85 protein-coding genes and 1 tRNA gene (2 of these 86 cut by a window edge) are annotated in these 115,343 nt (G+C 52.8%); 15 read left to right on the top strand and 71 right to left on the bottom strand.

Translation table 11 applies throughout. From position 1 onward, the window contains the following. The 9 genes from MKY12_RS09410 to MKY12_RS09370 form a co-directional block, all read right to left on the bottom strand. Nucleotides 1–73, bottom strand: the 5' portion of a protein-coding gene (locus MKY12_RS09410; protein ID WP_209874339.1) for a carbohydrate ABC transporter permease. 764 nt of this gene lie to the left of the window's left edge; only the first 73 of its 837 coding nucleotides appear in the window; it begins with the start codon at nucleotides 71–73; its stop codon lies beyond the left edge, outside the window. Between the two features lie 25 nt (nucleotides 74–98). Continuing rightward, complete coding sequence (locus MKY12_RS09405; RefSeq protein WP_339313569.1) at nucleotides 99–1,037, bottom strand: sugar ABC transporter permease; 939 nt, start codon at nucleotides 1,035–1,037, stop codon at nucleotides 99–101. Further along, on the bottom strand, nucleotides 1,034–2,410 hold the full coding sequence (locus MKY12_RS09400; RefSeq protein ID WP_209874345.1) for an FAD-dependent oxidoreductase: 1,377 nt from the start codon (nucleotides 2,408–2,410) through the stop codon (nucleotides 1,034–1,036). Before MKY12_RS09400 ends, MKY12_RS09405 begins: the two co-directional genes overlap by 4 nt. A 474-nt stretch (nucleotides 2,411–2,884) precedes the next feature. Beyond that, nucleotides 2,885–4,093, bottom strand: a complete 1,209-nt coding sequence (locus MKY12_RS09395; protein ID WP_339255321.1) for a M14 family metallopeptidase — start codon at nucleotides 4,091–4,093, stop codon at nucleotides 2,885–2,887. 168 nt (nucleotides 4,094–4,261) lie between these two features. Next, nucleotides 4,262–5,068, bottom strand: a complete 807-nt coding sequence (gene racE / locus MKY12_RS09390) for a glutamate racemase (protein ID WP_036725271.1) — start codon at nucleotides 5,066–5,068, stop codon at nucleotides 4,262–4,264. 225 nt (nucleotides 5,069–5,293) lie between these two features. Next, complete coding sequence (locus tag MKY12_RS09385; protein ID WP_081751142.1) at nucleotides 5,294–5,773, bottom strand: YtxH domain-containing protein; 480 nt, start codon at nucleotides 5,771–5,773, stop codon at nucleotides 5,294–5,296. A gap of 98 nt (nucleotides 5,774–5,871) precedes the next feature. Further along, a complete protein-coding gene (locus MKY12_RS09380) occupies nucleotides 5,872–6,537 on the bottom strand; it encodes a metalloregulator ArsR/SmtB family transcription factor (protein ID WP_339313568.1) in 666 nt (221 codons plus the stop codon). Between the two features lie 43 nt (nucleotides 6,538–6,580). After that, the gene (locus tag MKY12_RS09375) at nucleotides 6,581–7,021 is read right to left on the bottom strand and encodes a HepT-like ribonuclease domain-containing protein (RefSeq protein WP_036725274.1); all 441 of its coding nucleotides are present in this window, start codon (nucleotides 7,019–7,021) and stop codon (nucleotides 6,581–6,583) included. Nucleotides 7,022–7,239: 218 nt separating this feature from the next. After that, on the bottom strand, nucleotides 7,240–7,527 hold the full coding sequence (locus MKY12_RS09370; protein WP_036702274.1) for a Dabb family protein: 288 nt from the start codon (nucleotides 7,525–7,527) through the stop codon (nucleotides 7,240–7,242). A 199-nt stretch (nucleotides 7,528–7,726) separates the two neighbouring features. Between MKY12_RS09370 and MKY12_RS09365 the strand changes: the two genes are divergently transcribed. Further along, a complete protein-coding gene (locus tag MKY12_RS09365) occupies nucleotides 7,727–8,311 on the top strand; it encodes a helix-turn-helix transcriptional regulator (RefSeq protein WP_036702276.1) in 585 nt (194 codons plus the stop codon). 116 nt (nucleotides 8,312–8,427) lie between these two features. Here MKY12_RS09365 and MKY12_RS09360 read toward each other — a convergent pair whose 3' ends face one another. The 7 genes from MKY12_RS09360 to rpmG all read right to left on the bottom strand — a co-directional run bounded on the left by MKY12_RS09360 (nucleotide 8,428) and on the right by rpmG (nucleotide 14,535). Beyond that, nucleotides 8,428–9,051: a class I SAM-dependent methyltransferase gene (locus tag MKY12_RS09360; protein WP_339313567.1), complete on the bottom strand. Its 624-nt coding sequence runs from the start codon at nucleotides 9,049–9,051 to the stop codon at nucleotides 8,428–8,430. A 170-nt stretch (nucleotides 9,052–9,221) separates the two neighbouring features. Next, complete coding sequence (rpsN, locus tag MKY12_RS09355; protein ID WP_076078385.1) at nucleotides 9,222–9,491, bottom strand: 30S ribosomal protein S14; 270 nt, start codon at nucleotides 9,489–9,491, stop codon at nucleotides 9,222–9,224. A 21-nt stretch (nucleotides 9,492–9,512) separates the two neighbouring features. After that, a complete protein-coding gene (locus MKY12_RS09350) occupies nucleotides 9,513–10,712 on the bottom strand; it encodes a metal ABC transporter substrate-binding protein (RefSeq protein WP_339313566.1) in 1,200 nt (399 codons plus the stop codon). Further along, nucleotides 10,706–11,569, bottom strand: coding sequence for a metal ABC transporter permease (locus tag MKY12_RS09345; protein ID WP_209874721.1), 864 nt, complete (start codon nucleotides 11,567–11,569; stop codon nucleotides 10,706–10,708). Before MKY12_RS09345 ends, MKY12_RS09350 begins: the two co-directional genes overlap by 7 nt. Then, nucleotides 11,515–12,222 carry a metal ABC transporter ATP-binding protein gene (locus MKY12_RS09340; RefSeq protein ID WP_339313565.1) on the bottom strand — a complete coding sequence of 236 codons (708 nt, stop codon included), beginning with the start codon at nucleotides 12,220–12,222 and terminating at the stop codon, nucleotides 11,515–11,517. Before MKY12_RS09340 ends, MKY12_RS09345 begins: the two co-directional genes overlap by 55 nt. Before the next feature lie 634 nt (nucleotides 12,223–12,856). Beyond that, nucleotides 12,857–14,065 (bottom strand): GTP-binding protein, encoded by a 1,209-nt coding sequence (locus MKY12_RS09335; protein WP_339313564.1) that lies wholly within the window; start codon nucleotides 14,063–14,065, stop codon nucleotides 12,857–12,859. 320 nt (nucleotides 14,066–14,385) lie between these two features. Next, the gene (gene rpmG, locus MKY12_RS09330) at nucleotides 14,386–14,535 is read right to left on the bottom strand and encodes a 50S ribosomal protein L33 (RefSeq protein ID WP_036725285.1); all 150 of its coding nucleotides are present in this window, start codon (nucleotides 14,533–14,535) and stop codon (nucleotides 14,386–14,388) included. Between the two features lie 215 nt (nucleotides 14,536–14,750). Here rpmG and MKY12_RS09325 point away from each other — a divergent pair, with 215 nt between their 5' ends. Genes MKY12_RS09325 through MKY12_RS09315 form a run of 3 tightly spaced genes read left to right on the top strand, consistent with a single transcriptional unit; the run spans nucleotide 14,751 to nucleotide 17,704 of the window. After that, the gene (locus MKY12_RS09325; protein ID WP_339313563.1) at nucleotides 14,751–15,788 is read left to right on the top strand and encodes a GTP-binding protein; all 1,038 of its coding nucleotides are present in this window, start codon (nucleotides 14,751–14,753) and stop codon (nucleotides 15,786–15,788) included. Between the two features lie 31 nt (nucleotides 15,789–15,819). Continuing rightward, entirely contained in the window at nucleotides 15,820–16,809 is a 990-nt protein-coding gene (locus MKY12_RS09320) for a permease (RefSeq protein ID WP_339313562.1), read from the top strand. Nucleotides 16,810–16,846: 37 nt separating this feature from the next. Next, complete coding sequence (locus MKY12_RS09315) at nucleotides 16,847–17,704, top strand: TIGR03943 family protein (RefSeq protein WP_339313561.1); 858 nt, start codon at nucleotides 16,847–16,849, stop codon at nucleotides 17,702–17,704. On the opposite strand, the gene MKY12_RS09310 is transcribed toward MKY12_RS09315, so the two are convergent. The 7 genes from MKY12_RS09310 to MKY12_RS09280 all read right to left on the bottom strand — a co-directional run bounded on the left by MKY12_RS09310 (nucleotide 17,705) and on the right by MKY12_RS09280 (nucleotide 28,565). After that, nucleotides 17,705–18,100, bottom strand: a complete 396-nt coding sequence (locus MKY12_RS09310; protein WP_339314833.1) for a NusG domain II-containing protein — start codon at nucleotides 18,098–18,100, stop codon at nucleotides 17,705–17,707. Nucleotides 18,101–18,246: 146 nt separating this feature from the next. Then, a complete protein-coding gene (locus MKY12_RS09305) occupies nucleotides 18,247–21,300 on the bottom strand; it encodes a PAS domain S-box protein (protein ID WP_339313559.1) in 3,054 nt (1,017 codons plus the stop codon). Nucleotides 21,301–21,545: 245 nt separating this feature from the next. After that, nucleotides 21,546–23,270, bottom strand: coding sequence for a sensor histidine kinase (locus tag MKY12_RS09300; RefSeq protein ID WP_339313557.1), 1,725 nt, complete (start codon nucleotides 23,268–23,270; stop codon nucleotides 21,546–21,548). 124 nt (nucleotides 23,271–23,394) lie between these two features. After that, nucleotides 23,395–24,276 carry a carbohydrate ABC transporter permease gene (locus MKY12_RS09295; protein WP_209874386.1) on the bottom strand — a complete coding sequence of 294 codons (882 nt, stop codon included), beginning with the start codon at nucleotides 24,274–24,276 and terminating at the stop codon, nucleotides 23,395–23,397. Between the two features lie 15 nt (nucleotides 24,277–24,291). Continuing rightward, a complete protein-coding gene (locus MKY12_RS09290; protein ID WP_036725300.1) occupies nucleotides 24,292–25,182 on the bottom strand; it encodes an ABC transporter permease subunit in 891 nt (296 codons plus the stop codon). Then, on the bottom strand, nucleotides 25,179–26,876 hold the full coding sequence (locus MKY12_RS09285) for an extracellular solute-binding protein (protein ID WP_339313554.1): 1,698 nt from the start codon (nucleotides 26,874–26,876) through the stop codon (nucleotides 25,179–25,181). Before MKY12_RS09285 ends, MKY12_RS09290 begins: the two co-directional genes overlap by 4 nt. Before the next feature lie 156 nt (nucleotides 26,877–27,032). Then, nucleotides 27,033–28,565, bottom strand: coding sequence for a helix-turn-helix domain-containing protein (locus tag MKY12_RS09280; RefSeq protein ID WP_339313552.1), 1,533 nt, complete (start codon nucleotides 28,563–28,565; stop codon nucleotides 27,033–27,035). An 81-nt stretch (nucleotides 28,566–28,646) separates the two neighbouring features. Between MKY12_RS09280 and MKY12_RS09275 the strand changes: the two genes are divergently transcribed. The 3 genes from MKY12_RS09275 (at nucleotide 28,647) to MKY12_RS09265 (ending at nucleotide 32,424) form a co-directional block, all read left to right on the top strand. Beyond that, nucleotides 28,647–29,546 (top strand): AraC family transcriptional regulator, encoded by a 900-nt coding sequence (locus tag MKY12_RS09275; RefSeq protein ID WP_339313550.1) that lies wholly within the window; start codon nucleotides 28,647–28,649, stop codon nucleotides 29,544–29,546. 108 nt (nucleotides 29,547–29,654) lie between these two features. Further along, nucleotides 29,655–31,481: a class I mannose-6-phosphate isomerase gene (locus tag MKY12_RS09270; RefSeq protein WP_339313548.1), complete on the top strand. Its 1,827-nt coding sequence runs from the start codon at nucleotides 29,655–29,657 to the stop codon at nucleotides 31,479–31,481. Beyond that, nucleotides 31,471–32,424 carry an ROK family protein gene (locus MKY12_RS09265; protein ID WP_339255288.1) on the top strand — a complete coding sequence of 318 codons (954 nt, stop codon included), beginning with the start codon at nucleotides 31,471–31,473 and terminating at the stop codon, nucleotides 32,422–32,424. Before MKY12_RS09270 ends, MKY12_RS09265 begins: the two co-directional genes overlap by 11 nt. Before the next feature lie 373 nt (nucleotides 32,425–32,797). On the opposite strand, the gene MKY12_RS09260 is transcribed toward MKY12_RS09265, so the two are convergent. The 19 genes from MKY12_RS09260 to MKY12_RS09170 form a co-directional block, all read right to left on the bottom strand. Beyond that, nucleotides 32,798–34,351, bottom strand: a complete 1,554-nt coding sequence (locus MKY12_RS09260) for a response regulator (protein WP_339255287.1) — start codon at nucleotides 34,349–34,351, stop codon at nucleotides 32,798–32,800. A 359-nt stretch (nucleotides 34,352–34,710) separates the two neighbouring features. After that, nucleotides 34,711–37,155: a glycoside hydrolase gene (locus tag MKY12_RS09255; protein ID WP_339313546.1), complete on the bottom strand. Its 2,445-nt coding sequence runs from the start codon at nucleotides 37,153–37,155 to the stop codon at nucleotides 34,711–34,713. Nucleotides 37,156–37,251: 96 nt separating this feature from the next. Then, nucleotides 37,252–38,763 (bottom strand): discoidin domain-containing protein, encoded by a 1,512-nt coding sequence (locus MKY12_RS09250; protein ID WP_339313545.1) that lies wholly within the window; start codon nucleotides 38,761–38,763, stop codon nucleotides 37,252–37,254. Then, nucleotides 38,757–39,008 (bottom strand): acyl carrier protein, encoded by a 252-nt coding sequence (locus MKY12_RS09245; RefSeq protein ID WP_036725312.1) that lies wholly within the window; start codon nucleotides 39,006–39,008, stop codon nucleotides 38,757–38,759. The genes MKY12_RS09250 and MKY12_RS09245 overlap by 7 nt, the downstream gene beginning before the upstream one ends. Then, nucleotides 39,001–40,059: a Gfo/Idh/MocA family oxidoreductase gene (locus MKY12_RS09240; protein ID WP_339255280.1), complete on the bottom strand. Its 1,059-nt coding sequence runs from the start codon at nucleotides 40,057–40,059 to the stop codon at nucleotides 39,001–39,003. The genes MKY12_RS09245 and MKY12_RS09240 overlap by 8 nt, the downstream gene beginning before the upstream one ends. Nucleotides 40,060–40,086: 27 nt before the next feature. Next, on the bottom strand, nucleotides 40,087–40,821 hold the full coding sequence (locus tag MKY12_RS09235) for an ABC-2 family transporter protein (RefSeq protein ID WP_339255278.1): 735 nt from the start codon (nucleotides 40,819–40,821) through the stop codon (nucleotides 40,087–40,089). A 78-nt stretch (nucleotides 40,822–40,899) separates the two neighbouring features. Then, nucleotides 40,900–41,703 (bottom strand): ABC-2 family transporter protein, encoded by an 804-nt coding sequence (locus MKY12_RS09230; RefSeq protein WP_339255277.1) that lies wholly within the window; start codon nucleotides 41,701–41,703, stop codon nucleotides 40,900–40,902. Then, nucleotides 41,700–42,683: an ATP-binding cassette domain-containing protein gene (locus tag MKY12_RS09225; RefSeq protein WP_339257414.1), complete on the bottom strand. Its 984-nt coding sequence runs from the start codon at nucleotides 42,681–42,683 to the stop codon at nucleotides 41,700–41,702. The genes MKY12_RS09230 and MKY12_RS09225 overlap by 4 nt, the downstream gene beginning before the upstream one ends. Nucleotides 42,684–42,693: 10 nt before the next feature. Further along, nucleotides 42,694–43,605 carry an FkbM family methyltransferase gene (locus MKY12_RS09220; protein ID WP_339313543.1) on the bottom strand — a complete coding sequence of 304 codons (912 nt, stop codon included), beginning with the start codon at nucleotides 43,603–43,605 and terminating at the stop codon, nucleotides 42,694–42,696. Continuing rightward, nucleotides 43,605–44,465, bottom strand: a complete 861-nt coding sequence (locus tag MKY12_RS09215) for a hypothetical protein (RefSeq protein WP_339255273.1) — start codon at nucleotides 44,463–44,465, stop codon at nucleotides 43,605–43,607. The genes MKY12_RS09220 and MKY12_RS09215 overlap by 1 nt, the downstream gene beginning before the upstream one ends. Before the next feature lie 29 nt (nucleotides 44,466–44,494). Continuing rightward, nucleotides 44,495–45,673, bottom strand: a complete 1,179-nt coding sequence (locus tag MKY12_RS09210) for a radical SAM protein (RefSeq protein ID WP_339255271.1) — start codon at nucleotides 45,671–45,673, stop codon at nucleotides 44,495–44,497. Beyond that, complete coding sequence (locus MKY12_RS09205; protein WP_339313542.1) at nucleotides 45,627–46,736, bottom strand: hypothetical protein; 1,110 nt, start codon at nucleotides 46,734–46,736, stop codon at nucleotides 45,627–45,629. The genes MKY12_RS09210 and MKY12_RS09205 overlap by 47 nt, the downstream gene beginning before the upstream one ends. Before the next feature lie 33 nt (nucleotides 46,737–46,769). After that, entirely contained in the window at nucleotides 46,770–48,098 is a 1,329-nt protein-coding gene (locus MKY12_RS09200; protein WP_339313541.1) for a hypothetical protein, read from the bottom strand. Between the two features lie 13 nt (nucleotides 48,099–48,111). Beyond that, nucleotides 48,112–48,357, bottom strand: coding sequence for a phosphopantetheine-binding protein (locus tag MKY12_RS09195; RefSeq protein ID WP_042238312.1), 246 nt, complete (start codon nucleotides 48,355–48,357; stop codon nucleotides 48,112–48,114). 437 nt (nucleotides 48,358–48,794) lie between these two features. Continuing rightward, nucleotides 48,795–48,878, bottom strand: a tRNA-Leu gene (locus MKY12_RS09190). 103 nt (nucleotides 48,879–48,981) lie between these two features. Continuing rightward, nucleotides 48,982–50,592: a helix-turn-helix domain-containing protein gene (locus tag MKY12_RS09185; RefSeq protein ID WP_339313540.1), complete on the bottom strand. Its 1,611-nt coding sequence runs from the start codon at nucleotides 50,590–50,592 to the stop codon at nucleotides 48,982–48,984. 124 nt (nucleotides 50,593–50,716) lie between these two features. Next, entirely contained in the window at nucleotides 50,717–51,727 is a 1,011-nt protein-coding gene (locus MKY12_RS09180) for an ABC transporter substrate-binding protein (protein ID WP_339255262.1), read from the bottom strand. Nucleotides 51,728–51,884: 157 nt separating this feature from the next. After that, entirely contained in the window at nucleotides 51,885–53,117 is a 1,233-nt protein-coding gene (locus MKY12_RS09175) for an MFS transporter (RefSeq protein ID WP_339255260.1), read from the bottom strand. Nucleotides 53,118–53,309: 192 nt separating this feature from the next. Then, nucleotides 53,310–53,414 (bottom strand): YjcZ family sporulation protein, encoded by a 105-nt coding sequence (locus MKY12_RS09170; protein WP_209874443.1) that lies wholly within the window; start codon nucleotides 53,412–53,414, stop codon nucleotides 53,310–53,312. A gap of 219 nt (nucleotides 53,415–53,633) precedes the next feature. Here MKY12_RS09170 and MKY12_RS09165 point away from each other — a divergent pair, with 219 nt between their 5' ends. Both MKY12_RS09165 and MKY12_RS09160 read left to right on the top strand, forming a co-directional pair. Beyond that, entirely contained in the window at nucleotides 53,634–55,349 is a 1,716-nt protein-coding gene (locus MKY12_RS09165; RefSeq protein WP_339313538.1) for an ABC transporter ATP-binding protein, read from the top strand. Between the two features lie 205 nt (nucleotides 55,350–55,554). Further along, nucleotides 55,555–56,259, top strand: a complete 705-nt coding sequence (locus tag MKY12_RS09160; RefSeq protein ID WP_339313537.1) for a hypothetical protein — start codon at nucleotides 55,555–55,557, stop codon at nucleotides 56,257–56,259. Between the two features lie 66 nt (nucleotides 56,260–56,325). Here the strand turns inward: MKY12_RS09160 and MKY12_RS09155 are convergent, their stop codons facing one another. The 3 genes from MKY12_RS09155 to MKY12_RS09145 form a co-directional block, all read right to left on the bottom strand. Continuing rightward, nucleotides 56,326–57,777 carry a DEAD/DEAH box helicase gene (locus MKY12_RS09155; protein ID WP_339255255.1) on the bottom strand — a complete coding sequence of 484 codons (1,452 nt, stop codon included), beginning with the start codon at nucleotides 57,775–57,777 and terminating at the stop codon, nucleotides 56,326–56,328. A gap of 91 nt (nucleotides 57,778–57,868) precedes the next feature. Next, the gene (locus MKY12_RS09150; RefSeq protein WP_339255253.1) at nucleotides 57,869–58,522 is read right to left on the bottom strand and encodes an HD domain-containing protein; all 654 of its coding nucleotides are present in this window, start codon (nucleotides 58,520–58,522) and stop codon (nucleotides 57,869–57,871) included. A 13-nt stretch (nucleotides 58,523–58,535) separates the two neighbouring features. Beyond that, on the bottom strand, nucleotides 58,536–58,676 hold the full coding sequence (locus tag MKY12_RS09145; protein WP_339313536.1) for a hypothetical protein: 141 nt from the start codon (nucleotides 58,674–58,676) through the stop codon (nucleotides 58,536–58,538). Nucleotides 58,677–58,808: 132 nt separating this feature from the next. On the opposite strand from MKY12_RS09145, the gene MKY12_RS09140 reads away from it, so the two are divergent. Next, nucleotides 58,809–60,089 carry a histidine--tRNA ligase gene (locus MKY12_RS09140; RefSeq protein WP_339255250.1) on the top strand — a complete coding sequence of 427 codons (1,281 nt, stop codon included), beginning with the start codon at nucleotides 58,809–58,811 and terminating at the stop codon, nucleotides 60,087–60,089. A 337-nt stretch (nucleotides 60,090–60,426) separates the two neighbouring features. On the opposite strand, the gene MKY12_RS09135 is transcribed toward MKY12_RS09140, so the two are convergent. The 9 genes from MKY12_RS09135 to MKY12_RS09095 all read right to left on the bottom strand — a co-directional run bounded on the left by MKY12_RS09135 (nucleotide 60,427) and on the right by MKY12_RS09095 (nucleotide 72,281). Next, nucleotides 60,427–62,067 (bottom strand): response regulator, encoded by a 1,641-nt coding sequence (locus MKY12_RS09135; protein WP_339255249.1) that lies wholly within the window; start codon nucleotides 62,065–62,067, stop codon nucleotides 60,427–60,429. Then, nucleotides 62,060–63,871, bottom strand: a complete 1,812-nt coding sequence (locus MKY12_RS09130; RefSeq protein ID WP_339255247.1) for a sensor histidine kinase — start codon at nucleotides 63,869–63,871, stop codon at nucleotides 62,060–62,062. Before MKY12_RS09130 ends, MKY12_RS09135 begins: the two co-directional genes overlap by 8 nt. A gap of 27 nt (nucleotides 63,872–63,898) precedes the next feature. Next, on the bottom strand, nucleotides 63,899–65,212 hold the full coding sequence (locus tag MKY12_RS09125) for an ABC transporter substrate-binding protein (protein ID WP_339255245.1): 1,314 nt from the start codon (nucleotides 65,210–65,212) through the stop codon (nucleotides 63,899–63,901). A gap of 44 nt (nucleotides 65,213–65,256) precedes the next feature. After that, entirely contained in the window at nucleotides 65,257–67,038 is a 1,782-nt protein-coding gene (locus MKY12_RS09120) for a family 43 glycosylhydrolase (protein WP_339313534.1), read from the bottom strand. A 22-nt stretch (nucleotides 67,039–67,060) separates the two neighbouring features. Beyond that, entirely contained in the window at nucleotides 67,061–67,894 is an 834-nt protein-coding gene (locus tag MKY12_RS09115) for a carbohydrate ABC transporter permease (RefSeq protein WP_339313533.1), read from the bottom strand. Next, nucleotides 67,895–68,788: a sugar ABC transporter permease gene (locus MKY12_RS09110; RefSeq protein ID WP_339313532.1), complete on the bottom strand. Its 894-nt coding sequence runs from the start codon at nucleotides 68,786–68,788 to the stop codon at nucleotides 67,895–67,897. It lies immediately after the preceding gene. Nucleotides 68,789–68,871: 83 nt separating this feature from the next. Next, complete coding sequence (locus MKY12_RS09105; RefSeq protein ID WP_339313531.1) at nucleotides 68,872–70,173, bottom strand: ABC transporter substrate-binding protein; 1,302 nt, start codon at nucleotides 70,171–70,173, stop codon at nucleotides 68,872–68,874. A 129-nt stretch (nucleotides 70,174–70,302) separates the two neighbouring features. Further along, entirely contained in the window at nucleotides 70,303–71,304 is a 1,002-nt protein-coding gene (locus MKY12_RS09100; RefSeq protein ID WP_339313530.1) for a phosphotransferase, read from the bottom strand. A 701-nt stretch (nucleotides 71,305–72,005) separates the two neighbouring features. Next, nucleotides 72,006–72,281 (bottom strand): CD3324 family protein, encoded by a 276-nt coding sequence (locus MKY12_RS09095; protein ID WP_339255235.1) that lies wholly within the window; start codon nucleotides 72,279–72,281, stop codon nucleotides 72,006–72,008. A gap of 325 nt (nucleotides 72,282–72,606) precedes the next feature. Between MKY12_RS09095 and MKY12_RS09090 the strand changes: the two genes are divergently transcribed. Next, complete coding sequence (locus tag MKY12_RS09090; protein ID WP_339313529.1) at nucleotides 72,607–73,329, top strand: ankyrin repeat domain-containing protein; 723 nt, start codon at nucleotides 72,607–72,609, stop codon at nucleotides 73,327–73,329. A 134-nt stretch (nucleotides 73,330–73,463) separates the two neighbouring features. On the opposite strand, the gene MKY12_RS09085 is transcribed toward MKY12_RS09090, so the two are convergent. The 13 genes from MKY12_RS09085 to MKY12_RS09025 form a co-directional block, all read right to left on the bottom strand. Next, nucleotides 73,464–75,494: a methyl-accepting chemotaxis protein gene (locus MKY12_RS09085; protein WP_339313527.1), complete on the bottom strand. Its 2,031-nt coding sequence runs from the start codon at nucleotides 75,492–75,494 to the stop codon at nucleotides 73,464–73,466. Between the two features lie 589 nt (nucleotides 75,495–76,083). Beyond that, on the bottom strand, nucleotides 76,084–77,115 hold the full coding sequence (locus MKY12_RS09080) for a bile acid:sodium symporter family protein (RefSeq protein WP_339313526.1): 1,032 nt from the start codon (nucleotides 77,113–77,115) through the stop codon (nucleotides 76,084–76,086). A 78-nt stretch (nucleotides 77,116–77,193) separates the two neighbouring features. Further along, nucleotides 77,194–78,147: a radical SAM protein gene (locus tag MKY12_RS09075; protein WP_339313525.1), complete on the bottom strand. Its 954-nt coding sequence runs from the start codon at nucleotides 78,145–78,147 to the stop codon at nucleotides 77,194–77,196. A gap of 171 nt (nucleotides 78,148–78,318) precedes the next feature. Then, nucleotides 78,319–79,569: a stalk domain-containing protein gene (locus tag MKY12_RS09070; protein WP_339314831.1), complete on the bottom strand. Its 1,251-nt coding sequence runs from the start codon at nucleotides 79,567–79,569 to the stop codon at nucleotides 78,319–78,321. A 141-nt stretch (nucleotides 79,570–79,710) separates the two neighbouring features. Continuing rightward, a complete protein-coding gene (locus tag MKY12_RS09065) occupies nucleotides 79,711–80,670 on the bottom strand; it encodes a nucleoside hydrolase (RefSeq protein ID WP_339313524.1) in 960 nt (319 codons plus the stop codon). Nucleotides 80,671–81,083: 413 nt separating this feature from the next. Beyond that, entirely contained in the window at nucleotides 81,084–82,214 is a 1,131-nt protein-coding gene (locus MKY12_RS09060; RefSeq protein ID WP_339250465.1) for an IS4 family transposase, read from the bottom strand. A gap of 412 nt (nucleotides 82,215–82,626) precedes the next feature. After that, a complete protein-coding gene (locus tag MKY12_RS09055) occupies nucleotides 82,627–83,805 on the bottom strand; it encodes a MalY/PatB family protein (RefSeq protein WP_339313523.1) in 1,179 nt (392 codons plus the stop codon). 88 nt (nucleotides 83,806–83,893) lie between these two features. Next, a complete protein-coding gene (locus MKY12_RS09050) occupies nucleotides 83,894–84,256 on the bottom strand; it encodes a response regulator (protein WP_339313522.1) in 363 nt (120 codons plus the stop codon). A gap of 159 nt (nucleotides 84,257–84,415) precedes the next feature. Further along, nucleotides 84,416–85,105 carry a serine protease gene (locus tag MKY12_RS09045; protein ID WP_339313520.1) on the bottom strand — a complete coding sequence of 230 codons (690 nt, stop codon included), beginning with the start codon at nucleotides 85,103–85,105 and terminating at the stop codon, nucleotides 84,416–84,418. A 30-nt stretch (nucleotides 85,106–85,135) separates the two neighbouring features. Beyond that, nucleotides 85,136–93,862: a chitobiase/beta-hexosaminidase C-terminal domain-containing protein gene (locus MKY12_RS09040; protein WP_339313519.1), complete on the bottom strand. Its 8,727-nt coding sequence runs from the start codon at nucleotides 93,860–93,862 to the stop codon at nucleotides 85,136–85,138. Nucleotides 93,863–93,948: 86 nt separating this feature from the next. Next, nucleotides 93,949–101,724, bottom strand: a complete 7,776-nt coding sequence (locus MKY12_RS09035) for an S-layer homology domain-containing protein (protein ID WP_339313518.1) — start codon at nucleotides 101,722–101,724, stop codon at nucleotides 93,949–93,951. A 27-nt stretch (nucleotides 101,725–101,751) separates the two neighbouring features. Then, nucleotides 101,752–107,355 carry a hypothetical protein gene (locus MKY12_RS09030; protein WP_339313517.1) on the bottom strand — a complete coding sequence of 1,868 codons (5,604 nt, stop codon included), beginning with the start codon at nucleotides 107,353–107,355 and terminating at the stop codon, nucleotides 101,752–101,754. A 356-nt stretch (nucleotides 107,356–107,711) separates the two neighbouring features. Then, nucleotides 107,712–108,296: a TetR/AcrR family transcriptional regulator gene (locus MKY12_RS09025; RefSeq protein WP_339313516.1), complete on the bottom strand. Its 585-nt coding sequence runs from the start codon at nucleotides 108,294–108,296 to the stop codon at nucleotides 107,712–107,714. Between the two features lie 154 nt (nucleotides 108,297–108,450). Here MKY12_RS09025 and MKY12_RS09020 point away from each other — a divergent pair, with 154 nt between their 5' ends. Next, complete coding sequence (locus MKY12_RS09020) at nucleotides 108,451–109,140, top strand: SDR family NAD(P)-dependent oxidoreductase (protein WP_339255209.1); 690 nt, start codon at nucleotides 108,451–108,453, stop codon at nucleotides 109,138–109,140. Nucleotides 109,141–109,233: 93 nt separating this feature from the next. On the opposite strand, the gene MKY12_RS09015 is transcribed toward MKY12_RS09020, so the two are convergent. Both MKY12_RS09015 and MKY12_RS09010 read right to left on the bottom strand, forming a co-directional pair. Further along, nucleotides 109,234–109,887 (bottom strand): deoxynucleoside kinase, encoded by a 654-nt coding sequence (locus MKY12_RS09015; RefSeq protein WP_339255207.1) that lies wholly within the window; start codon nucleotides 109,885–109,887, stop codon nucleotides 109,234–109,236. Next, nucleotides 109,884–110,507, bottom strand: coding sequence for a deoxynucleoside kinase (locus tag MKY12_RS09010; protein ID WP_339313515.1), 624 nt, complete (start codon nucleotides 110,505–110,507; stop codon nucleotides 109,884–109,886). The genes MKY12_RS09015 and MKY12_RS09010 overlap by 4 nt, the downstream gene beginning before the upstream one ends. Before the next feature lie 191 nt (nucleotides 110,508–110,698). Between MKY12_RS09010 and MKY12_RS09005 the strand changes: the two genes are divergently transcribed. The 3 genes from MKY12_RS09005 to MKY12_RS08995 all read left to right on the top strand — a co-directional run bounded on the left by MKY12_RS09005 (nucleotide 110,699) and on the right by MKY12_RS08995 (nucleotide 113,895). Continuing rightward, complete coding sequence (locus tag MKY12_RS09005; protein ID WP_339313514.1) at nucleotides 110,699–112,231, top strand: stalk domain-containing protein; 1,533 nt, start codon at nucleotides 110,699–110,701, stop codon at nucleotides 112,229–112,231. A gap of 130 nt (nucleotides 112,232–112,361) precedes the next feature. Next, nucleotides 112,362–112,868: an RNA polymerase sigma factor gene (locus tag MKY12_RS09000; RefSeq protein WP_339313513.1), complete on the top strand. Its 507-nt coding sequence runs from the start codon at nucleotides 112,362–112,364 to the stop codon at nucleotides 112,866–112,868. After that, entirely contained in the window at nucleotides 112,858–113,895 is a 1,038-nt protein-coding gene (locus MKY12_RS08995) for a hypothetical protein (protein WP_339313512.1), read from the top strand. Before MKY12_RS09000 ends, MKY12_RS08995 begins: the two co-directional genes overlap by 11 nt. Nucleotides 113,896–113,977: 82 nt before the next feature. Here the strand turns inward: MKY12_RS08995 and nspC are convergent, their stop codons facing one another. After that, nucleotides 113,978–115,114, bottom strand: a complete 1,137-nt coding sequence (gene nspC, locus MKY12_RS08990) for a carboxynorspermidine decarboxylase (RefSeq protein WP_209874726.1) — start codon at nucleotides 115,112–115,114, stop codon at nucleotides 113,978–113,980. Between the two features lie 26 nt (nucleotides 115,115–115,140). Then, nucleotides 115,141–115,343: the final stretch of a saccharopine dehydrogenase family protein gene (locus tag MKY12_RS08985; protein ID WP_036702452.1), read on the bottom strand. The gene runs 997 nt beyond the window's last position; only the last 203 of its 1,200 coding nucleotides appear in the window; its start codon lies off the right edge, out of view — the gene reads right to left on this strand; its stop codon occupies nucleotides 115,141–115,143.

Genomic DNA, 115,343 nt, shown 5'->3' with positions numbered 1-115,343 from the left:
GGAAGAATACCGAGCACAGGGCGAACAGGACCGTGAAGATCAGATTGCCGGGCTTAAGTTTTTTCATTGTCATTGCCTTTCGTTCCTTTCGCCTTGGACTAGTAATGGACCTTACGGTTCTGGGTTATCCAGGTAATGGAGGTCACCAGCATAATGATCAGGAACAGCACCCAGGACATCGCTGAGGCGTAGCCCATTTTGAAGCGCTCGAATCCTTCTTCATAGATCTGGTAGACGATAACGGTACTGGAATAGTTGGGACCACCGCTGGTCAGGAACTTGATCATGTCGAAGATTTTGAAGGAAGAGATCGTGCTCGTTATCGCCAGGAAAAAGGTAGTCGGCCCCAGCAGCGGCAGCGTAATCCGCCGGAACTGTCCGATCCCGCTGGCCCCGTCAATCGTCGCCGCCTCATACAGCTCCTCTGGAATATTCGTCATCCCCGCCAGGAAAATAATCATCTGATAGCCCAGCAGCTGCCAGACATAGATAATCATAATGGCAATCAGCGAGAAGCTGGTATCGACCAGCCAGCGCGGCGGTTCGGATACTCCAAGCTGCATCAGAATCTGATTGACCGGCCCCTTGGACGGATGGTAGAGCGCTTGCCAGACTGCGGCGATGGCTACCGTGGAACAGATATAAGGTACAAAGAAGGCTACCTTGAAAAAGGTCTTGGCATACAGCTTCTTATGGATCAGCGCTGAGAGCACGACCCCCAGCAGCATCGTGACCGGCACTGTGCCGACCGTGAACAGCACATTATTCTTCAGGGCCAGCAGGAAGCGGTTGTCCCTGAACAGCTCGATAAAGTTATCAAGACCGACAAAGTTAATCGCCGACAAGCCGCCGACCAGGTTCCACTCCGTCAGACTGAGGAACAGGCTGAACAGCAGCGGGAACACCGCGATGACGAGCATCCCGATGACCTCCGGCGCAATGAACAGCCATCCGGCGAGCTGCTCCCGTCTCTTGCGCGTCCAATAGGTACCGGCTGCGGGCTTGGCCGTTTTCCGGGTAACTGCAGATTCACTCATTGCAATCTCTCCCTTGCAGTTTCAGCTTGGTTGTCCGGCAGATAGCCGCCTTCTTCCCGGAGACGGGCGCGAAGGAGGGGGACATCTACGGCATGGACATCGCCTCCGGTCTGAGCGGCAGCCAGTGCCGCAGCAAGTCCGGCAGCTTCGCCCATCGCCAGGCAGACCGGCATCACACGCACGCTGCCGAGCACCCTGCGGTCACAGGAGATAGACCGTCCGGCGACCAGAACGTTGCGTAGTCCGCGCGGCGTAAGGCAGCGGTACGGAATGCCGTGCGATTCGCCCGGCCCGTAGAGCGTGATGGACTGGCTGGATCCGGCGCCGCTCTGCTGCTCCTTCTGTGTGCCATGCACATCAATGAAGTAGCTGTTGCGGCAGATCTCATCATCGAAGCTTCTGCGGGAGATGTAATCCTCCGCAGTCAGGACATAATCGCCGGTAATCCGCCGGGATTCCCGCGTGCCGATCAGTGTGCCTGTGCTCATCACTACCGCATTGCCGAAGGCCGCAGGGTGTACAGCGGCAAGCATGTCCCGGTAGGCGGCCGCCATCTTGCGTCCCTCTACCAGCGCCCCGGATACGGAGAAGGCATTCGTGTTGTCAATTCCCCAGAGATGTCCGGCATTGAAGCCTACGGCACGCGGAGCTACCATATTGTTGCACAGATGCGTATCCGGAATGCCCGGATATTCTCCTGAGCGGACCACCTCATGGATCGGGCTGTGCGGGTTCTCCGCATGGAGCTTCGGCCCATTCACATAAGCATAATCATCCACGTTGCCCAGTATGAAGCAATGGGTCGCGGGCTGAAGCTCGCCGGTCGCTTCGTCCCCCATTTGGTACTCGGCACCTGCCCATGCAGCAACATCGCCATCTCCTGTGCAATCGATATACACGGCTGCCCGGAAGGCCTGCAGGCCGCTTTTATTGAGAAGGAGGAGTGTGGTGATGTTGCCGTGGTCGTCTCTATCCACATCCGCAAGCGAGGTCAGGAACAGGATGTGGGCACCCGACTCCGTTACGAGATCGTCATAGACCCGCCTCAGCTTCTCCGGTTCGATCGGCACCCAGTCCATCGCATCCTCCGGCACATGCGGCATTTGAGCCTTTAAGGTATTGAACACCTTGGCCGCGAGACCACGGTAGACCATCTTCTCTTTGTCCGAGAATGGGCACCAGGCCGGTACCAGGCCGGAGGTTCCCATTCCTCCAAGGCTCCCGGTCGCTTCGACCAGCAGTGTCCGCGCCCCTTCCCTGGCCGCCGCCGCTGCGGCGGTGCAGCCCGCCGGCCCGCCTCCGACTACAATTACGTCGTAGGAGGCGTTCAGTGGGATTGGTTTACTTTTCAGCGTATACGTATCATTCTCCATTTGGCTCTCACTTTCCCGGCGGGTAGTCCTCTTTCCGTGAAGCCCTCCGCCGCTCTTCTATACGCTAATTTTAGCAAGAGACTTTGGCGGATACGGTATAGCTTTCATACGCGTTAATGTGTATTATTTTGACTCTCATTTTCAGACCTAAGCGCCTGCGCTAACAAGCGCAGATAGGCGTTAGCATACTAAAGAAACCATTCTTACAGAAGTAGGAGGTCTCCCTCCAACTCTATGAAAGAACAGTTTCTTAGGTCAGGTATGTGGTGACTGGTGGCAGTGGCAGCATCCCGCGAATCAGGGGCACTTACACACCTCATTGGCTCACCCAGCCAACTTTTACTGAAATCAGGGGCACTTATGCTCTTCATCCCCACGCAAAAAAAGGATACAGCCGCAAAGCATCATTTGGTCAGGATTGCGGCCGTGCCCTTTGCTGTTATCTTACGCAAATTTGCAGAGATTGTTTCATTTTTATTTCAAATTCGACAGAATCGCACTTAGAATCAGGCCGGTGTCCAGCGCCATATCCTCAAAATCAGCCACGGGAAGCGGATTCTTGCCCACTCCCAGCTCTACGGTGAAGCCCGGCTTGCGGAAGCGCTCGATGAACCAGTCCTTGTAGCCGGCATCGCTGCCGGTCAGCTCCACTGCCCTGTAGCCGCTCACCGCCGCAAGCGCCGCTGCCCACTGCTTACTCTCCGGCGGCTCATAGCCCCGGTAGTTCCAGTAGATCTCTGCCCCCTGGCTGTGCAGGGATACGGCGGCATCGCCCGGAACCCGCTCGGCCAGCGCCGCCAGTGCCGCCGCCTCCGGCTCACTGAGCGGCGCCGGGCCGCTGTAATCGCGCGGTGCCGGGCCGGGCACCTGCCGCCGGTCGCGTTCCTCCTCCCAGTGTGCGGGGAACTGGTCTCCAAGATCGACACCGCGGATGTTCGCCTTCCAGTGCCGGAAGCTGCGCCTGCCGCAGTTCCACCTCATCAGCTCTGCATAATGAGGATGGTCCGGCATCGCCCCTTCCTGCACCAGCTCGACACCGTCGGGATTCGCCATCGGCACGGCCCAGAGTGTCCAGTCCCGGTGCCAGTCCACAGGCTGACGCCCGTGCCAGTCCGCACCTGATTCATAAGCAGCCGCATATTCTTCAAGAAAGCTCATCAGACACGGGGACGTCAACCATTCGTTGGCATGCAGCGCGGCATTCACATGCAGGTGGCGCGGGCCGCTGCCGATCCGCAGCAGACGGAGCGGCTTGCCGAGCACACTGTAGCCTATAACCTCGCTGCTGACAAAAGGATAGCGGTCCGCAAGTCTTGCAGCATCAGCCTCTATCTCAGCCGGTCCGTATTCCCCGTGCAGATAAACCTCTGTCCCCCGGGTGGCCGCCGGAATCACCAGCACCTTGCCCGGCAGGCAGATACGTCCCGAGCTTACCCCGGGATTCAGCATCTCCAGCTCATCTATGCCAACCCCGAACAAGGACGCGATGCTCTGCGCATCGTCCCCCGCCTGCACCGCATACCGCTTGCGCGGGGCAGACGGCAGGAACAGCACCTGCCCCGGATATAAATACGGCTGGCTGCCAGCCCATGGATTCCCCTGTATGACATGCTCCGGTGTCAATCCGTGTCTTGCGGCGATACGGCTTACGGTATCTCCCCTGCGGGCAATGTATTGCTGCATAGGTCTCATCCTCCCGGCCCTCTTGTGCCGGCATCCCTAACATCCTCCGTGATGACATACGGGACCCGGCCCTCATGCCTAGTATATGAGCAGCAGCAGCGGGTCATGTGGAAATGTAGCAACTCGGGGGTTTGTCCCTATTCAGTTCGCCGCTGCAATGCTCTCATCCTACAGAGTAGATACTTGCCATACTACCGGCGTCCGGCTGATCTGCTCGCCCAGCCAGTCCCGGGCAATCCGCTGGAAGATTTCCGCATCTCCGCTGCAGAAGAACTGGTGAATCGGACTCTCATCCCCGCGCGCCAGCTGGCCTTTATCGTAGAGGATGGTGCTGATCTCCCGCGCCGTCTCATCCGCCGAGCTGATCAGCTTGACGCCGGGTCCCATCACCCTGCCGATCGGCTCCACCAGGAACGGATAATGGGTGCAGCCGAGAATCAGCGTATCGATCGGCTCGTACTTGATGCCGTTCAGTGATTCGGCCACCGCCAGATGGCTCTCCTCCGAGCGGAATAACCCCTGCTCTACGTAGGGCACAAGCGCCGGGCAGGCTTGGCTGACCACCTGAACAAAGGGAGACAACTGCTTCAGCGCCGCCGTATAAGCACCGCTTGTAATCGTGCCGATGGTCCCGATCACGCCGACCTGTCCGCTCTTGGATGCGCTGATGGCGGCGCGGGCACCGGGGTGAATGACTCCGATCACAGGAATGGCTACCTTGGCGGAGATATAATCAAGCGCTGCTGCCGTTGCTGTATTGCAAGCAATGACGATCATTTTAGGATTAAATTGAATTAAATAGTCCACGATTTGTTCAGTGAACAATTTCACTTCCTCAGTGGAACGGGGTCCGTACGGGGCTCTTGCCGTGTCGCCGAAATAGATGATTTTCTCCCGGGGGAGCTGTCGCATCACTTCCTTGACTACGGTCAATCCTCCTACGCCTGAGTCTAATATTGCTATTGCCTGCTGCACGAACACACCGCATCCTTTAACTCGTTTTGTGTAGCTTATGTAAGGCTGGAATAATGTGTACCAGGATTTCAGCCCCAATTGCAGATATTACCCCATTTGCCGGTTCAGTTCAAGTAGAGAAGATAGCGGAGCCATAATGCAGACCCACCCGAAGCATACCGCCACACGCAAAAGCCGCCTCCCGCCTGTGCAGCGGAAAACGGCTCCATACCTTTTATATCAAGCTTAGGACAGCTTCCCTGCGGTTTTGCCATCCTCGATAGCTTCCGCTACAGCAGCATCTGTACCGGTCACAGCTTCGATCTCAGCCTCCACCACTGCCGCTTCTTCAGCAGCCTCATATGCAGCCACCTCGTCACGCACGGCTTCCACTGCATCGGTAACTTCCACAGCCTGCTCAGCAATGCCGCTTACAGTAGCTACATCTGCTTCTTCCACCGCATCCTTGACGGATTTGCTCCATTCCTTGACTTCGCTTACCACCGAGACTACAGCTTCTTTGGCCTTACCGTAGATCTCTGTGGTCTTCTCACCGGCCTGGCCGGCAATAACCTGAACCTTATCCACAGCTTCCGTTGTGCCTTCGGCAATATCCTTGCGCAGCTCCTTACCCGGCTTAGGAGCGAACAGCAGCGCTGTCACCGATCCCACAATACTGCCGGCGAGTACGCCCCAGAGCAAGCTTTTGTTATCTTTTTTCATCATCAATCTCTCCTTTGGTTTCTAAGTGCCTCTGCCCGGCCACCCGGGCGATCGCCTATTTCTGCTATATCATAAGCATAGAGAGGATGTCCTGTGACTGTTCAGCCCTTGATTTCGGAAGTTTTCTGCTCGGGGTTCGGCGTGATTGCATACCGGCAGCATTGGCCGCCTTCCGCCATACACTCACTGCGTGTCACCTTCGCTTCCAGCAGCTCCTCGAACAAATGCTGCTCGCACTGGCAGGCCTTGCGGTACTGGGTAGCCACCTGACGAATGGGACAATTATACTCCCTCAGTGTGTATGAGCCGTCCTCTTCCTTGCTCCACTCCGCCATATAGCCCCCGGCATTCTGAATGGTTGACAGCTCCGCCACCCGCTCCTCCAGATCACGGCTCTGCATCACCCTACTGTACTGGGCAAGCATCCGCCGCTTGCGGCCTTCAAACAGTATATTGACCGCATCCGCCCCGCTCCCGTGGTCCAGCTCCCGCAGCAGCTCCAGCGCCAGATTGTGATAGCTTTTGGGAAAATGATCCTCCGCCCGCTCGGTAAGCGAATATACATGCATCGGACGTCCCATGGCCTGGCGCACAACCTTGGTCTTGGCAAGCGACTCCTGCTCCAGCTGAAGCACATGGCGGCGGACACCCATCTCGGTAATTCCCAATTCCTCGGCAAGAGCGCTGATCGTCAGTGGACCTCTCATCTTCAGCAGCGTCATAATCATCCGCCGGGTTGAACCGCTCTCCTGACCCTTCTTCACCATAAAGGACCTCCTTTCTGTCTGTATGCACACAGCCCCGGCTCAGCTAACCCGTGACCCCGCTGCCCAGCTCCTGATCCAGATACCTGCGCACCTCGCAAGCGAACTTCTCCAGAATATCCGGCAGCGTCCGGGTCATGGGGTGCAGCTCTCTGCGTTCCCATACGAAATAATCCTGAACCAGCGGCTTACGCAAGGCTACAAGCGAAGTCAGATCCTCGTAGATCCCGCTGTCTCCCAGCACCTTTTCCTCATGGATAATAGATATAATATCCTCGTAGCTTCCGGCATCACGCATAATGAACCCGTCAATCAGACAGCTGCCCACATCCGTCACGACTTCAACGGCCAGATGTAAGCACCGTTCCTGCACCAGACCCAGCAGCGTACTGCCGTCCCAGGAAGAAGCTGCATGTGCTAGACCTTCATTAAGATCAGGGATCTGTTCAAGAATAACTTCTATTTGCTTCCGGTTGACATAATACACAGCTGACCCTCCACCCTGCGGTATTTAGTGACCTTCCTTAACATGAACTGCCGTTATTTCCCCCGCCTGCCCCGGCGCTTCAGCCAGAACACCATCACGACACACGCCGCCATAAAAACAATCAGATACGTCAATGCTTCCATCGGATACTCAAGCTCACGCATTCCGCTCACCGCTTTCCGTGCTTAATGGGTTCCAGCCTTGCAAGTCGTGCAGTCTCAGATCTCGTAATCGACCGCTACCGACAGCTCCTTGACCTCGTTGATATGGGCAATGACTTCCTTGTGAGCCGGGTGCACCTGATACGCCTGCAGATCCTCCATCGAGGCAACAACCGTGACCAGGGCGATATCGAACGAACGCTCCGAGTGAATCAGATCGGCCCCGACTTCAATGGACAGCAGCTGCGGAATTCTTCCTTCCATATTACGGAGGACTGCAACAGTCTCTGCGACCTTGTCCGGGGACCGGTCCTTTAATTTGAAGAAAACAATATGCTTGATCATCTATCCCGCTCCCAGCCTGATTAATGTGAAATTGATTACTCAAAATATATCATAAACTGCAGCATTACTGAAACAATCTTGGTTCATGACCAAAACAGGAGCTTTGCACTCTGGACGAATGCCGTGATGAAATGGTAAAGTCATAACAGCTAAACTAGATGATCCGTCACTTCATTAAATCAGTACACCCGGAGGTATTATGGCTAAAAATCAGCAAGAAACACATAAAATTCAGGCCTGGTCTCTGATCAACCGCAAATATCTTGGACAAGGCGTACGGGTCAAAAGATTTCGCCGCCCCAAACGCAGCCAGATCCGCAACCGCGTTCTGCTGGCCATCCTGATGGCCAAGGACATGAAGCTCTCCCGTCTCGCAGAAGAGCTCTCCGTCTCCTCACGCAGCGTAAGCGCATGGGTATATGAAGGACGCATTCCCTCCAGAACCAATCTGGACAAGGTCTGCCGCCATTTAGGCTATCCGCCCCATATCCTGTTCAATGAAGCTCTTCTGCGGCAAAGTCCGATTGTTTGCCAGCCGACCCCATCCCGTTTCATGAAAAGAACGCTCGCCCATTCACCGCAGCATAACGCGATTCTGACCGGACTCTGCATGGTGTATGATTTCTCGGTAACCGATGTCAGCATCTGGATCGGCGTCCATCCCGGCACCTTCCGCAAGTGGCTGCACCACTGCCATCTGCCTACCCTGGCCCTGCAGGAGAAGGCCGAGAATTTCTTCCGCATTCCGCGGCATATCCTGTTCGCCGACTGCGAGCTGCATTAACCTTCATTAATAGGAAGCCGCAGGAAGAAGCGGGAGCTCGCACAGCATCAGGTTCACAGTAGGGTCCTTCTCGCCGCAGGGAGGGGCCATGTTGACGTTACTTTCGCAGATGGCAGTTACCGTTTGAGCGCAAGGATCGTTCTTAGTATGTATTCATGAGTCCCGCCCTGCGGGTTCTGCAACGACTCGGTAAATGAACCTGTCTCCAGAATCTCCGTCCCGGCAAAATGCTCCCGCAAATCGGCATCGCTGAAGAAGTGGGCATATTTATCCTCTTTATATTCAAAGGTGCCCGGCTCCAGCTCTCTCCCGCAGCCGTTATTGGGATCTCCGTCGGAGAAGCTGGTGAAGTAGAGCAGTCCTCCAGTCCTGACCTGACGGAGACTCGCTTCAATCAGCCTGCGGCGGTCCCCGGCGAGGAATAAATGCAGAACATCATAGCAGTATACGGCATCTACAGACTGCCTAAGCTGCGGCTCCAGCGCCGAGCCTGCAATAAAGCTAGTTCCCGGGTCCCATGCTGCGGCCAGCTCAAGCGCCGGTTCACTTAATTCTATGCCGTATACTTTAAAATCAGCAGAGAATACTTTGGTATTCCGCCCATACCCGGCACCCGGAACAAGCACGGAGGAGACACCTGCCTCCTGGAATTTCCGCTTCGCCCATTCTGCCGACGGGCTTGGCTCACTCCCCCAGATCATCCCCTCCTGCACAAATCTTTTACTCCAATACTCAGTCATGCAGCTCCTTCTTTCCTGTTGATATTATGTATCTATATAGCTGTCCCTCTTCTCTATCATAGTCCACTCTGCCAGATCCGGCAAAGTCTATGGACACAGCAAAACGGCTGGCTCCTGTAACACAGAGAAATCAGCCGTCTTGCCGTTATAGCAACTATGAAGTTAACAGCCTACCAGCTGGACTTGGTAACGCCTGGAATTTGTCCCTTGTGTGCCAGCTCCCGGAAGACGATACGGGATATCTTGAATGTACTCAGATAGCCGCGCGGTCTGCCGGACACGCTGCATCTGTTTTTTTGACGGGTGGCTGAGGAATCCCTGGGCAGCTTCTGCAGTGCCATTACATCGCCTGCCGCCTTCAGCTCTCTGCGCTTGTCAGCGTACTTCGCCACCAGCTCCTGCCGCTTCTGTTCCTTCACAACCTTTGATTTCTTGGCCACTATTGATCAGCTCCTTCGTTCTTATTCGTTCAGCGCCTGGATCAGCGCTTCAAGATTCTGCTGCATCAGACTTAGGTAATCGAGATTATGCGCAGCGTCTTCCTCTGTTAATCCTTCGATTGGATTCAGCACAGCAGTCTTGGCTCCTATTTCCTGGGCAATAGTATCGGCGACACTGGAGGAGACCAAGGTCTCGAAAAAGATCGTAGTCACCTTATTCGCCTTGGCGAACTCCACAATCTTGGCCATCTGTGCAGCAGACGGCTCCTGCTCCGGCGACAGCCCCGCAATCGGCACCTGCGTCAAGCCATATTGCTGTGCCAGATAACCAAAAGCGGCATGCTGCGTAATAAAGTCCTTGCGCTTCGCATTCTGAAGCCCGGCTCTGAAATCCTGATCCAGCTTCTCCAGCTTGACGATATAAGCATCGCTGTTCGCGTGGAAGGCGGCTGCATTCCCTGGAAATGCTGCGGAGAGTGCTGCTTCAATGGTCTTAACCTCCCGGATAGCCATCACCGGGTCCAGCCATACATGAGGATCAAGCCCGCCGTGGTCATGGTCGTGGTCGTGGTCATGGTCTGCTTCACTGACAGCTGTATCATTATGGGAATGGTCGTGACCGCTTCCTTCAGTTGCGGACTCATCATGTTGATGGTCATGGCCGTGATCGTGGTCTGCTTCAGCCGCAGCTTCCTCTTCATGGCTGTGTTCATGTTCATGTTCATGTTCGTGTTCGTGCTCTGTTCCTTCAATAATCTGGAGTCCTTTACTCGCCTCTATCGTAATCAGATCACTTCCGGCAGCACCGTCCACAATCTGCTGCGCCCAGCCCTCCATGCCTGCGCCATTATAGACAAGCACATCTGCATCCGAAATATCAGCCATATCCTTCGCAGTCGGTTCCCAATCATGCGGCTCGACTCCGGGCGGGACCAGCACCTCCACATTGGCAAGGTCTCCGGTAATGCTTTTCGTGAATTCGTACATCGGGTAAAAGCTAACCTTAATGTTCAATTTATCCCCTGCGGGTACAGATGAAGCTTCGGCCGCAGCCGATGGTGAAGCCGCCGGACTGCTGGTTGAAGCGGCTTTCGTCGCAGTGTTGTTGCCGCAGCCGGAGATCAATAGCATGGCGGTCAGGGACAAGGCGGCAAGCTGACGGATTCTGAATGTGGACTGTGCGCTCGAATTGGATATTGCTATGGATTTGAATTTCAACATATGTTGTGAGACCCCTTTTCTTCATTGGCTTGAGATGAATACTGGCTGCGGCTGCGCAGCCTGATCAGCTTCTGTACTGCAATGGCTATCAGCAGAAATACCAGCAGAATGAGTGCAATCGTGCCTCCTGGAGGCGTGTTGATATAGTAGGAGGCTGTAAGCCCGCTGAACACACCGGTCAGCCCCACACTGACGGAGATCATTATGGCTGCCGTGAAGCCCGATGCAATCCGCAGCGCTATAGAAGCGGGCAGCACAATCAGAGCGGATACGAGCAGCACACCCACCACCGGCATAGCTGCGGCAACGGTCATACCGGTTAGGACGGCGAACGAGAAGGACAACCACCCGGTACGGACACCGCTGATAGCGGCCGTCTCTTCGTCGAAGGTTAGGCTGTACAATGGGCGGCGCAGAATGATGAAATAGAGAAGACCGGCTGCAGCCACCACGGCGATCAGTTTAAGCTGAGTATCACTTACGGCAACGATGGAGCCGAACAGATAAGAGCTGAAGCTTTTGGTCAAATTCTGCTTCAGGCTCATCAGCACGACGGCCAGCGCCAGGCCGGAGGTCATAATAATAGCAACCGGAAGCTCGCTGTAGGTTCGGTAAGAGCGGCGCAGCTGTTCAATAATCAGCCCTCCTGCTATAGCTACAGCGAAGCCGCTCAAAGCAGGATTCCATCCCAGTACGGAACCCAGTGCTACTCCGGCAAGGGAGACATGAGACAGCGTATCGGCCATCAGCACCTGCCTGCGCAGCATCAGGTAGACTCCCAGCAAGGGTCCGATCAGCCCGATCAGGCCTCCTGCCCAAAATGCGCGTTGCATGAATTCGTAACCAAGCATGTCCAGCCCTCCTGCTCCTTGCGTTCCAGCGTAATCACGGTATCCAGATAGGAACTCGTCTCTTCCAGGCCGTGTGTAACCATGATGACGGTCCGGCCATGCCGGCTGACATAATGCCGCATCAGCTCATAGAACCCGGTGCGGCTGGCAGCATCCATCCCCGTTACCGGCTCATCCAGCACCAGCACCTGCGGCTGCTGCGCCAGCGCGCGGGCGATGCAGATCCGCTGCTTCTGCCCGCCGGACAGCTCGCCGATTCTCCGGTTACGGTAATCCCACATCTCCACCTGCCGCAGGCTGCTCTCGACGAGCTCCTCCTGTTCCTTAGTGAAGCGGCGGAACAATCCCAGCCCTGAATAACAGCCGGAACGGACCAGCTCAATCACCTTGCTCGGAAATCCGGCATTGAAGGAGGCTACCTGCTGCGGCACATACCCGACCGTAAGCTTGCCTCCTCCGGTAATTTCCCGGTTCAGAGTAACCGTTCCGCTCCAGGGCTTCAGCAGGCCCAACATCAGCTTGAGCAGCGTGGTCTTCGCTGCCCCGTTCGGTCCGGTAATTCCAATGAACTGTCCAGCCTCCAGATCCAGCGACAAGCGGTCAATGACCGGCTCATCCCCGTAACCGAACACCACATCCCTGATGGATGACAAAATCATCGTTCCTCCCCCTTTCTATTCGGCCCGCTGTGGCGTGCCGTAATGATTCCGTGCCTGATTCCGTGCGTGATCCTATGGCTGCTGCCGTAGTTACTGCTCCGTCTGCTGTTGGGCACTTATTAATTTGGACCAAGCATGTTCCACGGATTAAACAAACTAAGTATTGATTATTATTCGTAATATTTACTATTATGTTTCAACTTCATTGATATTATCGTAATCATTACGATTTGTAAACCCAAAACAACAAATTAATCGTAATCACACTGATTAACTTTGTTCGGGCCAAGCCAGCGTGCGACAAAACATCGAAATTCAAGCCATTGGGATCGCACCGACTCGGTCTATGTCCACCCGTGCCAGCATGAATGCCCCACTTACCCTCGCACTACACAATGTGTTCGGTTTTTTGCATACATCCGCCCCACTAGCCCCTCGCACTACACAATGTGTTCGCTTTATCGCATACATTTGGCCCACCAGCCCTCGCACTAGCACAATGTGTTCGGTTTTCCGCATACATTCGTATTTGCTTTTGCCCCATCTACCTGCGTGGCACCTATTCCCTACACAGCACAAAGCCGGAATCCGCAGAAAGGATTCCGGCTTTCCAGACTATCATTTACAGAAGAAGTTATTCCTGCCCCGCCGCAAGCAGCTCCTCTACATGCCAAGGAAGCGGGTTGTTGAATGCCGTCCAGTCCTGCTTCATCTCCTCTGCGGTCAGCAGGCAGCGGTCCAGGCGGGCTTCGATATCCTCACGGTTCATCTGAACTCCGATGAAGACGATCTCATTCAGCCGGTCTCCCCACTGCTCGTCCCACTTCGCCAGCACATCAGCTTCCGCAGCCAGCACCTCCTGCTGCTGCTCCTCCGGCAGGGTAGCCAGCCAATAACCGGCGGGACCGAACTGGATCGACGGCCCTGCCTGGCTGATGGTCGCTGCCAGATCACCACTGGCGGCCAGCCAGACTAATCCCTTCGCCCGGACGACCTCGGATGGCCAGTTACTGAAGAAGAAGCTCAGCCGCTGCGGATGGAACGGCGTTCTCCGGCGGTAGACGAAGGAGGTGATGCCGTATTCCTCAGTCTCCGGTGTGTGTTCCTCTTTGGCAAGCTCAGCGATCCAGCCGGACGACTGGCTGGTCTGTTCGAAATCGAATAATCCCGTATTGAGAATCTCGGATAGCTCCACTTGTGCATTTACCGTACGGATAATCTTCGCCCGCGGCTGAAGTCTGCGCAGAACGGCCTCCAGCTTGTTCAGCTCTGCCTCCTTCACCAGATCGCACTTGTTGAGCAGCAGCACATCACAGGTCTCAATCTGATCGATCAGCAGATCGACGATATCCCGGAAGTCGCCTTCGCCCGCCGTCATATTGCGGTCCAGCAGACTGTCGCCCGAGGCGAAATCCTGCCAGAAGCGGTTGGCATCGACCACCGTAACCATCGTGTCCAGCCGGGCCAGCTCCGTCAGATCGATATCCAGCTCCGGGTTCGGGTAAGTGAAGGTCTGGGCCACCGGCACCGGCTCGCTGATCCCGGAGGATTCGATCAGAATGTAATCGAAGCGCCCCTCCGAGGCGAGATGATTCACTTCACGCAGCAGGTCATCGCGGAGGGTGCAGCAGATGCAGCCATTAGACATCTCCACCAGCTTCTCCTCGGTGCGGGAGAGGCTGCTGCCGGATTTGACCAGATTCGCATCCACATTCACTTCGCTCATATCATTGACGATCACGGCCACCTTCAGGCCCTCACGATTATGCAAAATATGATTGAGCAGTGTAGTCTTGCCGGAGCCAAGATATCCGCTTAGCACTGTTACAGGAATTTTATCCATTGTATTCTCCTTGTAGATTATATTTTCAAAAAGGCATTCTGTTCGTAGCGAACCACCAGAGATAAGTGTATTCTGTGCAACTAAAAACAGTGAAACGGAAGGCTTTCCTCTTCTAACTGTATTCTGTACAACTAGATTAGCCCAAATGGGCGAAAATCCAGGTATAGAGGCATTTTAATTGCACGAACTACAGTTAAACAGAGATTCGGCGGCACATCCGGCGATTTAGTTGTACAGACTGCAATCAAGCCTCCCCCTTGCACTCTAATCGGGGCAATGCAAACCCTCAGCCAGCGATGAGTTAAAGTGATTTCCGCAGCTTAGCGGGTCTCCCGGTGCAGTGTGACACGCTTCAGGCGCGGGCAATATTTTCTCATCTCCAGGCGTTCCGGTGTCGTTCTTTTATTCTTCGTGGTGGTATAGTTGCGGTCGCCCGTCTCCGTACAGGCCAAAGTAACGATTACTCTCATTTCAATCAAGCTCCCTTCTATTTAATCGTAATTATTACGATTTACACATTCTACACGCTCCCGCCCTCCGCTGTCAACAGCTGTCCAGGAACATTTGGGCTCTCTTAGATTAGTGTTCTTTCCTGAATAAGCTTGACGTATAGATGGAATTACAAGCGGAAGCGGCTTGGCCGCCTTCTTATGGGGACGGTACTATTGGAGCGGGAGAGTGAGCCATGAAGATACCTGTGATTATATTAAGCGGATTTCTGGGGAGCGGAAAGACAACCCTGCTGCTGAGTCTGCTGAAGGAGAGCAAGCGGAGAGGGCTGAACCCGGGCGTAATCATGAATGAGCTGGGCGCAAAAGATGTGGACGGCTATATCCTTCAGGAGAGTACCGGCACAAGTGTGGAAAAGCTGCTGGACGGCTGCATCTGCTGCAGCCGCAAGGAGGAGCTGCCGCGCAGCCTGACCGCCCTGCTGGTACGCCGCCCGGATATCATCTACATCGAGCTTACAGGGGTAGCTGACCCGGACGAGATCGCGAAGTCGCTGCTGGCGCCGGCGCTGGCAGACCGGCTGCAGCTGCACCACGCCATTACGCTGCTGGATGCCGAGAATGCGCTGGAATACAGCAGCCGCTTCTCGTCCGACAAGCAGCTCGTCCGCACCCTGCGTAAGCAGATCACCACCGCTGATCTCATCATCGTCAACAAAAGCGATCTGGTAGAACCGGAGACCCTCTGGAAGATCGAGAAGATGGTCTACAAGCAAAATTCGGAATCCGAGATTGTCTTCACCCACTACAGCCAGATTAATCTCGCCCCGCTGCTGACAGGCATCGCCGCCCTCGGATTTAAGGGCTCTGCTCCCCGGCGCGGCCCCGGCAATATCAGCGGCACCGCCCTCCAGCGCATGAACACGGGCAGCAGCAGCACCGGCAGCGCAACGGCAGTACATGAGCCTGAATCCGGGGCGGACGGCTCTTTCTCCCAAGTGGCAGCAGTGACGTTAACCGTTCCCCCGGCATGGACCGGGAGCCTCCGCCAGGAGGAGCTGGAGCATTTTTTGCGGCAATGGGGCTACAGTCTGCTCCGGGCCAAGGGCCATGTGCGGCTTGCAGGCCGGGATTCCGTGCAGCTGGTGCAGCTTGCAGGTAACCGTATCTCCTGGGAGGCTTCAAGTTACCCGGGCCAGCCTTATATCGTCTGCATTGGCCTGAATCTGGATGAGAAGGCGATCAGCCGCAGCTGGGCGGCGTTATTCAGCTAAGAACCCTGTGTGGGAAGGAGCCGATGAACCCTTGACAACCCTTACGCCGTTTAAAATATTGCCGCTGCTCTTTTCCGCCGCTTTTCTGCTCACAGCGGGCAGTCTGTGGCTGCCCGGACATCTAAGCCTGCTGGACAACGGCTATGTCGACACGTTCAAAACCGCATTCCTCGGCATTCTGCTGGAGGCCTTGCCGTTTGTCCTGTTGGGCGCGCTGCTCGCCTCCCTGCTTCGCGTCTTCGTGCCGGACGAGCTGATCTCACGCTGGATTCCACGCCGCGCGGTTCCGGCGATTCTCTTCGGCTGCCTGCTCGGGATCCTCTTCCCCGTCTGTGAATGCGGAATGATTCCGCTGGTCCGCCGCCTCATGCATAAGGGGATGCCGCTCTACGTGGCCATCGTGTTCATTCTGTCCGGCCCGATCCTCAACCCGGTCGTCTACGGGGCCACCCTGACAGCCTTCCGCTCCCATCCGGAGCTGGCCTACACCCGGATGGGACTGGCTTTTGCCGTAGCGGCATGCATTGGTCTGATCATCTACGGGACCGTCCGCAGATCGCCGCTGCGCTTATCCATCCGCCGGGAGGGAAGCGAAGAGCCGCATGGCACACTACGCGGGGGCCGGGCGGCGGCGGTCCTGGTGCATACGTCGGATGAATTTTTTGAGATGGGCAAATTCCTGATCATCGGCTGTCTGCTAACTGCGGGAATCCAGACCTTCATGAATCAGAGCAGCCTGTCCGCCATTGGAGACCGTCCGCTCGGCTCCTACGTGTTCATGATGGGACTGGCCTTCGCACTCTCGCTCTGCTCCACCTCTGACGCCTTCGTTGCGTCCACCTTCCTGCATACCTTCCCGTCCGGGGCGCTGCTCGCCTTCATGGTGCTGGGACCGATGCTCGATTTCAAGAACGCCCTGATGCTGCTCTCGCTGTTCAAAACCAGATTTGCCCTGTACCTGTTCTTCCTAATTGCCGCGGCCGTCTTCACCGGCTCCGTGCTGGCTTCATTCTGGCTGTAGCTGCCCTGAAATTCCGAATATCTGAAGGAGGATCTGCATGAATAGCTCCGGAAGCATCCGGTTTCACTATGTACTCAGGGCGGTTATTCTGCTCGCCTTCGCCCTCTATATCGGACATCTGGTCCAGCAGGACGCCCTCCATTATTATGTTGCTCCTAAGCTGGCCCGCTGGATCCGGTTATGCCCGGTTCCGCTCTCCCTGATGGCGCTCAGCCTCGGGCTCCAGGCTGTGCTTGGCCGAAGCTCCGCCCTCTGTGACTGCGAGCACCGCCTGCCCCGCTCACTCCTGGGCAGCTCCGCGCTGTACAGCCTGTTCCTGCTTCCGCTGCTGCTCGGCTTCCTGCTGCCCGACCGGGCACTCGGCAGTGCCGCAGCGGCCAAGAAGGGCCTTGCCCTGTCTTACACTGCCGTTGAGTCCGGCACCGGTGCTAGCTTCACAGCGGCCACCCCCTATGAGGCCGAATTTGCAGAGCTGGCAGGACAGCTCTACAGGCAGCCCGTCATCCCTGTATTCCCTGAGATTTTCTCAGAAACGCTGGGTGCCCTTAATCTGTACAAATCACAGTTCGAGGGTAAGGAAATCTCTGTATCAGGCTTCCTGTACCGTGAGCCGCAGGGGTCCGGTCGATCCGGCTACGCAGTCAGCCGCTTCCTGGTCCAATGCTGTACAGCAGATGCCACCCCCTTCGGCATTCTTCTTGCACCGGGTACACAAATAAGCCTGCCCGCCGATACCTGGATTGAGGTTCGGGGCAAGCTTCATGTGACGCTCCATGAGGGAGTGGAGACTCTGCAGATCGCTCCGCAGAGTATAATAGCAGTGGCAGCACCGTCCACACCTTATGTGTACACGAACGCCGATGCCGTAGCGGCATGGAAAGAGCTGCAGCCATGACTAGATGACCGCGTCCAGCGCATCGTCATCCTCCAGTGAAGACTCCGGATTCCTGATCTCCACCAGGAGACGGGCCGGAATGCAGATAATCTGCTGCTTCGGCCGGGAGATGAATCCCATGTCCAGCGCAATGGTCAGCGGAGCATCCGAATAGGTCATCTGAATACCATAATCGTATACCTTCAGCGTGTTATGACCATATCGGGTGCGGATATCAATAATCTGCTCTTCCTTGGTCAGCTGTACAGTCTTGTAAGCTTTGCCGTTCACAGTGATTACGGCCTCCAGCTCCCCTTGCTTATACGGATGATTGTGGTTAGAGAACCACTTGTAGCCGTAGATGGAACCGGCGGCCAGCAATACAATAAGAATCAGCAGGAAATCTCCGCGCTTCATCGTTTTCACTCTATTGAACCTTTCGCTTGTCATTATTTATTCGTAATATTTACGATTTATATAATAATAATGCAGACAAGGGAAAGCTGTCAACGTGAATAGCGCTTGCTTTGCTTGCCGGTTATCCGACTTTTCACATTACACAACTATCTGCGGATGCTGCCGGACCATTCCCTCAGCACTCTGTCCAGCTCATCTCCACGGATCGGCTTGGGAATAAAGTCCTGCATTCCTGCCCGGAGGCACATCTCTTTATCTTCCTTACGTGCAAAGGCAGTGGCGGCAATAATCACCGGGGACAGCCCCATCGCCTCGCGGATCTGCCGGGTGGCTTCAATCCCGTCCATGCCCGGCATCTGAATATCCATGAACACCAGATCATAATGCCGGGACCGTACAGCTTCTACCGCCTGCTCCCCGTTCACTGCCAGGTCAGAGGTGTAGCCGCGCTTTTTGAGAAAAGTCTGCAGGATCTGCTGATTCACCGGATGATCCTCCGCGATAAGAATGGACAACGGCCCGTATTGACCCTCGGGATAATCCAGATTGAAGATTCCGCCCTTATACTCCTGAGTGGCAGCAACTCCTGCCAGCTGCGCTTGGCCCGGCTCCTCCACCGAATACATCACGCCGATGGTGAAGTAGAACTCCGAGCCTTCCCCTTCGACGCTGTTCACACCGATCGCGCCATCCAGCAGCTCCACCAGCTTCTTGCTGATCGCCAGACCCAGTCCCGTCCCGCCGTACTTGCGGTTGATCGAAGGGTCCAGCTGGGAAAAGGACTGGAATAACAGGTTCTGGCTGCCCTGCGGAATGCCTATACCGGTATCGGTTACCGAGAACCTCAGAATCAGCGAGCCTGGCTCCCCGGCAGCCTCCAGCTTCACGCAGACGCTGACCTCGCCTTCTTCAGTGAACTTGACCGCATTGCCGACGAGGTTCACCAGCACCTGCCTCAGCCTGGTTTCGTCGGTGATGACAACAGCCGGAAGATCGGGCTCAATATGGCTGCGCAGAACCAGCCCTTTCTCCTGGATACGCGGATAGAATAGCTCACAGACGTTCTGAACGACCTGCCGGATATCGACCGGCTGCAGATCCAGCGTCATCATGCCGGATTCAATTTTGCTGAAATCCAGCACCTCGTTGAGAATATGTACCAGCGCGGCACCGCTTTTATTGATAATTTGGGTGTAATATTGCTGTTCCTCCGTAAGCTCTGTTCCCGACAGGAGATCGGCCATCCCGATAATTCCATTCATCGGCGTACGCAGCTCGTGGCTCATAATCGCCAGGAACTCCGACTTGGCCCGGTCAGCCTTCTCCGCAGATTCCTTGGCACGCTCCACAGCCTTCTCCTCGGTGATATCCCGGAAGACCACCACCGCCCCCTTATGCTCTCCGTTATCATATAATGCCGTCATCCGGTATTTGACCAGGAAGCTGGAGCCATCCTGACGCCAGAAGATCCCTTCCTGCTCCTGCTCATACGAGAGGTTGGTCTTCAGCAGCTCCGCCAGCGTCCGGTGTCCTCCGGGATACAGCTCGCCGTCCATCCAGGTCTGCGCTATCGTATGCAGCTTGATATTGCCGGCCAGCTCACCCGGGTTATATCCGAGCATGACCGACGCAGCGGGGTTGATAAATACAGTCTCCCCCTCCAGATTCATGCCAAAAATCCCCTCAGACACAGAGTTCAGGATCAGCGCATGCTCGTAACTAAGCTTCTCAATCTGCTCCAGATACCGCTTAGGCTCTGTAATATCACTGGTAATGGCGAATACGCCGACCACTTCAGAATCAATCAGCATAGGGACATAAATCACCCCTACCTCCACCCTCTCGCCGTCGTGACGGATCACCCGGGTATCGAAGGTCTGGGCCATGCCTCCGGCTGCCGCCAGAAACCGCATATTCACATGCTCCAGCTCATCCTCTTCAATAATCTCGCAGTAACTGGAATGCATCAGGGTCTCCCTGCTGTATCCTGTCAGCTGCTCCAGACTGGCATTCATCGACTGTATGTACCCCTGCAGATCCATGGCACTGATGGCAGACGGGTTATATTCGAAAAGCGACTTATACCGGTTCTCGCTCTCTCGCAGCTGCTCCTCCATCCGCTGGCGCTCGGTCACATCCTGCACCATACCGCGGATCTGCTGAACCTTACCAGAGGCATCCAGGATCACCTCCCAGTGCGCATAGAGAGACTTACGTTCCTCGCTGCCCTTCACTCTGAAAATCGCCTCGCCCTTAGCCCCGGACTTCAGCGTATAATGCAGCTCTTCACGCAATCTGTCCAGGTCCTCCGGCACTACACAGTCAAACAGCTGAGTATAATGAACCACGGTATGATTTCCGCAATTGCCGCCTAATTCAAAGATAGCCATCAGCTGGCTGGAGACGATCAGCTGCTCATATACAGAATTCCACTCCCAGGAGCCCATTTGTCCTAACTCCTGCGCAGCAGCCAGCATATCTTCAACCTTCTTCCGCTCGGTGATGTCATGGGCAATCGTCAGGATCTGCCGCACTTCGCCTTCACGATTCCGTACCACCTGAAAGGAGCTCTGGGTCCAAAGGTAATGGCCGTCCTTATGCCTGACCCTGCGTGTAAAGGTGTCACTGTCAGAGTAGAGCTTGCCCGGCTCGGTCATTTCCAGCGCATCCGCTTCATGGTAATAATCCGTTTTGTTGCGGCCAATCATGTCTCTTGCCGGGTAGCCGAGCAGCGTTTCTACTGACGGGGAGACGTAGCGCAGCGTTCCATCGGGATCGGCGAATGAAATCATATCCGGGGTGTGCTCCGTAATCAGCTCGAAGAGCTGGTGATCCTCCTCTATCTTCTTCTCCGCCAGCTTGCGTGCGGTAATATCAGTCATCTCCGCAACCAGATGGGAGGGACGATCGGTCTGTTCATCAATGATCAGAAAAAGATGCAGGGCAACCCAGAGCATCTCGCCATTCTTATGTACGAACCGCTTGTCGGTATCTACAGCCATATCGGGGCTGCTTAGTAAATCCTTCATAATCTGCCCGTGATCCAGGGTAGACCCTTCATCCGGAAAAACGATATCCTGGTAACGCAGCTCCTTGAGTTCGGTCTCGGTGTATCCAAACATCCCGCAAAGCGCAGGGTTGGCCATGAGCATAGTACCATCCGTTATGGATACTGCCGCATATCCTATTGAGGACCGCAAGTACAAGTGCTTAAATAGAGTGTCGGACAAAGCTAGAGCCTCCTCTGAGAAAATGGGGGACATAATTTAGTAACATTATACCTTTTTTTCGGAATTTATGCTCCAGACCTAAAGTCCCGCTAATGAGGATACACAGGGTAAGCTTGCCGCTGGAAACGGTGCATATCCACATACAAAAAAACCGCCCTGGTCACTTTCATGACATCAAGGCGGTGGTTATAGGTTAGTCCAGTCTCCTGAATTCGTTACTTGGCCCTTCTGGGAATTCTCACCGTCACGGTCGTACCCTGGCCGATTTCGCTGTGGATCATGATCCCGTACGCCTCGCCAAAATAAATCCGGATTCTCTCCTGGGCGTTGAACAGTCCATACGATTTGGATTGCCTGCTTAATACCGTATCCATTGTCTCCTGAGTCATTCCCGGACCGTTGTCTTCAATGCCGAACACAATTGTATCTTCTTCGAAGCAAGCCCGCAGGCTGATTCTGCCTCGCCCCTCCCGCTTGTTGTCCACGCCGTGCTCAATCGCATTCTCTACAATAGGCTGCATAATCAGCTTGATCATATGGTAGCCCAGCACCTCCGGGTCCACCTCGTAGACTACATCGAAGCTGTGGTCATGCATAATCAGCTGCAGATCAATATAAGATTTCGTATTCTCCAGTTCATCATGAACGCTGATGACATCCTGCCCCCTGTTCAGGGTCGTCCGGTAAAATTTGGAGAGGGTTGTGGTGATTTTACTGATGTCATACGCTTTAATGCTTATAGCCTTCCAGTTGATCAGCGACAGGGAGTTATAGAGGAAATGCGGATTGATCTGGGCCTGAAGCGCTTTCAGCTCCGCGTCCTTCTGCACAACCTTGCTGCGGTAGACTTCATTGAACAGCTCATTCAGACTTTGCAGCATATCCTTGAACCGCGAGGTCAGCTCGCCGATCTCGTCATTGGAATCGACCACAATATCCACATGCAGGTCCCCGCGAGTCACCCTTTTCATCGTGCGGTTCAGACGGTAGATCCTTCTCACGAATGCATTCGACAACAGCCAGACCGCAGGCACCAGAATCAGCAGGCAAATCCCGACCGTGAGCATGGTGGCGCGGAGAATCGTCTTGGCATCGACACCGATCGAGTTCTTGGGCATATAAAAGACAAGCTTCCAGCCCGTCACGCCCAGCGTCTGGGAGATCACGATGAAATCGCTTGCACGATCTTCCGCCGCCTTAGCCGATTCAAAGGACGGCAGCCCGTTGTGATAGTCATACACAGGCTCCCCCGCTCCATTCTCGACCAGGACGCCATACTCACCGGAGACCACATTGGTCAGACCCGCAAACATATCCTTGCTGTCAAAGCCTAAGTAGATCAGGTTATCATATTGCGTTCCCGAGCCGCCCACCATTCTCCGCACCGCGGACAAGGCCGTGCCCTCCTTGATCCAATGCGTCTGGCCGCTGGCCATCGCCGCTTCATACCATGGCTTCCCGGATACGGTGCTAATCGGCAGAATCGTATTTTTCCGTTCCGTGATGTTGTTCCCTGTATACACCGTCAGCTGGCGGATCTCTTCGTTCAGGAACAGAAGCGTATTGAACAGCGGCTCCACGATAGTGTTCAGATCATTGTACATATAATAATAATTGTCCGAGTAATCATTGTTGAAGACGGACACTACACTGGAGTTGAAGGTGAACGAGTCCAGCGCGGCATTGAGCTTGCCGAACTTATAATCCAGATTGGCGGCGATCTCCGACACATTGTCAGTTAAGGTCAGCCGGGCCTGCTGAACGAGCAGATTCCTGGATTGATCATACGAATACCAGCCAAGCACACTGAGCGGAATAATGATAACGAGTAAATAAGAGACAAACAGCTTATGCTTAATTCTTAAATTCCTGATGAAACGGCCTGGGCGCTCCAGATCTACCCCTCCTGTCTTAAGCCTCTTGTCCTTATAACGTAGCATTGCCCCCGGCAAATAACAATCTGTAAAAGCGGCGGCCCGCCGCATGAGCCCTGCCCCGAAACAACAAAGGGGTGTCCCCAGCCGTTTCCGGCTTACGGGACACCCGCTTACATGCAGTGTACGCTTACTCTTTGACGGCACCGAGCACGATTCCACTGACGAAATACCGCTGCAGAAACGGATAGATCAGCATGATTGGAATCATCGAGACCATCACCTTGGCCGCATTGAGCAGTTGGCTCGACATATTCGACAGACGCTTGATCTCTTCCGGATCGGTGGTGTTCATGATCGAATTCACGCTGATAATCAATTGCTGGATATACGTTTGCAGCGGCCAGTTCTCCTTGTGGTTCATCAGGATCATCCCGTCAAAAAACGCATTCCAGTGGCCGACGACCGAGAACAGGGTGACTGTCGCCAGTGAGGGCAGGGAGATGGGGATATAAATCGTCACCAGCGTTCTCCACGCCCCCGCCCCATCCATCCCGGCAGCCTCCTCCAGCTCCTTCGGAACACCTTTGAAGAAGTTCATGAGCAGAATTACATTAAATACCGGAACGGCAGTAGGCAGCACAAGCGCCCAGATGGAATCGAGCAGCCCGTACGTATTGATCGTCATATACCACGGGATCAGCCCGCCGTTGAACAGCATACAGAAGATAACGAACCACATATAGATATTTCTGCCCGGAAAATGTTTGTTCGATTTCGATAAAGGATAGGCCATCAGCACCGTAACCAGCAGGTTGATGGCTCCTCCGAGCAGCACTCTTTTCACAGATACGCCAAAGGAAGTAAAGAAGCTCCGGTCACTGATGACCGACTTATAGGCCTCCAGATTGAAATCAACCGGCCAGAAGAAGACCTGACCCGACATGGCCGCCACCTTGCCGCTGAACGAAATAGCCAAGGTATTCAGTACAGGGGCCAAGGAGAGAAAAGCAATCACGGTTAGAATACAATAAATCACAATATCAACAGTCCGGCTGGTTCCACGGATCACAGCAAATCACCTCTGTCAGAAAATACGGTAGTTGGCAAACCGGGCAGCCAGACCATAGGAAGCGGCAATCAGCACAAAGCTTACGACCGATTTGAGCAGGCCTACCGCTGTTGCCAGTCCATACTGGATTTCAAGCAATCCTGAACGGTATACATAAGTATCAATGATATCCCCCGACTCATAGACAATCGGATTATACAGGTTGAGAATCTGCTCGAAGCCCGCATTCAGCACATTGCCGAGGCTTAAGGTCGCCAGCAGAATCACCGTGGTCATCAGACCCGGAATCGTAATATTGGTTAACCGCTGGAACCGGTTCGCTCCGTCAATGGCGGCTGCTTCATACAGATTGGTGTTGATGGAAGTCAGGGCAGCGATGTAGATGATCGTATTGAAGCCGAATTCCTTCCACACATCGCTGGACACAATCACGAAGCGGAACCAGTGGTTGCTCTGAAGGAACATAATCGGATCGCCGCCGAACCACTGGATCATCTGATTGATAATGCCGTCCAGACTGAGCAGGTTAATCAGCACCCCTGAGAGAATGACCCAGGACATGAAATGGGGCAGGTACACAATCGTTTGGATGGTACGCTTGAATTTAATATTCGCTACTTCATGGAACAGCAGTGCAAATACAAAGGGAACGGTCAATCCGGCAATGATTTTCATAAGTGCAATGCTCAGGGTGTTTCCGAGAATCAGCCTGCTGTCCGGCAGGCTGAACATATACTCAAAATTCTCCCAGCCCACCCATTCCGAGTGGAAGATGCCCAGCGTAGGCTGAAAGTCCTGAAAGGCAATCACGATTCCGAACATCGGAACTACACTGAATGCTATGAGCAGCAATATGCCGGGGAGCAGCATCAGGTGGTAATTCCAGATAGAAGCTCTGCTTCTCATGGTGACTCAACTGCCTCGGCCACCTCTTTGGTGATTTCTTCCCCTCCGATGCTCTTCCAGGTCTCCACGAACTTGTCGAATTCTTCAAGGGGAGAAGTGCCGGTAATGATTTTCAAAAAGGTCTCGTTTTCGAGTTTTTCCAGATTGGCTCCCTTTTTAAGCATCGCTTCCGTCTTGCCGTAGAACACAGGCTCCACCTTCACAATTTCTTTCGCTCCGGTGATGGAGGCGGCAGTATAGAAGGCTAGTGAATCGGCATAAGCGGGAATATCCTGTTTCGGATTCTCATTATTCTTCAAGACCGCCTTGACTCTTGGCAGGATGCGGGCCGGCAGACCGTCCAGCTTCTTATCCTTAATCACCTTCTCATAGATTGGAACATCGCGTGCCAGGGAATCCTGATAATCCAGCTGCACATTAATCGGATAATTGAGCCAGCCTACACCCAGATCCTTATACAGCTCCTGCGATGCCGGATCAATCAGGCGGATGCCTTCATACTCCACGCTGAGCATTTTCAAGGCAGCTTCGGGGTGCTCCGCCTTCTTGTTCACCACCATGAAGGTTCCTGACGGAGTGGATGGTACGATATTCCGTTTGCCGTCTCCATCCAGCGGCACAGCCAGCGGCACCCAATCCGCTTCCGGGTTGGCCTTCACCGCATCAGACAACGCCCAGCCTCCGAACCAGGGGGCGAACAGGATACCAGCCCGGCCGCCTGACACCAGCCCGGCATTATCCTCATACTTCCGGGTCAAGAACTCTTTGTCAATCAACCCGTCCGCATACATCTCTCTCAGCTCAGAGAGCGCCTGCTTGGTCTCTGGAGTCGTGGAGCCGTAGATGATGTTTCCTCCCTCATCCTTGAACCAATTCTTCGGATAGGCATGATTGGCATTGAAGATCGGATCGAAGGTGAAGAAGCCGCCGTCTGCAACCACACTTTTATCGCCAAGCAGACCAACGGTATCCGCTTTCCCGTTACCGTCAGGGTCCTGCTCCTTGAACGCCTTAATCACAGTCTTAACTTCATCCATGGTACGGGGCGTCTCAAGCTTCAGCTTGTTCAGCCAGTCCTGGCGTATCCACAGGAGCTGATAATTGCCGTCGATGTTGGTATTGGGCAGCGCCATCAGCTTGCCGTCGATTCTTCCGGTGTTCAGCACCCGGTCTCCTGTGTAAGAATTGTAATAATCTTTAATCAACGGCGAGGCATATTGATCGTATAACTCGGTCAGATCGGCCAGCATACCCGCTTTGGCCATTCTCTTAAACTGCTGTTCATCCACCACCAGAATGTCCGGCAGGGAATTGCTCGAGATCGCCAGGGTAACCTTCTGGTTATACGCATCCTGGTCTTCTACCGAGAAATCGTATTTCACCTTTACATTCAGGCGGTCCTCGACATATTTCAGATACTTGTTATTCTCCAGCGTATCTCCTGCCGGCAGGTTATTCCCCGATACGCCCTGTCTCCCCAGAGACACGGTAACGGGTTCTTCATATTTGCTGAAGGGTCCATCGTCCTCCTTGGCGGTGGCGGATGGTTCATTGCCTCCGGCATTCGTGGACTCACTGCCGGCGGGCGCAGCAACCTTCTCCTCCTTTGGACTGCTGCCGCAGGCCGCCAGCACTCCCAGCACCATTACCATGGACAGCAGCAAGGCCATAACACGAATTTTCTTCAATCTCATAGATGCCCCTCCCAAACTTTGTTATAAAACGCTTTCATGCTTACAGTTAAATTGTAAATTAGCCTGGAAGGGAGCGAAATCCCAAATTCTTTGGATACGCGTCAATTAATTTGGAAGTAAAAAGCACCCGCAGGTGCTCTCCAATAATTCGTACTATTATTCGTCCAGTATTTCACGATATTTCTGCGGACTGATGCCGTAATATTTTTTAAAGGTCTGGCAGAAGTAGGAGGAGCTCCAGTAGCCGGCATGTTCAGCGATATCGACGATTTTCATATTGGTGCTGTCCAGTAGATGCCGTGCCCGTTCCAGACGCTGCTGAGTGATGAATTTGATCAGGCTCTGCCCGGTTTCTTTCTTGAATAAATGGCTCAGGTAGCTGGGATTAAGCGATACGCGCCCGGCGATGACCTCCAGACTGATATCTTCCCTGAAATCCTTTTCCACAATCCGGATGACCTGCTGGACAATATGGCGTTTGCTCTCATCGGGAGGGCCGTTGTCCGGTTCTATTTCCGATAGCGCCTGAAGCAGCACTTGCTTCACCCCGAGAATCGAATCGCTTTTGAAGATACGCTCTACCGTTTGCTGGAAATCCGCCTTCTGCCTGCGGGCTGATTGTTCAAACGCATTCCGCACCAGGTCCGAACAGAGATACTTAACATAGATTGCAGAAGATCCGCCGTTCCGGCTCAAGTGGCTGAACAGAAGCTCAATGCTTTTGGCTGCGCCTGCATATTCCCCATGGTTAATGAATTGGTTGATATCCGCCATCAGCGTCTCGGTGCTGACAAGCTCCGGGACACGGCCCGCCAGATCATCTCCGGCAAACAGTACCACCGTATCTTCAAAAAAGAATTTGTAGTCCAGCGTCTGCTCCATCTGCTCATAACACGCCGAAACCTCCTGCCAATCGGAGATCACGGGGCTGTATACGATGCAGCAATACCGGTAAAAGCGTTCCGCGATCCGCTCCGCCAGCGCTTCACTCATCTCCCTGATCCTCTTCTGTCCGCCGCTGCCTGGGCAAGGGACCATAAGCACACTTTGATATTCATTCAGGTTCAGCAGCTCATATTCACCGGCTGTAAGCTGCTCTGCCGCTTGTTCAAATGCCTCGTAGCTGCGGTCAAAGAAACGCTCCTTGAAATCAATCAGCAGCAGAGCGGCCGGCTTCCCTCCGAACGGCAGAGCGGCATCATCCGCGATCACCTGAACCCCGTTCAGCACATCGGTCAGCCACTTCTCCCTTTCATACTCCAGGCCCTTTTGATACCCCTGCATAAGCTCGGCAGTGCGGCGCTGCTGGGTGGCCTTATCCGCGCATTTCTGTATCACGCCTGACATCACCCCGGCGAACTCCTCAATATCAATCGGCTTCAGCAGATAGCTGGAAGCATTGGTATAGAGCGCCCGGCGGGCATAGTCAAATTCCCCGTAAGCACTGTAGATAATAATTTCCAGGGAGGGCTGCGCCAGGCTTGCCTGCTCCGCCAGCTCCAGACCGCCCATGAAGGGCATTTTGATATCTGTGAGCAGGATGTCCACCGGGTTCAGACGAAGATACTCCAGCGCCTTCTCCCCGTTCTCCGCTTCGGCAACCCGCAGCTCGTAGTTCATGTCAGCGATCAGCCCCCGGATGCCGTCCCGTTCAATTTTCTCATCATCCACGATCAATATGGTAAACATAGAGTTCCCTCCTGATGTCTGATAGAATCATAAGCAAACGTTATCATTTCATTGAAGCCTACACCATGAGGAGGTCCCGCCATGCGCCTGGCGTACCGCAAAGCCAATGCACTTTTGAATCAGCATATCTCAAATATCAGTGACGGACAAACCTCATTTCATATTCATTACTGGGGCTTCATGCCGAATCATTATAATAATTCCCTGCACCGCCATTCTTTTTTTGAAGTCTGTTATGTCCAGCAAGGCACCGGCTCTTACCAGGATGACGATGCGCTCTTCCCCCTGGAGCCGGGAACCCTGTTCTGCTCACGTCCGGGCATCTGGCACCAGATCCGCAGTGAGCAGGGGCTGGTCCTGTTCTTCATTGCCTTTGAAATCGACGAAGCCTTAAGCTCTGCGGACGGCCGCAAGCCGTTTCAGGAACTCGCCGCCGGAGGGCAGGCCATAGCCCCGCATGAAGCTGCCGCACTCTCTGCCCGAATCTGGCGGACCCTCTTCAGCCTGGCCGAGAGCGAAGCGGGGGTGTCCAGGCTGCCGATGAATCATCTGGCGCTTGCTCTGCTGCATTCGTTCCCGCAGGCGTTCTCCCCCGAACCCCATCTGCAGGCCGGGGCAATGAAGGAGGACAGCGGGGAACACCGCCATTTGGAACGGGCCAAGCGCTATATCCGCGACAATCTGTCCTCCCCGCTGCACATGGCCCAAGTGGCCCTGGAACTGGATATCTCTCCACGCCATCTGTCGAGGATCTTCCAGGCATGCCTGGGCCAGACTTTCGTCCATTATATTCAGGAACGAAGAATCCAACAAGCCAAGGATTTGCTGCTGCACACCGACTACCCTATCAAAGATATCGCCGAGCGCTGCGGCTTCGAGTCTGTGCACTATTTCACCCGCGTATTCACCAAGCAGCTTGGTGTCTCCCCCGCCCGGTTCCGCAGAGCGCAGTTTGCAGACGGAAGACAGAACCTGAGCTAATCAACGCCAAATGTCCGGATTGTACAAAAAATTAGACGCCGTATTCAAAGATAATTCCGCAAGGACTCCTTACAATGGTTGTAAACCCTTAGAAGGAGTGAGTTCCCCATGTTTGTTAAACGACCAGTCAACCTTGTACGCAGCCCCATTCCTGTTCCGCAGGACGACATCCCCTTGGCTGCTCCTCCCGCAGTGCTCCGGGAAGGCTATTCAGCGATTGCCGCTTCCCTGCTTCAGCTCGCCAGTGAGAAGGGAAGCGGCAATCTGTATGTTGCTTTTGACGGAACCCACGGCGCCCCGTTTCAAACCGTTCTGCAGCGGGCAGTGGATGCGCTTGAGCAAGCGGGTCATTCAGTGTCCCTCATCAGCTCGGGCAGCTATCTCAAGTCAGGCGAAGAGCTGCGGGAGTTTTTTGCCGCCAATATTACGGATAACCGCGCCTTCGGCTATTTCACTGACGGAAGTATAGAGGATTATTTCCGGGACGGGGCCAGGGAAGAAGCCGCCCGCAGGCTGGATGAGGCAGAGCCGGGTGCGGATTCGGCTGCATTCTGTATCGTTTTTGGCCCGGGGGCTTACTGGCTTGGAGAGGGGCGGTTCGATCTTTCCTTCTATCTGGATGTCTCGCGTGAATACCAGCAGGCCGGCCACCGGCAGGAGCTGCTGAGTTTCGGCCTTAACTGGAACCGGGATGCCGTGGAGAAATATAAAATCGCCCTGTTCGTGGAATGGCCTATTCTCGAAACCTACCGCAAACAAATCCTGGATCAAATGGATTACTATATCGACCTGAATCAGCCGAAGCAGCCAGTCATGACTGCCGTGCCGTCCCTGCGCCGGATGATCTCGGATATTGCCGGGTCACCGCTGCGGGTGAAGCCTTTTTATGCACCGGGGGTATGGGGCGGACAATTCCTCAAACAGCTGGCTGATCTGCCGGAGGATTGGGTGAACTGCGCCTGGAGCTTTGAGCCGATCGCCCCCGAGAATTCCATCCTTGTAGGGTATGAAGGCAAAGAGATGGAGATTCCGTTTCTGCTGGTCATGCAGCAGGAGCATCCAGCGATTCTGGGGGAACGTCTGACGGGCTTATTCGGAGATTATTTCCCGATCCGCTTCAACTATCTGGACACGATGGACGGAGACAATCTGTCCTGCCAGGTCCACCCCACCCAGGACTATATCCGCAGCCAATTCAATGAATTCATGGCCCAGCAGGAATCCTATTACATCATGGAGCAGCAGGGAGATTCCGCGGTCTATCTGGGACTGACTGAAGACTGCCTACCTGAGCAGTTCCGCCATGAAGTGCAGAAGGCTCAGGAGACAGGCATCCCGCTGCCGCTGACCGATTATGTCAACCGTTATGCGTCCCGGAAGGGCGAGCTGTTCCTGATCCCGCCCGGAACCGTTCATTCCGCAGGCAAAGACAATCTGGTGCTGGAGATCTCCTCTACCACCTGGTGGTTCACCTTCAAAATCTATGATTTCCTGCGCAAGGACCTGGACGGCAAACCCCGGCCGATCAATATCGACTTCGCCTTCGATAATATTGACTTCACGCAGAAGACCGCCCGGGTTGAAGATCAGCTCATGCCTTCGCCGGTGCTCCTGCAGCAGCAAGGAGAGAATGAAGAGTATGTACTGGGACAGCGCAGTGATCTGCTGTTCTATGTCCACCGTGTTCATCTGAAGGATACCTGGAAAGACGATACGCGCGGCGAAATGACCATGTATAACCTCGTTGAAGGAGAGGCAGTGCGGATTGTGTCTGCTGAGGACGAGGCGGTGTTTGTGGAGCTGCATTATGCGGAATCGTATATTCTCCCGGCTGTACTTGGGAAATACAACATTCTCAATACCGGTTCCGGCCCCTGCAAGCTGATCAAGGCCGGTGTCTCCGCAGCATGGGATGTGAGTCTCCTTGAGCCGTGATATCGTACTTGCGCTGGATGTGGGCGGAACCTTTATTAAGACCTGCGTGCTGGAGGACGGCCTTCCGCTGCAAGGCAGTGACATGGAATTCCCCGCCCTGGCTGACCGGGACCGGGAAACGATCCTTGACCATTTCATGTCTATCTTTCAGGCCCAGTACAACCTGTATCAGCATAGGTACCGGGACGCTGTAACGGACTGCCGCTATCATATCGGGATGGCTTTTCCCGGCCCGTTCGATTACAGGCAGGGCGTCTGTCTGATCCGGGGGCTTGGCAAATTCGAGGCGATCTACGGGCTGAATCTGGGCCAAGCCTTACGCGCACGCTGGCACGCTGGCAGCTCCCGGGAGGCCGGCACGCTGCCGGACATGGATATCCGCTTCGAGAATGACGCCCGCCTGTTTGCGCTGGGAGTCAGCGCCGAATTCCCGCGTAAGCGGTTCATGGCCTTGACGCTAGGAACCGGCCTCGGTTCCGCCTTCATCGACAACTCCCGGATCATGGAATCAGGGCCGGGCATCCCGCCGAACGGCTGGCTGTATGACCAGCCTTATCTTGACGGCAGGGCGGATGATTGGTTCTCCAGGAGAGGCATCCTGAAGCTGGCCCGTGAAGCGGGGATTGGGGAGGCTGGGCTTCCGGGAGCGAACATGGATGTGAAGGAGCTTGCCCATGAAGCCAGAGAGGGGAATGCTGCCGCGCGCGGGGTATTCGCCGAATTCGGAGCCCGGCTCGGGGAGCTGCTCCAGCCTTACGTGGACGGTTACCGGCCGGACTTCATCATGCTGGGCGGGCAAATCTCCCGAAGCCATGACCTATTCGAGCCTGCCTTGCTGAACCGCTTGCACAGGTCTTCCTCCCCCGCCTTGACGGTCCGCACGGCGGAGCATGTACTCGCGTATACCTTCCGGGGCATTGCCCGGATGTTCAGTGAGGGATAGGCGAGGGGTTCGTCATGTGCTTCGTCATGAGCTTCGAGGCGAGCTTCGCCGCAAGCTTGACCATGTGCTTTTGCCGTGTGCTTCGCGGCTAGCTTCGCCGTGCGCTTCGTCGTTGCAACCGTCCAGCTTAGGATCACAAGTGGAAAAACGTATCTTAAATTGACCATTCCTGAGGGATGGACGGAAGCAAGTAGATAAACTACATCTGCTATTGTGCGTTTTCGCTGCTTGGGGTGAAATCGGAGAATTTAAGTGCTGTTTATACAACTGTTGCCGCCGCAGGGTCCCATCGTCCATCAACAAGTGTACAAAATCCAACTATTTCCGGTATCGTGCCAGCGAGAAATAGTTGGATCATGGTGAGGGCGCTACCCTACGGAGATCCTTCCCTGAACTTGGCCGGAGTGACTCCATGGTAATTACGAAACGTCTGGATAAAATAGGTCGAGCTTCTGTAGCCCAGCTTCTTATAAATATCGACGATCTTCATATTCGTTGTACTCAGCAGCTCGACGGCTTTGTCCATTCTCACCTGCGTGATGTACCGGATGAGACTTTGACCCGTCTCCTTCTTGAACAAATAGCTTAGATAACTGGGGGTCAAATAGACCCTCTCCGCGATGCCTTCCAAAGAGAGATCCTGATCATATTCCTTGTCGATTACATCTGTAATGGTCCGGATCAGCTTGAGATTGGCGGCCTTCTTGGGGCTCGCTCCGCTGACGGTTTCCATGAGGGACAGGATCGCAAACATATGATCCTTCAGATCCTGAAGAGAAACGGTCTTATGAATTTGCTCCAGGTAATGATTCATCTCTGCAGTCTCACGGTTTTTCTCGCGCGTCACCACCTTTTTCATAATTTCCGAACAGATGAACTTGGTGTACAGGGACGAGAATTGCCCTTTGGTTCTCAGGTAGGTAAACAGCAGCTCTATACTGTATTTCGCACCGGTAAAATCGTTATACTCCAGACACTGGTAGACCTTATCCAGAATCGGATTCAATTCGATCTCGTCAAACCCCGCTTGCTCAAAGGGTTCATCGGCAAATAGAAGGGTATACTCATCCATGAAAAATTTGAATTCCAGCATCTGCTCCATCTCGGTATAGGCATCATACAACTGTTCCGGCTGATTCACCGCTCTGCCGATCACCAGACCCACATTCAGATCGAGGCTCCCGGCGGCGGCGCGGATGATCCCATCTCCAAGCATGCGCAGCGTCTCTTTGGGGATGGGTCGGGGGTGCTTGACGAACAGCATACTTTGATGCTCGCTCAAGTTCACATAATCGAAGGCGTAGCTGAGGTTATCGTGTAACAGCCTTATGAATTCATCATTGTGAATATCAAAAAACTTCCGGCGGCAATCCACCAGAATCATATGCAGCCAATGCTTGTGATGGACATATTCCAGCAGCTCCGGGGACATCCATGCCTCCGTATTTATTTTCACTCCGTTTAGAGAGTCCAGCAGCATTTTTTCCTTCTCATACAGAAGTCCCCGGTTATACCCCTCCACCAGTTGTTCATTCCGCAATTTCTCTGCCGCTTTGTCTTCACAGGCCTGAACCGCCTCGTTCACCACACTGAGAAACTCCGGGATATGAACCGGCTTGAGCAAATAATTGGATATATTGGTCCGCAAGGCTCTTCTTGCATATTCAAACTCATGGTAAGCGCTGAAGATGATCATTTCAATATCCAGGCCCAGGCTGCTGACCTTCTCAGACAATTCCAGTCCGTCCATAAAGGGCATCTTGATATCCGTAATCAGAATATCTATCTGTTGCTTCCCGAGGATCTCCAGCGCAATCTCGCCATTCTCCGCCAGGAACGTTTCCAGTCCCGGATGGTGTTCCTGTATCAATTGCTGAATGCCCTCTCTCTCTATGCGTTCGTCATCCACAATCAGAATACGGTACACAGCGCACGCCTCCCTTTTTTACACAAGGCTCATTTCTATATAGAGTGTAGTGTCAAAATTCTCCTCCGTCACTTTTTCCTGTCTTAAGATATGAACTTGAAGCTTCATCGTCACTGCGGTGAACATTTGGACTTCCGGCCGCTGTTGTCTGCAGATTTCTTGAATTTAATCCGCTGTTCGCGGTGGAAATCCGCAGACAAAGGCGGACGCTATCGCTCCTACAGTTCCAAAATTCCCCTCCGTCACTTTTCCCTGTCTGTATTTTTTCCAAATTCAATTTATATAGCTTGAAGCCTATAAATTAGACAAAAAAAGGGCTTCTCTATAAAAGATTCAGCCCTTCTTCTGCCCGCCGGAATTTATGTGGTTCTGAATGCAACTGTGCCTGCATTGGCACTGTGGCACAACTGAATAGCTTGTTCTGCCGTATCCGCTTCGCTTCCCCATTGAAGCATATACCGGAATTCGTAGAATCCCCCGAGGGTCGCCTTGAAGTTCGTCTCCCAGTAATTGGTCAGCACCCAGGCGTATAACGAGGTATGGCCGATCTCTTCCTGTTGGCCCTGCACGAGTCTTGGGCCGTATTCCAAAGGCCCGGTCTGCATCAGCGGCGTATCCGGGGCCGCAATGGACAGCCCGCCTTGAGGGGATATAACCGCAAGCCCTTCCTGAATACAATAGAAATCCGTACAGGTGCCCGGGATCTGATCTACTCCGGGCCTTAGGACAGCCCCGGCCTTCTCGAACCACAGCTCACTGCTGCCGCCTGCACTAAAGGGGAGGGCGACGTACACATTCTCCGGGTCCCACACACTATCCTTGTGGATGCGGACAGAGATATCAACTCTCTTCCGGTCCTTGAACACCTTCAGGAATAACGAATAGTGGCTCATCCCTTGAACCTGATATTTCAATTCAATGATGCCATACACCGGGCCATTCGTTATTTCCTTCACGCCTGAGAGGAGCCCCTCCGACCGCTGAACATTCATGCCTTTGCGGTTCCTGCCCATGATTCTACGCACGGTCATCTGGTCGTCACCGCCGCCGGGGGTCACTTCATACACCGGAGTGAAGGCTCCGTGAGCCTGACGGGGATCAATGAATTCCCGGCCGGTTTGCTTATCGATCCAGGAGACGATGCCTTCTCCGGCTCTCCACGCAATACGTACGTAAGGCGATTCAATATGATTCTCCGTGATGAACAGCCGGGGGGTCTCCTCCTGCACAGGAGGGAAGATATCCCGGATATCATGAATCCGGTCGGCTCCCCGCAAGCGGGTGCTGCTCGTCGTCACCGGGACGGTCTTCGAGGCTTCCCGGATACGGAACCGCTTCTCTTCCTTTGCGCCCAGCTTGACCATGACCGCAATCTGGTATCCTCTGCTTACCTTCTCCTGCTGATGGTGGACCACTTCTCCACTCTGCTCATCGACCACCTCGAGCCCCTGCCGGAAATAATCCGCTTCCCACTGCTCCTCGAGATAGAAATGAGCCAGATCCTCAACGGGGTAATCGAAGGAATTGATTACTTTATAGGTGAATGCCCGGTCAGCCCGCAGCAGCACATCGCCCCGCGCCTTCAGTACCGCATCCAGCGAGGCATGAACCAGTCTGCTGGCATTGGCGGCATACGCCTCTTTGCGGACGGCCAGCTCCTGCACCATGATGTGCCAGGGCTCCGAGATGGAGGAGTGATATCCCCAGGTATGCTCGGCATACATCATTAACTGCTGCTCTGCATGGGCAATATCGCTTGCCGCCGCCAGCTTGCGCTCCGGGTCCAGCCGCTTGACGACGTCCAGGGTCCGCTGGGCATTCCTGAAGATCTGGGTGTGCATCGCGGTTGATGCCACGCCATCGGACCACCAGTCCGGCCAGTCCCCGCTATAGACAGGAATCTCGGCCTCCTGCTGCCGCAACAGGTCGAAGTACCGGTTAAGCGTTGTCATTTCAAGCTCAACACGGTCCCCGTGCTTCTCATTCCATTCCTTGATGAAGGTTATGATTCCGGGGTTCGGCGCCGAGTTATCCCGCAGCAGCCCCATGACATTCACCAATACAAAATCGTAGGGATACTGCTCCTTCTCCAGCTGATCCAGATAGCGGGCAATCCGGGTCTCGGCCAGCTTCCAGTGATCTTTAGAGATCCCCCATACCGGGTCTTCGTCTTTGATGGTATAAGACAATGCCCCATCCGGATTGATCCCCAGATCATTCCCCATCATGTAATGCTCGCCGCTCCATACCAGCAGGCGGTTGCCTTTGGGTGTCTCCCAATAAAAGGGGAATTGCTTGCGCCCGATGGCAAACATCCCGTGATGCGTGTGGATACTGGACAGCAAATTCTCGACTCCTGCATCTGCCAGAGCCTGTGCATAACCCCAGCTGTATCCGTTAATATCCGCGGTCATGGCCGACTTCACCTGAAGCCCCAGCGGCCGGGCGAATTGCCCTGCCCGTGCAAGCATACTGCCCAGCAGCTCGAAATTAATCAGCTCCGTCATATTCAAGTAGGTGCCCGACAGCTCAATATCCCCGCGTCTGAGCGCGGCTGCAAATTGTTCCTTTTCCTGTTCCGTGGCTTCCTCCAGAAACTTCTCCACGGCCCAGAAGGTTTCGCAGGTCCATTTAAAGCCCGCCCATTCCTTACGGTCTTCCGTCTGAGCCGCCTCGCAGATCGCAATGGCCTGCCTGATAAAGTCCACGTGATATTGCTCGATCTTCTCTTGCCGCTCGGTGTAGCCAATATCCGTATGAGAATGATGAATCACATAAATCGTCCATTTCTTCTTGTTGTTCATGTTTGATTCTCCAATCAATATGGCATTTTATTTTTTACATTTTTATTATATCCAGCAGGCCAAATGGAAGGATATCCTACTTTTTTTTGAATCATATCAGATTTTTGAGGCTTGAGTGATATCAGGCAGTCCCCACACTTCAAGCTCATAGATCCGCGCCTGAAAATCATTCTGGGCCGGATAAGTAATATATAGTCTGATGTATCTGAACGAACAGCCGTCAGCCTCATGCACGGTTAAGACAGACTCATTATTCCGTACAGCCGCTATCTGCTCCCACTGCTCTGTGTCGTTGCTTCCCTGAAGCTCATAATCCATCGTGATATAGCCGGGGGCAGGAGAATGCCTGATCACAACTCTCAGAATATCTCTCTGCTTCAGCAGATCCAGCAGCAACCAATGGACGGGCCGGGCGGTGTCCGAATGCCAGGAATCCGTGACCCAGTTCTCCCACCTGCCATTCACCGCCTGGCTGGCTTGACAGACGGTCTCCGGGTCAAGGCTATACTCACTGTCCGCAGACACCTCAGCGCAAGCTGCATAATTCGTCCAGGCCTGTGCGGCATTGTGAGATTCCCGCTCCTTATGGTGATGGGTGAGCAGCTTACGGAGCAGAGAGAACAGCTCCGTATCCAGTTGGCTAATCTCCACTGTAAGCTGAAAAATTCGATCCGGCGGCAGCAGCTTCCGTCTCAGCGTATCCGCATGGAAACTAGAGATCAGATGGTATCTGAATTTGATATACCGGTCCCGGAACCCGCCGAATATCTGCCCCCATTCTTCATGAGAGGATAACCAGGGCAACGCCTTCTCGAAGATATCGAACATGATGATAGCCGAGCCGTGATAACTCCTGCGCATGGTTTCAAATTCAACCGCAACGGCATTTGCGTCATTGAGTCCATCCATAAGAGAGACATTGTCATTGAAACGTTCCACGGCTTCGATCAAATGACTGGAACGATTTTTATTGGACTCCACGAAATCCTCAACCAGCTCCAGATAGCTGTGAATCTCCGGTTCGCCTATTTTCTCTACGCTGAACAGCTTGTTATAACAATAATTCCTGATTTCCTTAAAAGAAGCATTGGATTTATTCCAGATATCCGCTATCAATTCCTCGGTCAGCTGCAGCTTGAAAAAAGGCTCCCCCTTCATCACATTCAGGGTTACCTCCTTGTTCAGCTGATTCTCCCGGATCATGATCAGCTTTCTGGCTGAATCATATTCCGTGATTAACACGGCATGATCGTCAACGACCGTCCTGTATTGGCTCAAAAAAAACAGATCGTTGTAGTTGGCAATCATCACGACCGGGCACTGCTGATCAATGTTCATGCGAATCGCAGACAGCAGCCCAGCAGCATCCAGGACCTCAGTCACCTTAAGGGTCAAGCCGAGCTTGTTAAGAATGCTGCGTCTGGAGGCCACCCAGTCCCCGTCCGCTGCCTCTCCCCAATTCATCATGACGGCATACAGGAAGGTATAGTAGAAATAATTCTCATACTGATGAAAGCCCGCAGCACCCGCCATGGGCAAATCCACGCAATTGGAGTGCATGGTCCGGTAGCCCTCGCTGTAATAGTCCATCTCCAGGGCTACTAACATACGAGATCCTGTGAATCAATATATTCTCTCCACTTCTGAAGACTGTATAGTTTATCTATATCGAGAAATTCCGGGCTCACCTCTATTGAGAAATGCTCTTCCAGGACCACCGCAAAATGAATAAACAACAAAGAATCCATGCCATAGCTTCGCAAATCCGCGTCCATACCTGCATTCTTCAGACGGGGAGAACCGCCGGGCAATTGAGCGAGCAGCTTACGAATCTCCTGTTCCCGGTCATCCATAATTCACAGCCTCCCCGTCCGGTCTTTCTTCCATACCGGGCTGTTCAAGATGCTTCTTCCTGGCCATCTCATAGATGGCGTTCATAGTTGCCACTCGTTCATAGGATTCGGATAAGGGGATATTCTCTCTTGTGCCCCCAAGCACCTCAGCCAAAAACCGGAGCTGGTTCACATAATAATTCTGCGGAGAGTATACAAGCTTGTCTGTTGTTCCCGCTTCCGTATGTTCAACCTGAATGATGATCTTGTAATCCCCATAACAAGGTTTGAAAAAGCCGCTGATCCTTACTCTGGCCCGCTCAAACTCCAGCCAGTGGGTGGCATTGTTCGGCATTTCAAAGGAACCCAGGAACTCTGCCTCGACGCCCCCCTCATATTGCAGCGCCGCATGAAAGGTCCAATCACATTGATTGACACCGGAGAAGGTCGAGAATCCGTCCAGTGTCTGCGGCTTCAAGCCGATGACCTTTTGAATAAACTGCAGCCAGTACGAGCATTCGTCGATGAAGCAGCCGCCGCCGTACTCCGGCTTGAACCGGTAATTATCCGCGCTGTAGTTGCTTTGCAGAATTTCAAAGGAGATCCGGGTTTTGATTTTTTTCAGTTTGCCGTAGGTTTCTGCTGCTATCATGTCTGTTATATCCTGCTGCCAGGAATGATGCTGGACCATTAGCGCTTCAAGGACGTGCACACCCTGCTCCTTCGCCCGTTCATTGATGAGCAGCACCTCATCGGCATGCAAGGCCATCGGTTTCTCAATCAAGACATGCTTGCCAGCCTCAATCGCCCTCAGCGTCCATTCCTTATGCAGGAAATTGGATAACGGAATATAGACCACATCAATGTCCGCCGACGCCAGCAGCTTATCGTAGCTTTCAAACACATGCGGAATCTGATGCTTCAGCGCATAGGCTGTAGACCGGTCCAAATCACGCGACGCCACACCATAAGTTACAAATTGATCAAGCTCCCTGACCGGGTTAATGATCGAGAATGGAGCGATTGTGGAGCAGCCCAAAATTCCAATACGATATGGCTTCTGAATATTCATATCCTTACCTCCTGTGATTCCGGATATCTAGCCGCCTGAGCTGTTGTAATTACGAATCGCTTTGGACCAGATCCATCTCGTGATTCCCAGCAACAGGATGGGAGACAGAATAGCCCAGAGGAAGAGGCCCGGATGTAACCGGTCCAGCACGAATAAGGGTGAGAAGTTAGTAATCAATAGAACCGGAATAATAAATATCCCTATACGCTGAATCCATTTGGAGTAGATCATCATTGGCATGTTATTCAGCTCGAACAGGCCGTTTGAGATGTCATTGACAGCAGCTATCTGAATGAACCAGAACGATAATAACTGCGGGATCAGGAACAAAGTGTAGGTTACGAACAGTCCCAGCACGAGGAAGAAGATGAACCCGCCTATTGAAGCAATGTCCGCCGGAAGCCCCAGTCTTCTCCAGCCCACCACAACCATGGTCACGCCGCCCAGCACATTCGGAATCGCCAGCCCAAAGTCCACATTCCGCAAGGTCATCATGAATTGCAGGGAAATCGGCTTGGTTAGCAAAATATCAAGTGACCCGGTTCTTACATGCTCCGGGATCTGCACGAAGTTGATGGCAAATAGTCCCCAATATATCCCCGTCATCAAGGTATAGGTGCCAATAAACAGCAATATCGCATCAATGGGCACGCCATCCAGCGTTAATCCTGCCTCATAGACAATAATCACATACAGGAATTTGGCGAACAGATAGGAGGTCTCCACCAGCAGGCCCATCAGGAAGTTAACTCTATACTCCATTTGGGACATCAGGGAATTTTTGATGAACAAGCTGTATATGAAACCGTACTTCCGGAGTGATCTAAGCATCGGGTTCCCTTAACCCCCTACGGCAATATATTTCTTGATCGCCACTGTCCAAATATAGCGCGTAAGCAACAGAAGGAGTCCAATCCATAGCAGTTGCAGCTCTATCACATGCAGCGCCTGGAGCAGGGTCAGCTTGCCATTGATTAAATTCACCGGCATGTAGATCGTATACTTGAACGGCAGGTAATCGAAGACAGCCAGCCATGTCGCCCCAAAAATATCGAGCGGAAAAATCCCGCCGCTAAATATCTGAATCAATAACGCTGTAACATGAAAAAAGTAAGAGACATCGGTTAACCAGAAGGCAATCGCGCTGACCGAGAAGGAGATCATGAAGTTAAGCACAACCGCCAGCATAAGCACGACACCAAAAACCAGTATACGCGATACGCTGATTGGCGCCTTGAAGTAATAAACCATAAACAGCACCACGCCCAGCAGCAGGATTAACGTAATGGCAAACGAGAGGACCTTCCCGCCAAGGTAGACACATATTTTATAAGGAAAATAACCGATCGGCCGCACCAGATATTTATTGAGCCCCCCGCTCTTGATATCATGGTTAATGTCATATTCCAGACCCGTAGCCACCAGCCGCGAGATCAGGGCAGCTACGATGGTGTAGACGATCATCTGCTGGTAAGTATAGCCATACAAGTTCATATTAGAGGCATGGCTATAGACCGCCTTCCACAGGAAGAGCTGGATGAAGATCGGGAAGAAGAGACTGGCAAAACCCATAAAAAAGTTAAAGCGGTATTCCATGGAGTTCTGGATTCCCAGCGAAAAGCTGACGGCAAATTTATTGTTCATCCGCGCGGCTCCGGCTGTTCATATAAACGTGCAATGGCTTCCTCCAGAGGAATGTCCTCCAGATTCAGATCAATGACGGGAAAGTGATCCATGGCCATTCTGGAATACTCCTTGAACTTCGCTCGCTCCACTTCCAGAATGACGTCATAGCCGCTATATTCTTTGATAGAACCCATAACGGCCAGATCCTTCCGCTCGACGATGGCCGAGAACGTCAGCTTCATTCGTTTTTTCTCATTCATGACCTCATTGATCTTGCGGATCTCCCCGTCATACACCAGCTTGCCCTGATTGATTACGATGGTCCGCTTACAGAGGTCTTCAATATCCTTCATATAGTGGCTCGTAAGCAGCAGAGTCGTGCGGAATTCATGATTGTAGGCCTTGAGGAACTCACGGATGTTCTTCTGAGAGACCAGATCCAGGCCTATCGTCGGCTCATCCAGAAAAATAATTCTCGGCCGGTGCAGCAAAGCAGCGATCAGCTCCATCTTCATCCGCTCACCCAGGGACAGTCTTCGGACCTGTACATGCAGCAGGTGCCTGACATCCATCAGCGTCACTAACTCGTCAAGTGTCTCCTTATACTTCTGATCGCTGATTTCATAAATACACTTGTTTAAATACAGGGAATCGCTTGCCGGCAGATCCAGCCACAGCTGGTTTTTTTGGCCCATGACAATGGAAAATTGCTTCTTGAAGTCATTTTTCCTCTCCCAGGGCGTGTAGCCCAGCACCTCCGCACTGCCATCAGTCGGATAAAGAATACCGGAGAGCATTTTCAAAGTGGTGGTTTTGCCTGCTCCGTTCGGACCCAGAAAGGCAACCATCTCGCCTTCGTTAATATCGAATGAGACCTTATTTACTGCATCCTTGGTTAATTTCTCCCTGTGGAACAGATTCTTGACAGAGTTTCTGATTCCCGTTTCTTTTTTGTAGTAGTCAAAGGACTTGCTCAATTGATCCACATGAATGACCATACCGGCATCCCTACTTTGCAATGGTTATCAATCTGATGAACGGGCTGTACCTCCGGATATGCTCCGGCTGCAGACCAAATATATTCTGTGCCTGCACTTCCGCAGCGCTATCCAGCTCAACAAGCTCCTCTGCGGACAGTTGAAAGAGCTGATACTGATACTGCTTCAAAAACCGGAATACATCACTTATCGAATTCCCGAACCGTAAAGCCAGAACCTCCGTCGCTTCCAGCATGAGCAGGGGCTTCTCATCATGCTGCTGTAAATACTGTTCCATTCCCTTTAATGCTTTTAATTCGCCGCCTTCAATGTCTATTTTAATCAGGTCAATATGGCTGATCTGTTGCTGCTCAATGTACGTATCCAGCGTTTGCACCCGGCAATGGTAGGTTTCATGCTGCAAGGCCGGGTCAATGATTAACGCAGCATCCTCAGATCCACTTTGTACAGGCAGATAGATCTCGGCTTCCCCGTTATAGTCCGACAGCGCAAGCTGATTCAACACTACATTCTGCAGCTTATTTAATTGGATGCTTCTTGCCAGTTCAGAGAAGGTAGGGCTTACCGGCTCAAAGCTATGAACTCTGCCCCCCGGCCCCACCGCTTGTGCGAATAACGTGGAATACCATCCATAATTCGCCCCGATATCCAATACTTCAAATCCTTCACGGATCAGAATAGACAATAACCGACTCTCTTCCCGCTCGACATATCCATCCCGCATCAGGAATCCGAGACTGTTCACATGTCCGAGATCCCAATGAAACCGTCTCCCATCTGTAAGCCTGATCCGGGTCTCATCCTTATGAATCTCAATCTGCTCCACCTGCTCTTTAAGCGCCCGTCTAAGCAATTGGACCGCCTCCACCCTCTTCTCCCAAAACATCCGCTGGATCTGCTCGTACCTGGTTTCTTCCGGCATCATCGGCCTCCTGTTGCATAGGAATGTAAATAAGCCAGCTCATCCTCCGCAATATGCTTCAATTGCTTCACGGTAGCGGTTAACCCTCTGTCCATATTCAGGGTCATCTTCATAAAGCTCACTTCAAGCTTCCTCCAGGCTGAGCCGAGGTGAGCAACATCCATGGTGCTGCAGGTGCCGAAATGCCTTAACCGCGATAGGGCAATCGTGCGGATGCAGCCAAACTGTTGTTTGAACAACGAATTATCCATTAAATTCTCCGGCCCCCTATAAGCTCCAACATCCATGATCCGTTCCGAAATTCGGGCAAAGGCGCGGGGGAGCAGCTCTTCATAGGGCTGTGTAGTTAAGTAAGGCCGGATAGAGTTCAGGCCAGGCTTCAGGCTGAGCGGCGGGCTGATTTCGATAACCGGTTCACTGAAGGTGCGCCAGGCCTGCTCCACGCAAGTTCTGTCGGCCAATAGGCTTGTTGCAAAATAAGGATCTGTTATTCTCAGGCTCTGGTCGTCTGCCGCTTCCGCAAGCACATAATGCAGCATATGGTCCTTCCCGTAAAATTCCTTCATGTAGGGAACATGATAAGCGTCCACCGGCAGCAGATACATCCGTCCACGATCCACCGAGTCTAAACGGCAAGGCTTGCATTCAACCCCATAAGCATGCCGGATGAAGCTAAACAGCTCATTCACCGGCACCGAACTGTCGAACCAGTCATAGCCAGCATAATAATTAATGGAGAAATTATACCTGTACAGCGGATTCGGATCGGCATGATGGACAGACAGCCACAATGTAACCGCATTCAACAAACAATCATAGGGGCCAAAGGGAACCGCCCAATCCGCCAGTTTGCGGCTCACAGCGGAATTCTTCGTGATAGCCTCCATCCCTATTTTCCGTGAAGATACAGCAGAATGCATTTGGAGCATACCGGCATCAGGCCGCATTGCAGGGTTTCCCGTACCCTTTCAAAATTGTCGCCATCCCATATCTCTTTGAGATCCTGATCGGCCAGATTCCCCAGGGAGAACTCCGGAAATAATTTGCACGCACTGACTTCACCGTCAGCCAGCACATCCAGTCTGGTGCGGATCGACAAGCATTGCGTTTTATTCTGGGCAGGCTTCTCTGAACCGAGTACAAAGTCCCGTACTTCATCCAGTTCGAGCGCGGGCTGATACCGTGTTCTTAAATTCCAGGTTCGCTGGTTAATTCTCTCCATCTGCGCAAGCAACGGATCGATCCTGTCGGGCGAAATTTTATATTTAAACGAATGCCAGCTGTTGCGGTGCCCTTCCTCCAGATCATCCGCCAGCCACTTGAAATGCTCGTTGAAATAGCGGTCCATATTGCTCGATACCTCATCCGGCAAATACCACGGGAAGGTAATATACACCGAGTCAATTCCTTTATTCTCAAAAAACTCCACAAAATCATACAGCTTATCAATCATGACATCGCTAATGGTCAGATGGATGGAGATTTTCCCCTGATAGATGCCCTCCTTCTCCAGCTCCAGCAGCTTATCAATGCCCGCCATCACCTTCTTGAAGGTACCCTTTCCCCGGATCGCATCATTCTCTGCTTCGAAGCCTTCCAGGCTGATCAGACAGACCAGACTTTTGGACATTTTGAGGATGGAATCCAGCTTCTCGATGATTTGAATACCGTTGGTACATAACACCGTCCATCTGGGGTCCTGCTCCAGCAGGTCGGCCAGCTCATTGAACCGGCTGTAATACAGAGGTTCTCCTCCCCAAAGGAACATATTGGCGTTCGTTTCTTTGGTTTGCCGGAACACTTTTTCAATCACAGCGAAATCAAGCTCTTCCCGTTGCTCGGCTCTGCCCAAATCCCGGTGGTACCCCTCAGCGTTCCATTCAAAGCAATGCTTGCAGCGCAGATTGCAGCCATTGGTTAATTTAAGACCGACCTCGACCGGAAGATTCGTAGAATACGTAGGGTTAAGGTGAACCTGTTTGTGCGTGACCGACATATGCTTAATGGTTTTCTTTAACCGTTCAAAGGAATCGCGGTCGAGCACTACCGATGTTTGCGGCTGTCTCATGAAAGCACCTCCCATAATTTAACACCTGAGTCTTATAGCTTCTTAAGTTCTCACTATATGCCTCCAAAATCTCAAGCGGACAGCCCATCCTCATCCATTGCTCATACCTTATGCCAAAACCCAGCCGCTCCCATAGCTCGGCGTTGCAGGCTTCATGCTCACCCAGCGGCTCCAGGAAAATAATTGGAGTGAAGGATTCCAGCGAATCCAGCAGGGTTCCTCCCCCCGGCTTGCTGATAATAGCCTTCGAGTTACAGATCAGCTGATAGAAGCTATGCTTCACCCCGGTATCCTCGTTAAAGCGCTGATGGATCACTTCGCCGAACGGCGGCAGGGTATATTCATTCTCTTCATTCTTCATCCAGGGCGACCAGCCCGGCTTCACCATGTAGTAACGGTGGCCGGCTCCATAAGCCTGATCATCCGTGAGCTCATGAATGACGATGTTCAAGTCCAGGGAGTGATTCAGCTCTGCTGCCGTCTCCTTGTAGGTCCCCATTCCCCAGCCGCCGCCATGGATGACGAGCCGGTTGTCACGTTCCTTATAATCCTTAGGGGCAGCATGACCCATGGAAATAGTGTAATTCACCCGCCCAGCCGCCCCGTCAAAAAGCCAGACATCGTTCACTGTAAATAGATCATTCCGGATATTGTTGGAATACAGCTTCCACGAAGGGGATATAATCGCATCCATATGAATCAGCTCCACATGGACATCCTTGCGGTAACTCTTCGCGTACTCTTCCAGAATGGGCATCCAAAACCCCGAGAAAACCATAAATACCCTCCGGTTCTCTTCAGCCCACTTGCCTAGAAGCCGGGTTACCAGCTGCGGGTCCAGATTCGGTGTGATATCCCTGATCATTCTGTGACCCAGCTTGGCTACTTCAAACCTCGTAGAGAAAACCTTCTTATTCTCGGTTAATTTCAGTCTTGTCCCGGGCGGATACAGGCTTTCCAGCACTTCCAGATCGGCCTCATAGTACCCCCTTAGCTCCTCACGTAACAGGACCGCAGGCGTATATACCCCCAAAGCGACAGATGAGCATAAAAGGGTAATCATTGGTCAGCTCCCTCTTTTCACAATAAAGACGGGTCAGTTATAAATCTTAATCGCCAGAGACTTCAAGACGTCCTTCACCCGCTGGACTAGAGTTAATGCTTCACTTATATCAGAAGCATAGGGAGCAGCTACATAAAGCTTCCCCTTCCGCCAATCAGACTTCGCCTCAGTAAATACGGTATTGCCGGAGCCGAACAGCGTGTTTGCACCCAACGGAATAATTCCTTGCCTGTTCTCTTGCGTAAACAACAATTCGCCTGCTCTTAGAGCCTCCAGAATCTGCAGCATGGTCACCTCCGCAGCGCAGCCTGCCGAGATAAAGGTCAAAAAGCTGAACAAAGAATACTGCTGTAAATAGTTATTGAGATGATGATTAATCAGCCCCATGGACTTTCTGGCATTAATCTCAACGATGGGTACCAGCTCACCGCTTGCCAGCAGCATGGAATCTATACATACCTCTCCGTGATAGCCTGCCATGAACAAGTCCTTGCAGGCTTCTTCCATAATGCTGAAATAATCATTGTCCCGGAGAGACCGGGTAAACCCGGAACCGGCAGGATAGGAGCCTACATAAGAGAAGGCTTCGTTTACCATTCGTTGAACAGAGAACAACTCCACTTCCCCCTGCTCTGTTATGAACAGCTGACAGGAGAAATCCTCCGTTTTATCAAGCAGGGGTTCAATAATGAATTGTGTTTGTTTGCCTCGATTCTCTTGCTCTTGCAGATAGGCCGCAATTCTCTTCAGCATTCTATCGCCCGAAATCAATATATTGCCCCGGCCTGAGACACCCAGAGGGTCCTTCACCAGCACTTGTCCGGTCCGTAGCAGCTCCGAACCCAGGGCCAGCAGTTCCTCCGAGCTGTCAGCTATAGAGGACATATTGCGAATGCCCAGTCTTTGTCTTAGTTCATGAGAATAGATCTTTGAATTCACAGCTCGAACTGTATCTAAGGAGGGAAACTGATTACCGACATTGAACCTGCGCACTAACTCACTGGTATCGGACAGAATAGAATAGGGAGAGAATAGAGCATCTTGCGGGAGTACCTGCTGGTAATAGCTTGCATCAGCCATTAGAAGATCAAACACATGCAGCCTGTAGTCATCCGCATGAACAGGATTTCTGCAATGAACATTCGTGAAGGTATAGCCGAGCTGCGATAAATAGCTTCTAAGATGCTCGTCCATGGGCTGCCGGGTGAACAGAATGTCCTGCTCCTTGCATAACGGAAACAACAATTCATCCATACCCATCGTCACAGCTTGGCTGCTGCTCATAGAAGGAAGCATAGATCCATGCGGACTCCGCCACCACGCTTCAGAATCAAAGGTGCCTAGAACCACGGTTGACTTCATCCATGAAGCCTCCTTAAGAAGCAGTTTGCGTGGCTGTGATGAACCCCATGAAATCCCCGATCGACTGGAAATCCTCATAGGCAAAGTGATCAAAATCAAACTCAATTTCAAATTCGTCTTCGATCCGGAGAATGAAATTAATCATCTGCAGGGAATCCAGACCTACATCATTCACAATATCAGTGGCTTCAGTGGCAGTGAGCAACAGCTCTGGATTGTTCTTAATTTCACTCAAGATCCGCACAATGGTATCCTGCATATCACCGTTCTCCTCGCATCATGAATTTTAAATAAACGAATTGCTTACTAGTTATGATACAGCCTCAGGGTTCCGGCATCTAACGCACATTTTTATGATATGTATAGGATTTTTATTGGATTGATTACAGTGGGAAAAGAACTATATAGATTAAACTTGTAGTTTTACTAGTATGGGATTGCCGTGACTCCAGAGAATGTTTGGCCCTCCGGCCGCTGTTGTCTGCAGATTTCTTGATTGTATACCGCTGTTCGCGGTGGAAATCCGCAGACAAAGGCGGACGCTATCGCTCCTACAGTTCCAAAATTCCCCTCCGCCACTTTTCCCTGTCTTTCTATTTTCAAGTTCAACCTAAAAAGGATCTTAAAAAATAGACAAACAAAAACAGGTCCCTGCCGGCATAAATGCCAAGCAAGAACCTGTATTGTAAGCTATGATGCGGTCAAGAGGACTCGAACCTCCACGATATTGCTATCACTGGCACCTGAAGCCAGCGCGTCTGCCAATTCCGCCATGACCGCATATTATGTATTACAGTGATTCAATCACCGTAATTAAGAATATACTCTCTTTGGAGGGGAATTGCAAGCTTTTTTTGTGTGTATTTCTGTAGGGAGGTGTGCCTTAAGCCAATACCTTCAGCACATCCGTGATCTTCCGCTGATGCGACAGGACACCGTAATTCATCCAGGCCATGAAATCCACCTCGTACACGCAGCGGTTGCGTACTGCAGGCAGGCTTCTCCAGAGCGGTGTATCGAGCAGCTCACGCCCCTCGCCCTCCTGCCGGTCGAATGTAATGAACAAATGGTCTGCATTCAAGCCGGACAGCTCTTCAGGGCTCAGGCTCACGCACTTCTGTCCACGGGTGAGCTGCCGTACCAGGGGATGCCGCCCCAGCTCCAGATCTTCATAGAGGACACCCGCTGCATATCCCAGATGCTCACTGCCATACAGGGCAATGCCATGGGCAGAAATCCGCAGCAGTGCCACTGTCTGCCCCCGGACGCTGCGGCTGAGCTGACGTTTTGCCTGCCGGGCCTGCTGCTCATATTCGCTGATGACCTCCTGCACCCGACCCGTTCTCCCGAAGACTGCACCTGCGCTGCGGAGCGTGGCACGCCAGTCCTCCTGGTGGAACGGGAGCCGGAACAATGGAGCCACCCGGCTGCATTCTCCGAGCTGCCAGCGCTGGAAGCCGTCATCCAGCATAATCAGCTCAGGACTGTAACGGATGAGTCCTTGCCAGTCTCCGCTGGAGATATCGAACGCCGGAACCTGATCCAGCCCGAGGTATTCCTGCTTGCCCCACTTGGCATGGCAATACTGCACGACCGGAGTAATGCCGAGTGCCAGCAGATAATCCTCCAGAAAAGGGGCAAATACCCGTACGCCCTCCTGATGGAGGCTTCTGTATTGTCCGGGAGTCACCCCTACTGTTCTTTTGAAGCGCCGGTTAAAATAATACTCATTGCTGTAGCCTGCAGCCAGGGCCACCTCATGCAGCCGGTCCCGGGTCAGCAGAAGCTGCTGCTGTGCCCGTTCAATACGCAGACCGTTCAGGTGCTCCAAGGGCATCCGGCCCGTAATTTCTTTGAAAATCTGCGTATAACGCGCACGCCCGATCCCTGCAATCTCAGCCAGCTGATCGACAGATAACGGTTCACTGCAATGCTCTTCCATATAGCGGATCGAGGCTTCCACGGCCTCACGGTCATCCTTAGCCTTCAGTACCGGAGTATTCGCCCGCATAATCAACAGCAGCAGCTCTTGGAACCGGGTCTGGGCCGCGAACCATTCCACATCCTCCGGGCGCCGGAAGCTATAATAGATGGAATCCAGCAGCAGGGCACACTGGGAGAACGGCCGGCAATCCAGATATCCCGGGCAGAGCAAATATTCTGCATGTTCCTCCTGCCCCTTATCTCCGGTGCCAAGCTTGACGTGCCCTGCGGGAATCAGCGCGAACTCCATCCGGTACCAGCTGATCCCCTGCTCGCCGGCCTGAATCCGGTTCAGTGATCCGGCTTCGATCAGGAACCCGGCCCCTTTGTCCAAAAAGTACCTTCTGTCTTCTGCCTTCAGCCACCCCTGCCCTTCGGTCACAATGATTAGGGTATGCTCCCGATAGACTTCGGTCTGATCCTTCCCGGACGGGGTGCGGGTCACCGCTTCTATATTTATCAGGCTGTGGAGCAGCCTTCTCCTGGTGTGTTCCTGCAACTGTTCGGTCATTCTGCCGCCCCTCCTGACTGAGAATCATTATCATAGACTTCAGTGTAAAACAAAAAAGAAGATCTATCAACCTTGCGGATAGACCTTCTTCTCGCTTATAGACTCACCGTCGCTTAACGCTGAATTACTTCACCATTACCTTAAGCAGATCATCCAGCTTCATCTGGTTGGCCGTAATCCCCCCTGATTGCCAGTGTGAACGCTCCATCCGGTAGATATTGCCGTTCTTGACCGCAGGCAGGTTCTTCCACAAAGGGCCATCGAGAATTTGGATCGCCTCCTGGTTGGCCGCAGTATCCCAATTCCCGTTGTCAGGGAACACAATGATATGATCCGCTTCAAGCTCGGGGATCACTTCTTCGGAGATGATCGACTGAAATTCCGTCATCTCAGCGGCCATAGGAGCAGGTGTCAGACCGAATTGATTATAGAGCACACCGGTAAAACGGTTTTTGACTCCAAAAAGAGCAACGGTTTTGTCTGCCACATTAAGCCGGATCACAGCCACCTTCTCTTGTCCCAAGGCCTGCTGCAATGCGGCTTTGCCGTCTGCTACCTTCTGGTCATATTCGGCCAGTACAGCCTTCCCCTTCTCAGGAATACCGAGCGCGTCTGCAACCGCTGTAAGGATTAGCCTTGAATCCTGCAATACGCTCTCCGGCAGGCGGTAGGTTGGGGCTACCAGGGAATACTGCTCAACCTTAGCGGCATCTGCACCGCCATCGGTAATGATCAGATCCGGTTTCTTATCGAGCAGCGCTTCTATGCTGCCGCTGATATCAAATTCAGGCACATCCAGATTCAGATAATCCTGCTTGCCCCAGCTGGGATGGTACCACTGCACCACCGGGGTGACGCCAAGCGCCTTCAAGTAATCTTCCACGTAGATTCCCGCTACCCGCTGAGGGTTCGCCGGAATCTCCACCTCCCCGAATTCCCCGGTTACCGTCCGTGTTGCCCCTTCTGAAGCTGTCGCTCTGCCAGTCTCTGCAGGAGCTGCACTGGCAGCTGCCGCATTTCCTGTCTGGACATTCTTGCCGTCCGCAGCCTTGTTATTCGTTCCGCAGGCCGCGATAGCGGACATTGCCAGGATAAGTACAGCGGTCCAAATGATTTTCAGGCCCCAATTGTTCATGTCTCTCTTCACTCCTGTGTCTAATTTCATTGATAATCATTCTCAGATGATCTTAAACACAATAGTAGCATGCCAGGATCAGCTTTCAATGCACTTTCTCTGCGAAAATCTTATACAAACTTATAGTTTGACCCTGCCAAGCTGACGGGCCCATCGTTTATAAGCGGTCTCCCACATATCTGTCGCGTCCGGCCCCCATACCGGCTGCGAACAGCAGTACGCTTGCTAATACAAGCAGCGCAAGCGGTAGATTCCAGCTCCCCGCAGCATCATGCAGCAGGCCAAACAGTGCAGGTCCCGCCGCCGCCAGCAAATATCCGGCAGACTGAGCCATCCCTGACAGCTCGCTGGCCTCCTGTGTGGTCCGGGTGCGCAGGCTGAAAAACATCATCGCCAGACCGAAGGCGAAGCCCCCGGCAATCCCTATGCAGATAGCCCATAATGCCATCAGTGCGGTACTGCCCAGCCAGACGCCAAGGATGCCAGTGATAAACAGAACCGAAGTTATCACCACCGGCTGCCGTTGGCTCTTCATCCTTCCCACCCAGAGCGGCACGAAGAAGGTGAACGGCAGCTGGGCCAGCTGCATCAGCGAGAGAATCCAGCCGGCATGGCCGGCAGACATCCCCCGCTCACCTAGGATCACCGAGAACCAGGCAATCAGCACATAATAGAGCAGGGATTGCAGCCCCATGAACAGCGTAACCTGCCAGGCGAGCGGGGAGCGCCAGACCCTTGCCGCTGAAGGGGATGCAGTGCCAGCCTGCCCTGACCCCAGACTCTTCAGCTGCGGAATCCAGAAAATCGTAGCCAGTGCAGCAATCATGAACCAGAGCGCCAGCGTCCCTCTCCACCCCAGCCCCGCACGGGTGGCCAAGGGAACACTCAGCCCCGAAGCAGCCGCTGCACATATGTTCATGGACACGGTATAGATTCCGGTCATCAGACCGATGCGGTGCGGAAATTTCCCCTTGATCAGTCCCGGCAGCAGCACATTACAGACGGCAATCGACAGACCGATCATCGCCGTACCTGCGAAGAAGGTTACCGTGCCGGAAGCCGAACGAACCAGAATTCCCATGGACAGCGTGAGCATGGCCAGCACCAGGATATTGGGCAGTCCCAGCTTGCGGGCCAGCCGGGGCGCAAACGGTGACAGCAGGGCAAAAGCCAGTAAAGGTAAAGTCGTAATCGCTCCCGCCAGAGTATTCGACAACCCCAGGTCATCCCGGATCATCTCCAGCAGAGGTCCGACGGAAGTGAACGGGGCGCGCAGGGCAGCGGCCACACAGATGATTCCGAAGACGAGCATCCATCTGCTGCGGATATCCGCAGCAGATGAGGACAAGGCCGGGCTTGTCCTCTTGTTATTTTCACGGCCGAGCTTCATGTTGTACCTCCAGGTCGCAGCAAAGCACCCGTCAAGCCCGGGGCTTGTCAGGGAATACAGCCGCTATATGTATTACGCCCTTCAACCTAGGCGCATTATTTCATTATACCATATCGCTTGATGGAGCAGCCTCCTAGGCAGAAGAAAACCGCCGGTCTCAGGGCCGGCGGCAGGGCAACAAGTGAAACAGAATTAGAGACAGAAGGATTTAGTGATGATGACGAGCAGGATGAATAGAACCAGAATCGCTCCAGTTGAAGTGAAGACTCCGCCGTATCCCCCAATATTTTCGCTCATGTTAACTCCTCCTTTATGCCTGTATATTGTTAAAATATGTATAAATTCGCTTTTCGGTATGGGTTAAACGGCAATGAATTCCGCAGTATATTTCTAATTTAAATGTTCTCACCGTTGACAAAACGTGTAACCCGCTTTAGTATCCTAAACATAGGTTCAATTGAGAATCAATCTCAATAACCAGATACATAACATATTACAGAAAAGAGTGAACAAGAGATGCTGCGTCGTTTTTTCTCCTATTACCGTCCTTACAAGAAGCTGTTTATCCTTGATTTCACCTGTGCGGTGGGTGCCGGTCTGCTGGAGCTTGCTTTTCCGGTGGCTGTCAATAAATTCATTGATGATCTGCTGCCGGGTCAGGATTGGCCGCTGATTCTGATTGCCTGCGTTGCCCTGCTCGGGATCTATGCGCTCAATACGGCGATGAATTACGTCGTTACCTACTGGGGGCATATGCTGGGCATTAATATTGAAACCAATATGCGCAAAAAAATGTTCGATCATATCCAGAAGCTCAGCTTCCGGTTCTTCGACAACAATAAAACAGGTCACCTGCTCGGCAGAATAACCAATGACCTGAACGATATCGGGGAAGTCGCGCATCACGGGCCGGAGGATGTGTTCATTGCCGTCATGACGCTGGTCGGCGCATTTGTGCTGATGGCCGATATCAATCTTCAGCTGGCCGTGATCACCTTCATCATCGTGCCGATTATGGCCTGGGTCATTATCCACTTCGGACGCAGCATGACTGAAACCTATCACCGTCTATTCGGCAACGTAGGAAACTTCAATGCCCGGATTGAAGATAATGTCGGCGGCATCCGCGTGGTCCAGTCTTTTGCCAATGAAGAATTCGAGAAAGAGCTGTTCGCTGTGGACAACCAGAAGTTCCGCGAGACCAAGCTGATGGCGTACAAGCTGATGGCCAAAAGCTCGTCGGTCAGCTATATGATGACCCGTCTGATCACCATTGTAGTGATGGTCTGCGGGGCGTGGTTCTTCATTCAGGGAGAGCTGGAAATCGGGGAATTCGTCGCTTTCATTCTGCTGTCCAACGTCTTCTTCCGGCCGATTGAGAAGATTAATGCTGTTATCGAGAGTTATCCGAAGGGGATTGCCGGCTTTAAACGTTATCTGGAAGTCATTGATACCGAGCCGGATATCGCTGACAAACCGGATGCAGTAGCGGTTGGCCCGCTTCGCGGGGATATCAGCTTCAGCAATGTCAGCTTCGGCTATGAAGACGACCGCAAGGTGCTGGAGGATATTAGCCTGAACGTTAACGCCGGTGAGACGATTGCCTTCGTCGGACCCTCCGGTGCGGGGAAAACAACCATCTGCAGCCTGCTCCCCCGGTTCTACGATGTGACCGGCGGCGCGATCTCCATCGACGGGATCGACATCCGAGATATGAAGCTCAGCTCGCTGCGCAAGCAGATCGGAATCGTACAGCAGGACGTGTTCCTCTTCTCCGGCACGATCCGTGAGAATATTGCCTACGGCAAGCTTGATGCAGGGCTGCAGGAAATCTGGCAGGCTGCCCGTCAGGCCCGCCTGGAGGAGCTGATTAACAGCCTGCCGAATGGCATGGACACTGTGATCGGCGAACGCGGTGTCAAGCTGTCCGGCGGACAGAAGCAGCGCCTGGCCATTGCCCGGATGTTCCTGAAGAATCCGCCGATTCTGATCCTGGATGAAGCGACCTCTGCGCTCGATACCGAGACAGAAGCAGCGATCCAGCAGTCACTGGCCGACCTGTCGGTGGGCCGCACCACGCTGGTCATTGCCCACCGCCTGACGACGATTAAGAACGCTGACCGGATCGTTGTTGTCAGCGAGGACGGCATCTCCGAGGAAGGCCGCCACGAGGAGCTGGTGAACGCCGGTGGCACGTACAGCCGCCTGTATCAGGCGCAGTACAATGCCTAGGGGCATCCTCCTGATGCGGAAACAGCATTAATTAAAGACATTGCACATGAATACCCTTGCGGGATGCAGCCATTGGCTGTATTTCGCAAGTTTTTTTGCGTTGGCGGGCTTGGTTGCTGCAACCTCCGATGAATATTTTCGTCTAAGAATACAATTACTGGATTTCCTTAATCTATTATGATTCTGAAGAAAGCGGGGCCATGCTATGAGAATTAAAATGCTCATCGTGTTAACGGTTGTTGTACTCTTGTCCGGCTGCTCGAAAGGGGATCGGATAAAGGGAAGCTCTGAAATTGATTGGGTAGATTTTGTTAAAATAAATGGAGTTTCATACTCCGGATCTTGGGACCGCGTAATTAAGAATCCAAGTCAGGTCACTACTGAGATTGTTGGTAAGGTGGATTTTAAAGTCGCGGATGTTGTCACTAATCCGGATTACCGGATAAAGGATGGGGATGCTGCCTTTTTAGAAAAGGGAACCCCGTTATACCGTGTTGAAGGCTTTAAGACCAATGAAGTCATTGCTGCTATGGATGAAGCAAGCATTGGGGGCTACCGCATCTATGTAGAGGATGATTTCACTAAAAAGGTACGGCAATCTTATAAAGACATAAATAAAGACAAAATAGAACGAATTGAATTATTTCGTCTGGAGAATGTGAAGCCTTACAGGACTTTATCCGACAGTGAAGCCAAACGGTTCATTCACCTGCTGGAAAGCGGGAAAAACACACAAAACTATACCCCTCAAAATAAGGAAGGAGATCCAGAATACTATAAAGTAGTCTACTACACCGATCAGCCGATTGCCTACGCTTTTTCTCTTGCCGATGATGGAGTCGAAGTATTTTTTTCGCCCGGGGACACCCGAATTGTAGACAAAGAAATCCGCACACTAATTCAGCCTTAGACAATCCGTCATAATGTCAAAAAAAAGCTGCCCCAATGTCGTGATCGCCAATGAGACAGCATCCTTTTATTTTTTAGCAATATGGCACTTCAGCAGCTTGCCCTTCACGGTAGTCTCCTTCATCGCCTGCAGTACAAGCGAGCCCTTACCGTTCAGAATATCGACGTAGGTCACGTTATCCTGAATCGTGATGATCCCGATGTCCTCAGCCGAAATGCCCTCAAGCTTCGCAATGGTGCCGACGAAGTCCACCGCGCGGAGCTTCTTTTTCTTGCCGCCATTGAAATAGAGCTTCATGATGTCCTGGTTCATGACCTCGGTTTTGCCGGCTTTGCGGACCTGCTGCTTGCCCAGCTTCAGATCGAAGGCAGGTTTGGCATAGGCCACGGCATCGTCCGAAGGAGCCTTCATCTCCGGCAGGCTGAAGCCGATATAGCCTTCGATTTCTCTGACCCATTTGTGTTCATTCGGCGTCACGAAGGTGATCGCTTTGCCGCTTTTGCCTGCGCGGGCAGTCCGGCCGGTGCGGTGGACGTAGCTCTCTTTTTCGAGCGGGATATCGTAGTTGATGACATGGGTGATGTTCTCGATATCAATTCCTCTGGCCGCAACGTCGGTGGCGATCAGATAACGGAACTGGCCCCGCTTAAAAGCATTCATCACCTCAAACCGCTCGTCCTGCTCCATGCCGCCGTGAATCTTGTCCACCGGATATTCGAGGTCGGCCATCCCGCGGAAGAGGGCATTCACCTGCTCCTGGGTCCGGCAAAAAATAATACAGCTATCCGGGTTCTCCACCGTCAGCAGGTCGCTGAGCAGCCCGAACTTGGCAGCTTGTACAACCTCAATCAAGGCATGCTCAATCGATGCTGTCGTAATTCCGCTGGCTTCAATCTCAATATCCACCGGGTCCGTCATATACTTCCGGCACAGATTCTTGATCACTTCCGGCAGTGTCGCCGAGAACAGCATCGTTACACGTTCCTTGGGCAGCTGCTTAATGATCTTCTCGATCTGTTCGATGAAGCCCATACTGAGCATCTCGTCCGCTTCGTCAATCACCAGATATTGTATCCGGCTCAGGTTCAGCGTACCGCGCTCAATATGGTCGAATACACGGCCCGGCGTGCCTACAACGACATGCGTCTTCTGGGTCAGCTCCAGCTTCTGCGGGGCAAAAGGCTGCTTGCCGAACAAGGCTACCGCCTTGATCCGCTTGAAGCGCCCGATGTTCGTAATATCCTCTCTCACCTGCTGGGCCAGCTCCCGGGTAGGGGTCAGCACCAGCGCCTGGGGTTTGTTCTCCGCCCAATCGGCAAGCTCGCAGAGCGGGATGGCGAATGCTGCGGTTTTGCCGCTGCCGGTCTGAGACTTGACGATCAAATCCTGCCTCTTGAGCGCTACCGGAATCACCTTCCGCTGCACCTCGGTGGGGTCCACATACTTCAGAACCTCCAGCGCGCGGATAATCTCCTCATTCAGACCATAATCACTAAACTGTACTTGTTCTTCACTCATATTATATTCTACCTCTTCTATGCTGATTGTTCCGGTTCAGGCGGGGCCAGCCCGCGTTCCATCCATCTTGCGCATTATTCCATTATAACACCTACTCCGCCCCCTGATTCCATTCCTTATCGAATTGCTCCAGAAAAATCAGCATGAACCGGTGCCGCTCCTCCGCCAATTGCTTGCCGTGCGGGGTGTTCATGAGGTCCTTCAGCTTCAGCAGCTTCTCATAAAAATGATTGACCGCCGTACCCTTGGAATAATCGCGGTATTCCTTCTTCAGCGATTCGTCACGCGGGGGAATCTCCGGATCATAGACCGGACGGCCCTTCGCACCGGAGAAAACCATCGTCCGCGTGATGCCGATCGCCCCGAGCGCATCCAGACGGTCCGCATCCTGGACCACCTGCCCTTCCAGCGTTGACATGGGCTCGCCCCCGCCGCCGCTGAAGGACATTGTCCCGATGATCTCCATAATATGCCTGCACGCAGCTTCATCCGGCAGATGTGCGGTGAGCCATGTTTGTACTTTGAGCAGCCCCGCCTCCTTGGAGGGGTTCAGCTTCTCGTCTGCTACATCATGCAACAGGGCGGCTATGGTGCAGATCACCACATTTGCCCCTTCCATCCCGGCAATCAGCGCAGCCGAATTCCGTACCCGGTTGGTATGGAACCAGTCATGGCCGGTGGTATCCTGGCCGAGTTGCTCCTTCGCGAAGTTCTCTGCTGCTGTAATCAGCTCTGTATGATTCATTATGATTGCTCCTTTATGGAAAATAATGCAGGTCTTGCGCGGTTGCTCCTGATCCGCTATAATGTGCTGTAATCCAGCCGGAAGGGAATTGATTCGCATGAACCGCTTGTCCATCATAACGAATCAGCTTCATCATCACAAGCAGCGTTAGCACACCTGAATTCATTCAGGGAGGGCTAACGCATTTCGCGTTCGACCTCCCTGCGGCATAGATAAGCGCGCAGGACCATGGGGTCCGGCGCGTTTTTTATTTTACCGGAATTCACATCTAAAGGAGCTGTGCTGTATGCAAAATATTAAAGGAACTTACGATTACTTCGGCCGGGAACAGGCCATCCGCCAGAAGGTGCGCACTACGCTGCAGGAGTTGTTCGAGCTGTACGGCTTCGAATCGATGGATACAACCCTGCTGAATGAGCTGGAGCTGCTGACCTCCAAATACGCCGGGGGCGATGAGATTCTGCGCGAAATGTACCAGTTGGCCGATCAGGGCGGGCGCAGGCTGGGGCTGCGTTACGATCTGACGATCCCTTTTGCCAAGGTGATTGCCTTAAATCCGGGCATTGAATTCCCCTACCGGCGGTATGAGATCGGGAAGGTGTTCCGCGATGGTCCGGTCAAAAAAGGCCGCCTGCGCGAATTCCTGCAATGTGACGCCGATGTCGTCGGCATTGCCGGACCGCAGGCGGAAGCGGAGCTGATGCAGCTCGCCGCAGAGGCGTTCCGCCGCCTTGCGATTCCGGTTGTGCTGAAGTGGAACAACCGCCGTTTCCTGGGTGAGATTCTCGGGGCGGTCGGGGTTCCGGCAGAGGAACAGCTCTCGGTGATGCTGACCCTCGACAAGCTGGCTAAGATCGGCAGCGGCGGGGTGCTGGCAGAGCTGACGGACAAGCAGCTAACCGCTCAGACGGTTACACTGATCTCAGAGCTGCTGGAGCTGAAGAACCCGGGATTCAAGGAACTGGTGGAGCGGTATAAGCTTGAAGGGCTGCCGGGGACGCTCGAAGTGCAGGCCTTGCAGCAGCTGATTGATGCGGTTGGACTTGCGGACATGTGCGTCTTCGATCCATTTCTGTCACGCGGGCTGTCATTCTACACGGGGACAGTCTATGAAATCTTCGATGCTTCAGGCAGCTATCCCTCAAGCCTGGGCGGCGGGGGCAGATATGACGACATCATCGGCAAGCTCGTGGGGCGTGATGATATCAAATACCCTACCGTGGGGATCTCCTTCGGCATGGAGTCGATCATGGCCCTGTTAGGCGAACGCCGGGAGCAGGCAGCGGCGGAGCGTTCCGGCGTTCTGATTATTCCCATTGGCGGGTATTTGCCGCAGGCTCTGGTTGCTGCTGCTGCGCTGCGTTCGGCAGGCATCCGGGTCACAGTGGACACCGGCATGCGCAAGCTCAAAAAAACGCTGGCCACAGCCAGCGCCAAGGGCATCCGCTATGTGATTATGGTCGGAGAGAGCGAAGCCGCTGAGCAGAAGCTGCGGCTGAAGGATATGGAGCTGGGGAGCGAGCAGCTGGTTACGGCTGAAGAGGCGGTTCGCTTGACTTCGAAATGATGGTTGTTAAGTAAATTGGAGTATCTCCCCCTCGCCTGTTTGGCTATCAGTATAGGATCAGTTTCAGATTACGCGTGGCGACAACATATTGTTGCATTTTTAGCAGGATTTTTATCAGACTTATCTCCAATAATGCAAATTGTTGCACTTTATGCAGGATTCCCAACGCAGTGACGCCTGGCGAGCACCGATTGTTGTCTTTTGTGCAGGATTTCCACCAGATTGCCGTTTTGGATCACGCATTGTTGTATTCTGTGCAGGATTTCGTATAACTCCATGGTTAAACGGGTTAAAGAGTAAAGAAGCTGCAAGCAGTCCTTATTAACAGTCTTTATTATCAGTCCTTAACATCCATAGAAGCCGTCTGTACCCTGCGCGAGCTGTCCCTGTACGCTTTGGGCGATAGACCGCTGCAATTCTTGAACACACGGTTGAAGTGGCGCACGTTGCCGAAGCCCGTCTCCTCAGCGATTCTGCTGATCTTCTCCCCGGTAAAGGCCAGCTTCCTGCGGGCCTCCTCCATGCGGATATGCGTGACAAATTCGCTAAAGGTGACGCCGGTCCTCTGCTTGAACAGATTGCTGAAATATACCGGGTTCAAATATACTTTTTCGGCTACCTCCTTGAGGCTCAGCGGATGATGATAATGCTGCGAAATGTAGCGCTGGGCCACAGTGACCGGATCGATATCCTTCATCTCTCTGGATTCGGCAATGCAGCCGGTCAGGGTGAGCAGCAGCCCACGGCATTGCTCGGCAAGCTCCTGCCGTGAAGAGAGGCTGCACACCTCGAACAGGATGGTGCGGATATCCTTCGAGCCCAGCCATGATTCGGTAACCCCAAGCTCCTCGGACAATTCATAATAATACAGCAGCAGCTTGCAGATTTGCTGGTGAATGCTCTCGGGTGATTCGGCCGTGCTGCACAGCTCCTCGATCATTTGCTCCACAATCGGGCCGATGCCGGCTCCTCTTCCGCCGGTAATCGACTTCTCCAGGATCTCCCAGGACCACTTCAGGGGGCCGCTGCCTTCGTTGGGGCGCTGCTTCATTTTGGCATAATCCAGCAGCTTGTCACCGCCTTCAATCAACCGGTACAGGAGGGCAATTCCGGCCTCGTTGTAGGCTCTGGGGATTCCCGGCAGCCCTTCTGCCGGATTGCTGACCCCGATCGTCACCGTCAGATTGGACAAGGAACGGATCTGCCTGCGGATCAGGTCCCCCAGTGCTCCCGGCGCTGACAGGGAATGCTGCGGGTCTGCTGTATTAAGCAGGGCAACCACCTCAGTATCCGACTGCACGAAGCTTATTCCTACGGCCTGACGATCGATCATCTCCTGGACGACCTGCTGGATATACAGGAGGAACAACGATGCATCTCCCCGCTGATAACGCTCCTTCTCCACGGAATGCTTATCCAGCTTGATGACCATGCAGATGAAATAGGGATGACCGAAGGCGAAGCCCAGCTCACGCAGCAGCCGCAAGTCGCTGTCCGCCGTCTTGCCTTTCAGCAGACTGTCCGCCAGATGACCGGCCACATGCCGTTTCAGCACAGGCTGCACCTGCCACGGCTGACCGCTTCGCGCAGACTGCTTGTGACGCTCGGCCAGCTCCTGCCCCAGCCGCTCCAGCACACGGCCCAGCTCCTGGCGTTCCACCGGCTTCATCAGATAGTCCTTCGCCCCCTGGCGCATGGACTGCTGCACATAAGCGAATTCATCATAACCGCTGACCACGATGGTCATCAGATCCTTGAAGCGACCCGCAGCCAATTGCTGCAGCTGGATACCGTCCATCCGCGGCATGCGGATATCGGTGAGCAGCACCTCCGGAGACAGCTCGGCCAGCTTGTCGAGTGCATCATAGCCGTCGCTGGCTTCACCGACCACCTCCCAGTTGCTGTCCAGGCTGGTGATCATTTTGCGCAGTCCTTTGCGGAAGACCGATTCATCGTCAACAATCAATATTTTAGGCAACCCCGTCATCCTCCCTTGCAATGCCCTGATGATGAATGACCGGCAGCTTGAGCACGGCCTTGAAGCCCTGATACGGCATACTCTCCAGTGAGAGGCCGTATTCCTCCCCGTAATGCAGCACGATCCGGCGGTGGACATTCAGCAGCCCGTTGCCGGAGCGCCCGCCGAGCTCCTCCGTATTCCGCAGATGCTGCCGGAGCGCCTCCAGCGCCTCCGCATTCATACCGATGCCGTCATCCTCGACCGTAATTGTAAGCACCTGATTGCTGCTGCCTGCGGTCAATGTAATCACGCCCCGGCCCACCCCCTGGTCCAGCGCATGATTAATGGCATTCTCGACCAGCGGCTGGATCATCAGCGGAATGACCTCGCAGTCCAGCAGGGAGGGCTCAATATTCATCGTGAATTGAATACGTTCCTCATAGCGCATCTGCTGGATGGCCATATAGCCGCTTACATGGTCCAACTCATCCTGCAGCGTCACCTGCTCCTTGCGCCCGCTCAGACTGTAACGCAGCAGCTTACTCAGGTTGTTAGACATGGTTATAATCTCCGGGCTGCCCTCAAGCTCGGCATACATACTGATTGAGCCCAGTGTATTGTACAGAAAATGCGGATTGATCTTGCTCTGCAGCGCGGCAATCTGCGCATCCTTCTCGCGGATTTCCGTCTCATAGAGCAGATAACCCAGCTCGCTGAGCTTGGCAATCATGCCGTTAAACGAATGGCCCAGCAGCCCCACCTCATCCGTCCCGCTCACCGGAAAAGCCTGACTCAGATCGCCGCGCTCAACACTACGCATCAGCCGGCTCAGCTTGCGCAGCGGCTGGGTGATCCGGTAGGCGATGAACACATACAGCAGCAAGGCCAGGCCTACACAGATCACGCCAATGAGAATAAGATACGTGCGCAGCACCTCGGTATCCTTCATCAGACCGGACACCGGCACAACGCCCACGGTGGTCCAGCCGGTCACCTCAGAGGTGACATGGGCGACCAGCAGCCCTTCACCCCCGGACTTCACATGGCTGACCCCTTCGCCCGTTCTGCCGGAGGAACCATCCGCTACTCCCTGCGGAATTCCGTGATCCTTGCCGATAACCAGGTTGCCGGAATCATCCGTAATGTACAGCAGCTCCTGGGGGTCCAGCGTTACCTTGGACAGAATCTCACGGATGAACTTGGGGTCCACATCAATGACAATGTACCCGAGCGTGACTCCGTCATCGAAGCTGCGCAGCTCCCTTACGATGGAGAAGGCCTGATATACATTTCCGCCGCTGGACCTTAAATCATGCGTGGCCACATAGACTGGCTGTCCATAATGACCCTTGAACTTATTCAGCCAGCTCACATTCTCATCCAGCTTGTAAGTCGTGACATACTGGCTCTCCGGCATGACCACATAGGAAGCTCCGCCCGTACCGTACAGGGATACGCCCAGAATATCGACCCGGCCGTTCAGAAACACCTGGGTGACGAAGCTGTTGAGTCCGCTGATCTCATCCAGCGTCAGGGGTTCGCCGGGAGCACGCTTCGTGGCCAGATAATCGGTCACCTTGGGATATTGATAGGGCATCACGGTCAGCCGGTTCAGCTCATTCATATAGGTATCGATATTCAGGGTAAGCTGCTTCAGCGTCTGGAGCTGGTAATCGCCTACCTTGCGCTCGGTCGTTTCGGTGAAACGGGCAAAGGCGAAATAGCCCATCAGTCCCAGCGGAAGCACAATGAACACGACATTGATAAGAATAAGCTTGCGCGCAAGCGCCAGGTTCCTGAACCAGCCGCGAAAGGATTTCAACCGCATTCCCCCCTTGCTCCCTTAAAGTCATTTCTTCAGTTGAAGGTTGATGCTGTCCACCGCCTGCTGCAGAGCCTGCGCCGGACTTTGCTCCTTGTAGATCATCCGCTCAAACTGCCGGATGATCTCTTCATTAATACTCCACTGCTTCATATTCCGCGGCCAATAGACTACGGAGTTGGCGGTATTCGCATAGTCACTGCGGAATTTCAGCGCGGAATACGCCCCGCTCTCCACGACCTTCCGGGAGCTCGGGACATGGCCCGCCTCCGCCCACATCACCCCGTGCTCAACGGCCCAACGGGCAAAAGCCATCGCCGCCCTCCGTTTCTCCGTACTCATCTCACTTTGGGCCGGAATCGCCAGCGTATGCGAATCTCCCCAGACGGCCGGATGATCATAAATGACCGGAACCGGCACAACCCCCAGCTCCAGCTTCTCAGCCTTCTCAAAAGCGCCCGTGCCCCATACCCCGGTAATCAGCACCGCCGCCTCCCCGTCATAGAACAGCTTGAAGGCATCATTGATCCCCGGCGGAATCAGCTCCCGCTGGTACAGACTGTTGACGAACTCCAGCGCCTGTAACGATGCCTTATTATTGAAGACCGCCTGTGTGCCGTCCGGATTGTAAAAGACACCGCCGCCCTCGATCTGATTGTACAGGCTCCACCATAACCACACGGAATCAATCCGCGTGCTTGGCAGAGCAAGCGGTGCGACACCGGGCGGAACGGATTGCTTCAGCCTTTGCAGAAAAGCGGTAAAGCCCTGCTCTCCCCTACCGATCACCGGTTTATCCGCTGCATCCAGCAGCCCGGCCGCTCTTAAATATTTCTTGTTATAGTAGAGCACCAAGGTGTGCGTATCCAGAGGTACCGCGTAATGAGCGCCTCCGTAGACGGTGGATTCGGCAATTTTGGTGCTGAACTGGCCCCAGTCCAGGCCCGTCTCCGCAGCCAAACCGTCCAGCGATTCAATATAACCGTTCTGCACGAACTGCGGGAGATTGGTGGCATGGATCACCGCCAGATCCGGCGCATTGCCGGACAGAATGGCTGTCCGCAGCCGGGAATAGTAATCATCCAGCCGGGAGTTGATCTGATCGATCCGGATATCCTGGTGCTCCTTGTTGAACTGCTCTACCAGCCTGGTCATGAAGATGTTGTCTCCCCCGCTGAACGGGGTCCAGTATTCGAGAATCACCGGCTGGACAGCAGGTGTCTGCGGCGGCTCCTCCCTCTCTGCACCACACCCGCCCAGCAACGGCAGTACAATCAGCAGAATTGAAAGCGCACTCAGTTTAATGCGTCTGTATCCGGTTTTGCAGCTAGTATCTCTCATATGAGTAAGCCCCCGTCTTGCTTCCCGTCTATGAATCTGCCTGATCATTCACTCTTCTGCCATATATCCATATAATCTATACTGAAGCTGCCTTGTCTGTCAAAAAGAATGATCTTATTCGTCCCCCGCTGTAATTTCAACTCCAGCTGCCAAAGGGAAGGCTGATTGCGCTCCTGCGGGAGGGGGGAATAGGCCGTCTTCGCACCTCCGTTCACCGCCAGCTCCAGCTTCGCGTCCGGCGAAGCATTCATCACCGCCACCAGCACCGTATAGGTTCCGCTGTGCGGGACCTGAATATGACTGAACTTCAGCGCAGCACCGCTTCCGCTTAGGACAGCCGCTGCCCCGCCCGAGGCATAGGGATTATCCTCTGCCGCAGCGTTCCCCTCCATAGCCTGGACCTCGCCTTCATATCGCGGAATTTCAATCGCTTTCACCTCCGTCACAGCACCCTCGGGCAGCTCTATGGCTACTGTATTCTTCCCGGCTGTGAACGGCAGGCTCAGATAAGCATAGCCGGTCTGGCCCCCACCGGATGGCGGCAGTGGAAGCACCGCCGCCGGCGGACCGCCATTCAACGAGACTGCTGCCCCGGCCGGTTCTCCGCCCGGATTCACATAATGCACCAGCAGCGGGATCATGGTATCCACCGTAGACGGCAGCGACGGGAATTCCAGCTTGTTCCCGCTGCGCAGGGCGGCTTCCGCCTGGAGCACGCCCATGCCTGCGGGAACCGGGATGGCCTCACTCAGCGGCAGCGGCTTCCCGAAGACCGGCAGGCCGTCAGCGTCCCAGCTAACCGGCTGGGCCCGTGCCTTGCGGTTGTTCCAGCCGTCCTCCGCCCCTGTCGTGGCATGATAGACGATCCACTGCTCGCTTCCGTCCGGCGAGACCGTGAATGAATTATGCCCCGGACCGTAGACTCCGGCGGCTTCATCCATGGCCAGCAGCGGCTGTTCCGCCTTGATCCAGTCTGCGGCCTCCAGCGGGTTGCCGCCCGGCTTCAGGGCAAGCAGTCCCAGGCTGTAGTACGGAGTCCAGCTTCCAGCACCGGAAAATACAATGAAGACACGGCCGTTATGATGAAGGACGGACTGGCCCTCATTAATATAAGGCGGGCCTCCGGCCTGCTCCCAGGTAAGCAGCGGCTCGCTCAGCAGCACCCGCGGTCCGCTGATCGTCAGCGGGTCACTCATCGGAGCAATATAGGTATTCTGCGCAGCGTTAACCTCCCCTTCCCAGCCGGACCAGACGAAATACAGCTCCCCGTCCACCTCCATCGCCAGCCCGTCGATCGCCCATTTATTACTGCTGTCAGTTATCTGGCCCTCGAAGGTATAGCTGCCCAGCGGATCACCGCTGTCCGCTTGCAGCACATACATCCGGTGGTTCTCGTTCTGTCCGTCATCTGCGGCAAAATAGATATACCAGCTTCCCCGTATATACTGCAGCTCGGGTGCCCAGAGATTCGCCGAGTAGGCTGTCTCCGCCGGCGGGTACCATACGACCTTCCGCTCCGCCTGGCGGAAATCCAGGGTGAGCGACTTCATCACCATAATATCCGTTCCGTTATGGGTGAAGGTCATATAATAATATCCATCCTTGTAGATCACACTCGGATCAGGCGTATCGATCTCGGCCAGCGTGTTCTTGAATGTTCCCCCATGCCCCTTATAGACTTCATCCTTAAAACTGTTATTGGGCTTCAGCAACAAGTATGCACCTCCTGCGAGTATAAGGAACAGAAGCGCCGCAAGGGAGTAGATTATTCTACGTGAATGTTTGCCTGCCCATGCCTTCTGCTGTGTATCAGGTTTCATGCTCATCTGCTTACCTCCCCGTCTTCCGCTATTTCACTCCTGAGCTGGTAATCGCCCTAACGAACGACTTCTGGCCGGCAATGAACAGGATCAGCACCGGCAGCGCCGCGATGGTGGTCATGGCCATTAATTTACCATAGCTCTGGGTATAGCTGCCGGTGGCCATCATGGCAATCCCTGCGGTGATCGTCCGCATCTCCGGAGAGGTGGTCGCGTACAGCGGCCAGACAAAATCATTATAAATCCCCATAAAAGTGAAAATCCCCAGTGTCGTCATGATCGACACCGCTGAAGGCAGCAGAATTCTCCGATACAGATTCCACTTGTTCACCCCGTCGATCCGGGCCGCTTCCTCGATCTCCTTCGGGAAGGAGACAAAGAACTGGTACAGCAGGAATACCCCGAATGCCCCGGCGGTAGCCGGGAGGATCAGCGCCTGATACGTGTTGATCAGACCGAGTGTATTGAATTCGATGTACATCGGCAGAAAGGTCAGTACGCCCGGAATCATCAGCGAAGCGATGAACATCGCCAGCAGCGTGCGGCGCAGCGGCAGATCCGGCAGACGGGCCAGGGCAAACGCCGCCATGGAATCGATCAGCAGTACGATCGCTGTGCCCGCAATCCCCACCGACAGGGAATTGACAATCCAGCGCAGAATCGGGGTATTCATCAGCTCCCCGCTCAGCCCCTGGACGAAATTATCAAGCGTCGGTTTCTTCGGCAGGAAGTTCATCCGCCCGGAGAGGGCTTCAAAATCATTTTTGAACGCAGTGGACAGCATCCAGACCAGCGGCAGCAGCACGAACAGCGCAATCAGGATGGCCAGCAGCAGCAGGCCTGTTTTTTTGGCGTTTCCCATCTATACCTTCTCCTTCCGGTTCGTAAGACGGAACTGTACGATTGACACCAGCATGATCAGCAGCGCCATCAGAATCGCCATCGCCGAAGCCGAACCGATATCCTTGCGCACGAACGCCTGGTCCAGCACATTGATCAGCAGCACCCGGGTGGTATCTCCCGGTCCCCCGCGCGTCAGCAGAAACGGCTGGGCGTAAATATTGAAGGAAGCGATGGTCGAGGTGATCATCACGAACAGCATGACCGGCCGGATGGACGGCAATGTAATCGACACGAAGCGCATCCAGGCATTCGCCCCGTCCATGGAAGCCGCCTCATAATAATCCTCCGGCACCTCATTGAGCGCATTCACAAAAATAATCATATTGAAGCCGATCGTCCACCAGAGTGTCGTAAGCACCAGCGCAATCCAGGCCCATGGCGTAGCGGTCAGCCAGGGGATGCCGGTTAGGCCCAGCTTTTGCAGCAGACTGTTAATGAACCCGGCGTTCGTATCGAACATCATCAGCCAGATAACAGCCATCACGGAAGCTGACAGCGCGTAGGGCAGGAAATAGAAGGTCCGGAACAGACCCCGGAGCTTCGCCGGCAGTGCATTGACCAGCATCGCGATCCCCAGCCCGGTAATAATCAGCAGCGGAACCGAGTACAGGACAAACTGAAGAGTGGTCCACAGCCCCCGGAAGAAAATACTGTTCTCATACGTCCCCGGGGTGAAAATGGTCACGTAATTGCGCAGCCCCACAAAGGGGTGGGCAGCAGACAGCAGCTCGAAGTCCTGCAGGCTGATGACAAAGCCATACAGAATCGGGAAGAGCAGAAACAGCGCGAAGGCAGCCAGATAGGGCAGCACGAACAGAAATGAGGTCAAGCGTGAAGTCCACAGGGTTTTCAAAAGTGTCTCCTCCTTAGGGTAAGGAAAAGCGGGAAGCTCCTGCTCCCCGCCATATCAACCGAATGATCCGCTCCACGGACCAGCTATTTCATCGCCTGACGGGATTTGGCTACAGCATCATCCATCGCCTGCTGCGGTGATTTTTTGCCAAGCAGGGCACTGCTCAGCTCTCCCCATACCGGCTCAATAATCGTTCCCCAATTCAACACATTCGGTGCAAACTGTACGGAGGAGAAGCTCTGCGACACTGTACTCTGGAACTCCATCGCCTTGAATTCAGCGCTGTCCATCACGGTCTTGGAGGCTACCGCCTGCCCGGATTCCGCCCAGTCCAGCGAGTTGCCGGAGACATATTTCAGGAAATCGCCGATCCCGGCCAGCTTCGTGCTGTCTGTCACGGACTTGGGAACGACGAAGCCATGCGAGCCTGCATAAATTGCCTGCTTCGCCTTTCCGATCTGCGGCATGACGGCGACGCCATAATTAAGTCCGGCTTCATCGAACTGGGATTTCATCCACGGCCCGTTGAACTGGATGGCATTCTTGCCCTGCAGGAACAGGGTATTCTCACCATCCTGCTGAACATTGGCCGGGGAGACCCCCTTGTCTACCATATCGCGCAGCCACTGTACCATTTCAACCGCTTCAGGTGAATTGTAGGCTACATCCGTTCCGTTCCAGAGTTCCCCGCCATTCTGCCAGACGAGGGACGGGAAGATGAACTGCTGCGGCCAGAGGGTCGGCACCACGTATCCATAGACCCCCTTGGATTTGTCCGTCAGCTTCAGCACAGCGGCATCGAATTCGGCACGGTTCGCTGGAGACGCAGTGATGCCTGCCTTCTCGAACAGATCCTTGTTGTAATACATAACGACCGGATGAATGTCCAGCGGGATCGTATACAGCTTATTGTCGATCGTGGCATATTTCACCGGAGCTTCGGCAAAATCAGCCGGGTTGATCCCGGCCGCGGCCGCCAGCTCATCCACAGGCTGCAGTTGCTCCTTGCTCTGGTACGTCGGCACCTGATCGACATGCATAATCATCAGGTCCGGCTGTTCCTTGCCGGTACTGAGCGCTACATCAAGCTGTTTGTAATATTCGCCATTCGGCTGGATCACGAAATTCACTTTATACTTATCCTGGGAGCTGTTGTATTTATCAACGATTTTCTTCATGAACGGGCCGTCCGAGCCGGAGAAGGGTGACCAGAACAACAGCTCTGTCTTTTTGCCGCTGCTGCCGCCTCCGTCCGCGCCCTGTGTGGCCCCTCCGCTGTTCGCGCCGTTATTCTTCGCATTGTTGCCGCCGCAAGCGGTTACAACCAGTGCCAGCATCATACCCATTAGTAAAAGTGATGCTCCCTTTTGCATAGATCGCTTCATCTGTATACTCCCCTTTGACCGGTGATTCAAAGCTGACTGCTCTTTGATGTCTTTATGTTACCGCCGCAGGGGAGGGCAATAAATGTCCTCAGGCTAGGTTCAGTGGACATATTTACAGATTGCACAGCTTCATTCTACTTGCACAGGTTCGATTCTCTTGAACAAAAAGCGGGAGTCCGCCAGATAATCCTTTAGATAGGCCAGCGCATACGGCTGTTCTTCGCGCAAGCTGGGCAGTTCATCGGGATTAGAGATGTGGTGGCTATAGTTTCCGATCATGATCTTGACAAAGAAGCATTCCAGCTTCCGTTCGTAATCAGGTTCCAGCGCACGGATGCTGCTGTAGCCCCGAATCAGGCTCCTGCGCTGCTCCGTGGACAGCTCCAGCAGAGCAGCAGCCAGATCATACAGGTAGAAGCCGTAGCCGCAGAGGCCGAAATCAATTGCCCGGGGCTGGCCGTCAGCGAACACCACATTCCCAAAGTGCAGATCACCATGGATCAGGCCATAACTGGCGGGGGCTGGCATCATAGCTTCGAGTTCACCCGGGATTCTGGCGGCGGCAGCCTGATAGAGCTTCCGCCATGCTTCCGGGACCAGAGCCGAAAGATGCTTCTCCAGCTTATTCCAATGCTTGCGAAAGCTGTCCGCTCCCCAAGCCGGACGGGTGAACTCCGCCGATGGTACAAACTGTTCGCCCGCTTCATGCATCCCGGCCAGCATCACGCCTACAGCGTGGAGCTGCTCATCTGTCAGATTGCCCGCTGCATGTTCACCTTCGACCCAGCGCATCAGGGTAACATAGTTAAGCTCCTGCGCTCCACCGTAAGGTTCATTGCCAGCTTCATTGCTAGCCTCAAGGATATATCTGCCGCTTGAATTGGGCAGCCCCACGGGGACAACCAGCTTCGCTGTCCGACTGAGATGGCTGAGCCATTCCAGCTCCGACAGAATTTCTGCCCGGCTGCACCGTTCGCCATGAATCCGCAGCAGCAGCTTGCCCGCTGTTTCCGTCTCTAGCTTGAAGGTGACACTGTCGGACTGCTTAATATATTCAACTTTTGTCCAATCCAACTCATATGCCTTAAGCGCCCGCAGTACTATATCCCTTGCTGCTGTTTCTAATTTCATCTTCCTGCCCCCTCATATGGATGTCTGCATTCATTATAGGGTTGGCGGAGGCAGCGGACATAGATAATAGACAGGTATAACCTGACTTTTGCACACAAGTGGAAACGGCTTTGCCGTCCTTTTTAAGGACGGTATCGTTTCAGCGAGAAATATAAGGATAAGTTATCGTGTGCAACATATAAATTCTTATATTTAAACAAAGAGGCTGTTCCAAGAGTCATAATGCGACTTCTTGGGACAGCCTCTGTGTTGAGGGGGGGTCAGGTTGAGGATCAGCTTAAGTGCCAGGTGTGGCGCTTGTGCGTGAACGCACGCTTGTGTGCGGACAACTGTGTGTGAAACCTTGTCTGTTGGCGCTTGTTTGCGTGCGCTTGTGTATGAAGGCTGCTGAGTGAACGCTTGTTTACGGACGCTTCTGTGTGCACGCTTCTGTGTGCACGCTTTTGTGTGAACGCTGCGATTGTATTTCATACAATAGATTTCACTTTAACCTGCCCAATAACTCATTCTGCTGTATGTCATACACCAGATTTCTGCATATATGCTCCAAAAGGCCGCCAACGCAAAATTCTACTGTACAGAGTGCAGCAGATGCTATTTTTCGGGGGGTTGTAGTGGAATCTAGTGTACATAATGCAATCAAAGCCACCTCCGGCTGAATCTCACAAGCAGACATGACTAGTTACGCACCCTTAACACCTCTATCCTCTCTGCTTGCTTCCATACACAATCTTCTTGATGCTGTCGGCTGACAGGCAGAATTGCTCCGCCAGCTCAGTTACGCTCAATCCGCTGGCATAATGCTCACGAATGGACTGGTTCCGGGCGCTTAAGTAGGATCTGCCGCCTGAATTCTCACCCCACCGCTTGTGCTGTCCCTCAGGCTTCGGGATATACAGCATCCCGCCCTGCATGTATTTCTGAATCTCCTGCAGCAGCTGCTGCGGCAATACCACATCTGCATTTACATATTTCATTACTTGCTCCGCTCCTTTTAAGTTGTTTCAACTTATCAAGGCAGCAGAGTCTATCGGACAGGTGTTCACAGAGGAACTGGTGAATCGTTACAGCGGAGTATTGCTATCCGCTCTGCACATTAACCGCTGTGTGTGGGTCCGTAGACTCTGCGCAGAGCTGAGCATTAATCTGCTCATGAAGTTTCCTCCTCCCAGTATATTACTTACATATAGCATACCGGACACCCCGGCTTTTGCGCAAATGTTGTTTACCCGCGGCTTTTGACATTTCATCATAGATTTGTCCATAATACAAACAAGGTCGAATCTGACAGGGGGATAAGCAATGGTCAGGTTGCATCTACTATCTCTGCTGTTGGCGGCAGTGCTGGTGGTGTCTGCAGGATGCAGCGGAAGTGCCGGACTGATGAAGGAGAACGCAGAGGACAACCAACTGCAGGAGGAGGTCATAATCATGAATAAACAATTAATCGCAGCGGCGGAGCGCGGGGATACCGCTGAGGTGTTGCGGCTGCTGGAGGCGGGAGCGGATATTCAGGCGCAGGACGAAAGCGGCCGAACGGCGGTGGTCGCCGCGGCCTATGGCAACCATGCCGAGACGGTCGAGGCGCTTATTGCCCAAGGTGCCGATATCAACATTCGCGACCGTATGCTTAATAATGTGCTGCTATATGCCGGAGCATCCGGATATCTGGACATTGTGAAAATGGCGGTTGAGGCGGGAGCGAATACGACGCTGACCAACCGCTATGGCGGGACTGCGCTGATCCCCGCCGCAGATCGAGGGCATGTCGAGGTCGTCAAGTATCTGCTGGAGCATTCGGATGTCGACATCGACCATATCAACAATCTGGGGTGGACCGCGCTGCTGGAGGCCGTCATCCTCGGCGACGGCGGGGAGCAGCATCAGACAATCGTCAAGCTGCTGCTGACGCACGGAGCCGATCCAGCCATCGCCGACCGCGAGGGTGTCACACCGCTAGCGCATGCCCAGTCGCAGGGCTATACAGAAATGGCCGCTATGCTGGAGACGGCAAGCCGCTCTTAAACAGCTAGAATAAAAAAGGGACCCCGCCAGCGTCCGGCGGGGCCAAAAGTTATATTAAAGGGGGGTATGTGAGTACTATACCCCGCGAAGCTTAAAAACAGATGAAGCCCAGGTAAAGATCTGCTGAAACGAGTTTAGATTTTGAATTTCTCTACCAGTTGTTGCATCTCCTTAGCACTCTGCGTATTCTCATCGGCCATTGTGGCTTCATGGAAGGTCTTCTCCACAATATCCGCCGTCTTCTCGGCGATATCCTGCACCCCGATAGCCCCCTCGTTCACCGTGGCCGCCACCTCATTGACAGCGATGGCGATGCTGGAGACGGTCTCGTTCAGGTGATCGGCCGCTTCCTCGAACTGGTTCATCAGCCCGTTAATTGTGGAAGCATCATCATTGTACTGCTGGCTGACCTCGGTCAGGCGCTCATAATCGCCCAGCACATTGCGGTCGATGAAGCTCAGCACGGCCTCGGAATGCCGGGTCATCTGCTCCACAGAGGCATAGACATTTTTGACCACCTCTTGAATGCCTGACGCTGTCTCGGAGGACTTCTCTGCCAGCTTGCGGATCTCCCCGGCCACCACGGCGAAGCCCCGGCCCGCCTCGCCTGCCCGTGCGGCTTCAATCGCTGCATTCAGGGCCAGAAGGTTGGTCTGGCTTGTAATGGAGAGAATCGTATCGGCCAATACGTTGATCTCGTGAATGGCTCCCGACTCTTCGATCGCCTTCTGCATCTCACTGCGGACCGAGCTGTAGATCTGCTTCGCGTTCTCGGTAGACGTCACTGCATCATGCTGAAGCTCCAGGGCCCGCTGCGTAATCTGGCCCGATACTCCGGAGCCTTCTTTTACCTTATCGCTGATCATTCTGACATTATTCAGGGTCTCGTGAATAGCCGCCGTCATCTCCTCGGTAGAAGCCGCTGTCTCCTCCATCCCTGCGGACAGCTCCTCTGTCGTGGCTGAATTGTCATGCGCATTCTCTCTGACCTCGTTCGACAGCTTCTCCAGCGTCTCAGCATTGTCCAGTACCTTGGTGGAGATCGCAATCAGACTGCCCGCCATCTCACGCAGCGCCGCACGGGTACGGAACATAGCCTTGGCGATGGTTCCTGTCTCATCTTTATTTTTAGTCAAATATTCATATTGGTTATCATATTTGAGATCCAGCTCTGCCGTGCGGTTCACCAGCTCCGTGAGCTTGATGATCGGCGAGGAGATCCGGGTAGCCACCGTAGTCCCGATCAGCAGAGTGAGCAGCAGGCTTCCCAGGCCGAGCAGCAGAATGAAGTTCGTCATTTCGCTAACCGGCTGTAGCACCTCTTCCACATCTCCGGTCAGCACCAGGGTCCACTTCGTCTCGGGGAGCACGGTGTAGGCCGCTTTTTTCTTGGCCCCGTTGAAGGTATATTCCACAATGCCATCGGCAACGCTCTCCCCCGCCTTCACCCGCTCGACCACGGCTTTGATGGATTCGTTCTCCACCTGGGAACCTATCTTCTTCCCGTCGGGATGATAGAGCGTATTCCCCGTTTCATCCACCAGATAGGCGTAAGAGGAAGGCGCACCCGCCACCTTGGCATCGGCCAGATAGGTCACCAGACTGTCCGCCCTGACCGCCGAAGCTACGAACCCGATCATCTTCTCACCACTCATCACCGGATGGACAAAAGCCACAATATATGCCCCTGTTGACTTGGATTTCAGCGTCTCGCTAATGACAGGTATCCCGGTCTTCAAGACATTCTTCGTATAATTTCTATCGCTGAAGTTGGCGCCGACCAGCTTGATGTCACTGTCCGCTATCGCCGTACCCTTCAGATCAACCACGAACATATGCTCCAGGTTGCCCGCATCCTTCACCTGGCCCTGAAGCTTGACATTGATCTGGTCACGTAGCGCTTCCTCCACTGAGCCGCCATTTGCAGCCTGAAGCAGCAGCTCGGTGATCTCACTCTCCCCCGCAACCAGCTGTATGTTCCGCTTCTCCTTGTCGATCATTGCGCCGATGGTCTGTGCCTTATCCGTGCCTACCTGCGCCATGGAAGATTCGGTCAGGTTCATGATGGTGCCTGTGGATTTGGTGTACGTAAAAATCCCCATTAATGCTGTAGAAATCAGGGTAACGACAATCATCATAACCGATAGCTTCATACGAATCTTCATCTTCTTCTACTTCCTTCCGCCCTTTTCTCATCCACTAGCTTCTAATCAGCCAAATTGCTAACTTTATTACAATAATTATCGGATTTTCCTTGAGGTTAATGAATAATGAAATGTTGAATTTTCAGAAAAAATATCGAATTTTGTCGAATTATGACCTATTATATTATTCTTCGTGAAAACATATGGTATTTAGTTTTCTTTGAAAATACGTCTGGCACCACCTATGATATGCGCACGGCATCAGTACGCACACACAGTCAAATGTGATCGGTTTTTCGATTACATTTGGCCTATGCGGCGGGCTCAGTCCGATTGTAATCGGTTTTTCGATTACATTCGGTCCACGCGGCGTGTCCAGTCCAATTGTAATCGGTTTTTCGATTACATTTGGCCTATGAGGCGTGCTCAGTCCGATTGTGATCGGTTTTTCGATTACATTTGACCTACGCGGCCAACGTATACCTGCTTATCCACGACAGGTGCAAATCCTGATTTACCAAATAGTAAAAAAACCGCCCTCCTCAACAACCGCACACAGCGGTTGAATCAGGAACAGCGGGTTCGCATACTTCTCTAATGAAGTGTGATACTACAGCGGGCGCGGACGGTCTGCCGCAGCAGAGACCACAGATGACGCTGCTGCCGCTGACCGGGCCTGCTCCTGGCGTCTGGCTCTGCTGCGGAGGAACATACCGGAGCATGCCGCCAGAATCTGCTGGAACAGCATACCGGAGATCACGGGCAGCGCTACGGCGGGCGGGAAATATCGCACAGCCAACACTGCGCCTGCACTGAGATTACGCATGCCGGAATTGAACTGTACCGCCACAGAGCTCTCATGATCATAGTGCAGGCGGCGCGAGACGAATGCTCCAATAATGTAGCCGAGCGCGACCGTAACGAAGGTAACCGCAATAATCAGCACAAGCTTCCCGTCCGGGTGCTTCAGATACCGGGCAATGCTGGCTCCATTGATCGAGACCACGGTGAATAAGCCCACCTTGACAAACGGGGCCAGCGGAGGCCCGCAGACAGTGCTGATCTTGCCTTTAGTGAATTGATTCAGCAGCATCCCCGCTACGGAAGGCAGGACGACCATCCAGAGCAGGCCCCGCATCATCTCGCCGGCGTCCATCTGCACGCTTGCCCCCATCAGGAGATACAGCGTAGCTGGTACAATCAATGGCGACAGCAGCGTATCGATCAGGATCAGCGCCAGAGTCAGGGCGATATTCCCGCCATGCATCGATACCCAGACTACACTGACCACTCCGGTCGGAATGGCGAAGAGCAGCACATAACCGGTAACCGTATAAGGATCGCCTGGAAAAAACAGCATCGCTGCCAGCCAGCCGATCAGCGGCATGACGATATGCAGAATAATGAACAGGATGAGCAGCTTCTGCGGCCTGGCAAGCACGGTGAACAGATCCCGGAAGCTTGACTTCAGGCTGCCGATCAGCGTCATCCCGGCGAAGATCCAGGGCACCAGCCACGTTAACGGAAGCAGCGACGCCTCATTCAGCACGCCAACCACGATGGCTGCGGGTGTAAGCAGCGGCATAATCCGCTCCAGCACTGTATTGGAAGATACTAATCCGCGTCTTACTGCACCAAGCATGTATTTCAACCCCCTGTGTGAGCTATGCCATTATACTCTGCTGCACTGACTGTCTCTGCTGCAAGGTCCGGTAAGGAACTATACCCCTTGCGGGAACAAGGCGTCCAGCGCCGGGCAAGGCCGTTTCTCCAGATAGTCCGACAGCGGGGCTGGCATATTGCTGTACAAGTCCTTCAGCGATGTTCCGTTATAGATATTGCCGATAATGACCGGATGGCACAGCTCGGAGATCAGAATGTCGCCGTTGCCGTGCAGATGAAGCTGCTTCATCCCTTCGATGCAATGCGGGAAGTAAACGCCCGGCTGCTCCTCGAAGCCCATCGCCTCCATGAACCGGTCCATACAGGTGAAGTAGAGAGTGGTATCCTCCGGCTTGCGGTCGATCAGCTCCTGGACAGCGTTCTTTAGCTGCTCCCGGGCGGCAATCGCCTTCCAGCCGGTGTGATCCATAATGATGCTGTTCTGAATTTCATGCGTTCTTACGCCCATCGAATAGACATGCTCGCTGATCTCCTGCATATGATCCTGCGTCTCATTGAACAGAAGTGTCTCCAGCACCACATTGACATTGGTTTTGGCGAAGATAGTGATGTTCTCTCTGATTTTGTGATAGACACTCGGATGAATATTATAATACCGCGAGAAGCCTTCAGCCGTGGTGAAATTAAAAGAAATATGAATTGTCGTCAGACCTGCGTCCACCAGCTGCCCGATCCGCTCCTCATTCAGCAGACTGCCGTTCGAGTTGAGCTGGGTCTGAATGCCGCGCGAAGAGCAGTACGCCACAATCTCCACACAATCCTGGAATTTCAGCGTAACCTCGCCGCCCGAGAGCCGGACACGCTTCAGATTAGGCAGCTCCTCCAGAATGCGGATGACCTCCTTACCGTCAAGGGTCTGGCCGTCATTTCTATTGTAAGCGCAGCAGTAATCACAGCGGAAATTGCAGTTCGAGGTCACGCCGACTTCCAGCCCTTCCAGCTCATAAGTCATCGGCTTATCCAGTTCCAACGCTTTATATTTCGTGCTCATCTTCTATAGTCCTCCTTGGTTGTTCAATCCATCTGTTCTAAGGTCAACTATAGAATTATACAGGTTTGCCCGCGAGGTTAATGTGACATTTGATATTTGATCTTTGCAAAAAGACTGCTGCACGGTTATAGGCTCACCATACAGCAGTCTTCATTAAGATAGATGTACCTGCTATAGCTCGACAGCTTCTCCCATCCGGTTCAGCACCGGCTGGCCGATAATCCCCAGACGCCAGATCGCAATCCCCTTAAGGCCGTACCGCTTAGCCAGGCCGATCTTGGCATTGACGGAGGCTTCGTTCTCACTGTAGACCGATATCCCGAGAATCAGCTTCTCCTTGCTGACCTGATCAAGCGCCAGCCGGATGCTCTCATCGACCTTATTCATCGGCTCCGGCCCGGTCTCCCCTTCATAGGCGTAAGCCATGATAACCAAATCGTCGGCAAGTGTCCCTAGCGTCTTGTAATCATACCCCTTGTAAGAGCTGTTCAGCGGATGCAGAATGACGGTCAGCTTGAGGCTGGCGGCGCGTGCGGCTGTAGAGAGATTTTTGACAAAAGCGTTATATTGGCTCTGCACCAGCGCCTTATCCCCCGTCAGTCCCAGCCCTTCCAGATCCAGTCCGATGCCCTTGAAGCCCTTCTGCGTGGCCAAATCGACAATACTGGCGATCGTCTGCTGCTGGAGCTGCGCGTCCTCCAGATTCTTGCTCAGCTCCAGTGACGAGTCACTGGAATAGACCATCAGGTAAGGGGCAGTTCCGCCCGCTGCGGCATTCTGCACAATCGATTCCGGCGTTACATCACCTGCAGCCTCCGGCCACCAGAAATCCTTACCGGTGGTGGTGAACTGGCCGTCCTTGTCAATCCGTGCCCAGCCAAAAGCAACCGCATCGAAGCTTGGAATAAGCGAGACCTCACTGTAGGCCTTCTGTGCGTAGAAGCCCAAGGTATACATATCCCGCTTCGGGGAAGTTATGGATACGGTCTTGGACGCCTGATTCCAGGAGGTCACCGCCCCGAACTGCTGGCTGAAGAACTTAAGCGGCAGCATCGTGGTTCCGCGAATGTCCTGCGGTGCGACCTCCAGCTTCACCACTGTTCCGTTCACGACTGCATTTTTGCTGCCGAGGGTCAGGACCACTACGGTTGGAGCGGTGCCAGTTGCGTCCTTCCGGCTGGCCGTAATTTTGCGGGCCTTCTGATTCCATTCGACCTGAATCCCCAGGGCTTCCGAGATGGCGCGGAAGGGCACCATGGTCGTTCCGTTCATCATCACCGGCTCCACCGGGAACGGCAGCGGATAACCGTCCAGCATGATACTGACACCCGCAGGTGCCGCATGGACCGCACTTGCCGGAAGTGCCGAGAGGCTGCCGAGTGAGATCGCTGCGCATAATACTATTTTGGCCAAATGCTTCATATAAGTTAGTTCCCCATTCTCTAAGATAGATTGTGAATCTCTCAACCTTACATCCCCTACTATTCTAGCAAACTAGATAAATATAGCAAATGAAGAGATTGTAACCATTGCAGATTCACCCGTCCGGGGTTCCCTTAACACCTATATGAACACGCTCAAAAAGACACCAACAGCCCGTTCAGCATCCACCTCTACAGCCACTTCGATGAACTCGCCTTCTTTGGGCTGTGCCCGCAAGTCTGCTACGACCATACCCGAGGTGAACGCCCCCTGATGCTCTACACGGACCTTCATCCGGCGGCAGGTTACTAGATCCGGCTGCAAGGCAGCCATCAGGGCCAGCGGATCATGCAGCGGAGCGCTGTTAATCAGATAGTTCGCCTCGCGGTAAAATTTAAAATAATACGCAAGCGACTCTTCCATAAACTCGATGACCGCCTTATTCTCTTCCCGTCCATGCCGTTTCAGCAGCTCCACATGCTCTGAAGTGATCCGCGTCTGCAGCGTCACATCCAGCCCGATCATCATTACAGGCAGCCCTGAGGTGAATACACGGTCAGCCGCTTCCGGGTCGCCCCACAGATTGGCCTCGGCCACCGGTGTGACGTTGCCCGGCTTATATACCGTACCGCCCATAACCACTACCTTCTTCAGCTTGGAGGTCAGCTGCGGGTCCAGATCCAGTGCCAGCGACAGGTTCGTCAGACGTCCGAGAGTCACCAGGACCAGTTCTCCCGGATTCGTATCCGCCATCCGCGCAATGAACTCTGCTGCCGTCTCTTGAACCGGCACCTGCCTGGAGGGCGGAAGCTGGACGCCGCCAATGCCGTTCTCCCCGTGAACATGGGTGGAGAAGCCGGTCAGCTCGCGTACCAGCGCCCGGGAAGCGCCGAGTGCTACCGGGATTTCATAGCCCGGAGCCGCTAGCTCAAGCAGCCGCAGCGTGTTATCCGCCGCCTGCTGCACATCGATGTTGCCGAACACTGTCGTAATCCCCTCAACCACTACCCCCGGCGCCCGGAGCGCGTACAATATGGCCAGTGCATCGTCTATTCCTGTATCACAATCTATAATTATCCGGGTCGTATTGCTGCTGCTCATCTCTATCTCTCCCACTCTCTGTTTATACTTACTCATTCAGCCGTACTGCACTGCCCATCTTATCACGGGTCTGCGGTCTGCTCAATAAGGGAGCCTGGTATGTAAGACGCACTTAAGAGTTGAACTTGAAGCTTATCGTCACTGCGGTGAACATTTGGACTTTCGGCGCTGCCCATCCCCAGATTTCTTGATTTAAACCGCTGTTCGCGGTGGAAATCCGGGGAGGCGGTCGCTACCGCTCCTACAGTTCCAAGTTTCCCCTGCGCTTCTCTTGTTTTTGTTATTTTCTTTAGTGCTTCTTATATAGATGAATATATTGGGAGAGAGGGGCGGATTAGGGGGAGAGAGGAGCGAGTTGGGGAGGGAGTTTGAGCAGATTGTTGCAGTTTATGCAGGCGTGTTGATTACCCATATTATGGGATGACAAAAACACCTAAATGTTCTTTACGCCTGAGCTGATTAAGCTGAACCTGCCACTCCAGCGGAAGATTAAATATACGCCAGTACTGCATAAATTCCCATAGAGTCAGCTTAGCAAAGACCGGTACCTTCGGATGAATTTCATCAAAAATGTATTTCAGAAGCACATACGCGGTAAGGGCCACAAACAATTGGCTATACACTGCATTTTCGGTGGTTCCAAACAGACAAGGGACATTCAAATGCTGTTTCACCCAGCGGAAAAAGACTTCAATCTCCCAGCGTGCTTTGTAAATTTCAGCAATCACGTGAGCGGACTCTTTTCTCAAATCAGTGACGACCCGTACGACTTCGCCCCGGTCATTTTCAAATTCAACGACGCGGTGGCGCTGGGCGGATCGGTGTTTCCCTTGACCGATATAACAGGTGATATCGCGTACAATTTTGCTGTCTCCCTCTGCCGGTCGCTGACGTTTTCGCGGCAACACCAAGTGGAGATTGTCTTTCAAACGAATCACAAAGGACTGACCTTGCTGCACATATTGATCCAATCGACCGATTTTTCCATATGCCCGATCCTGGACTAGAAGGTAGTCCTTATCGGCCAAGACTTCTCCAAATGGAGCGTCATTGCGCCGGGCAATCGATTCGACCACCTTCACGGGTGAATGCTGTCCATGCGAGAAGGCCACATGCAGCTTGATACCTCCTCTGAATTTTTTATACGGAGCCCAAGACATACGGGAGTTTGCCGCCGTAACCGTCGTAGAGTCAATAAGCAGAAGATCTTTAGGCAGATTCAGGTGCCGCCGGGTTTGCCGGTTACATTTCTGGACGAGCATTTGAAACAAACGCTTGAAGATATCGTAAGGCACTTCACCGGCTTTGCCCGAAAGAGTGGAGTAATGAACCTTGGGCAAATCGTAGTTCGAGCCCACCCGAGCACTTTGACGAAAGCCATCCCATTTGTGGTAGCAGGCTTGGATAAAGTAGTCGAACAACACACCGACAGTCATTTTGATTCCTGTATCCTCGTAGTTCTTGGTTTGCCCAGTCACCATTTCGACTTCTTCCGGAGTTAATACTTGTTTGAACACGGCCAGGAATGGGGTATTATTATTCATGAGGTCGCCTCATTTCGGTTTGGTTTGGTCGTACTTACCATTACCCGAAATGGCGGCCTTTCTTGTCCCTTTTTTTGGGAAATCAACACGCTTACAGTTTATGCAGGATTTAGGCTAGGCTGATGCCCCGCAGCATGGATTGTTGCAGTTTGTGCAGGATTTCTCCCAGATGAGGAGCTTATCTGCTCGGATTGTTGCATTTCGGGCAGGATTACGGCATGCTGAGCGACTTAGAAGTGCTGAGAGTTGCAGTTTGTGCAGGATTTCCAGACTTCCGTATATTTGACCAGTAAGGAACGGGAAGCTGCATTGCTACTGCGGAGGTTCCCCTGCAAAAAAACAAAAAAAGCCGCTCCCTCCGAACATGATGTTCAAGAGGAAACGGCGTTCACTATTACATGTAAGGCAATATCTATTTTACATAAGCAGCCGCAGCCTTGACGAACCGCTCCAGCGCTTCAGCCAGCAGGGAGCGCGGGCAGGCGAGATTGATCCGCAGATGACCCTGGCCTTCCGCACCGAACACAGACCCTTCATTAAAGGCTACCTTAGCCTCACGATACATCAGCTGCTTAAGCCCGTCCGCATCGAGTCCGAGGGCCCGGCAGTCGATCCACAGCAGATAGGTGGCTTCCAGCTGCATCGGCTTCACCTGCGGAAGATGCACGGCAAGGTAGGAGATGGCGTAGTCAGCATTGCCGTTAATATGCAGGATCAGCTCATCCAGCCATTCTCCGCCTTCGTTATACGCCGCTTCCACAGCCTCCGGCGAGAAGAATGCCGACATATGCAGGCTGAGCGCCTTAATCTTATAGTCGAACTTCCGTTTCAGCTCCGGGCTGGAGGTGACGATATACGAGGTCTGCAGCCCCGGCAGATTGAAGGTTTTGGTAGCCGCTAGTGTAGTCAGCGTAATGTCTGACAATTCTGGTGACAGGGAAGCGAACGGAATATGCTTGTGTCCGGGCATGATCATATCGCAATGAATCTCATCCGAGATCACGGTTACCCCGTACCGCAGGCATAGCTCGCCCAGACGCAGCAATTCTTCCCGTTCCCATACTCGGCCGCCCGGATTATGCGGATTACACAGCAGTAGCAGCTTCGCGCCGCCGGCCATCAGCTCTTCCAGCTGAACGTAATCCATGACATAACGGCCTGCTTCCAGCTTCAGCGGATTCACCGCCACCTTGCGGTCATTCATCCGGATCACATCATAGAAAGGATAGTAGACCGGCGACTGCAGAATCACCTGATCTCCCGGCTGGCTGAACAGCTCCACCGACAGGCTGAGTGAGGTTACAATCCCCGGAGAATCCGAGATCCACTCCTCCTGAATCTCCCAGTCATGGCGTCTGCGGTACCAGCCGGCAATCGCCTTTTTGTAAGAGTCGCCCGTCACGCTATAGCCGTATATTCCTGACTGTACGCGGCGCAGAATCGCTTCCTGTACCGCAGGAGGGCTTGCAAAGTCCATATCTGCTACCCACAGCGGAAGAATCTCCTTGTCTCCGAACAGCTTCTCGGACTGGTCCCATTTGTAGGAACGGGTATTGCGGCGGTCAATGATACGGTTAAAATCATACTTCAACGATACTCACCCATCCTTTCTGCTTGTCCGTACATTGTACCATGGGCAGACAACATCCGGCATCCCTGATTCCGTCCGCCAGCCTGCTTCAGCTCCCCTTGCGCAGCCGTTCCAGAGACTGGCCCAGCCGGACCTCCTCCAGCGGCTTCAGCACATAATCCACAATGTCCTGGTCGAAGGCCCACAGGGCATGCTGCTTCGTCTCTGTGACCACCACAATCTGAATATCCGGCAGCCTTTTCTTCACCAGCTCGGCTACAACGACTCCTTGGTGGCCGGGCAGCTGAAGATCCAGAAACAACACATCGGGCTGCAGCTGAACAATCCGGTCCACAACATTCTCGGGATAAGCAGACATGCCGATCACATTCACCTTGCCTGTATGCTGAAGCATCGATGACAGCTTGAATAGATCGCTCTGGTTCACATCCAGCAAATAGGCCGTAATCACATGGGTTCCTCCTCCTTCCATAGGGGTGAATTACGATCACCAAGCAGCTTATTGAATTTAAAAAAAGTGCTGTCCCCGCGTTTGCCAAGAAACGCCTGAGGACAGCCATAGTCGGTATTATATTGCAGCTACAAGTGTAAGCTGCTTCTGGTAGTGCTTTTAGTTGAAGGAAGCTGGCAGCAGGCTGCGCAGATCCTCCGTATTCACAACCAAGTGAATGTTATTCATCGTCCGCAGGGAACCGGAGATGATGCCTGCCAGCTCACCGTGCGTATCCAGCAGAGGCCCCCCGGACATTCCACTTGCCACCTGGGCTGAGGTTAGAATCCGGCTTCGGCCGTTAATGTCAGCTGCCGGAGTGTTGACTATCCCCTCCGTGATGATCGCTGTATTCTTGAGCGGATAGCCCAGGGCATACACCGCTTCACCATGTCTCAGCTTGTCCCCCCGCAACGGCAGATAAGCATAGGCATTATCCTTTTGCTTCATCGCAGCCGGGCTTGGTAGCTCAAGGATGGCCACATCCTTCAGCTCGTCGGACTTCGTGACTTTAATCGGACTGATCACCGTTCCATCGGCCATGACTCCTTCAATGCGCTGTGCATTTTTGACCACATGATACGCCGTTGCTGCGGTACCCGCCGGAGACAGGATCACTCCTGTTCCGGTGGAGCTTGCAGTACCGTCGCTTTTCAGCACCCGCAGATAAAAGATCGCCTTACTCGCTATTCCATAGCTTTGTTCAGCGTTGTACGCCTCAGGTGTATCCGCACTGGTGGGGCCGGAATAGAAGAGTATCGCCGAGATCAATGAGAGGACCAGGCTTACGGCAAGCAGCTTTGTTTTCATCCGCCGAGCTCCTTCACTTATGAATTTCTGTTATTTCACAACCGACATGATGTCTTTATAAGCCCAGTGGGTAGCCGGAAGATCCTTGAATTGTACAGCCGTTACCGTCAGCTTCTTCGTGCCGGCAATCCGGTTAATCAACACTACGGCCTGCGCACGGGTAATCGGTGTTCCCGGCTTGAAGGTTCCGTCAGGGAAGCCTTGTACATAACCTGCCTGTGACAGGGCATTGACATATTTCTCTGCCCAGTGTCCCTTCAGATCCTTCTGCTTCGTTACGCCTGTCTCAGTTACATCAAGCTTCAGCACAGTTGTCATGATTTTGGAGAACTCGGCTCTGGTTAAGCCCTTCGTTCCGCCGAATCCGCCATCCGGGAAGCCCTCAATAATGCCGGCCGATGCGAAGAATCCGGTCAGTCCTTCATTCTCGGCATTGACATCATTGAACAGATTGCCTACATTCACTTCTTCCATGTCAAGCAGCGGTGCAAGCGACTGGATCAGCTCATACCGGGTGATGGCTGCGTTTGGCATGAACAGACCGTTCGGATAGGCTGCCATATACTTGATCTCGCCGCTGTTATTCTTCAGGCTGTACTTCGCATTCTCCACCGCATACTCGATGGTAATGACTTTATCGTCTTTGTCCGTGATCGCTTTGATCGTCATGCTCTTGGTAATCAGCAGCTCACCGGTGTACTTCGTGCTCTTGGCAGTCGGAATACTGCCGTCCGTTGTGTAATAGATCGTCTGCCCTTCTGGAGCCTTCAGCGCAAGCTTGCTGTTTTTAGCGATCTTGACCGGAGCTTCACTGTCACCAGTTACTGTCGATGTTCCAGCGACCGCTGTGATCGACGGAGCTGCCGGTGCAGGTGTCGGGCTTGGAAGCGGAGCAATTGGACCGCCACCGCCACCGCCGCCATTGCCGGTACCAGGGTTTGGATTAGGGCTCGGATTAGGGACTACAAGCGTCCAGGTCCAGGCTGCAACCGGGCTGTACTCTTTGCCGGGTACAATCGTAATGGCTCTAACCGTTGTTGTGCTCTTAAGATCGATAGGTCCGCTGTACACCTGGGAGGTCTCTGTAGGTGTTGTACCGTCCAGTGTATAGTAGATGCTTCCTCCCTGCTCGCCTGTTGCCAGCTCCACCTTCACTTCAGTAGTGAAATTCTTATCTGCAGGAGTTGCAGTTGGTGCAACTGCTGCGCTCGGGTACTGGAATGCAGCTGTATTAATAGCAATACTTCTGCTCTGTCCTCCAGCGGTTGCCTTCAGCACTGCACTGCCGCCTGATATCAGGCTGCCGGTTGTACCGTTCACTACAGCCTTGGACGGATCAGCGCTCCAGGAGAGTGCTCCGCCGCTGCTCATGTGGAATGCCGAACCCACGCGGTTAATCAGATCCTGCGAGTTCAGGATAACAGCGGCTGAAGCCAGAGTCCCTTCATTTGTTCCGTTAAAGGACTGAGGCAGCGGATAGAATGTGTTCTGGGCTGTCCAGATTCCGGCATCCAGGCCTGCCGGCAGATTCGCGCCAGTAAGCTCTGCACCCGGCAGCCCCATGGCACTGCTGTTATTGCCGGACACTGCCTGGCCATTCAGATTGTAGTACGCAATATTATTCTTCAGCATTTGTCTGTTGAACAAGGAGCCGCTGATCGTGGCATTGTCCGATTTCTGTCCGGCAATCCCGCCGAAGAAGGCTTGCAGCGGTTGAATCTTGCCCTTCACTCCAGCCTTCACTTCTCCGGTGTTCAGGGAAGTAATAATCGACCCGCTCTCTGCCAGACCGGCAATACCGCCAGCCCATGCAGTAGACATGCCTTCGGCGAGGACCGTGGCGGCAGAGTAGCTGTTCTTGATCTCTCCAGCATTCAGTCCGCTGATCCCGCCAGCGATCGCCTGGGCTGAAGCTACACGGATATCGCCATAGACAAGCGATTCAGTGATGGAGCCTTCTGCACTGTTCTCACCGGCAATTCCACCTGCGGCCAGTGCAGATGATACATCAATGTTGCCCTTCGATACAGCCTGGTGAATCACACCAGCGTTGCTTCCGGCAATTCCGCCAATCCGGCCTGCTCCGGCAAGCTTCACTCCTTCATTCGTGACCTTCTCCAGAGTGCCCTGATTCACACCAACTGCCCCGCCTGCGGCAGCACTTCCCGCCACGGAACCGCTGACCTTCACATTCTGGATGACTGCACCCTTATGGTTGATCCCGGCAGCAATACCTGCATTCACTGCACCGGAGAGTTCTGCTCCGGTAAAGTTCACATTCAGGAGCTGGCCACGGTTATCCTTGATGAATCCGGCGGTCTGCTGGCCGGAGGCTTTCAGAGACAATCCGTTTATCGTATGGCCTTGGCCGTCGAACACACCTGTAAAGCTGTCGAATGAGGTCCAGAAGCGGCCGGCAAGATCAATATCCGCCCCAAGCAGGATTGTTGCCAGCTCCGGCTTGTTCTCAGCTGTTCTGTTGAACAGCTTGTAATAATTCAACCCTGTCTCGTTATAGAACATGACTGCCCCCGCGAGCTGCAGCGGAGTCTGCACTGTAATGGCCCCATCCTTCAAGTCGTTCAGGAAGGTAGTATCATAGTCGATACTCCAGAGTCCTGAAGTCAGCGGATCAACTGCTGCTGTACTTACGGCAGCTGCGGCTGCACCCGAATTACGGCCTACAGCATCCAGTGTGCCTGTATAGGATGAGCTAAGAATTTTGCCGTCCCGGAAGTTGTAGCCGACCAGTGCGCCTTTGGAGACATTGTCCCCTGCAACTGTAACGCTAATCTGCGGCACATTCGCGTACACACTAGTAAGCGTTCCGTCATTATATCCGGCGAAGCCGCCATTATAGGAACGGGTCGAGGACTTCACCCCGACAGTAGAAATCTTGCTCTGTAAAGCGTAAGACTTGCTGATGCTGCCGCTTCTCTCCACAGATGCTGCGAAACCGCCGCTGCGTGTGTCGAAGCCGGTATTGCTGATGTCACCGGAGGCATAGGAATCTGTGATCGAGTAATGATCTACAGACCCGGCGAAGCCGCCGACATAGGAGCCTAATCTGCCGCTGACATTCAGCTTGCCTGTGGCATAAGACTTCTGAATCTGTCCGGCAAGTGTACCGTTCTCACCCAGGAGTCCGGCAAAGCCGCCTGCATACATCGTGTTATCCTGATTGGTATCTGTGACCACTACCGGAATATCCGTATGGGTATTCGTAATCAGGACATGATCGGCCATACCGATCACTCCGCCAACGCGTGTATTCGGTACTGATTCGCCCAGAGTAACTGCTGATCCGACGTTGATGAACTGGCCGGAGCCGGAGATCACCTTACTGTAATGAATCTCGCCGCCGTCTCCCCAGCCGACAAGCCCGCCGGCATTGATTACTCTGCTGTTATCTGCGTTCACACCGCTTCTGACAATGGTATCCACAATGATACCGTTACTGTATCCGGCTACTCCGCCTGCACTCACGGTATTGCCGCCGGTTACCTTCATACCGGAGGCAACCTCGGAGCTATAGATGGAAGCATCCGTATTCTTGCCTGTCAAACCACCTGCATAGAGGTCAGCACGATGGTCTGTTCCGGTAACTGTGATCTGGCCATCATGAACCTTGGCAATGTAAATCCCTTTATACAGCGGATACGCCTTGCCAAAATCAAAGCCTTGATTGATATCGTCCGCTGAGATTGTTCCGGCGATCCCGCCGACAGTGGCCTCACCGCTCTTCGCCGCCGCCTGAAGCTCAGGTGATGAATCCACATTGTAGATGATGGAGTTATCACTCTCTCCCACAATACCTCCGGCAGTGATTACTTCACCGGCAGCCTGTAGGGAAGCCTTGAACTTGGCGTCATTGATCGCCGTCCGGGAAGCTGATCCGGCAATCCCGCCAAGCACAGCCTTCAAGCTGTCGCCTGTTGTAGCCAGCTTCACGCCTGATACTGCTGCATGTTCAATATCGAAGCTGCTGCCGTTATCCACAGAACGGGTCAGCATTCCGCCGAGTCTGCCTTCCTTCGCGCCCACAACACCGCCAGCCGTACCATTAGCTGTCAGCTGCACACCGCTTCCAGGACCGGTAACTGTAACATTGCGGATGCTGTTCCCTTGATCGGATTGACCGATCATTCCGCCCAGGACGGAGCCAAGCCCCCGCGCTTCCAGGGTTCCGTCTGCAAAGCTCACGGTCAGCCCTTCAGCTTGACCCGTCTGGTAATGTCCAATCAGTCCGCCAACAGTGGCTTCCATTCCTGTTGAAGAGATCCGGTATCTTGAGTTCACTTCAAGGGCCAGGCCAGTCACATTACCATTCTGCACCCCGATAATTCCGCCGATAACGGCATGGTCAGCCGCGCTGCCGATGCTGCCATCCTTATCGTGGATGACATAAGTGTCAGCTGTAATATCCGCTGTGTTGTCGCCGATAAGACCGCCGGCGATGCCGCCTTCAGCTACCGTCTCAATCCGGCTTCCGCCGTCGAGCGTAAGCTGCAGACCGGCAACACTGCCTGAGTTCTGGCCGATGATGCCGCCGACAATACCGCCGCTGACCTTCACGCCGTCCAGCAGCTTAAGGTCCACATTCTTGACTGTACCCAGGTTCGTTCCGGCCAGAACGCCGGTGTAGCCGTTGCCGGCAACCGTGAGCGGCTCCAGATTCATGTTCTGCACTGTAGCATTCGCTCCAATGATTCCGAACAACCCGGAATGTGTATAGACCGGCTGCAGGGTCAGACCATCGATCAGCTGGCTTTTCCCGTCGAATGTTCCTTCAAAAGGATTGACTTCCTTATCACCGATAGGTACCCATTGCTTGGATTGGATATGGACCGGATTCATCACAGTCACGGTTCTGTCCTTAAAGCTGAATTGCTCTACACCGGCAATGGTGCCGTTGACAATTCCCGCCAGACCGGCCAGCTCAGCCTCCGAGGTGATCTCGAAGCCGATTGCATCCTTATCCTTCGTGTACCAGTTGATATTGGCATTCACGTTATTGCCGTTGTCTCCGCCGCCGGTATTGGCAATGCGGTTGACTTCAGGGTAACGGTAGGCCGCACTGAGCGAGCCGTATTTCCAGGCTCCCTCGAAATCCCAGCCCGACAATCCCGGGAATACCGTTCTGTCCTTCAGCGTCTCCGACAGAATGGTAGTCAGCCGGACATGCACATTCAGCCAGCGGTGATTGCCCTCTGCGAAGTCAGGCAAGTCGCGGTTGATGTTCAAGCCTTCGTCTTTAATATAGTAGGATTTATAGAGCAGCTCTTTACTTGCATTATCATAACGTCCGGCGAAGCCGCCGGCATAAGCAGTCTTTTTCTCGTCTACATTAACCTCTGCTGCTGAGTAGACGTTGCTTATTTTACCGTTTGTAATTCGCCCAACGAAGCCGCCCGCATAAGAATTGTCGTTCGCAGCGTTAACACTTTTCGCTACATAGGAATTCTTGACCGTTCCGCCGGACAGTTCTCCGATCAGACCGCCGACAATGGTGTAGACGTTCTTCGCGGTAACCTTGGAAACAGAATACGATTGCTCCACCGTACCGGCTGTATTTCTGCCGATGAGTCCGCCCAGGTAAACGGAACCGCCCGAGGTTCCTTGAGCATCTCCTGTCACATCAATATCTACATAAGAGCCAATGACAGCACCGGCATTGCTGCCAGCTAATCCCCCGGCATGTGTACCTGTTCCTTCAATGGTCAGGTTCGCATTGGAATACGTGTAGTAGAGTGTTCCCGATGCTGTATTCACACCGGCCAGACCGCCGATGATGGAGGAATTGCCTCTTGCGATCACCGAGATCTTATCGGTAATGCTGTTGTTGGCAATCAGCGTGCGGTTCTCACCAACCATACCGCCCACAATGGCATTGGCGGATGTAGCGGAGACCGTACCCAGTGTCCGGGTATTCTGAATCGTGCTGACCGAGGTCACAGGATTCAGTACCGGATCAATACTCTGAGCCGCATTGAGGCCGACAATCCCCCCGGCATACGAGGACACTGCCCCGTTGTTAGCCTTCAGATTCAGACCGCTGATATAAGTGTCCACAATAATACCTGTAGCACTGCCGTGGTTATATCCGGCCACCCCGCCTGCAGTAGCGCGCGGTGCATTAAGGGTCAGACTCACCGCTGAACCTGCCAGACGTTCCAGCCTGGAGGACTCATTGTAGCCTACAATCCCGCCAACATAGGCATCTGTAGCCGCTGGTCCTGCCAGAATCAGCATATTCTCCACATTGACCACTTTGCTGTCACTGCTGATGCTGCTGTTCGTAAGGGTACCTGCCAAGCCGCCGACAAACGGCTTCGCCGCTTGCGCCTGAATGAGCATCAGCGCACCGTCTTGCGCGTTCACTTCCGGCGTTGTAATATCTGTCGTTGCCGCTGCTCCAACGATCGCTCCCGCTTTGGCATCCGCCGCAGTCAGCGTAATCATCGGGTCAGCTCCAGGAACATTCAGTACAGCTGAAGTAATTCCTGCTCGTGTGGCAGGAGCCTCTGTTCCTTCCGAATGTCCGGTAATCCCGCCGGCTTCAGCACGCACACCGCTGGCTTCAATAGACAGCTGAGTTACGGTAGCATTCACCAGTTGTCCGGCATTGAAGCCGGTATTCCCGCCAAGCTGGTTATCTGCACCGCTCGCGGTGATGGCTACATTCTCCGCATGATTGAACGGAGCGGCTGCGGCTGAATGGTTCTCACCGAACATGCCGCCAGCTTTTACTGTAGCGCCTGTAGCCTTAATCTCGATACGATTCGTGTGCCCGTTGAACTGGGCAGCCGAGTTATGCCCTGCACCGCCGCCGAAGCTTACCTTATCAGCCTTCAGCTCTGTGCGGAGTTCCTGCACTTGCACAGGCACGGCTGCAGATCCGATGACCGCATCCGCCGTCAGCTTACCAGCGGCGCCGCCGATGGTGTACCCGCTTCTTCCGGCTTCATTCAGGAAGCTGATCCGCGAGGCCTTACCGCCGGTCAGCGTCAACGGCTTGTTGTTCACACCCACGAGTCCGCCGAACGTGATATTGTCCTGCCCGTCTGCCGCATCCGCTACTGCAGCCTGAAGCACCAAAGTGCTGTAGCCTGCCGATTCAGCATCTCCGGCCGTAACTCCGCTTACTGTACCCTGTGCGTTACCGGCAATCCCGCCGATAACACCGCCTGCCGAAGTAACCTGCAGTGTAGCATATTTAATAGAAGAATTATTCAAGGTTCCTTCCAGATAGCCAACGATTCCGCCGATTGTACCATCGGAAGTGATTGCCAGATGTTGCCCTTCCGTCTTGCCGGTCACTGATGATGCAATGGTTCCGCCGATTTCGTAACCCACGGTACCGCCGGTATATACATCCGCAGTCCCTTTAACCTTCAGCTCGCCTGTTGAAGAGGTCTGGGTGATGTTCCCGCCTGCATCATAACCGGCAATCCCGCCGGTGTAGACGCCTGTGCCGCCGTTAACCGAGATCAGCTCTTTATTCTCGAATACTCCCGCTGTAGCGTTGCTGGTGACCAGACCGCCTGCGGCGTATCCGACGAATCCGCCGGTAGCTACACTCTCTGACCCTGATGCTGTAATCTTTTGTGTATTCACATAAGGATGCGTCCAGGTGAATTTGCTGCCCGTATATCCGGCAATGCCGCCAGTATATACGTTTTTGCCACCGTTATTGGTAACCGGCGCCGTATTCACAAATGTAATGGAAACCTCACGGCTGGCTACTGTTCCTGTCGCACCTACCAGCGCCCCGGCTGCCGAGCTCACTGCCGCTGCTGCATTAACGGTAATTGCACCATTATTGGTAGTCATGTTGGAGAACACGATGGTATTGTCTACTTTACCGACAATCCCGCCTGCCGTAACCTGATTCCCGCCAGCGATGGTAACCGCCGCCGTATTGATGATAGGAGTGTCTTCATCATTTAGACTGAGCGGTCCTGTAGTATGACCTGCAATCCCGCCTGCAGTAAGCACGGAGCTGTCCGTCCCCTGGGCAAGAACCGCTCCATTATTGACTATTTTTTTGATGATGATGCCTCTGGAGTCGCCATAGCCCATAATTCCGCCCACATCGGCTGAACCAAACGCTGTAACGGTTCCGTTATTGATTGAGTTCGAGATCATCCCTTCGCCCATCCCGACAATACCGCCCGTGTAGGAGTGATACGGGGAAGCGTCCGAAGTGATATTGATCTTGTTGGTAATGTCAAACACAATGCTGCTGCCGCTCATTTTACCTACGGCAGAGCCGGCATAGACATCATAGGTTACTCCGGTCACAGAGATGGTGCCTGATTCAAAACTCAGGCCGCCTACTGTACCGCCTTGCATATTCCCTACCAAGCCTTGGTATGAACGGTTCGCCACTACGTTCAAACCGTAAATCTTCTTGATTAATCCGCCTTCCGTGATTAAAGTTCCCCGGAAGGGATTCTCGGCCGTACCGATGGGCACCCACTGGTAAGCAGAAAGGTCCAGGTCGTCCGTAATCTCCATAATTTTACCGCTGAGTCCATTTACAGTGCCTTCATTCACGAGTTTGGCTACACCAGCAAGCTCTCTAGCATTGTTAATTTTGAAAGTATCATTCGTCGGCACGTACCAACTGGTATCGGCCGTGCTGTCCCAGGTCTGCGGATCAGCCTTGGCCATGATGCCTCCGGCAACTGCGGCAACGACAATTACCGCCAGTGCTATAAGATAACCTATCCATGATCTTCGCTTCAAAGCCATGTTGACACCACCTGAATAGTATTGTGACTTAAGGATTTCCCAGCAGAGTGTGCCCGCCCGCTTACGAGCGAACGGGCACATCCTTGTTATTGCTTAGCTGTAATGAATTGATCCAGACGGATGGCAATGGCTGCCGCCTGCTCACGCGTAAGCGGAGTGGACGGGTTCACCTTGTTGCCTTCCCCGAGAATAATGCCGTTCTTGATGCTCATTGCCACTGCCTGTCTTGCCCATGCCGGAACCTTACCCTTGTCAGTGAAACCGCTGAGAATCGAAGTGACTTCAGCCTCGCTAAGTTCACTGCCCGGATTAACCTGATTCAGCAATCTTCCGAGCATCGTCATCGCTTCAACTCTTGTCAGCGTATCCTTAGGCGCATACTTTCCGCCTTCGAGTCCGGTAACAATACCCATTTCAGCGGCAATGGAGACACTGCGGTTATACCAGCTGCTGCCGCTGACATCACTGAAGCCTGCCGAAACTGTTTGCTTGTTCATGAGACCTGCAACGCGCAGCAGAATGGTTGGATATTCTGCCCGGGTTACTTTGCCTGCCGGATCGAACAGTTCCGCAGATTTCCCTAGCACGAACAGCTTGGCGGATGCAGCCGCAATGCCTTCCTTGCCCCAGCCTGAAGGCATATCCTTGAAGGTCTTCTGGTTGCGGATGAAGAAGAGGCTGCCTTCACCGGTCAGTTGTACATTCACTGTCGTACCGCTGCTGTCCAGCTTCCAGGGTACGGTTGTCCAGTTGCCGTCTTTGTCCTTAAGCACCATGGCCGTAATCTCCTTGGCCGCAAGCGGCGCAGGAATCGCGATCTTGGCGGCAAGCGCCGGAGTCCAGCTGGCCTGCGGCAGGTTCACAGTGACTGCGGCACCTTGACCTGCCCCCATCAGGGTGAAGCCTTGCTGATCGGCGATAGCCTTCATGCCCTGCTGATCGGCATCACTATTGGCACCAATACCGATGGTAAGTCCGGCAGTTACACCTGCAAGATTCTCAGGAGCAATAACCAGTTGTCCCATTGGAACTTCAATCACAATCTTCTTCTTCGCGGTCAGCTGCTGCTGGACCACACTCTGGTCTATACGGATACTGAATGCTTTGGCATTCTTATCGGTGGAGCTTACCGTGAGGTCACTGCCAGCCGCAGCTTCTTTATCCGTAATGTGTACGATCGCTGTAAGTCCATTCCACTCTGTCTTCACGGCTTGGCCGTTGACGGTAACCTCGGCTGCCTGCTCCGGTGCTTGTTCTTCAACAATTCCCGGCACGGCACCGCCGCCTCCGCCACCACCGCCAGCTCCGCCGCCACCGCCTGAGCCACTGCTGGTCCAGACGGATGCAGGAACGCTGCCGGAAGCCTTAACCAGCTTGTCCAAGGAGGTGCGCTTAGCCAGCACGACGATGGCACCCGGATGAGCGGTTACGATACCATCAAGCGGAAGCAGACTCCATGAGCTTACATTGTCATTAAATTTCAGTTCTGCCGGGTTGGAAGAGAAGACCTTGTAAGCGATCTGCTGTCCGGTCATATCCCCAGCGGACGTCACCGTAATCTTCGTGTGATTGCTGTCTCCGCTAACCGCAGAGGATACGGCTTGTACAGTACCCAGTTCATTCGGTTCCGGTACAGCTACTGTTGTCACAGCCATGCCTTTAAGCGTAACACCCTCAGACACCTTGTACTCGGCTTCAATCAGACTGGAGCCTGTAGCCAGTGCAGTAACATTGCCTTGTGCCGACAGGGATACTGCATCACCTACGGCAACTTCATAAGTCAGATTGGCCAGATCCTTGCCGGTAATCGGCTCTTCTTTGAATATTGGCTTGCCATTCCCGTCCTTGCCATCCGACACCTTGAGATAGGCCTGAATTTGGCCTGCCGCACCCGGCGTCAGCGTCTCCGCTCCCTTCAGAACGAGGGCAACCGGTACTTTGAAGCCGGCATTCGTAATATCTACAACCGCTGTGTTCTGATTGCCTGCTTCGTCCTTAGCTACAATGCTGAGGGCGACAGAAGGGTCAGCCGAGTTAATTTTCACAGCTCCGTTGAAATCACCGTTTAACGAATCCACAGTAAGCGGAGCAGAAATCTCAACATCCTTGTATTTTCCATCCGGCTGTAACTGGCTCACGGTATACACTGCGCTCAGCTTGGTTCCTGTAGTCGTAGTTCCTGCTACACGAATCTCACCGTTCGCCGTCCGCTCACCCGTTAGTGGCTCTGTGAGATACAAGACCGGTGCGATCGTATCTACCGTCAGATAGAGCATGGTCACTGAGATATCCTTAGTTGCCGTATTTCTGGCCCGCAGTTCAATCGCATACGGTCCGTCCGTCTGGAACTGGTCGAGATTCAAGGTGCCTTCGCTTCCGCCGCCGGCCTTGTTCGTCAGGGCTACAGTCCCAATGGATTTGTCAGCATAGAATGCTTCCACCGTCACATTGGACTGTTTGGAAGAGAGCGTCAGCTTCTGCTTCGTTTCATTCGTTAACAGGTTCACATAGTTCCCGGAGGAGGCATCTACCGTCCCCGATGAACTCAATACCGTCAGATCCGGCAGATTCGGAGTTGGCAGCAAGGTACTGCTGCTCTCACGCCGCTCGGCATAATGATAGTTCTGATGCTTGTCGGCATCCTCGGTTGGAACCGTTGCGGCACTGACGCCGATGACGTAATTCTTCTTCACTTCCAGACCGACATATTTCACCTTGCTCAGATCAATCACTGAGCCTTCAAGGCTGCCCTTATAGACTTCATCTGTTGTAGATACAGCCTTCCAGCCGCCAATCAACAGACCTTCGTATTTGCCTGTGGAGGCGTTCCAGTAAGGCTTAAGCTCCTGTTCGGTATACAAAAGCTCTCCAAACGGAGCATATTCACTCAGTTTGCCTTCAGCATCCAGCTTCGCATCGACCACGTAGCTGTGCTCGAAGCCGCTGTGTCCCGATTTCTTCGCTCCCGGCTTGAAGGAGAGTGAGAACAATCCGTTGCCGGCAGGCTCAACCTTGACCTCACTCACACTCTGCGGTGCCAGCGGATCAATGATTTCAAAGCGTTGCGGCGAAGTCTTCGTCCCGAAGTTCGAGCTGGATTTCAGCTCGGCCCGCAGGTAGTAATTGCCTTGTCTGAGCAGCCCGCGGATATCTTCGGGATTGCCCATCAATGTTACATTGGTGACATCGATCACTTTGCTGCCGCTCGTAATTCCGCCGCTAACCGAGCCGCCAGCTCCGACCGGCACATCCTTGGCGATCAGCATACCCGGATCACCCGTCTGCAGAATCTCTTGACCATTCAGCATTTCCTTGCGGTTCGTCACGGCATCCTCAGCGAGATACAGGTTCACAGTATCGCCTTCGGCTGCGTTGGCCACTTTCCAGGAGGCTGTGAACTTATTCGCACTCAAGCTGTCCTTCGCCAGGTTGACTTCACCCAGAGTAGGCAGGGTAGGAACGTTCAACAGCTTGGTATCAACCGCCGAGACAGCTGTCAGCTTCCAAGTACCGCCCTTTGTAGCTTCATTTTCAGGAATAATGATATATGCTCTGCGAATGTCCACTTCACTGCTGAGTTTGGGCCCATTCTCTGTTTTATAGCTTGCAGGAATATATTGTGTAAAAGCATTTGCCGTAGGATCAGTGTTCGTGTTGTCGAATTTCACCGGATACAATTTGCCTGAGGCATCCTGCAGCTTGAATTCAGGCATTTCCTTGCTGCTGTACTCCATTTCAATAATGGCATTACCGGCTACGCCGTCCATTGGAATCTCATGGATTCTGCCGCCGTTCTTGACCGTAATGCCGCCTACGCCGACATTGATTGATCCGTTCTCAACATATTTGACGCCTTCTTCTACCTCACGGTAGATAATTTCCTGATTCTCTTCCTCGGAAGCTACCTTGGAGGTGGCCAGCGTCTGCACGCCCGCACCAATCACCATGAGACGAGGTCCAAGCTCAGGATCATCCACCACCAGATGGATCATTCCTTCCGGCAGCTGATCGGTCGAAGTACCGAATTCAATGCCGCCACTCCAGTAGTAAGTAATACCTAAGGAGATCAGCAGAATACCGATGCTGCCCCAGACCTTATCATTGTTGACGCCGAGGAACATACTCGACAGCGGCATGCCGCCGACAATTGGTACATCATTTGGAATCTGCACCTTCGAGCTGATGTAGCCTTCAAAATCAGTGCGGTTCTTCTCCAGATTCTGTCCGACGAAGATGCCCGCCTTCCCGATGATGATGTCCCAGCCGCCGATGTCCATCTCTGCTTCTACGCGCACGAACCATGGCGTTACCCACTGCGCCTCGAGCAGCGCTTTGGTCAGCATCGGAAGCCGGTCATCTTTCTCCGCATCAGCTTTGGCAGCGAAATCCAGCTTGCCTTCGACCTTAAGGCCGGTGCGTTTCACTGTCAGATCTACATCTCCGAAGAAATACGCCGGAGCAATCCCGAACCGCATCCCTACGCCTGCTTGAATAGTCAACGGAAACGGGTCTTCTGCCGTGCCGCCGGCAATGGTGTCCGCCAGTTCACGTACTGCTCCCCGGATTGCTGTCAGGTACGTTGCGCCCGTAACCAGGATACCCGGCTGCGGAAGCTCTGCCCCGAAGGCGATCACATCCGGAAGAATCCGGCCGTCTTTCACTTTTTTGAGTGAGAATTCAATCTCCACACCCATCATATTCTTCAGTTGGGCCGCGAACTCCAGACCGTATTCATTGCCTACGCCATTGCCCTGCACAGCGTGCTTGATCGTTACCTTGCCGCTTGGAGCATCCGGACCTTTTTTCTTATCTGCGTCCTTCTTCTTATCCGGTCCGAACAAGCCCATCTCCTGATTGAGATCGAAGCCCAGGGAGGCATCGACGCCATAGAAGCCGGCACTGTTGAAGATAACATTCTTGATTTCAGAGTTAATGATCTTCAGGGACAACGAGCCGCCGAAGGAAATCCCATTCTCTCTAAGAATGAAATCATTGAAGGAGAAGCCAAAGCCGTCAATGGAGAAGCTTGGTGCCCCGAACAACGATTGCTTGTTGAAGTACACATCCTCAATCATAATCTGGCGCAGCGGATTCAATCTGTCACCTACACCGCCGATGGCCCATTTCAGGCTGCCGTTCTGACTGTCGTCTTCCGGATTGCCGTCATTGCCCTTCTCGTCCTTCTTATCGTCATCCTTGTCCTTATCCTCTTCCTCTTTTTCCTTCGTCGGATCGAAGTCCTCTTCTCCAAGCGACTTGTTGAAGCCGTTGAAGAAGTCGAGTGTCCATTCGCCTTTATGGAAGACGAACCCGCTGCTCGCTACGCTCAGCGTTCCTTCACCCTTGACGAACAGGGTATCCAGGAAAGGCAGATCGCCGGGAAGGGTGTTTCCGAAGATATCCAGCTTACCGCGTACAAAAGACAGGTCCTTACCTTTATAAGCTACAGCATCATTAATAATTGCCGGTTCTGTCTTGGTATCCACGATCACCTGCTCTTCGTCACCTGTGCCAACCTGCTTGATCATGCCGCGGACGGTTACCAGAATCTCACGGTCGAATTCCGGGTCCTTGGCTTCCGCTTCTTCCTTGAATTCCTCAAAGTCCTCTTCTGTTGCAAACAGCTTATAAGCATACATTGGTGTCTCTTTCAGCGCTTCCTCATCCATGAATTCGCTGATATCGAACTTCGGATCAACCGCTTTGCTCGCTGCGCCGAACAATGCCTTGGTTTTCTTATATTCGGTAACAGCCTTGTACAGGAACGAACCGTCCTTGAAAGGCTTGCCCGGGAACAGAGAGTTCAGCTGATCCACCAGCTCATCCTTTACAGACGCACCGTTCGCAAGGCCGCTGATATCTACAGCTTCCTTGTAGACCGCCATTACTCCGGCTTCACGGATACGCGTGTCATTATTATCAGTGACCAGGAACGATTGCGGAGTTGTCATATCATAGAGAGCCGCTACTTCCTCATCTCCGCCGGCATCGCCTTTGTAATCAATCTCCACCTGATATTCACCGAGCGGCAATTCAGGTCCAAGCCCGGCTTCCAGCACATTGCCGCCTGAATCCACCTGGTCACCGCCGCGGTACGTAATCCGCATAGCGCCGGAGAATCCATCGTCTGTCGGCTGCATCACCACTGCATCCTGGACATTGACCTTATACCGGTTACCGTTTGCCTTATTCTTGAGGTACAGGTCAAAGTTCGGTGCGGTCGTTGCATTGCCCGTATTGTAGGCTTCAATATTTGACAGATTCACTGTCAAATATTTCACGTCTGTGCTATACAGCTCTGCCGGTGCTAGTGCGTAGGAATACGTAGCTGTTGCTTCTCCCACCGGCGGCAAAAGAATGAAATTAGTGCGGGTCGATTCATACTGGGCTTTAATGCCCTCATCCTTCACGCCTTCGATTTTGCCTTGCGTTTCCGGGCTTCTCGCGGAAATCATATACTCCCGGGTAACCGGCCAAGGTCTGCCTTTGGCCTGAACGCGGAAGGTAGCGGTAATCGCATCACCCGGCTTGTACTTCGGCTCAATGCCCATCGCCGCTTCATCAGGTGTGGCTGACTTTTTGAACTCCAGCATTTTGCTGCGGGCATTCTCCAGGACCGGATTCCCGTTTGCATCCAGGACAGTTTCTCCCATTTCATTCTGCCTGACGAAGCTGAGGCCGCTCTCCAGGGTCATCTCGACTTCAATTTTGGAGTGCTCCATATTGTAAGCCTGAAGGTTCTCTACTTCTGCTATAACGTCGAAGACACCATTTTTCTCATATTTCGTCGGTACGCCTCCGCCTTCAACCGGCTCGGTAGCCAGTTGCTGTACCTGATCTACATAACGGATCGAGAACACTTTATCAGGGGCTGTCAGCTCACCGAGACCGTATACAGTCTCGAAGCTCTGGAAGCCTCCCGGCGCCAGCTTCTCCGGGTTCCAATAGAAGGCAACCGCAGAATCCGCTGTGCCGAAATCATTGGTATCTCTGGTGAAGTCCAGATTCGGATTAATTTTATAATCCCATTTCGTATTCGCCAGGCCGTTCCAGTGCCCGACGATCATTTCATCCACAATATTAATATTCTGTTCGGCAAAGTTATTGAAGCCGTAGGCCACCACATTGGTTGCCTGAGGATTCGTCAGATCCAGCTTGTCGCGCATCACCCAATAAGCAGGAATCTTGAAGTAAGCTCTATCTTCAAAGGGAATCCCCTTATCGTCCTCCGGATTGTGGACCAGCTTCCGCTCCACCTGCAGCGGTGACTTGTAGGCTGTGCCAATCTGGAACTGCGGCCCGTCGTTGCCGCCGACCATCGTATCCAGCAGAATCCGGCTGCCGATCTGCACCTGCGCACCGCTCTTGTTGTTCACTTCATAGCGGATGTTGACATTCCCGGAATTCACAGCATCCTTGCTGTCGGTGTAGAGCATTAGAATCTGCTTGATCTCTACGCCTTTAATCTTCCAGATCATCTCCAGCTGCTTGGTGCCATTTGAATTCTCCACCACTTTAGGTGCACTAGTCTCTGAATAGTGGCTGGCGTCGAACTTGTATTTATTACCGTAGATATAATCCGTTCCATCGATCCGGAACGTCGTGAACGACGTCTCCGGGTCATCTCCCTGGAACAGCAGGTTTACATTATTGTCGTTCTTGCGGATCGGTTGACCCTCTACAGTGCGAATGCCGTAGCGGCCCGTTTCGTTATCCACGGTGACCTTAATAAAGTCATTCTGGATCATGGTTGTCTTGGTACTGCTGGCCGCCTCGACGAGAGCATGGAAGCTCTCGGAGGTGGACAGAAATACCATGATTAAGGTGAGCATTACCGCTACTGTGCGTTTCAACAACTTCACCAAGTATTCCCCCTGTTCTTGTTTCAACTATTTCAGATTGCCGACAAAGAAGGTAGCAAATTCGCGGTCACGTTCCTGGGTTCTCACCACAATGGTGTACCAGCCTGTTTTCGGGAAGGTGACCTTGAAATTACTGCTCACCAGTTCAGCATAGGTCAGCTTCTGCTTCACCAGCTTCAGCTGTCCTTCGCGGTACAGACCAGGGTAATACAGAATATCGAATGTTCCAGCCTGGTTGACCTTGTCTACTCCGCCTACCTTCATCAGGTTGAAGCCGGATACCTTGAAGGTAATGGTGTTGGTATTGAACAACGCAGATTCGCCGGAGGAAGCCGAGATTAAGGTATCGTTACCGAAGACCAGCAATCCGCCGTCCTTCACGACCACCACATCCTGATAGACCACCGACTTATTGCCTACCTGATCAACTGCAGTGTACGCTACGCGCTGGCGTCCAAGCTTGCTCAGATCCAGCCCGCTGACCGATACTTTCACGTTAGCCTCAGCCGATACATTATCAGAAACGGTGAACCCGCCGAGATCCGTACGGAAGTTAAAGTCTTTCTTGTTCTGAACAATCCCTACGGTTTCCTTGTTCAGTGTCAGCTCAGGTGCTGTGTTATCAAGTCCTGCAATGGTCACCGGAACCTTGTTCACATTGCCCAGCAGATCCGAGATGGCCATCACCGCTGAACCGCTGCTCTCAAAAGCACGCGAGTAGCTGTACGTTCCATCCGCTTTACTGATCTGGTTCGTATACGCGGCTCCATCTGAAATAGGTCTTACGCCCGAGAACATTTGGTTAGGGGCAGCAACGGTGCCGCTAAGCGTAACCTTCACTTTGCCCTTGGCGTATTTCTGTCCGCCGATGGTCACAATCTGATCGGCCGGAACCGCTTTGCCTTCGGCATCTACAAAGGTATAGGCCACTTTGTCCGGTACCGGCGGCGCAGAGAGAATATTGGTTACTTTCTCTTTGATAACTGTTGTATTGCCGTACACATCCGTCACAGTGAATGAAGCCGTTCCATTCTCCATGAGTGTAATGCTCTTATCGGCACTGATGACATTGAATGCCTTAGCCGATGCATCTGCCTTCTCTACGTTAAGTGTTACACCTGTGGAGAACAGCACATTGCCGCTGTTATCCTTCAGGGTGCCGAAGGTTTGGCTTCCATTCTCGCCATATTGGTAGGAACGGACTACTTTTACTCTAGGCACTTCCTTGTTAATGTTCGCAACCGTTGCTTCAACCGTATTGACATTTCCGGCCGCATCCTTAATTTCGAATTCGAACTTGCCGTTCTCAGTGAAGGTGTAGGCTGTCTTGCCGCCATTGTTCACCACCGTCACCGGCTCAGAGGTGCTCTGGAGGAGGGCAACCACATTACCGTTCGTACTCTCCATGTATGAATATTCAACGGTTCCTTCAGGCTTAGTGCCGTCAATATTTTTCACAACCAGATACAGCGTATCTGTCCGGTCCGGATCACTTAGATCGGTCAGATCGAAGCTGTAGTAGCCGTTCTCGTAGATCTTGAATGAATTGCCGGTCCGTACAGGCACCGAAGGGTTAATCTTCGATGGCATTACGCGGATACCCGGCGGGAGCGTAATCTCAATGTCTGCGCCAACCTTGGCATTGACCGGGCTGTTCACGCTTAGTGAAGCAAGCGCATAGACCGGCTGTACGCTGGTAGAAGCTCCATCGACATCAAGCTTGGCCGGTTTGCTGATCAGACCTCCCGGCGTTCTGTACTTCACCCACACCAGAAGCTCCTCAGGCTTACTCGTCGGAACCTTCACTGCTACGAAGTTGGTGTACGGCTTCCAGTTCAGCCAGCTCACACCGTTATCCGGTGATACTGAATATTCATAACCGGTCTTGTCCTCCGTTTCGAGACTCAGCTTCACAATGGCTGTGTAGCCGTCCGCTGTATCACCGGACAGATAGATCAGAGAAGACTTGGCATCCGACACCGGCGCATCAGGCTTGGTCGTTGCCGAGACCTTGAAGGTTCCTGCACTTGCCTTGATCGTGCTGTTGCCTGCTCCGTCAACCGCAAGTACATATAAGCGGAACTCAGAGATTTCTCCCGATTTCAGCGATTTGTCATCGATGGAGACTGAGCCGCCTGCCGGAACATCTGCCCATTTTGTCGACGACTCTGTAGGTACTTCTGCGCCTGCTTCTTGTTTGACCCATTGATACTTGCTGACCAGTCCTGTTTTGCTGTAGAACTCTGAGACGCTAATCTTCGTCTTCTGCAGCGGCAGCGGGTAAGCAACTGAATCAGGGCTGAAATACACTACCGGTGCTTCATTGTCAAAATAATAAGCCTTCGAGTAGTAGTACGTTTTGTCGCTGTGCTTCACCATAAGATGAATGTATTGCGTGCCGTTTAATTTTAATTTTTCAGCAGGAATAATATAGCTGTAAGTGGCCTCAGTTACAGAAGCGCCAAGGCTCTTGGCTGCCAGCTTGGCATCGGTGCCGGCTTCTGGCGAAGCAGCAGGCGTCGCTGACGGTTCAGTTGCTTCTGCTGAGCCAGTTGGTGTCGCTGCCGGTTCAGTTGCTTCTGCTGAAGCAGCAGGTGTTACTGTCGGCTCAGCACTGTTATCCGGTGCCGGAGTCTCTTCCGATTCAAGCGGCGTCAACGAAGGCGCTGTTGGCCCGGAGGACAGGAACTTCATAATGGCTACCGGCCCGATGCTTGCTATAACTTCCGGCTCAGCCGGAGGATTTGGCTCTGTAGGAGCACCAGACGCTTCCGGTTCCGAAACATCTTCAATCAAGCTTTTCTCAGACAGTGGAGATATGCCAGATGACTCGGAAACCTCTAGTCCGGTAAATTTACTATCATTATCTGGACGAAGAGAGCTGTCGCTGATGGCATAGCCTACATAATCGGGATGCACACCGCTGATCTGGAAGGTGACATCATGACTTTTCACATAGTTAGGATTGGCTTCCGGTGTGAACTGTGTCGGAATAGCCGCTTCCGAACTTACAACCACCGCTCTTTCCTGCGGTGTCTTGATCGTCTCATTGCCCGCTTTATCCAGTGCCTTCAGATAGAGCCAGTACGAGCCGTCCTCATCAATATCCTCATAGGTAGATCGGGTTACGGTCGAACCGGTGTATGGCGTATCTGCCCACTTACCGCTGGCCGGGGAATCCCCGTCCTTCACCCATTGATACTGTACACTGCTGACTCCGCTATGGTCGTCTTTCACCAGAGCCTGTACTGTAGCGGTATCCTCTCCGGCCAATGTAATGGCAGGTCCCTGGTTGTCCAGCTTAAGAACGCCTACTTCATGCTTCCAGTTGGAGTCGTCATTCTTGAAATCTTCAAGCGGCCAGACACTCTTATCGCCGTATTGTCCAACGGCGGCCAGCGCCTGATTGTCGGCATAGAAGATCTTATCTGCCTCTTCACCCGGCGCTTCTGCTATCCAAGCATCGTACTGCGCCTGATGGGTTTTCTTGTATACATCTTTCTTCTCATGCTGCATCAATTCTCTGGCTGAATCCCAGGACATATCGGCAGTCCAGGTATGCAGATACCACTCGCCGCTGTTCCCTTCCTCGAAGGCTTCCGCCGGAGGAGCAAGCAGATTCGTCTTGTTATTCACTACCGACAGCTCTATATTCTCGAATTCTCCCGGATACAGTTCATCTGACGGCTGCTTGGCGGAGAGTGCATAACGCTTAAGGGCTGCGTAATGGTCTCCGGCTACACCGGCGAATGGATCAGCCTTATCCTGGCTCCACCAGTAGTACACCAGACCTACCGAGGGAGAGGCTTCCGCACTCATATTGGAAGGGCGGTAGATTCCGCGGCTCGGCCGTTCCGTACCACGGTCAGGGACGGTAGGATCAAGATGCGGTACTTTAATGGAAGGATCGTTGGCATCAATTGTAACCTTGCCTTTTTTAGCATACTCCTGATCAGTAGCGCCGCCAGTCTCGAACCGGTAACCGATCACCGGCTCTGTGTTGTCGATGAACAGGTTCGCCCAGTCAATCTTGGAGTTAGCGAGCGAATCGTCACTGCCGTAAGGTTTAATTTCCTCTTTATGGATTCCATCGTAGTTCGCAGGCTGGATCATCAGGTTCCCTGCGTAATCCTGGATAACATCGGTATCCATCTGGATGGGCTCACTGCCACCCTTGGCATCATTAGATATAGCTACAGCCTTGAGAAGCGGGGTTTCCACAGTTTTTCCATCAGGCACAGTCATGCGGAAGCTCCAATTCGGTGTATTCCTGCCTATAACATAATAGGCTTTCATGCCGTTATTGAAGAGGATGAAGGTTTTCTTCTCGTCCCAGCCGGTCTTGGCAATCGCCTCTTCCGTCATCTGCAGAGTGAAGTCAATCACATCTCCCTTGTTGAGCGTAACCCCGGTCAGAATCTCCGGCTGAATGCCGTTCGCTGTCTTGGAATACTTCGGACGCACGGCATCGACAATGACGCGGAAGCCGCCCCGGTCGAAGTCAAACGGGTTCCCGCTTTTCCGGTCCAGCCAGGCATTGCTGCCGCTGCTCGGTACGGTGTTGAGATTGACAACCGCTTTATTGCCTGCCGCATCACTGAGCACCGCTTCTTTCAATTTATTATCCAGCGACAGATCCATCTGCGCTCCGCCGGTGGTTCCTCCGGTAATTAACGGTCTCAGCGGATTATTGCCGCTGTTGTGAAAAGGAACTCCCGTATATTTATAGGCAATTTTTTTCTGATAGGAATCCAGATTATTCTCATTGAACGATATATTCTGCAGGTACTGCTGCTGTCCGGCTGCTGGCAGTCCAGTTAGAGGATCATTAACAAAGAGCTTGTGCCGCAGGAAGTAATCAGAATTTGCCTTCACTACCGAAGTCGGTCTGACCGGCTCACTGAAGTTGTAGCTGAGCGTGATGTTCTCGTCTCTTTTGACATACAGCTCTTTCTGATTAATCTTCTCGTTGAGCCGCTCTGCACCATTGCCGGTGAAGGTATAGTTATCGATGACCGGACGCTTGAGATCCTGGAACTTGAGGTAGAATCCGCGTACACCGGCTGCTTCACCGTCGTCATCGCCTTCGCCCCAGACCCTAATGGTAATAACGGAATTAGGTTTGATGATGGCCTTGGCCGACTTGTTATACCGCTGGCTACTGCCGGTTCGTTCATTAATAATATCTTTTCCGTCAATGTTTACTGTAATAGACGAATGACGCGTCCATAAGAACCCGGAGTGACGGCGCAGTACAGAGAACCCTGTAAGCATCTCCGCATGTCCGCTCTCCGCCATATTTTTCAGAAGCGTATTGTCGGCTACCTTCACCTGGAATTGAACCGTGGCCTCATTATCATCGACACCGGCAAAGATATCTCCCTTGACCCAATCATATTTGGCATCTTTGTCTTTCTCTGTCTGTTTGAAGCCTTGCTCCTCGGTATAAAAGTTGAGGAATGTATTATCCGCAGGGTAGCTTAGGTTCCCAACATGTTGTCCGTTTAGAAACTTGACTTCAAAATCATCACCCGCAGCCTCTGCCAGTCCGCTAAAGGAACTGGGTATTAACGATAACAACATACTAAGAATCAAGCTTAGCGAGGTATATCTCTTCAATCTCCTGCTCATTAACAATTGGTGCTCCCCCTTATTCGTTCATCATGTCCTGTCCGGCATGCAGCAAGCTTCGCTGTAGTCTAAGATTCACTCCCTATGCTTCCGCATTCTCCTTTCGCCCTGCCCTCCCGTGGACAAAAAATACTAGTTATAAACTACCTATTTTTTCATATCTGCGTTTATTCTATCAGGCAGCTCTAAACAAACTCTTAACAAATCTCGACAAAAGCTGCGTCAAACGCCCCAAAACAGGGTTAATATACTCGGAAAACGAAAAAAGTCCTGAATTTTTAAGAGAAAATGTCTGAAAAGCAAAATAAACCGCACTGAGAACGGCTCAGTTGCGATTTATTGGTGTTGTTTTGCTATCAAGTATTCTTCAGCAAGTCAACCATGTTATGATAATGAATTTCGCTCAGATGGTAGATAAAGTCATCCATCTTATAATTCTCACGTTCAACAATCCATAGACAAATCGCACCTACCAATCCCGATATCATGTACTCGAGACCAATTTTCATCTTTTCATCGTGGTGATAATCGCCGATTCCGGCGAAGATAAACGTTTTAAAAGCGTCTTTTAAGTAGATGGGGAAGTTTGGGTGAATGTTTTGAGTGAGCATGGTTTTAAAGAATATCATGTTTGCATCGATATTGTCGAAAATCGTTTTTATCATCGTACCGAACATATCCTTGTCCATCTCATGGATCGAGCTCACCTCCAGGCTCAAGCAAGCATTCAAATTCTGTACGCTCTCCTGAAATAACTTGTCCATGAATTCAGGTTTATCTACATAGTGTAAATAAAATGTGTTTCGATTTATCATCGCTTCGTCGGCAATGTCTTGTACAGTAATTCGTTCGTAGCCTTTGGTTTGCACTAGTCTCAAGAAGGCTTCCTTAATCGCTTTTCGCGTTTTAAGAATACGCAGATCCACCTTATCCTTGCCCAATAATGAGCCACTCCTTCATAAATAATAGTCAAATATATATATAATGATGTTTAAATGTCATGTTGACTCATATCAACCATTGAACGTTTTAATTGTAGATTTTACAATTAAAATTGTCAATTACACTCACGTATTCATAAGAGGAGAATCAGATATGAAAACACTAGCGATCATTGGTGCAGGTAAGGGATTAGGAATGTCTATTGCGAAGAGCTTTGGAAAAAATGACTTCCAAGTGGCATTAGTCGCAAGAAACGCCGCAAAGCTGCAAGAAATGGTGAATGACTTGAAAGCGGAGGGTATTAAGGCCTCTTATTTCATAGCGGATATTTTCAGTAAAGAACAAATTGAACAGGCGATCAGTAACATTAAAGCACAGTATGGCCAGATTGATGTGCTGGAATTCAGTCCTACAGCAGGCAACTATCCTCCCACCTCTGTATTGGAGTTAACCGTAGAGAATGTAAGGGACGCATTTGAGGCCTATGTGGTCAGTGCCGTCCAAGTTGTCAATGCTGTTCTCCCTGATATGCTCGCTAAGAAAGAGGGTTCCATACTCTTTACCACAGGATTATCTGCCATGTACCCCGTCCCAATGATGGGGAATATCGGCATTGCTCTTTCAGGACTGCGCAATTATGTAGCTAATCTCCATACTTCATTGGCTGCTCAAGGCATTTTTGTTGGTCACCGTTCTTTAGGCTTGTTGATTAAGGAGTCGGGTACTGGCGCAATCAATGATCCGGATGTGATTGGCGACATGTGGTATCAAGCCTATATGGACAAAACCATATGGGAGGAAGAATATCCCAAGGGTGTAACCCCCGAAACCATTGTATTTTAACATTCTGTGATGGATTTGGCCTCATTGCAGGAAGGCGGATCAAAAAAGCAGCACCAGGATTAACCCCTGGTGCTGCTTTTTCACTCTAACTATTTATTTCCCCACCGCAGTCCGGTTAATTACCGCGCTGACCCGGGTCAGAATCTCCGACATGGAAGCGGGATCATGCACATCATACTCATCAATATTCAGACGCAGCACCGGGCAGGCGCTGAATTCGTTGATCCACTGGGAATAGCGGCCGTGCATATGCTCCCAGTAGGAGACGTCGGTCTGAATCTCCATCTCACGACCGCGCTCATTGATCCGGGTCAGGATCGAAGGCAGGCTGCCTTCAATATAGATCAGCACATCGGGATGCGGGAAGTATGGCGTCATCACCATGGCCTCGTAGAGGCTGGTGTACGTGGCATAATCGGTCGGGGACATGGTGCCTTGATCGGCGTGCATTTTGGCGAAAATCCCGGTGTCTTCATAAATCGAACGGTCCTGCACGAAACCGCCGCCCAGCTCGAACATCTTCTTCTGCTCCTTGAAGCGCTCCGCCAGGAAATAGATCTGCAGGTGGAAGCTCCACCGCTCGAAGTCGTGATAGAACTTCTCCAGGTACGGGTTATGATCTACCTGCTCCAGTGAGGTCTGGAAGCCCAGGCGCTCCGCCAGTGCTGCGGTCAGCGTCGATTTGCCGACGCCTACGGTTCCGGCCACAGTGATAATGGCATTGTTCGGGATATTGTAACTGTTCATTTCATAAGCTCCTTTACTTGTTCCGCGATGGCGGTGAAGTCTTCCGGGTTCTCCACGAAATCCACCTGGTTTCCGTCGATGGTGACAATTACGGTGGACGGTTCACGGAGGGCCAGTGAGGCCATCGCATCGTCATAATCCTCAATTAACTGCTGGAGGTAGGCAGGGGCAATGATCTCTTCGAAGGTACGCGCGCGCTTGGCAATCCGGGCCAGCAGTGTATCCAGATCCGCCCGGATATACAGAATAATGTTCGGCTTGGGGAAATCATCGGTCAGAATATGATAGATCTCCCGGTATTTGTCCCGTTTCGATCCCTTCAGCGTCCGTTCCCCGAAGATCAGATTCTTATAGATATGATAATCCGAAATGACCGGCTTCCCTTGATCTATGTACTGCACAGTCGTGTCTTCAAGCTGCTTGAACCGGTTGCAGAGAAAGAACATCTCAAGCTGGAAGCTCCAGTCGTCCATATTCTGATAGAACTTGTCCAGAAACGGATTCTCATCGACAATTTCTTTAATGACCGGAAGCTGTAATTCGGTGGCGAGCATCGTGGCGAGGGTGGTTTTACCGGCTCCAATCGGGCCTTCCACGGCTATAAAAGGTGCATGTTTCATTAACGCTAATTTCCTCCTCAAGTACGGACAATTCCAAAAAACAGACTAAATTATTGTACCACAGGAGCGCCGCCAGCAACGGTTAATTTTCAAAGAAACTTTTCGTACCTATGCAGCGTCTATATTCAAGGTAATATATTCTTTTATTTACCTAATTCAGTAATTTCCTAAAGAGAGTAGAGGATATCTTGATGAAAAAAAGAAATTTGCTTGTGAGCATGGTGATGGTTTTGACGGCGTGTCTGACTGTTGGGACTCCCGAGGCTGCAACAGCAGCAGCTAGTGGAGGTAGCTCCGGCATCGCTTCCTACGGACCCGATTATCTGATTAAGGATGACGGGAGCCTGTGGGTCTGGGGTGAGACGAAGTCTGTACCTACACAGGTACATGGACTAAGTGATGTACAGTCTTCTTTCCCGCTATATTACAGCGCAATGGTAACCACCAAGGATGGCTCGGTCTGGAAGTGGGAGAGCAACGCCCGGACGATGGCCATCGAAGTTACGCCAGTGCCGGAATTGAAGAATATAACCAGTTTCCAAAGAGTATACCCGCGTCATTTAGCAGTCACCGGAGAGGGTACGGTATATACTTCAGTTACGTCAACTGACGATAATACGACCCCACCGTTTGCGCCTGTTCCGGGCCTGGATCACGTTGCAGCTATCTCTCAATATTACGAGAGCAATAAGCTTAACGATAAGGTTAGCAGCTGGGATCGTTATCTGTTCCTGAAGACAGACGGGACGGTCTGGACCAGCATTGACGAACTTGCCACTTTTACACCCGTCCCCAATCTGAAGGATATTGTGCAGCTCGAACAGAATTATGCGCTCAGCAAGGATGGCAGCGTCTGGACCTGGCCGGACCAGGATAGTTATTTACCTGAAACCTATAGTGACCCGGCGCAGATAACTGCAACCCCTTTTTCCGGCTTAAAAGATATTCAGGCGCTGTACAACAATGGCCGCAGCCGGCTCGCGATTGACAAGCAATCCCGTCTATGGTTCTGGGGCTCCACGGTCACCGGATATTCGGATGGAACCACATATCAGGATGAACCCGTTCCGGTAGTCTTCTCAGGAATCAGCAAGGTGACCGATGCCTACATTGTTGAACAATCTATTGTCGCCCTGACCTCAGACGGCAAAGTCTATGCAGCTTCGATTGCTGCAGAGCTTATGTCGCCGAATGCAAAGTTCACCTTACTTGCTTCCGATATTCAGTCGATAAAAGGCGGCGGAAGACATGTCATTATGCAGAAAAACGATGGCACGCTCTGGGGCTGGGGCGTGAACAAGAATGCTCAACTAGGGTACGGTACTTATGAATTCAGCTATAAGCAGCCTGTCCCGATGCAGAAGCCGATCTCCGTTACCCTGAATAGCGAATCCATCGCCTTCACGAACGGAGTAATTACCCGTAACGGACAGAATTTCATTCCGCTGCGTTCGCTGTTCACCAAGATGGGCGCTACTATCGGTTATTCCATGGACAAAGTAGTAACGATCACCGGTACCGCTGCCGATAAAACTCCGTTATCCATAGTCATCAATACCGTGAACGGAGCCACCACCGTCAATGGTAAAAGTGTCACTCTGGCCACGCCGCCGTTTGTAGTGAATGGCACCGTCTACCTGCCGCTGCGCTTCATCAGCGAACAGCTTGGGGCGAAGGTTGACTGGCTGCCGCAGGAGAGCAGAATTGCGATTAGTATGAAGTAAGGGGATTCTCTCCTGACATAAGAATATTAGCGGACTATTCTCAAATGGAGAATGGTCTTTTTTTAATCTAAAATTCGCCTTTTGAGATATTTTGAAACCTTCAATCGTGTTGTTTATAGGAGGCGAAATAATGAAATCCAGCTCTTTGTTAGACACAGATAAAGAATTCGCTGAACTCTATCAACGTCATGCAGATATGGTCTACCGGCTTTGCTATATATATTTAAAAAATCCTGTTGATGTTGAAGACGCTGTTCAATCTGTATTTCTCAAACTAATTAACACTCCAATGGTCTTTAACGACCACGAGCATGAAAAAGCGTGGTTGACAGTAACCACTAGGAATTACTGCAAAGATATCCTTAAACATTGGTGGAGAACCCGCCGTGTGGCATTGGAACCTTTGCCGGAGATTGTCATTTGGAATGGTATTGAGCCTTCGGGTAAAGTCGTTTCAAAACTTCTTTCACTCCCCGAAAAATACAAAACCGTTTTGTATCTATATTATTTAGAGGAATACACAGTAAAGGAAATCGCTGAAATATTAGGTCGTAAAGAAAGCACGGTCCAAACACAATTATTTAGAGGCCGCAAACGACTTAAGATGGATTTGGGAGGGAATTATATTGAAGATTAAAAATATCCGTAAGGTTTTTGAAGCTTTGACTCCAACAAATGATCAAAAAGAAAAAATCTTTCAAAATCTTTTAACAAGTAGCCAGATCGAACATAGAAGTCAAAGAAAAACTTCTCCTATAAAACTTAGAAGATATACTATAATTGCTGCTGTACTGATGGTTGGTTTAACCACTACAGCTTTTGCAGCAGTATATACAGGACTTGATGAAGCACTGATTCAATTTCTTAAACCATCCAATAAGGATCAGGTTGTACATATGTCCAATGGCGCTTATACAATAAATAAAATAATTAAAAATAAGCAGGGGTCTGTTGCCATTAAGCAGGTGATCGGTGACAGTAATCTAACTTACATTTTAATGGACTTTACCGCTCCTAAAGGCACTATTTTGAATGCAGCCCGTTATCGTTTTCATGCCCATATCAACTCTAATCAAAGCTCGTACAGTACAGGATACGAGGTACTCGATGACGGGAATCCTTATGACAACAAAATTAGCTTGGTTATGAATATAATGACCGATAATTCCTTAGCTGGTCAAACTGTTGATATTATTTTTAGAGATTTAGAAGCTGCTGATCCGTTTCCCGGTATTTTTGAAACCGTAGTTTCTGGTTCCTGGGAAACCTCACTTAAGCTAGATTTCAAAGAGTACTCTACCCTTTATCAGATCAATCAGGGCATTTCACTGTATGGTTATAAGGCAACCTTAAAGACGATCTCTGTCTCGCCAATTTCCATCACCTTGAAAATTGAGAGCGATTCATTAAAAGAGATTAATAAATTCGCCTTCAAATCAGAAGAAATTGGTCCAAACCAATCTTTGGATAAACTGCCTATCACAATTAACTTTAAGGACGGCACTTCAGAGACAACCCGCATTTTTACCGGAATGTCTGCAAGTTATTATGAGAGCAACCAGCTGATTACACTAAAAACGTTTGATAATATTATAAATGATAAAGAAATCGAATCTTTCGTATTTTTTGGCAAAAAGATTCCGCTAAACACGGTCCCGCACTGATCGTTAGTCCGGTTTAAATTGTGTACAAAAACGCCCCCTCGGCCAAAGCTGAAGGGGCGCATCTATTAATAATATCTATTCCTTAAGACAACCGGCCGCTGAAGTCACTATATTCGAACTCGCGGATCACCTTGAGTCCTTCTGCTTCATTATAGGAAGCGATGGCCGGGAGGTTGACGCCGTTGAACATGTGGTTCTTCACCATGGAGTAATGCGCCATGTCGGTGAAGATCAGCTTGTCGCCGTATTTCAGCGGCTCCGGGAAGGAATAATCGCCGATAACATCCCCCGCCAGGCAGGTCATGCCGCCCAGCCGGTAGGTGTGGGCGAATTCGCCCGGTTCTCCGGCCCCGATAATGCCCGGACGGTAAGGCATCGCCAGCACATCCGGCATATGGCATTCCGCCGAAGTATCGAGAATCGCGATATCCATGCCGTTATGCATCGTATCCAGTACCGTGGCTACCAGATAACCGGTATTGAGCGCAACCGCTTCTCCCGGCTCCAGGTAGATCTCCACGTTGTACGTCTGCTTCATGTGCAGAATACACTTGATCAAGGTGTCGAGATCATAGTCAGGACGGGTAATATGATGCCCGCCGCCGAAGTTCAGCCATTTCATACCGTGCAGATATTGGCCGAACTTCTCCTCTACGACCTTAAGCGTACGCTCCAGCGTGTCCGAATTCTGCTCACACATCGTGTGGAAATGCAGGCCGTCAATGCCGTCCAGCTCGTCCGGCCGGAAGTTCGGCAGGGTTACGCCCATGCGGGAGAAGTTGTAGCAAGGATCATAGAGCGGCACTTCAATCTCGGAATACTCCGGATTGACGCGAATCCCGCAGCTAATCTGCTTCGGCGCGTTCTGCACGCGCTGCTTGAACCGGCTCCATTGGTCAAACGAGTTGAATACCATATGATCGCTGTAGCGAAGCAGCTCATCGAACTCGCGGTCTACATAAGCCGGAGCATAGACATGGACCTCTTTGCCCATCTCCTCGAAGCCCAGCCGGGCCTCGAACAGGGAGCTGGAGGTTACCCCATGCAGGTATTTGCCTACCAGCGGGTACATGGCGTGCATGGAGAAGCCTTTTTGCGCAAGAAGAATCTTGGCTCCGCTCTTCTCCTGCACATAATTCAGAGTCTCCAGGTTCTTCGTCAGCAGCCGTTCATCCACCAGATACGCCGGGGACGGCAGATTGCTGATATCAATATCGATGTCCTTGTTCTTCATGGTCATACGCCTTAATCCAGCAGCGTCGGCGAGAAATCTTCTTGCCAAGGCAGGCCGTGTTTGTTAAGAGCATCCATGAACGGATCTGGGTCGAACTCTTCGATATTGTGTACACCCGGCTTGTTCCAGATGCCTTTGATAATCATCATTGCCCCAATCATCGCAGGAACGCCGGTAGTGTAGGAAATGGCCTGGGAGCCAACCTCTCTATAGC

Origin of the sequence: Paenibacillus sp. FSL M7-0896 (assembly GCF_037975415.1) — a bacterium.
Lineage (GTDB): Bacteria > Bacillota > Bacilli > Paenibacillales > Paenibacillaceae > Paenibacillus_AQ > Paenibacillus_AQ silagei.
The sequence above is the reverse complement of the archived record's forward strand: the minus strand, read 5'-3'. Positions and strand labels throughout refer to the sequence as shown.

Excerpts from the sequence above, each read along its gene's own strand:
- MKY12_RS09405 (WP_339313569.1), bottom strand. The coding sequence starts at position 1,037 with ATGAGTGAATCTGCAGTTACCCGGAAAACGGCCAAGCCCGCAGCCGGT.
- MKY12_RS09400 (WP_209874345.1), bottom strand. The coding sequence starts at position 2,410 with ATGGAGAATGATACGTATACGCTGAAAAGTAAACCAATCCCACTGAAC.
- MKY12_RS09395 (WP_339255321.1), bottom strand. The coding sequence starts at position 4,093 with ATGCAGCAATACATTGCCCGCAGGGGAGATACCGTAAGCCGTATCGCC.
- MKY12_RS09385 (WP_081751142.1), bottom strand. The coding sequence starts at position 5,773 with ATGATGAAAAAAGATAACAAAAGCTTGCTCTGGGGCGTACTCGCCGGC.
- MKY12_RS09380 (WP_339313568.1), bottom strand. The coding sequence starts at position 6,537 with ATGGTGAAGAAGGGTCAGGAGAGCGGTTCAACCCGGCGGATGATTATG.
- MKY12_RS09370 (WP_036702274.1), bottom strand. The coding sequence starts at position 7,527 with ATGATCAAGCATATTGTTTTCTTCAAATTAAAGGACCGGTCCCCGGAC.
- MKY12_RS09365 (WP_036702276.1), top strand. The coding sequence starts at position 7,727 with ATGGCTAAAAATCAGCAAGAAACACATAAAATTCAGGCCTGGTCTCTG.
- MKY12_RS09360 (WP_339313567.1), bottom strand. The coding sequence starts at position 9,051 with ATGACTGAGTATTGGAGTAAAAGATTTGTGCAGGAGGGGATGATCTGG.
- MKY12_RS09350 (WP_339313566.1), bottom strand. The coding sequence starts at position 10,712 with ATGTTGAAATTCAAATCCATAGCAATATCCAATTCGAGCGCACAGTCC.
- MKY12_RS09340 (WP_339313565.1), bottom strand. The coding sequence starts at position 12,222 with ATGATTTTGTCATCCATCAGGGATGTGGTGTTCGGTTACGGGGATGAG.
- MKY12_RS09335 (WP_339313564.1), bottom strand. The coding sequence starts at position 14,065 with ATGGATAAAATTCCTGTAACAGTGCTAAGCGGATATCTTGGCTCCGGC.
- rpmG (WP_036725285.1), bottom strand. The coding sequence starts at position 14,535 with ATGAGAGTAATCGTTACTTTGGCCTGTACGGAGACGGGCGACCGCAAC.
- MKY12_RS09325 (WP_339313563.1), top strand. The coding sequence starts at position 14,751 with ATGAAGATACCTGTGATTATATTAAGCGGATTTCTGGGGAGCGGAAAG.
- MKY12_RS09315 (WP_339313561.1), top strand. The coding sequence starts at position 16,847 with ATGAATAGCTCCGGAAGCATCCGGTTTCACTATGTACTCAGGGCGGTT.
- MKY12_RS09310 (WP_339314833.1), bottom strand. The coding sequence starts at position 18,100 with ATGAAGCGCGGAGATTTCCTGCTGATTCTTATTGTATTGCTGGCCGCC.
- MKY12_RS09300 (WP_339313557.1), bottom strand. The coding sequence starts at position 23,270 with ATGCTACGTTATAAGGACAAGAGGCTTAAGACAGGAGGGGTAGATCTG.
- MKY12_RS09290 (WP_036725300.1), bottom strand. The coding sequence starts at position 25,182 with ATGAGAAGCAGAGCTTCTATCTGGAATTACCACCTGATGCTGCTCCCC.
- MKY12_RS09285 (WP_339313554.1), bottom strand. The coding sequence starts at position 26,876 with ATGAGATTGAAGAAAATTCGTGTTATGGCCTTGCTGCTGTCCATGGTA.
- MKY12_RS09280 (WP_339313552.1), bottom strand. The coding sequence starts at position 28,565 with ATGTTTACCATATTGATCGTGGATGATGAGAAAATTGAACGGGACGGC.
- MKY12_RS09275 (WP_339313550.1), top strand. The coding sequence starts at position 28,647 with ATGCGCCTGGCGTACCGCAAAGCCAATGCACTTTTGAATCAGCATATC.
- MKY12_RS09270 (WP_339313548.1), top strand. The coding sequence starts at position 29,655 with ATGTTTGTTAAACGACCAGTCAACCTTGTACGCAGCCCCATTCCTGTT.
- MKY12_RS09255 (WP_339313546.1), bottom strand. The coding sequence starts at position 37,155 with ATGAACAACAAGAAGAAATGGACGATTTATGTGATTCATCATTCTCAT.
- MKY12_RS09250 (WP_339313545.1), bottom strand. The coding sequence starts at position 38,763 with ATGTTAGTAGCCCTGGAGATGGACTATTACAGCGAGGGCTACCGGACC.
- MKY12_RS09245 (WP_036725312.1), bottom strand. The coding sequence starts at position 39,008 with ATGGATGACCGGGAACAGGAGATTCGTAAGCTGCTCGCTCAATTGCCC.
- MKY12_RS09240 (WP_339255280.1), bottom strand. The coding sequence starts at position 40,059 with ATGAATATTCAGAAGCCATATCGTATTGGAATTTTGGGCTGCTCCACA.
- MKY12_RS09235 (WP_339255278.1), bottom strand. The coding sequence starts at position 40,821 with ATGGAGTATAGAGTTAACTTCCTGATGGGCCTGCTGGTGGAGACCTCC.
- MKY12_RS09230 (WP_339255277.1), bottom strand. The coding sequence starts at position 41,703 with ATGAACAATAAATTTGCCGTCAGCTTTTCGCTGGGAATCCAGAACTCC.
- MKY12_RS09225 (WP_339257414.1), bottom strand. The coding sequence starts at position 42,683 with ATGGTCATTCATGTGGATCAATTGAGCAAGTCCTTTGACTACTACAAA.
- MKY12_RS09220 (WP_339313543.1), bottom strand. The coding sequence starts at position 43,605 with ATGCCGGAAGAAACCAGGTACGAGCAGATCCAGCGGATGTTTTGGGAG.
- MKY12_RS09210 (WP_339255271.1), bottom strand. The coding sequence starts at position 45,673 with ATGAGACAGCCGCAAACATCGGTAGTGCTCGACCGCGATTCCTTTGAA.
- MKY12_RS09205 (WP_339313542.1), bottom strand. The coding sequence starts at position 46,736 with ATGATTACCCTTTTATGCTCATCTGTCGCTTTGGGGGTATATACGCCT.
- MKY12_RS09200 (WP_339313541.1), bottom strand. The coding sequence starts at position 48,098 with ATGAAGTCAACCGTGGTTCTAGGCACCTTTGATTCTGAAGCGTGGTGG.
- MKY12_RS09195 (WP_042238312.1), bottom strand. The coding sequence starts at position 48,357 with ATGCAGGATACCATTGTGCGGATCTTGAGTGAAATTAAGAACAATCCA.
- MKY12_RS09185 (WP_339313540.1), bottom strand. The coding sequence starts at position 50,592 with ATGACCGAACAGTTGCAGGAACACACCAGGAGAAGGCTGCTCCACAGC.
- MKY12_RS09180 (WP_339255262.1), bottom strand. The coding sequence starts at position 51,727 with ATGAACAATTGGGGCCTGAAAATCATTTGGACCGCTGTACTTATCCTG.
- MKY12_RS09175 (WP_339255260.1), bottom strand. The coding sequence starts at position 53,117 with ATGAAGCTCGGCCGTGAAAATAACAAGAGGACAAGCCCGGCCTTGTCC.
- MKY12_RS09170 (WP_209874443.1), bottom strand. The coding sequence starts at position 53,414 with ATGAGCGAAAATATTGGGGGATACGGCGGAGTCTTCACTTCAACTGGA.
- MKY12_RS09165 (WP_339313538.1), top strand. The coding sequence starts at position 53,634 with ATGCTGCGTCGTTTTTTCTCCTATTACCGTCCTTACAAGAAGCTGTTT.
- MKY12_RS09160 (WP_339313537.1), top strand. The coding sequence starts at position 55,555 with ATGAGAATTAAAATGCTCATCGTGTTAACGGTTGTTGTACTCTTGTCC.
- MKY12_RS09155 (WP_339255255.1), bottom strand. The coding sequence starts at position 57,777 with ATGAGTGAAGAACAAGTACAGTTTAGTGATTATGGTCTGAATGAGGAG.
- MKY12_RS09150 (WP_339255253.1), bottom strand. The coding sequence starts at position 58,522 with ATGAATCATACAGAGCTGATTACAGCAGCAGAGAACTTCGCGAAGGAG.
- MKY12_RS09140 (WP_339255250.1), top strand. The coding sequence starts at position 58,809 with ATGCAAAATATTAAAGGAACTTACGATTACTTCGGCCGGGAACAGGCC.
- MKY12_RS09125 (WP_339255245.1), bottom strand. The coding sequence starts at position 65,212 with ATGAGAGATACTAGCTGCAAAACCGGATACAGACGCATTAAACTGAGT.
- MKY12_RS09120 (WP_339313534.1), bottom strand. The coding sequence starts at position 67,038 with ATGAGCATGAAACCTGATACACAGCAGAAGGCATGGGCAGGCAAACAT.
- MKY12_RS09115 (WP_339313533.1), bottom strand. The coding sequence starts at position 67,894 with ATGGGAAACGCCAAAAAAACAGGCCTGCTGCTGCTGGCCATCCTGATT.
- MKY12_RS09105 (WP_339313531.1), bottom strand. The coding sequence starts at position 70,173 with ATGAAGCGATCTATGCAAAAGGGAGCATCACTTTTACTAATGGGTATG.
- MKY12_RS09100 (WP_339313530.1), bottom strand. The coding sequence starts at position 71,304 with ATGAAATTAGAAACAGCAGCAAGGGATATAGTACTGCGGGCGCTTAAG.
- MKY12_RS09095 (WP_339255235.1), bottom strand. The coding sequence starts at position 72,281 with ATGAAATATGTAAATGCAGATGTGGTATTGCCGCAGCAGCTGCTGCAG.
- MKY12_RS09090 (WP_339313529.1), top strand. The coding sequence starts at position 72,607 with ATGGTCAGGTTGCATCTACTATCTCTGCTGTTGGCGGCAGTGCTGGTG.
- MKY12_RS09085 (WP_339313527.1), bottom strand. The coding sequence starts at position 75,494 with ATGAAGATTCGTATGAAGCTATCGGTTATGATGATTGTCGTTACCCTG.
- MKY12_RS09080 (WP_339313526.1), bottom strand. The coding sequence starts at position 77,115 with ATGCTTGGTGCAGTAAGACGCGGATTAGTATCTTCCAATACAGTGCTG.
- MKY12_RS09075 (WP_339313525.1), bottom strand. The coding sequence starts at position 78,147 with ATGAGCACGAAATATAAAGCGTTGGAACTGGATAAGCCGATGACTTAT.
- MKY12_RS09070 (WP_339314831.1), bottom strand. The coding sequence starts at position 79,569 with ATGAAGCATTTGGCCAAAATAGTATTATGCGCAGCGATCTCACTCGGC.
- MKY12_RS09065 (WP_339313524.1), bottom strand. The coding sequence starts at position 80,670 with ATGAGCAGCAGCAATACGACCCGGATAATTATAGATTGTGATACAGGA.
- MKY12_RS09060 (WP_339250465.1), bottom strand. The coding sequence starts at position 82,214 with ATGAATAATAATACCCCATTCCTGGCCGTGTTCAAACAAGTATTAACT.
- MKY12_RS09045 (WP_339313520.1), bottom strand. The coding sequence starts at position 85,105 with ATGAAAACAAAGCTGCTTGCCGTAAGCCTGGTCCTCTCATTGATCTCG.
- MKY12_RS09040 (WP_339313519.1), bottom strand. The coding sequence starts at position 93,862 with ATGGCTTTGAAGCGAAGATCATGGATAGGTTATCTTATAGCACTGGCG.
- MKY12_RS09030 (WP_339313517.1), bottom strand. The coding sequence starts at position 107,355 with ATGAGCAGGAGATTGAAGAGATATACCTCGCTAAGCTTGATTCTTAGT.
- MKY12_RS09020 (WP_339255209.1), top strand. The coding sequence starts at position 108,451 with ATGAAAACACTAGCGATCATTGGTGCAGGTAAGGGATTAGGAATGTCT.
- MKY12_RS09015 (WP_339255207.1), bottom strand. The coding sequence starts at position 109,887 with ATGAACAGTTACAATATCCCGAACAATGCCATTATCACTGTGGCCGGA.
- MKY12_RS09010 (WP_339313515.1), bottom strand. The coding sequence starts at position 110,507 with ATGAAACATGCACCTTTTATAGCCGTGGAAGGCCCGATTGGAGCCGGT.
- MKY12_RS09005 (WP_339313514.1), top strand. The coding sequence starts at position 110,699 with ATGAAAAAAAGAAATTTGCTTGTGAGCATGGTGATGGTTTTGACGGCG.
- MKY12_RS09000 (WP_339313513.1), top strand. The coding sequence starts at position 112,362 with ATGAAATCCAGCTCTTTGTTAGACACAGATAAAGAATTCGCTGAACTC.